Consider the following 112,267-nt stretch of genomic DNA (forward strand, 5'->3'; position numbering starts at 1 on the left):
CTCCGGTGGTGCACCGGTTTGATCGCATACGGTTGAGCCACAACATGTCCCGGGCGCGTTGGACGACGCGCAGAGGATCCTTGACGGTGCCGACCGCAGCGGTGGGCCTGCGCCCGAAGACGAAGCACAGTTCGTTGGCGAAGACGTTGCCCACCCCCGCCATCACCCGCTGGTCCAGCAAGGTCTCCGACAACGCCCGATCAGGATCGGCGCCGAAGTTGGCCGCGGCCAGTCGCGGATCCCAGTCCTTGCCGAGCAGGTCCGGGCCGAGATGGGCGACCACCTCCTGATCGTGGGCCCGCTCCAGTACCTCCAGCACACCCAGGTCGATTCCGGTGGCGACACTGTCGGAGGTGCCCAATACGGCGCGGATCCGGTGCGGCTCGACCCGCCCGGCTCCGATCCGCCAGCTGCCGTCCATCTTCAGATGGGAGTGGATACTGGCCTCGCCCACGCGGATGAACAGGTGTTTGCCGCGACTGAGGACCTCGTCGACCACCTGGCCGGTCAGGTCCACCGTTGCGTACCGCGGCACCCGGATATCGCAGCGGGTCAACGCTTTTTCAGTGAGAGCCTGTCTCAGCTTGGCCGCGGTGTGGAAGACGGTGTCACCTTCGGGCATACCCTCATTGAACACCCACTTCGACGAGTGCCTTCTGGTGGCGGTGCTGACGGTCCAAGGTGGCGAAGTAGAAAGCGTAGGCGAACGCGCAACTGGTGAACAGGCTCGAGACGAAGTAGAGCCAGGGTCGCTTGATGCCACGCCGGTAGCCGTCGACGATGGTGAACAGCGGCAGCAGGATCACGTTGATGATGGTGTAGTCCTGGCTGGCCGAACTGGCCGCCGGATTGGTGTATCCGAGCTTGATGAACTCCTGCCAACTGCCTGGGCCCCAGAACGGATTGCCTCCGGCGGTGGCGTATTCGGCCACGAAGTGGGCGTTGAAGTAGTAGCCCATCACGGTGGCTGCGATACCGACCGCGTATAAGGACGCCTCCAGGATGGAGACGTTCGGGCCCGTGGCGGGACGGTGGAATATGTCGCGGTTGGCGCTGACGATCCAGGCGATGACGGCGAATCCGAGTGCCAGGTGCACGATGAGCGAGACCATGTCGCCAGTATTGCTCTTGCGGGCGCAAGTTTTGTCAATTTTGACGTTCAATTCGACATGCGCCCGCGCTCGCCATGAGGTATTCAGTTGTCCAACGTGCGGTTGGAGGCGACATGCCCTGGTGGACAAAGGCGAGTGGTTCGGCCGCGGAAACCCCCGTGGGACAGGCTAGCCGGGGGACCGAGTTCGAGGTTGTTCCCGGCGATCTGCACGCGTGGGTGTACCCGCATGAGATCCCGTCGCAACGCGGTCACATCTCGTGTTGGTCATACGTCAGCCGAGGACTGGCTGTATTCGAGCAGCCTGAGATCGTGTTCACGCTGCGCCGCGACCCCGACTCGTCGAGCGACAGCTTTCCGCACGACCCGTTGCACCTGTTCGCGACGCTCTACCGGTTCGCCTCCGGCGGACGGCGTGTCGGGTGGGGCGACGTCACTGAATTCGGAGACGAACGCTTTCTCGGCCATCACCTGCTGTATGTCGGCGCGCAAACGCTCGACGGAGTGCCATTGCCGCCATCAGCGTTGGCCGCGCTGCTGATCACCCCAGATGAGCTTCGCGCAGTGTGTGAATTCGGACCCACTCGCGTCCTGGCTCGGATGGGACAGAGATCCACGTTCTACCCGTTTCCGCCGTGGTCCGATCTGCGACGTCCCGGACTCTCGCTCGGGTCGACGTTCGAACGCAGTGTGCTGTCGATGATGGCCCGTGTCCTCTGCCCTGAACTGAGCGTGACCATCGTGCAGCATCAGATTCATCTCAGCGCTCTGCGTGCAGTCCAGCCGTCCTGGTCCGACCGGCTGGCCGGATCGGCGGATGATGTCCCGCTCGCACTGCTCACCTCTGTCGATCCGAGTGCCGACGGCTGCCTCGTCTGGGAGCCCGGTCAACATGCTCCCGAGGCGATCACCCCGCCGGGAAGCGATGCGTTGCGGCTGTGCGGGTGCTTTGTCGGGCTGCTTCCCGGTCAGCGTGCGAGCGGTGGACAGATCGTGGAGGACGGCTTGGTCATGAAACTGACCACCGGATCGTGGAATGCACTCCGTGGGGCGCTTTCGGATGGCCGCGACCTCGTGATCCCGGCGGATGCAGCCGAGATGTCGTTGGTGCTCACTTGGCGAGTATCGGAGGACGTCGGAGCAGGCGACGGTGAGTCCCGCGTTGCCGCCTCCGGTGGGGTCACTGACCAGTCGACGTCAGCCGTGCCGGAGGCGGCCGTCGGGACATGGCAGATAAAGCAGGTGCGGTTGTTGATACCGGAGCACGAGCTGGCGGCACGAACCACACCTGAAGAGGTGGCGGCCTTCTGTCGGGAGGTTGCGCGGTGTGCGCAGCAGACGATCAGCGGCAGCTGTTCAGCCGAGTTGATGGTCCGGATGAGGTGTGAGCCCTCCGGACATGATGTGGATCTGGCCAGTCGCGGAGATGTGTCGCAGCCGCAGATGCGGGCGTTCTTCGAGGCCATGGCGCAACTTGCGTCACTGCCCGTCAAGGCTGGCGAGGTGAGCTTCGAGATCACCCTCGGAGTGTCGTCTCGGTGAGTTGGCCGGCCATTCAGGGGAGCTGCTCAGCGCAGCCGCAGGCCGCGCGGCGTCCGGGCGAATCCCGCCTCAGTCAGAGCATCCTGCGCGGATGTTCGTGCCTCGTCGATCGCCGGATCCAGGACCGACACCCCGTTGACCCGCTCTACCAGCAGGGACGACACCCGACGATTTCGGACCAGGTCGGCCAGCGCGGTCGCCGCGGATTGCTGCGCACCCGCTTCCGCGCCGAAGCTCAGCAGAGATCGGCCGCCCCGTTCCAGGAACCACACCAGCCGGCCGTCGACCAGAACGACGAGAGCACCCGCCTTGCGGCCGGGCCGGAAGTCCCCGTCGCCCGGCCACGGCAGCGCGGCGCCATACGGGTTGGCCGGGTCCGTCGCTGCCAGCACCACCGCATGCCATTCGGGACGCTCCGGGTCGACGCCGTCCAGGTAACTTCGCAGCCGGTCCACCGTCGAAGCGGCGGCGAACTGCGCGCCGCCCAGCGACTCGATGAAGTAGCCGCGCTGACAACGGCCGGCGTCCTCGAAGGCGGTGAGGACTTTGTAGAGCATGGCGAATCCGCCGGGCAGCCCTTCGGTGGCTCCGCGGGTGAGTACGCCGTGCCGGCTCAGCAGCAGCTCGGCCTGGAAGTGGGTCCGCAGGGTGGAATCGAGTTCGGGCGCCGGCAGTTTCGACCAACGGCCGGAGACCTTCGGGTCGCTGCGCGGTGCGGGGTTGGCGATCCGATACCGGCTCAGCTTCGGTGGGCGCTGACGCTGCCGGTGCGCAGGTGGGCGGCGCGACCCGTGCAGTACCGCTCGCACCGGAGCGAACGTGTCCCCGGTGACCACCCCGGCCCAGATGAGCTCCAAGAGCGCATCGGTGAACGTGCTCTCTTTGCCTTCTTCGGACAGTTGCCGGAAGAAGTACGCGCCGCCGGCGGACAGGGTGTCCAGCAGGGCGCGGTGCGTGTCGGTGAGCTCGATCTCGGCTGGTGCGGCAAGGGTCAGCGGTGCCGAGTCGGCGAGATGGAAAGCCACCCAACCGTCTGATGCCCCGATCTGGCCCGCGCCGGACCAGGTGACTTCGCCAGATGCCAGCAGCTCGTCGAGCATGGCCGGTTGGTAGTCGGCGACCCGTTGCGGCAGCACCAGGGATTCGACGGCCGAGGCGGGCAGCGCCACCCCGGACAGTTGCTCGATGACCGCGGCCAGCCCGTCGACACCGCGATTCTGGGTCGACCCGACGTGTTGCCAGGATGGCAGGAAACGGCCGTACGCCGCGGTGCTGACGGGTTCCACAGCCGCTCGCAGAGCGGCGAGTGAACGCCGCCTGAGTATCTTCAGAACCGTTGCATCGCACCACTGCTCGCGCCCGCCTGATGTCGCCGCCGGAGCGGCTCCGGCGTCGCTGAACTCGCCGCGCACCAGTTTGCCGTCGACGGCCAGCCGGCCCAGCACATCGGCGGTCACCCGCAGTCCCAGCCCGAACCGGGCTGCGGCCTCATCGGTGCCGAATGGGCCGCGGGTGCGCGCGTAGCGGCCCAGCAGCTCACCCAGTGGGTCGTCCGATGATTCCAGGAAGGTCAACGGAATGCCGACCGGTACCGCCACCCCGACGCCGTCGCGCAGCAGCCCGATGTCCTCGATGGACACCCACCACGTTGCACCGGCGAACGTCACCGTCAGCGTCCGCCGCGCCGCGCGTAGCCCCTCCAGCCAGCCTCCGATATCGCCTGTGACACAACGATCTTTGAGCTCATCCTCGGTGAGTGGGCCGAGCAGGCGCAGCAGGTCGGCGATGCCCTCGGCGTCGCGGGCGGCACGGTCGGGTTCGAGGTGCTGGAGTTGACGGGAGGTCGCGCGCAGCACCTCCGGGTCCAGCAGATCTCTCAGCTCCACCCGGCCGAGTAGTTCGGCCAGCAGCACACTGTCCAGTGACAGGGCCGCGGCCCGGCGTTCGGCGAGCGGACTGTCGCCCTCGTACATGAAGGCACCGACGTAGCCGAACAGCACCGACGCCGCGAACGGTGACGGCGTGGTGGTCTCGACGTCGATCAGCCGGACCCGACGCTGCGCGATCCGGCTCATCAGGTCTGTCAGCGCGGGCACGTCGTACACGTCTTGCAGGCATTCCCGCACGGTCTCCAGCACGATCGGGAAGTCGGGATATTTGCGGGCCACGTCGAGCAATTGGGCGGCACGCTGGCGTTGATGCCACAGCGGGGACCGCTTGCCCGGATGGCGGCGGGGTAGCAGCAGCGCCCGCGCAGCGCACTCCCGGAACCGGGACGCGAACAACGCCGACCCGCCCACCTCGGTGGTGACGATAGGCTCGATCTCGTCCGCGTCGAAGACGAAGATGTCTGCCCCGGGCGGCTTTTCGTCGGTGTCGGGCAGCCGGACGATGATCCCGTCGTCGGAGGCGGTCGGCTTCTCGTCGATACCGTAGCGCTCGTGCAGGCGTCGCGACACCGCCAGCGCCAGCGGCCCGTGTACGCGCAGGCCGTAGGGGGAGTGCAGGATGAGCCGCCAGTCGCCGAGTTCGTCGTGGAACCTCTCCACCACCAGCGTTGCATCGGTGGGCACCACTCCCGTGGCCTGGCGCTGTTCGTCCAACAGCTGCCACAGGTTGTCCGTGGCGAAGTCGTCGAAACCTGTTTCGCGGCAACGCACGTCGAAGTCATCTCGGCCCAGCGATGCCAGCTCGCCGGTGAACTTGCCCACCGCCGCGCCCAGTTCGGCCGGCCGGCCCACGCTGTCGCCACGCCAGAACGGCAGCCGTGCGGGCTGCCCCGGTGCCGGCAGCACCATCACACGGTCGTGGGTGATCTCGGTGATCCGCCAACTGGTCGCGCCGAGGGAGATGACGTCGCCGGGACGCGACTCGTACACCATCTCTTCGTCGAGTTCACCGACGCGGGAGGGCTTTTCGGTGGCGAGGTAAACCGTGAACATGCCACGGTCGGGAATTGCGCCGCCGGAGGTGACCGCCAGCCGCTGCGCCCCCGGCCGTGACGTCAAGGTGCCGTGGTCCCGGTCATAGACCAGCCGAGGCCGCAGTTCGGCGAATTCGGTGGACGGGTACTTCCCGGACAGCAGGTCCAGGGTCGCTTCGAACGCGCTGCGGGGCAACGTCGCGAACGGTGCACTGCGACGCACGGTGTCGAACCATGCCTCGGCGTCCAGGGGTTCCAACGCCGCCGCGGCCACCGTGTGCTGGGCGAGGATGTCGAGCGGGTTGGCGGGCACCGTCATGGATTCGATCTCGCCCGCTTGCATGCGGTCCACGGTGACGGCGCAGTCGATCAGATCGGTGCGGTGATTGGGGAACAGCACCCCTTGGGAAATCTCGCCGACCTGATGACCGGCCCGGCCGATGCGCTGCAGACCGCTGGCCACCGAGGGAGGCGCCGACACCTGGATGACCAGATCCACCGCGCCCATGTCGATGCCCAGCTCGAGGCTGGAGGTGGCGACGACGGCCCGCAGGCGCCCGCTTTTCAGATCATCCTCGACCTCGGCCCGCTGCTCCTTGCTCACCGAACCGTGGTGTGCGCGCGCCAGCAGCGTGGGTGCACCGAAGCTCTGACCGCTGGCCATCACGTGGGCCGGTGCGCCGCCGCCCACCCTCGGGTTGTGCCCGTCGGGCAGTTCTACGCCGGAGCGCTCGGCGTGGATCTCGTTGAGTCGGGAGGTGAGTCGCTCGGCGAGGCGCCGGGAGTTGGCGAAGACGATCGAGGACCGGTGCGACTCGATCAGGTCGACGATGCGTTCCTCGACATCGGGCCAGATCGAGTTGTCTGTCAGATTCGCCATGTCGGGCACCGGGACCTGCACCCTGAGGTCGAAAGTCTTGTCCGCAGGAGGTGCGACGATGTGCGCGGGCGTCGAGCCGGCTAGGAAACGCGCCACCTCTTCGGGTGGGCGGACCGTCGCCGACAGACCGATGCGCTGGGCCGGGGTGTCCAGCAGCCCGTCCAGCCGCTCCAGCGAGAGGGCAAGGTGTGCACCGCGTTTGGTGCCCGCGACGGCGTGCACCTCATCGACGATGACCGTCCGCACTCCTGCCAGCGTGTCGCGGGCCGACGAGGTGAGCATGAGGAACAGCGACTCGGGCGTGGTGATCAGGATGTCGGGCGGCCTGGTGATCAGGTCGCGGCGCTGTTTGGGCGTGGTGTCCCCGGACCGCACGCCGACACTGATGGCCGGTGCGGGCTCACCGAGTCGTTCGGCCACGCGGGCGATACCGGTGAGCGGGGTGCGCAGGTTGCGTTCGACGTCGACAGCCAGGGCCTTCAGTGGCGACACGTAGAGCACAGTGGTGCCGGGCCCGGGGTCGGACTCGGTGCGGGCCAGTTGATCGATGGCCCAGAGGAACGCCGCCAGCGTCTTACCGGAACCGGTGGGCGCGATGACGAGGGTGTGCCTGCCGTCGGCGATGGCTGACCAGGCCTGGGACTGCGCCGGCGTGGGGGCGGGGAAGGTGGACGTGAACCACTGCCGGGTCAGCTCGCTGAACCGGCCCAGTGGATCGGGTGGGGCCATCCGTCCATAGTGCAGGGCACCACCGACAAGCCGGATCAGCGGGCCGAGGGCGCCACGGCGACGGCCAGGGATTCCGGGATGTTCGGCACCCGGCCGACGGCGTCGAGCAGACTGTGTGCGCAGGTGTCGGCGACGAACTGGCAATCCAGGGCCGGGTCGAGCACCCGCTGGCGACAGAACTCGAAGGTGAACGCCAACCAGCCGTAGACCGTGACCCGAAGGTCGCGGGCGACGTCTGCGGTGAGCGCGGCTCCCGCTGCGCCCATGATCGCGCCAAGGATCCGGTCGGCCTGCCGGTCATTGTCGAGTTCGTCGATCCCGCGCAGCACCGGGTCGACGCGGCCCATCCCCATGTAGGCCGCCCACGCCCCGTGCGGGTGTTCCTCGTCGTAACGCAGATACGCCAGCACGCCCGCGCGCAATTGATGGAACAGGCTCTGGCCAGGTTCGGGCGCGTTGTTGGTGGCTTCGAACAGCCGCTCACCCTCGGCTCGGACCACTGCGGCGAAGAAGGCGCGCTTGTCCGGGAAGTAGTGGTACATCAGCGCGCGCGAGATGCCGGCCCGTTCCGCGATCTCGTCGATGCGGACCTCGTCGTAGGGACGCTGGCCGAACACCTCCGCGCCGAGTTCGAGCAACTCGGTGCGCCTGTCATCCGGCGAGAGGCGTCGCCGTGATCCGCCCATGCGGGCAGCGTAGTGGGCACGTGTTCAACAGTGGGCGGCGGCTCAGCGCCCGGTCGGTACCTGGAGGGCGCGGCCGACGAACAGTTCGAGGTTCGAGTCGCCCGGTGACCTGCTTTACGGGGAACCCGACGCACCGCCCAGCGCGCGCTGATACTTGCGCATCCCGGCGATCCAGCGGTCGTAGTCGGCGCCCTTGCCCCGGTACATGTCCAGCACCTCGGCATGGGGCAGCACCAGGAACCGGCCGTCGCGTACGCCTGCGAGCACGGCAGCGGCGACCTCGTCCGCACTCAGCACGGCGCCCGCGCTGGTCACCGCGGATCCAGCCACCCGCGCGGCCGGATCGGGGGAGTCGGTGATGCCGGAGAGCAGCGGTGTGTCCACGCCCATCGGGCAGACGCACGTGACGCCGATCCCGTTGTCCCCGTGAGTGATCGACAGCCACTCGGCGAACCCGACCGCGGCGTGCTTGGTGACGGCATAGCCGGCGGCGCCGACCTGCGTCAGCAGACCGGCCGCCGAGGCGACGCTGACGAAATGACCACTACCGCGTTGCAGCCACTCGGGGATCAACGCATCCGCCGCCCGGATGTGCGCGCGCAGGTTCACCTCGAGCACCCGGTCCCAGTCGCCATCGGTGCCCAACCCCGACGCGCCGATCACGCCGGCGTTGGCGATGTAGATGTCGACCGGTCCGAACTGCGTTCGGGCGGAATCGATCAGCGTGGCGATGCCCTCGACGGAACCGGCGTCGGCGCCGACACCCACCGCGCGCTCACCGATCGACGCCGCAGTGGCGGCGGCAGCGTCGCCGTTGATGTCCCCGGCCACCACCGCGGCACCGGCAGCGGCGAATCCGTGGGCCAACGCACGTCCGATGCCCGAGCCTGCTCCGGTGATGACGGCCACCCGGCCTTCGATCTGCATGGGATGTGTCTACACGAGTTCGCGCAGCTCCCGTTTGAGCACCTTGCCGTAACTGTTCTTGGGCAGCTCGTCGACGTACACATACCGCTTGGGCCGCTTGAATCGGGCGATGCGCTCCAGCAGGTGCGCGTCGAGATCGGTCTCGGTTGCGGTCCCCACGATGAAGGCCACGACCACCTCGCCCCACTCCTCGTCGGGGGCACCCACCACACACGCCTCGTCCACGTCGGGGTGCTCGATCAGCACCTCCTCGACCTCCCGCGGGTAGATGTTGCTGCCGCCGCTGATCACGACGTCCTTGCTGCGGTCGCGCAGGGTGAGGAAACCTCGGGCGTCGAACGAACCCATGTCGCCGGTGTGCAGCCAGCCGTCGACGAGGGTGTTCGCCGTCGCGGTGGGGTTGTTCCAGTACCCGGACATGACGACGTCACCGCGACAGGCGATTTCGCCGACCTCGTCGACGGCTGCGCGTGCACCGTCGGCAGTGAGCACCGCAACATCGACGCCGGACCGGGCATAGCCGACCGAGCCGAGGATCGCGTCATCGCCATCGATGTGGTCGCCGCGGCGCAACCCGGTGATCGTCATCGGGGCCTCGCCCTGCCCGTACAGCTGCACGAAGATCGGGCCGAACGCGGCCATCGCCTTCTTGAGGCTGTCCACGTACATCGGGCCGCCGCCGTAGACGATCGTTGTCAGGTTCTGCGGTTTGGGCCGGCCGGTCGCAACCAGGCGCTGCACCATGGTCGGGGCCAGGAAGCAGCTCACGCCGGGATGATGGTCACACAGCCCGAGGAACTCCTCGGGCTCGAACGCTGCCGACTCGGGGATGATTTGCCGGGCGGCGCGCAGCACGTACGGCGCGATGTACAGACCCGATCCATGCGACATCGGCGCGCCATGAATGAGGCTGTGCTTCTCGTCCGGTGCGTCGAAGTCGGCCAGATGCGCCACCGTCATCGCCATCAGATTTCGATGGGACAGCATGGCGCCCTTGGATTTTCCGGTGGTCCCACTGGTGTAGAACAGCCAGGCCAGTGCGGCCGGATCGGTGTTCGGCGGGACGGCCGGGGCGTGGGTGAGGCGTTCTTCATAACCCGCGCCGCCGAGGACCTCCACCGGCACACCGTCGAGGCCGGCGGCGATCTTGGGGGAGGCGAACACCAGTGAGACACCGGCATCGTCGAGTATCTGGGACATCTCGCGCGGATGCAGTTTGAAGTTGATCGGCACCACGACACATCCGGATGCCCAGACGGCGTACATCAATTCGATGATCTCCGGCCGATTCTCGCTTGCGATGGCTATGCGGGCGCCGGTGTCGTGGGTGCCACAGATGGAGCCCGCCAGCCGCAGCGCCCGATCCCGCAGTTGGGTCCACGTGTGCAACTGCCGCGTGCCCAGGTACACCGCTCCGCGGTCGCCGAACCGCGCGGCGGCCTGGTCGAGCGTCGCGAACAGGTTCACTGAGCCACCCATTGGGAGTTCAGGGCGAAATCGGAGAGAAACTTGGTCGAACTCCAGCCGCCGTCGACGACGATGGTCTGACCGTTGATGAAGCTGCCACCGGGTGAACAAAGGAACGCCACCGTGCTGGCGATGTCGTCGACGGTACCCAGCCTGGTGTGCGGCGTCATCTCGGTGTTGATCTTGCGGAAGCGGTCATCCTCGAGCCGGGTGGCCACCATCGGCGTCAGCGTGACGCCCGGCGCGACGGCATTGCAGCGGATGCCCTGGGCGCCGTACTGACAGGCGATGTGGTTGGTCAGCGCGGTGAGTCCGCCTTTGGCCGCGGAGTAGGCTCCGCCGCGCAGGCCACCCACCACCGCGAAGGTGGAGGTCACGTTGATGATCGCCGAGCCGGACGGCATGTGCGGCAGCACATCCCGGGCCAGCCGAAACGGGGCGCGCAGCATCAGGCCCAGAAAGTAATCCAGGGACTCGTCGTCGGTCTCGTGCAGCGGTTTGGGGCTCCCGACGCCGGCATTGTTGATCAAGAAGTCGACGTGGCCCCACGTGGAGACGGCGGTGTCCACGATGCGTTGCGGTGCATCATCATCGAGCAGATCCGCAGCAAGAGTGCGCACCGAATCGCCGCCGGCGGCCCGTAGTTCGGCGAGTCGCTCCTCGTCGCGTCCGACGCCCAGCACCGCCATCCCGGCCTCGGCGAGCATAGTGGCACAGCGGAATCCGATACCGCTGCTGGCGCCCGTCACGATCGCTACCTGCATGTCAGCCTCTCATCAGAGTCGCGCGGATCTTGTGTTTCAGCACTTTGCCCGCATCATTGCGTGGGAGCGCATCCCACACGGTGACCTCTTCGGGCGCTTTGAACTTGGCGACGCCTTGGCTGTCGAGCAGGTCGCGGAGCGTGGTGACATCGGGTGCGGGCCCCTCGCCGGCGACGATGACAGCGCAGGCGCGTTCCCCGGTTCGTTCATCGGGAACGCCGACGATGGCGATCTCCTCGATACCGGGGTGCCGGATGAGGATGTCCTCGATCTCCTTGGGAGAGATGTTCTCCCCGTTGCGGATGATGAGGTCCTTCGCGCGGCCCGTCACCACCAGGTAACCGTCCTCGGTCAGGTTGCCGAGATCGCCGGTGCGGAAGTAGCCGTCGGCGTCCAACGCCTCATCCTCTGGGTGTAGGTAGCCCACCAGCATCTGCGGACCGCGCACGCGGATCTCGCCGTCGATGATCGTGATGTCGGCGATACCGGGCCTGCCGTCGGTGCCGGCGGCGCGATCGGGATCGTCGGGTGACCCGACGGTGCTGACCGGTACCTCGGTGGATCCGTACACCCTTGTCACCAAGGCCTTTTCGAACGCGGCAGTGGCCTGCCTGATCAACGACGGCGGCACCGACGCACCGCCGCAGATGAAGACCTTGAGGTCGGGAAGCCGGGTGCCGGCGTGCTCAGCGGCTCCGAGTAACCCAACGAGAAACGGGGTGGCTCCGGCCATGTGGGTGCAGTGATGGCTGTGCATAAGGTCAATGGCGGCCTCTGGATCCCAGCGCTCCATGAGCACGGCCGTCGTACCGAGTAGCAGTGGGCATTCGAAGGCGTAGATGGAACCGCCGATATGGGCGATCGGTGAAGGCACCAGAAATGTGTCTCCGGCATCGACCCGCCAGTGCGTGCCGATCTGCGCAATCAGCGCACCGATCGACTGATGGCTGTGCAGAACGCCTTTCGGCCGACCGGTGGTACCCGAGGTGTACATCAGCATGCGAACCGCGGCCGGGTCGTGGGCCTGCGGAGCCAGCGGAGCGCCGTCGAAGAGCGAGGCGTAGGAGGTGTGGCCGCCCCCGCGAATCACCACGACCTCGGGCGGTGCGTCGAGTGTCGCGGTGACGCGGGCCAGCATCGCCGGGTAGTCGTAGCCGCGAAACTCGCCCGGTATGAATATCATCCGGACATCGGCGTCAGTCAAGATGAACTGCAACTCATAGTCGCGCAGGGATGGCAGCACCGGGTTGACGACCATGCCCGCCCATGTCGCGGCCAGGTAGACCACCGCCGCCTCATGCCAGTTCGGCAGCATGAAGGACACCACACTGCCGGTCGGCATCCGTTCGGACATGATCCCTGCCAGCACCGCGGCCCGGTCACGCAACGTCGCGGCGTCCAGCCGGATATCGCCGTCGACGATCAGCACCCGGTGCGGATCATGGTGTGCTGTCTCGCGGAGGGCGTCGGCCAGCGTCTGGGGCGAGCGAAGCGACGGGGAAGGGCCGGTCACGATTTGACGCGCCGCATCGTCATGGAGTGCCGGTACTGCGCCGCCGGATGGGTGTTGACGGTGACCTGGGCGACTTCGCCATCGGAGGTGGTGTAGGTGCGCTGCATCTGCAGCGCCGATGCGCCCGCGGCGATGTGCAGTGCGGCAGCCAGATCGTCGGACACCAGCACGGCGGCGATCTCTTGATGTACCTCGACGACACTGACGCCGAAGAGATCCTCGATCAGCGGGAAGATGGGGCCCGAATGGCGTTGCAGCAGACGGCCGACGGCGGCGAACGCCCGGTTGACGTAGTACTCGGTGCGGCAGATCGGCGTGCCGTCTCCCGCGCGGCGGTACCCGGACACGGCCAGCCACTGTTCCCCGATGTCGAGCCCGGTGCGGGCTGCGGTCTCGGCGTCGACGGTGATCATCGCGTTCGATTCGATCTCGAACTGCGCACCCGAGGCGAACGCCAGCAGGTCGTTGATCGACATCACGTCCTGAGCATAGGAATTCGACGATGTACGGGGGATGACCTGGGTTCCGGTGCGGGGGCGCGAGGAGACCAAATTGTCATCGCGCAGCCGGCGCAACGCTTCCCGCACGGTGTACCGGCTGACCGCGAATCGTTCGCACAGTTCGTGTTCGGTGGGCAGCTGCGATCCGATGGGAAACACCCCGTCGACGATCTCCTTGCGCAGTGTGCGGGCCACCTGCAGGTAGCGGTGTTCGGTAGCTTCGGTCGTCACGTTCGCTTCAGCGCCAGCACGCTGCCCTCCCCGTCGGCCGACACGTACAGCGTGCCGTCTGGTCCCGCGGTGATGCCGGCGAACGGACCCTGCGGCCCGGAGAACGGCGGCATGCCCCGCAGCGGTTTGGGTGTCACCCCGGGTGGGGCACCGACAGGAAGACCCGCGGCCAACGTGTCCCGCGCGCCGGTGGTCAGCTCCACCGACAGCACCGCCTTCGATCCGGCATCGACGATGTAGAGCACAGTGCCGCGCACCAGAATGCCCTGCGGCGACACCAGATCGTCCACCACCGTCTCGGTGCCCGACCCGGTCACGCGCAGCACCGCACCAGATACCGACACCAGCGGCCGGCCATCCGGGTCGATGGCAACGCCCACCGGAGTGTCCAGGCCGGAGGCCAGGGTCTCGGCACCGGCGGCGCCGATGGCCAGTAGCCGCCCGGTGCCCTGTTCCACCACGATCGGGGTACCGTCGGCGGCCAACGCCACCCCGTAGAGCTGATCCAAACCGTCTGCCAGATAGTCGGTTTCGTTGGCTGCAGGTCGATAACGCGCCACCTGGCCACCCGAGGTCGTGACCACGAACTCGCCGGGTCCGGACGGCGCGAGGCCGCGCAGGAAGCCCGGGTAGCCCGGGCTGAACAGCATGCCCGTGGTCTGCAGGGCGCCGTCGGGCGTCACCAGATAGAAGTAGGTGCCGTCGGCGACGTACAGGTTGCCATCCGCGCCGACGGTGAGATCCAGCGGCCAGTTGAGACCGCCCGGCAGCAGGGCCGTGGGCTGTCCGTTCGCCGGCACCTCGGTGATGAGGCCGGTGAAGGTGGAGACGAACAGCCGGCCGTCGACAAACGAGCAGTTGTCCAGGCCGGGAGTCAGCGTCGCCAGCACGGTCTGTGCACCGCTGCGCGGGTCGATGCGCAGCACCTGGCCGCTGGCCACCTGGGTGGAGACGAGGTGGCCGTCGGCGTCGAACTTCACCGAGTCGGGTACGCCGAGATCGCCGGCCACCACCTCGGGCTCGCCCCCGTCGGGATCCACGCGCCAGATCTGGTTGGCGTTCATGACGGGGAAATAGAGCAGCCCGTCCGGGCCGAACTCCATGGCATTGGGGGAGGGCAGGTCGTCCAGGATCAGCCGGGCCGCGCCACTGTCCGGGTCCAGCTCGAACAGCCGGCCACCTTCACGGCATTCGTTGACGAACAACCGACCCTGGTGAACGGTGATGCCATTGGCCGAGGGCATGTCGTCGCGCAGCACCCGCGTCCGTCCTGCGCTGTCCCTGGCGCTGACGCGGCCGTCCATCACCTCGGCGGCGTACAGCGTGCCGTCCGGTCCGAAGGCGACGTCGTCGGGGGCGATGATGTCGCCACCCTTGGCGCTGATGGTCTCGATCGTGCCCGTGTTCACGTCCACCGCGCTGATCTGGCTGCCGGTGACCTGTGCGATGTAGAGACGTCCGTCCGGACCGGTGCGCAGCCCGTTGGCCCCGAACAGGCGACTGGGCTCGGTCACGCGTGTCACGGTCCAACCGGCCGCCGCCTCCGGCGCCGAGGTGGCGGCGTACCGGCCGGGCTGAAGGGTGGTCATGGGCAGGACGCTACCAAGCCCGTACTAGTCCAGACAATAGAACGGAATAGGTGGGGGACCGCTCTTGACGTCATATATCCCCTGCGGAATAGTGTTCTTCAATATGCAGAACGCCAATTCTTGTACGGACAATTGATACCGTGACCGAACTGCTCAATCTCGCGGGCCGCGTCGTCGTGGTGTCGGGCGCCGGCGGCGGAGGTATAGGGACGACGGTGACGCGCCTGACCGCGGAGGCAGGTGCGACGGTCATCGCGGTCAGTCGGTCGAAGGACAATCTCGACACCCACGTCGCGCCACTGGCCGACCAGGGACTGTCGGTCGTCCCGGTCGCCGCGGACGCGGCCACCGATGAGGGCATCGCCGCCGTCCTCGATGTCGCGCGACGGACCGAGGGCACGCTGTACGGACTGGTGAATGTCGCAGGGGGCGCCGCTCCGTCGACGTGGATGCCGTCGACCAGGGTCACCCGCCAAGACTGGCGAGACCTGTTCGCCGCCAACCTGGAGACCATGTTCTTCATGAGCCAGGCCGTGGCCGCGGAGATCAGGGCGCAGGGCAACCCCGGATCCATCGTGTCGGTGTCCTCGATCAGCGGGATGAACAGCGCGCCGTTCCACGTCGCCTACGGCACCGCGAAGTCCGCGATCGTGGCCGCCACCCGCACCATGGCGGTCGAACTGGCCGCCGACGGTATCCGCGTCAACGCGGTGGCCCCCGGGGTGACCGAGACGGCGGCGTCCGCCACCTACGTCGACGCCGACCCCGATCGCGATCGGCGGGCCATCGCGATGGGGCGCCGTGGCACGCCCGAGGAGCAGGCCGGGGCCATCCTGTTCTTGCTCTCGGATCTGGCTGGCTATGTCACCGGTCAGACGCTGCTGGTCGACGGCGGGCTCAACCTGCGGTGGACGCACCTGGGAGCGGACAACACGTCACTCTTCTTGAAAGACGAGGCCTTCCGCGAACAGATCAGCCGGATCTGAGAGGAAAACAGATGACCCACACCGAATCCGACCTCGACGCGGCGATCGAGATCGACGCCGTACCCGACGATTCGACGGGCGAGATCGCCGAAGACCTGTCCACGTCGGTGACCATTCCGGTGGACGCCTACATCTCGCCGGAGTACGCACGCAACGAGCGAGACCGGTTGTGGCGCAAGGTCTGGCAGCAGGTCGGCCGGGTCGAGGAGATCCCCGAGATCGGCAGCTACCTGACATACGACATCCTGGACGACTCGATCATCGTCGTTCGGACGGGGCTCGATGAGTTTGTGGCCCACCACAACGTCTGCATGCACCGCGGGCGCAAGCTGATCGACAACCCCGAGGGCGCCAAGAATGCCACCGGCCGGGCGCGCAAGTCGTTCGTCTGCGGCTTCCACGGCTGGACCTACGGTCTGGACGGGACCTGCACCCACATCCGGGAGCAGGACGACTGGCAGGGCAAGCTCACCCCGGGCAACACGCATCTGGCCCCCGTTCAGGTGGACACCTGGGGCGGTTGGCTTTTCATCAACATGGACCCGCACTGCGAACCGCTGGCCGACTACCTGTTCCCGGCGGCCAAGATCCTCGATCCGTTCGGTCTGGAGAACATGCGCTTCAAGTGGCGCAAGTGGCTGTACTTCGACTGCAACTGGAAAGTCGCGATGGAGGCCTTCAACGAGACCTACCACGTGTTCACCACCCACCCGGAATTCAACAAGTTCGGCGAGTTCAAGGGCTGGGCCAAGGCGCAGGGCAAGCACAGCAACATCGGCTACGACGCGCCGAAAGGCATGGACGAGACCAAGTCCAAGATCCGGCTGGGCACCGGTGATCCCCGCATCTCCACCGCCGAGATGCAGGTGTACACCATGGAGGAGACCAACGCGACGACCACCAAGACACTGGTCAACGCCGCCAAACGCCTCGTCGACGAACTCCCCGAGGGCACGCCGGCCGACGAGGTGCTGGCGCACTGGCTGGCCTCCGCGCGCCGTGACGACGAAGCCCGCGGTGTGGTGTGGCCGGTCATCCCGCCCGACATCCTCGGCCAGAGCGGCACGGCGTGGCAGCTCTTCCCGAACTTCCAAGTCGGCCAGGGCCTGACCAGCGCACTGTGCTACAGCGCCCGCCCGGACCCGAGCTACAACCCGGACAAGTGCATCTTCGAGGTGGCCGTCTTCGAGCTGTACCCGAAAGGTGCGGAGCCGCAGACCGAATGGGCCTACACCCCGAAGGACTCGCCGAACTGGTTGTCGGTGCTTCCCCAGGACTTCTCCAATATGGCTGCGGTTCAACAGGGCATGAAGTCGGCCGGATTCCCCGGCACCCTGCCCAACCCGTACCGCGAGCGCAGCACCGTCAATCTGCACCACCAACTGTCCAAGTACATGGACGCCGGCGAACCTCAAGATATTTAGCGATGTGTGCACGTTTCGTCACGCCCAGCGTTACGGAACGTGCACAAATCACCCCAGCAAGGAGACGATTATGAAGGTAAATCTCGGTACGGGAGCGCAGAACTCGCACGACTGGGACCGCGTCCTGGCAGGCGATTTCAGCACGCCGCCCGCGACGCCGGACTACACGTGCGTCCAGGCCGCACTGGCGCTCGGCGATCTCGCCGAACCACTCGGCTTCGACGGCATCTGGTTCCCCGAGCACCAGGGCACGCCATACGGTATGACGCCCAACCCGATTCAGGCGCTGACCTACTTCGCCGCGCGCACCGAACGCGTCAGCCTGGGCACCTTCGTGGCGGTCGCGCCGTGGTGGAACCCGGTGCGATTGGCGCATCAGATCGCGTACCTCGACATCCTCTCCAACGGGCGCTACAACACCATCGGTATCGGGCGTGGCGTGTCCAAGGCCGAGTTCGACGCCGTCGGTGTGCCCCGCGAGGAGAGCAGGCAGCGTTTCAACGAGACGCTCGACATCCTCGAACTGGCCTTCTCCGGCGAGCGTTTCTCCTATGACGGCGAGATCTTCAGCTTCCCCGAGATGTCGCTGCGCCCCGAGCCCATCAGCAAGGATCTGTTCTCCCGGATCTACAGCTCGTCCTCGACCGCAGAGTCGCTGGAGATCCTGTCGCGGCGCGGCATGGTGCCGCTGTTTGTCGGCAACAAGCCGATCTGGGATGCAGGCGAAGAGGTCCGCAAGGTCAACACCTTCCGCGCGGAGGAGGGCTTCGAACCCTGTCAGCCCAAGAACGTGATGTTCATGTACGTCACGGAAAAAGAAGACGAGAAGCTGGCCGCGCTGACCGAGCAGTGGATCTGGACGGCCAACCGGGACGTCAACGTGCACTACGGGTTCGCCGATGCCTCGAACTTCAAGGGCGTCAAGGGGTATGAGGCCTACGCGGCCCGCGAGGCGACCGCCACCGCAGTGCTCGCCTCGTCTGTGACCGGCGACCAGAAGAAGGGTGGGCCGCCCGGATACCACGCCTCCAACCTGCTGATCGGGACGCCCGAGGTGGTGTTCGAGAAGCTCAAAGCCGCGCAGGAAGCGTGCTCGTTCTCTGAGGTGACCATCGTTCCGCAGTTCGGCACCATGCCGTACGAGGATGCGTTCGAGAGCACCAAGCTGTTCGCACGGGAGGTGCTGCCCGCCGTGCACGAACTCGCGGCTCCGCTGCACGCCGCCGCGCTGCCGGAGAACGCGATCGTATGACCGACGTGAACACCTGCGGGCCCACCGATACCCCGACCGATATCGACATCCCCGCCATCCGGGAGAAGTACGCGCAGGAGCGCGCCAAGCGTCTGCGACCCGAGGGTGCCGACCAGTATCTGGAGCTTGAAGGCGATTTCGCCGATTTCTACGAAGTGGACCCGTACACGACGGCGACGGAGCGGGACCCGATCGCCGAGAACGTGGACGTCGTCATTCTCGGCGGCGGCTTCGCGGGGCTACTGGCCGGGGCGCATCTGAAGAAGGCCGGCGTCGAAGGCATCCGCGTCATCGAGATGGCCGGCGACTTCGGTGGTGTGTGGTACTGGAACCGGTTCCCCGGAATCCAGTGTGACAACGACGCTTACTGCTACATCCCGCTGCTCGAAGAACTCGATTTCATGCCGTCCAAGAAGTTCGCCGACGGAGCCGAGATCTTCCAGCACTGCCGCAACATCGGCAAGCACTTCGGCCTCTACGACGGCGCACTGTTCTCCACCCAGGTGCGCGACATGCGGTGGGAGGACGAGACGCAGCGCTGGCAGATCACCACCGACCGGGGCGACGACATCCGGGCCCGTTTCGTGGTGATGGCACAGGGGTCCTACAACCGCCCGAAACTGCCCGGGATCCCCGGCATCAAAGATTTCGCGGGCCACGTGTTCCATTCCGCGCGCTGGGATTACGACTACACCGGCGGTGACGCCGACGGCGGCCTGCACAAATTGGCGGACAAGCGCGTCGCGCTGGTCGGCACCGGAGCCACCGGCATCCAGCTGGTACCGCACCTCGGCCGCGATGCCCAGCAGGTCTTCGTATTCCAGCGGACGCCGTCGTCGGTCGACGAGCGTTCCAACCCACTCACCGACTCCGCGTGGGCCGCAACCCTGCAGCCCGGGTGGCAGGAAGAGCGAAAGCGCAACTTCCACAATTGGTCGCCGTTCGTCGGCGTGGTGTTCGGTGAGCCGGATCTGGTCTGCGACTTCTGGACTGAGCTCGGCCGCAACCTGACCGCCCGCATCGCGGGCAGCGATGATCCCGCGTCGGTGACCATCGAGCAGATCATGGCCTTCCGGGAAGAGGAAGACTACAAGATCATGGAGCGACTGCGCCGCCGCGTCGCCGCGATCGTCGAGGACCCGGACACCGCCGAAGCGCTCAAGCCGTACTACCGCTTCATGTGCAAGAGGCCGTCCTCCAGCGAGCACTATCTGGCGTCGTTCAATCGCCCCAATGTGACGCTCGTCGACGTGGCGGCGTCCAAGGGCGTGGAGAGACTGACCGAGAAGGGGATCGTCGCCAACGGTGTCGAATACGAGGTCGACTGCGTGATCTTCGCGAGCGGCTTCGAGATCTCCACCGAGATCAGCCGTCGATTCGCGGTGGACAGCATCGTGGGCCGCGACGGGGTGTCCCTGTTCGACCACTGGCAGAACGACTACAAGACGCTGCACGGCATGACCAGCCGCGGTTTCCCGAACCAGTTCTTCATGGGGTTCATCCAGGGCGGCGTATCGGCCAACACCACGGCGATGTTCGAACAGCAGGCCAAGCACATCTCCTACCTGATTGCCGAGGCTCAGAAACGCGGCGCCAGTACCGTCGAGCCCAGCCAGGACGGGCAGGACGCCTGGGTCTCGACGGTCCGCGGCTTGGCGATGGACAACTCGGCATTCGAACTCTCCTGCACGCCTGGCTATTACAACAACGAGGGACGCGGCGGCGCGGAACGGAACGGGTCGTTCCTCGGCGATTTCTACTCGCCCGGGTTCTACGCCTTCGATGATCTGCTCGCCGACTGGCGGGCCGAGGGCAACCTCGACGGACTGGAGCTGCAGCCATGACCACCGCGACTGTGCTCGACACCCGGGACATCAAGCCCCGCATCGGCACCGAGATACGCGCCGATAAGGCCGCACTGCTCTCCGGCGAGCATTCCGGGACCATCCGGGAACTGCTGGAACAGCGTGGCGTGCTGGTGTTCCCCCAGATCGGTTTCACCGACGATGAGCAGATCGCCTTCACCGAGACACTCGGAACCTTTGCGGCCGAACACTTCGGCGAGAAGCTGTACAAGGTGTCCCTGGACACCGAGGTGAACAAGCAGGCCGACTATCTCAAGGGATCCCTGTACTGGCATATCGACGGCACCATGAACGAGGTGCCGATCCTGGCCTCGCTGCTGCAGAGCGTGGCGCTGGGCAATCCGGACGAGGGTGACACCGAGTTCTGCAACACCTACGCCGCCTACGACGATCTGTCGGACGCGGACAAGGCGGAGATCGAGGACCTGCGCGCGATGCACTCGGCGTGGAACACGTTGTTCTACTACGACCCGGAGCCCACTGCCAAGACCCTGCGCCGGATGATGGCCATCGGGGATCGGGAGCTGCCCCTGGTGTGGACGCACAAGTCCGGCCGCAAGTCCCTGGTGCTGGGTGCCACGGCTCGTCACATCGTCGACATCGATTTCAAGAGAAGCGCCGAACTGCTGGTGCACCTGCGTGATTGGGCCACCCAGCCGGATTTCACCTATCGGCACAAGTGGACCGTCGGCGACCTGGTGATCTGGGACAACACCGGCACCATGCACCGCGCCACCCCGTATGACCCGAGTTCGGGGCGGCTGTTGCAGCGCACCAAGCTCGAGGGTGAGGAACCGTTCGCTTGAGTCTGAACTTCGATGGGCGTGTCGCCGTCATCACCGGGGCCGGACGCGGGCTCGGCCGGGAGTATGCGCTGCTGCTCGCTGCTCGTGGTGCCGCCGTGGTGGTCAACGACCCCGGCGGCAGCCTCACCGGTGACGGCTCCGACGCCGGTCCCGCGCAGCAGGTCGTCGACGAGATCCGCGCTGCGGGTGGGCAAGCCGAGGTCAGTACCGACTCGGTGGCCACCCCCGAAGGGGGCCGTGCCATCGTCGAGACCGCGATGCAACGGTTCGGCCGGGTCGACATTCTGATCCACAATGCCGGGACGGTGCGGCGCGGGTCATTGAAGGATCTGAGCTACGAGGATTTCGAGGCGGTTCTGGATGTGCACCTGCGCGGTGCATTTCACGTTGTCCGCCCGGCATTTCCGGTGATGTGCGCCGCCGGCTACGGGCGCATTGTGCTCACCTCGTCCATCGGTGGCCTCTACGGCAACCACAATGTGGCCAACTACGGTGTCGCCAAGGCCGGGCTGATCGGACTGTCCAATGTCGCGGCGCTCGAGGGTGCCGAACACGACGTCCGGTGCAATGTGATCGTCCCGAGCGCGGTCACCCGGATGGCCGAGGGTATCGACACGTCGGCATACCCACCCATGGGTCCCGAACTGGTGGCACCTGCCGTCGGCTGGCTCGCCCACGAAACCTGCTCTGTGACAGGCGAGATGCTGATTGCCATCGGTGGCAGGGTGGCCAGGGCGGTCATCGCCGAGACCCCGGGGGTGTACAGGCCGTCGTGGACCATCGAGGACGTCGCCGACAATATCGACGGAATCCGCGACACCGCGGAACCGGTGATCTTTCCCGTGGTGCCCGATGCCCACACCGACCACATCCGCTACAGCTTCGAGAAGGCACACCATGGTTGATGGACCGCTGGACGGGGTGCGGGTCGTCGACCTCACCGCCATGGTGATGGGTCCCTACTGCACCCAGATCATGGCCGACATGGGCGCCGACGTGATCAAAGTCGAACCACCACAGGGGGATAACACCCGATTCATCTCGGTGGGACCGTCGCCGGGGATGAGCGGGGTGTTCGTCAACGTCAACCGCGGCAAACGGGCGATCGTGCTGGATCTGCAGACCGAGGCGGGCAAGGCGGCGCTGCGCGGACTGATCGAGACCGCCGACGTGTTCATCCACTCGATGCGGGCCAAGGCGATCGCCAAGCTCGGATTCGGGTACGACGACGTCGTCGCGCTGAACCCGTCCGTCGTCTACACCAACTGCTACGGGTACGGGCGCCGAGGGCCGGACGCGGACCGGCCCGCCTACGACGACACCATCCAGGCCGAGTGCGGATTGCCTGCAGTGCAACAACAGTTGACCGGTGAGGCCAGTTACGTCGGCACCATCATGGCCGACAAGGTTGCCGGGCTGACCGCGTTGTACGCCACCATGATGGCGCTGTTCCACCGCGAACGCACCGGGGAAGGCCAGGAGGTGGAGGTCAGCATGTTCGAGACGATGGCCTCCTTCATGCTGGTCGAACACGCGAACGGGGCGATGTTCTCACCCCCGCTCGGGCCTGCCGTCTATCCGCGTACGGTGGCCCCCAACCGGCGGCCGTACGAAACCAAGGACGGCCAGATAGCGGCGCTGATCTACAACGACAAGCACTGGCGTGGATTCATCGACCGCGTGCAGCCGGCTTGGAACACAGTGGAATTCGACACCCTGGAGCAACGGGCCCGCCAGATCGACACGGTGTACGGGCTGGTGGCGCAGACGCTGAAGGAACGCACCACCGACGAATGGCTGGGCCTGTTCCGGGAGTTGGAGATCCCCGCCGCGCCGATCAACACCCCGGACGCACTGTTCGACGACCCGCACCTCAATGCGGTCGGCCTGTTCGAGACGGTGGACACCCCGCACGGCCCGGTGCGCTTTCCCGGTGTCCCGACCTGGTTTTCACGCACCCCGGGTCGGGTGCGCGGCTACGCGCCGGAACTGGGCGCCGACACCGAGTCGGTCTTGGCCGAGCTCGCAGCGGTGACCCTTCGGGCCACGGCACCGCCTGCGTGAGGCATCGCCCTTGCATGTGAGCGCGAAACGGCGCTCAACGTGCCGCGTGCGGTCGGCGTTACCTCTGTCCCCAGAGGCCCACGCCCCACACCGTCACCGAAGTCCTGGCACACCAACTGTCACCGATGTCCCGATCCAGAACTGTCACCCATGTCCTGGCTACATCACACTTGCGGACGGTGCGCTATGCGCGTAAGATCGAACACACGTTCGAATGAAATGCGCTCCCGATTGGATATGCGGGAGATTTGCCCGCGACGGTGTCGCTGAGAGGTTCGATGGTCCTTTCTGGACTGATCGAGCCAATTCGCCTTTTCTTGGCCCGAAATCTGCCCGCATGCACCTTCTTCGAGAGGTTGGGTATCTGGCATGGACGCCACCCATTTCGACACCTTCGTCAACGCGCTCATCGATGACCTGGCCCCGATGCCCGCGCCCACCGAGGATGCCGATCGCACGCTGTTTCATCTGCTCGACTGTCCCCGACGGGTGGTCGACGAACAGGCTCTACTCGCGGTACTGGCAGTCGCGGTCACCGCCCGGAATCTGTTCGATCACGTGATCGCCCAAGCAACCGCGGCCGCCGAGCGGCTCGGGATTCCGGGCCGCCGACACCTGCGCTCAGGAACCGATCTCCTGACCGGCCTGGGTGTGGCCCCCGGCGCGGCGACGCGGGCGGCACGGGTCGGGCGAGCCGCGCACACAATGCCGGCCGTCACCCAGGTGCAGCGTCTGGGTGGGCTCGGCATCGAATTCGCTGATGCTGTCGGTAAGGGCGTCATGCACATCGGTAGTCGAGTCGCGTTGTCCGATGACGATAGGGCGAAGGTGGTCACGAAACTGATGGTCCAGGCCACGCCCGCGGACGTCAGTAAGAAAGCCCGGGAGATCGCCATCGACCAAGTCTCGGCACGACTGGCGAGCGAGCGGACAGTTCCCGTCGCGGAAGACAGTGACCTCAATGAGATGACACTGGTGCAGAACGATGAGGGGCGGGTCAGCGCCACCCTCGATCTCGATGTCCTGACCGGTGAGGAACTGTTCGCAGCATTGGATCCGCTGTGCCGGCCCGTACCGCTGCCGGATGGTTCACCGGACCCACGATCGACGGGCAAACGCCGCGCGGACGCGTTCGGTCAAATGGTGCGCAGCTATCTGTCGAGCTCGAGTCGTCCGACCTCCGGTGGCGTGCTGCCGCACGTCACCCTGGTCCGGCCGGCCGCTGCAACGCCGGCAGGAGCGGGCGGGGACGGGTTCGTGGACTTTCTCGGTTTCACCGGGCCGGTCAGCACCACGACCGCCGACCTCATCACCTGTGACAGCTCGACTGGGCTGGTGATCGTCGATGACGCCGGCGCGCCACTGGACGTCGGACGCAGCGAGCGGCTTTTCCCGCCCAAGATTCGAAAAGCGTTGGCGGCACGCGACCGTGGGTGCGCCTTCCCCGGCTGCGGGAGACCGGTGTCGTGGTGCGACGCCCACCACATCGAGCCGTGGGGCGCCGGCGGCAACACCGGCGTCGACAATGGCGTGCTGTTCTGCCGGTGCCACCACACCGTGATCCACCACAGTGGCTGGCGGGTCTACCTGGGGCCTGACCGGCACCCCTGGTTCATCCCGCCGCATGATCCGGCCGGTCCTGAACCGCACCACCTGAAGTCGCACGCCCGACGTAGCATGACCGATTTGCACGCCGCGGCGTGACCGAGCCTGTTGAACCTTGACAATTACACAGTGAAGGTCTTGGCCAACCGGTCGGTGAGGATGGCAGCGAAGCGCGCCGGATCATCGAGGGTCCCGCCCTCGGCGAGAAGGGCTGTGCCATAGATCAACTCGGCCGTATCGCTGAGCCCGTCCTGCGACGCCGCCAACGCATCCCTCAGACCCGTCACGAGAGTGTGATCGGGGTTGAGTTCCAGGATGCGCTTGCCGACCGGCACTTCCTGACCCGATGCCCGGTACATGCGCGCAAGTTGCGGCGTGATGCCGAAGCTGTCGGTGATCAGGCAGGCCGGTGAAGACGTCAGTCGGGTCGACAGCCGGACCTCCTTGACGTGCTCGTCCAGCGTCTCCTGCAGCCAGGTGAGCAGTTCGGCGAAGTCCGGGCGGTCGGAGTCGGAAGCCGATCCGTCCTTGGACCCGAGGTCGACCTCGCCCTTGGCGACCGACTGCAGCGCCTTGCCGTCGAACTCCGGTACCGACTCGACCCATACTTCGTCGACCGGATCGGTGAGTAGCAACACCTCGTAACCCTTGGCCTTGAACGCCTCCAGGTGCGGTGACTTCTCCAGCAACTGGCGCGATTCGCCGGTGGCGTAGAAGATCTGCTCCTGGTCGTCCTTCATCCGCCCGACATAGTCGGTCAGGGTCGTCGTGTCATGGAGAGTCGACGCGAACGACGACAGCTTCAGCACTGTGTCGCGATTGTCGGTGTCGGAGAGCAGGCCCTCCTTGAACGCGCGGCCGAACTGCGCCCAGAACGTCGCGTAACCGTCGGGGCGGTTCGTCTGCAGGTCCTTGATCGCCGAGAGCACCTTCTTGGTCAGGCTGCGGCGGATGACCTTGATCTGGCGGTCCTGCTGCAGGATCTCCCGAGATACGTTGAGCGACAGATCCTGTGCGTCGACGACACCCTTGACGAACCGCAGGTACTCCGGCACCAGCTCATCACAGTCGCCCATGATGAAGACACGCTTGACGTACAGCTGCACGCCGGTGTGCCCATCGCGATTGAACAGGTCGAACGGGGCCTGCGACGGGATGAAGAGCAGCGCCTGGTATTCAAAGGTGCCCTCGGCCTTCATCGCGATGACGTCGAGCGGCTCGTCCCATGCGTGCGAGATGTGCCGGTAGAACTCCGCGTACTCCTCATCGGAGACCTCGCTCTTGGGCTTGGCCCACAGCGCGGTACGCGAGTTGAGCGTCTCTGTCTCCACGGTGGTGGTCGGCGCCGTGCCTTCTTCGGCGTCCTCCGGTGCCGGGACGGTCTTCTCGACCTCCATCCGGATCGGCCAGGAGATGAAGTCGGAGTACTTCTTGATCAATTCCCTGATCTTCCAGGGCGACGTGTAGTCGTGCAGCGAGTCCTCGGTGTCTTCGGGCTTGAGGTGCAACGTGACCGAGGTGCCTTGCGGGGCACCCTCTACCGCCGCGATCGTGTAGGTGCCGTCGCCACTGGATTCCCAACGGGTGGCGGTGCTCTCGCCGGCCTTGCGGGTCAGCAGCACCACCGAGTCGGCGACCATGAACGTCGAGTAGAAGCCGATACCGAACTGGCCGATCAGATCTTCGGCATCGCCGGCCTGTTGCGCCTCGCTCAGCTTGCGGCGCAGCTCGCCGGTACCGGACTTGGCGAGCGTGCCGATCAGGTCGACCACCTCGTCGCGCGTCATGCCGATGCCGTTGTCGCGGATCGTCAGCGTTCGGGCGCTGTTGTCGACCTCTATGTCGATGTGCAGGTCGGACGTGTCGACGTCCAGGTCCTTGTCCTGGTAGGCCGCCAACCGCAGCTTGTCCAGTGCATCGGAGGCATTGGAGATCAGCTCCCGCAGGAACGAGTCCTTGTTGGAGTAGATGGAGTGCACCATCAACTGCAGCAGCTGACGCGCCTCTGCCTGGAATTCCCGATGTTCGACCTGCTCAGTCACGCAGCCATCCTAAGACGCCGGCGGTCAGCCGAATTGCACCCCCTGAGCGAGCGGCAGATCGGACGAGTAGTTGACGGTGTTGGTGGCCCGGCGCATGTAGGCCCGCCACGAATCCGAGCCCGATTCACGGCCGCCGCCGGTCTGCTTCTCCCCGCCGAACGCGCCGCCGATCTCCGCACCCGAGGTGCCGATGTTGACGTTGGCGATACCGCAGTCCGAGCCGTCGGCGGCCATGAAGCGCTCCGCCTCCCGGATGTCGGTGGTGAAGATCGCCGACGAAAGGCCCTGCGGCACCTCATTGTTCAGGGCGATCGCCTCGTCCAGTGTGTCGTAGGTCAGCACATACAGGATGGGAGCGAAGGTTTCGTCGTGCACCACCGCGGTCTGCGCAGGCATCCGCACCACCGCCGGACGGACGTAGTACGAGCCCTCGCCGGCCGAGTCTCCGAAGTCGACGCGGTCACCGCCGACCACCTCGCCGCCGTCGGCGCGGGCCTGCTCCAACGCTCCCACCATGTCGCGATAGGCGCGTTCGTGCACCAGTGGGCCGACCAACGTGCCGTCGGCCGCGGGATTGCCGACCGGCAGGCTGCGGTAGGCGGCCGTGATCCGGGTGACCAGTTCGTCGACGACCGAGCGATGCGCGATGACCCGGCGCAGGGTGGTGCAGCGCTGCCCTGCGGTGCCCGCGGCGGAGAACACGATGCCGCGCAGCGCGAGGTCGAGATCGGCCGACGGCGTGACGATGGCGGCGTTGTTCCCGCCCAACTCGAGCAAGGCCTTGCCGAACCGCTGCGCGACGCGTGGGCCGACCTCCCGGCCCATCCGCACCGAGCCAGTGGCGCTCACCAGCGCGACCCGGGTGTCGTCGACCAGGAGTTCGCCGATCTCCCGGCCGCCCTGGATGAGTCGTGAGATATGCGCCGGGGCACCCACGTCGGAGGCGGCCCGTTCGATCAACGCCTGACAGGCCACCGCGGTCAGTGGTGTCAGCTCCGAGGGCTTCCAGACCACGGTGTCCCCGCAGACCAGGGCGACGGCGGTGTTCCAGGCCCAGACGGCCACCGGGAAGTTGAACGCGGTGACCACGCCGACCACCCCGAGCGGATGCCACGTCTCCATCAACCGGTGCCCCGGCCGTTCGGAGGCGATGGTCTTGCCGTAGAGCTGCCGGGACAGTCCGACGGCGAACTGGCAGATGTCGATCATCTCCTGCACCTCGCCGAGCGCCTCGGAGGTGATCTTGCCGGCCTCGACGGTCACCAGGGTGGCCAGGTCGGCCTTGTGTTCGATGAGCAGTTCACCGAGCCGCGCCACCACCTGGCCGCGGACCGGGGCCGGCGTGGTGCGCCACGTCGCGAATGCCTCGGCGGCCTGACCTATCGCAGTCCGAGCCTCGGCGGCAGACTGTTCGGCGACGGTGAACAGGACGTCACCGGTGATCGGAGTGCTTGCAGGCAGCCCGGTTTCGGATTCGGTGAAGTCTGCGCCGATGGCCTGCAGCGCCAGGCGCACCTGGTCACGAAGCTCCCCGGCGGTGGGCAGGGTGGAGTGCATGGTGGTCATGATGCCGCCTTCTCGTAGAGGTCGTAAGGGTCGTGGATGTGGTGGCCGATGGCCCCGGCCATCCAGTCGAGGCTGTAGTGGGCCGCGTCACCGCTGCCGATCTGGGCGTCGCCGTCGAGGTTGGATCGGAAGATGCCCGCCGCCGAGGCGGGCAGGAAGTCCTCGTAGACAACCGGTTTGGCCGGATCGCCACCGACGTAGTACGCCAGTCCGTCCGCTGCCATCTCGGCGTCGGTGGCCGGGAAGTGGTCTGCCCAACGGCCCGGATCGGTCATGGCGGCGTCGTAGCGTGCGCGGCCGAGCGGTGTGAGGGCCACCCCGCGGGCCTCGACCTCGCCGAATCGAACCCGCAGCGAGCCGTCGAACTCCGCGCCGTCGCGGCCGCGAAACCGCCGGGGCTCGGCCAGTGCGCGGAAGGACGTCTGCCGCAACAGCACGGCCGGTCCGTCGGTGCGCGGCGGTCCCTGGATCGCGTCGATCATGGCGATGCCGCGCGCGGACATCCGCCGATATAGTTCGTCGATGTCGAGGACCCGTGGGGTGAGGTGGTTGACGTGGGTGGTGGTGACACCGGCGATGTCGGCGGCCACGGCGGACACCGCACTCAACTCGTCGTACCAGGCCTTGTCGATGGCGGCGCGCGACAGCGCGAATGCCGCGGTGGCGCGGGCCACGAAGTCGCCGGCCAGGTCGTCGGGCGCACCACCGGCGGCAGCGATGCGCCGGGCGTCGGCGATCAACGCGGGGTCGAACAACTGCCGCTGCGCCACAAATCGGTTGACCCTGTCGCCCAGGTCGGGGTTGAAGAACCGGACGTCGGCAGTGGCCAGCATCGAGGTGAACACCCGAAAGGGGTTACGCTCCAGCTCTTCTGAATCGATGGGGCGAAAGGCGGTCGACACCACCGGCACCGGTGAGGCGGCCTCGCGCAGATCGTAGTAGCCGACGGGGTACATCCCGAACGCGGCGAAAAGATCGGCTACATCGGCCATTTCGGCCGGGTTGCCGACCCGGATGGCGCCGTGCCGCTCGGCGGTGACGCGATCGAGGGATCCCAGCCGTCCGTCACCCGCGCAGTCCCGGTTCACCTCGCCGCTGACCTGTACCAGGGTGGTGTATGCGGGGACCTCGGTGCCATACATCTGCGACAGGGCCGCGGCGAATGCGGCGCGCAACTGCCACATCTCGATCACGAGAGGTAGTCTCCGGCCATGGCCGATGCCGACCACCTCGACGATATCGACCGGGCGCTGGTGCGTGACCTCATCGCCGACGGGCGGGCGACGCTCGCGCACCTGGCAGCCACGGCGGGGCTGTCGGTGTCCGCCGTGCAGGCCCGGGTGCGGCGACTGGAGGCGCGCGGCGTGGTCACCGGGTACGCGGCGCGCATCGATCCCGAAGCGGTCGGCAACATGCTGTCGGCGTTCGTGGCCATCACCCCCCTCGATCCTTCTCAACCCGATGATGCGCCCGCGCGCCTGGAACACATCCCCGAGATCGCATCGTGCCATTCGGTCGCGGGCGACGAGAGCTACATCCTGCTTGTGCGGGTCGGGTCGCCGCGCGGGCTGGAGGATCTGCTGCAACGGATCCGGACAGCCGCCAACGTTCGCACTCGCAGCACGATCATCCTACAAACATTTTACGAAGGACGCGAATTTCTACCGTAAATATTCCGGTCTGCAATAGCTGAAACCGTAAAGATCGCGTTAGGATGGCCAGCATGACTGCTGTCCTGCCCGACCGTGACGTGACCCTCGCCGCTGCCGAGGTACCCGCCGTCCTGAGCCGCAGCATCCTGGCCGACGGTTTCGACTTCGTCCTCGACACCGAACGTTCGCAGGGTTCCTACCTGGTCGACGCCCGCACCGGCGACCGCTACCTGGACATGTTCACGTTCTTCGCGTCCTCGGCGCTGGGGATGAACCACCCGGCGCTGACAACTCCGGAATCCCGTGCCGAGCTGGGCGCCATCGCGGTGAACAAGCCGAGCAACTCCGACATCTACACGGTGACCATGGCGCGGTTCGTCGACGCCTTCACCCGGGTGCTCGGCGACCCGGCCCTGCCGCACCTGTTCTTCATCGACGGGGGGGCGCTCGCCGTGGAGAACGCGCTGAAAGTGGCGTTCGACTGGAAGAGCCGTCGTAACGAGTCGCTGGGACTGACCGCGGCGGGTACCCGCGTCCTGCATCTGCGCGGTGCCTTCCATGGCCGCAGTGGCTACACGATGTCGCTGACCAACACCGATCCCAACAAGGTCGCGCGCTTCCCGCAGTTCGACTGGCCGCGTATCGACGCGCCCTACCTGCGACCCGGCGCGGACCCCGCTGCGCTGGAGGCGGAATCGCTACGGCAGGCCCGCGCGGCCTTCGAGGCGCACCCGCACGACATCGCATGTTTCATCGCCGAACCGATCCAGGGTGAGGGTGGCGACAGGCATATCCGTCCCGAATTCTTCGTCGCCATGCGGGAACTGTGTGGCGAGTTCGACGCGCTGCTCGTGTTCGACGAGGTGCAGACCGGCTGCGGGATGACCGGTTCCGCCTGGGCCTACCAGCAGTTGGGCGTCCTTCCGGACGTGGTGGCGTTCGGCAAGAAGACGCAGGTATGCGGGGTGATGGCCGGCGGCCGGGTCGACGAGGTGCCCGACAACGTGTTCGCGGTGAGCTCGCGGATCAACTCGACCTGGGGTGGCAACCTCACCGATATGGTCCGGGCCCGGCGCATTCTCGAAGTCATCGAATCCGACGACCTGATGCACAACGCCCGCCTGTTGGGCGGCCATCTGCTGGACCGGTTGCGGGACCTGGCAACCGAATTCCGCGACCAGGTGCGCGATCCGCGCGGCCGCGGCCTGATGTGCGCGTTCAGCATGCCGACTGCATACGCACGCGATGAGCTGGTGCGCCGGCTGTGGGACCGGCACGTCATCATGCTGCCCAGTGGGGTGGACTCGGTACGGTTCCGGCCGGCGCTGACGGTCTCCCGCGACGAGCTCGATGCCGCGGTCGACGCTGTGCGGGACGTATTGGGTGCGATGCAGTCACTCTGAGTCGTCGACGACGAGACCGCGGATCACCGATCTGAGCCCGCGCAGTTCAGAGCCGCCGACCAGGGTGCAGCCGTGCTGTTCGGCGAGTCTGCGTGCGGCCGGGGTGAAATCGTGGTTGGTGACCACCAGGGTGCGACTGCAGTCGTGCATCGGCGCCCCGGCGACCACCTCCTGCACCGCGCCAGCGCCCACCGGCCGGGACCGTCGCTTACATTGGACGGCAAGACGATTCGGTCGTTTGCCGACGATCAGGTCGACACCCCAGTCGCCGGTCACCGGTGTCATCATCACCGGATGGCCTCCGGTGCGGGCGATTCGGGCCACGTAGTCCTCGAACTCGGTGCCCGACATGTCAGCGATCGGGTCTTCGCGTGGCGACGGTGTGCGCAGCCCGCGCAGGGCGCCGAGCAGGAAATGCGGTGCCATCACGGCAACGGCGGCAGCGGCCAGTGACCATGGCACTCCCGCGCCGAGTAGATATGTCGTGATACCGGCGGCCAGCGCCAGTACCGTGTAGATCCGCACCCTCACGCCCGAAGCGTAACCGCGGAACCCGACAAATCCGCTGGGTCAGCCCTGCAGACGCCGCCATACCCGCGCCGGCGTCATCGGCAACCGGTACATCCGCGCCCCACACGCCCGGGCGATGGCGTTGGCCAACGCCGGCGCCACCGGGTTGTACGGCGACTCGCTCATCGACTTCGCGCCGAGCGGGCCGAGTTTGTCGTAGGTGTCCGCGAAGTAGACCTCGGTCACCGGAAGGTCGGCGAGTTGCGGAATGTGATAGTTGCGCAGCGTTGTGGTGGTCACCTTGCCGCGCGCATCGACCCGGATCTCCTCGAACAGGGCGGTGCCGATGGCCTGCGCCACCCCGCCTTCCACCTGGCCCCGGCACTGCTCGGGATTCATCACCACCCCGGCGTCGGCGGCCTGGATCGACTGCAGGATCCGCACCTCGCCCGTCTCGATGTTCACCGCCACCCGGAAGCCGTGCACGTTGAACGCCACCGATCGCGGGGTGCCCTCGTGCCGGCCATGGCCGACCAACGGGCGTTGGGCGGCACCGGATTCGAGTGCCTGGCGGAGCTCACGGCACGCCGACTGCACGGCCAGTCCCGCGACCACGGTGCCCGCCGACCCGAACGCGCCGGTGTCGTAGGCGGTGACGTCGGTGTCGGATTGCCGCAGCCGCAGCCGGTCGGTGGGCACACCGAGAGCCTCGGCCGCCAGGCTCAGGTGCACCGTCGATGTGCCGTTGCCGAATTCGGCGGTTCCGACCGACAGCGTGTAGATGCCGTCGGCGTCCAGGGACACCGAGGCATCGGAGTAGTGGCCCCGCGGGGGGATGGTCGCGATCATCGCCACCGCCATGCCCTCGCCGATGCGCCACTGCGGGCCGTCCGGCGGTTCGGCTCCGTTGCCGCGGGCCAGAGCCGCCTCGGTGAGGTCCAGGCACTGGTCCAGGCCGTAGCTGCCGAACGTCAGATCGTCCTCGGCCACATGCGAATCGACGAACGCATCACCGGGCACGATGACATTTCGGCGGCGCAGGTCGAACGGATCGATCCCCAGGCGGGCCGCCAATTCGTCGAGCGCGGACTCCACGGCGAAGATCACCTGTCCGAGGCCGTACCCACGGAAGGCACCGGACGGCAGGTTGTTGGTGTACACGGCCTGGGCGTCGACCCGCTTGTTCGGGCAGCGGTACACGGCCATCGATTCCCCGCAGCCGTGGAACATGACCCCGGGGCTGTGGTTGCCGTACGCACCGGCATCCATCAGCACGTCGATGGCCATGGCGGTGAGGACGCCGTCGGCGCCCGCGGCCACGGTGGCCGCCACCTGGTAAGGGTGCCGGCAGGGCGCGGCGATGAATTCGTCTGTGCGGCTGAACTCGTAGCGCACCGGTCGCCTCAGGCGCAGCACCGCCAGCGCCACCACGTCCTCGGTCAGCATCTCCTGCTTCCCGCCGAAGCCGCCGCCCACCCGGCGGGTGAACACCCGTACCTGCGACGGGTCGAGACCGAACACGTGGCACAGTTCGTCGCGCACCAGGAACGGCACCTGCGAGCTGGTGCGGACGACCAGCCGGCCCGCCTCGTCGACCCAGCCGGTGCTGCCATGGGTCTCCAGATGGCTGTGCTGGACGCGCTGGGTGGACCAGCGGCCACGCACCACGTCGCCCCCGGCGCGCTCGGCGTCGGCGACCCCGGCGCCTACATCACCGACACCGCCGTGTAATTCGGCGACGATGTTGCGCTGCGGGTCGGCGATCCGCGCGGACGAACCCTTGTCGCCGTGCACCAGCGGGGCGCCGGGTGCGCGGGCCAGGTCGGGGTCGAACACCGCCGGCAGTTCGGCGTATTCGACCGTGATGGCCCCGCAGGCCCGTTCGGCGGCGGCGACGCTGTCGGCCACCACGGCCGCGACGCGCTGACCGATGAAGCGCACGGTGTCGTCGAATACGAAGGTGTCGTCGGGGTCATCCGTGCGGTTCTCGTGCCGGGCGGTGGAGAACGCCACGGGCGGGCTGTCGGCATGGGTGAGGATCAGGTGCACACCCGGAACGCGTTGTGCAGCAGAGGTATCGACGGACACGATGCGGGCGTGAGCCACCGGGCTGCGCAGCACGGCCAGATGCAACAGACCCTCGGGTGTGTGATCCATGGTGTACTGCTCGGTCCCGGTGACGACGCGGCGTCCGGCCGGTGCGCCGGGGGAGTGCTCGCCGGTGTTGACGGTTCCGGCGAGGGCGTCGGTGATCGCCCGGTAGCCGGTGCACCGGCACAGATTTCCCTTGAGCGCCTGCGGCAGGTCGGTGCGCTGGTCCTCGGTGAGTGTCGAAGCGGTGGTGACCATCCCGGCCGTGCAGAAGCCGCACTGGAAGCCCGCGGCCTCCACGAACGCCCGCTGCACGGGATGGAGATCCTCTGGGGTGCCCAGCCCCGCGACGGTGGTGATCGCACGCCCGGCGGCCCGAAAGGCCGGGTATACGCACGAGTGCACCGCCGTGCCGTCGACCAGGACAGCGCAGGCGCCGCAATCGCCGCCGTCGCAACCCTTCTTCACCTCGAAATGGCCGTGGTCACGAAGATGGGACCGCAGGCACTGGCCGGGCCGCGGGTCGCCTTGGGCGGCTTGGCCGTTGATGATCACGGGGCAAGCTCCGCGGCCACCTGCTGGGCGAGCACCAGGGTCATGGCGGCCCGCCAGTCCGGGTCGCCGTGGGCATCATCGGTCCAGGCGTCGTCGGGGATCTGCGCGTGTGCCGCCCGCACGTGGTCGGGTCCGGGTAGCGCAGGGAAGTCGAAGGTGTACGGGCGCACCGTTGCGGCTGTCACCGACAGGACGAACCGGCCGTCGGTGTCCTGACGCCCGATGACCACCACGCCGGACCGGCCCAGGGGCGAGGGGGCCAGTTTGCGAAATGCGGTTTGCGCCTGCAGGGCGTGAGCGGGCAGGAACACCGATCGCACGATCTCGCCGGGGGCGAGCGCGTTGGTGGCCTCACCGGTGACGAATTCATCTACCGAACAGTGGTATTCGGTGCCGTCGGGCCGCCAGACCGTCACCGTTCCCGACAGCGCCGACACCATCGAGATCATCGCGCCGGCGGGGAATGCCAGGCAGAGGTTGCCGCCGATGGTGGCGGTGTGCCAGATCTTGAACGAGGCCAGCAGCGCGGTGCAGCATTGGTGCAGCAGTGGAACGCCGAGTTCGCGGGACAGCTGCGACACCTCGGCGACCGTGCAGGTGGCGGCCAACTCGACGCCGTCGTCGCGGCGGGTGACCGCCTGCCAGCCGAGGCAGGTGAGATCGACCAACCGGGTCAGGTAGGGCTGAGGTTCGGAGAACAGCCAGGTGCCCCCGGCCAGCACGGCGTCGCCCTGGCTCAGCGGCCAGAGCTCGTCGCGGTGCCGCGGGGTGTCGATCACCTCGACGTTGTTCAGGTCCACCTGTCGACGGTAATCAAGTGCAGCCCAGACCGCATGCCAAATAAGTGCAACCCTTCGGTTGCAGACGTTCCAGTAATGTGCAACTCTGAAGTTGCACATAACGGAGACACTGCCAGGAGACGACATGGACACACTCGCAATCACGCGCAGCATCGACATCAGCGCACCCATCGACCGGGTGTGGAGGGCGCTCACCGAGGCGGATCTGATCGCGCAGTGGTTCGGTGACGCCTGCGAGTTCGAGGCCGTGGCCGGCGGCACGGGCTACTTCGGCTGGGAGAAGCTGGGGAAGCACCGGGTGGTCGTCGAACACATCGAAGCGCCAAGGGTTCTGGTGTACCGCTGGGCGCAGGCCGGTGATGTCGAACCGGTGCCGGGCAATTCGACGGTGGTGCGCTTCGAACTGACGGAGATCGAGGGCGGCACGCGCCTGGATCTGGTGGAGACGGGTTTCGAGGAACTGGAGGATCCCCAGGACTCGCTTGCCAACAACACCGGCGGGTGGACCGCCGAACTGGCCGATCTGGTGGAGTTCGTGCAGGCCGGGGTGTGACAGCCGTCCCGGTGGTACTGGCCGTGCTGGCCGACGAAACACGCTGGCAGATCCTCACCGAACTCGGCGCACAGGATCTGTCGGCCAGTGCGCTCGCGACCCGAATGCCGGTGAGCCGACAGGCCATAGCCAAACACCTGGCCGTCCTCGCCGACGCGGGACTGGTAGAACCCGTGCGCGTCGGCCGTGAGGTTCGCTATCGCGCGCTGGGGTCCAGACTCAGCGCTCTGGCGGGCGAGTTGGACCGGATCGGCCGGCAATGGGATCGCAGGCTGGCCGCGATCAAACGGCTCGCCGAAGGCGACGGTTGGGACGAGCCTTCCTAACCGGCGGCTACGGATCTACCCTGGAAGAAGCCCGTTGTTTGGGCGGACGAGGAGGGTTGCCATGAAAGGCCCCAAAGATCCTGTCGATCACACCCGCACCACCCGCCCGCATGCCGGTGAATCCATGAAGGACAACGTCATCATGCCTGCGCTCATCCTGATCGGGGTGGCGCTGGTGTTGTTCGTCGCGAGTCTCGCCGCGTTCGCGACCCGGCATTTCGATGTCGGCTTGACCGTGGCCCTGCTGTCGGCTGCGGGCATGCTGATCGGTGCGCTGTGGCTGGCGCTGGAACACGTCAGGGTGCGACGCATCGAAGATCGTTGGTATGCAGCACATCCCGAGGCCAAACGCCAGCATCCCAACAGCTGAACACCCAGCCCAGCAGCCCGTGAGTGGGGTCTGCTGGGCTGGGTGATTCCCCTCGTACCAACGGGTCAGCGGTTCTGGTGAGCCCGCTGGCGCGCCTCGGCGGCCTGCTCGCCGCCACGCGCGGCCTCGGCTTCCGCTTCCTTCTTGGCGACGTCGCGTTGCGCGTCTGCCTTGTCCTGCTGAGCCTTGCCCTCTTCGGTGAGATCGTCGTGACCCGTCACGGTGCCCACGGCTTCCTTGAGCTTGCCTTTCACGCCTTCGACGACGCCGCTCAAGCCCTCTTCGGGTCCAGTCTTCTTGTCAGTCATGTCTACCTTTCCGCTACCGGAGTGGATTGGTGCCATGCACGAGGTAGTCGCCGTGCATGCCTCGAGGGTGCCCTTCACGTGGCGGACGCAAACCCGGGCTCGGGCGTGGTTTCGCTCAGTGGACTGCCGGGTACTCGGCCCGCACTGGATTCGACTGATGGAGGCTCCTCATGTTCCGGGGACTTTTGGGCACGATCGTGTTGGTCTGGCTGTTGGTCGGGGTGCTGGCCGCCTGGCAGCGCGACTATTTCCACACCGGCCAAACCAGCTGTGCGACTGCGGGTCAGATCGGCCTCACCGTCTTGGCCGGCCCGCTGAACTACATGGGCGTCAATCCCAAGGTGGTGGACTGCCGGCTGCCGGAGCCGAGCGCGATGGCATCCGTCGGTGAGGTGAGTGTCGCGTGATCGTCCTCGGAGCCATCCTGCTCATTCTCGGCCTGATCCTCAACATCTACGTCCTCTGGGTCGTCGGCGTCATCCTGCTCGTCATCGGTGCGGTGTTCTGGCTTCTGGGTTTGTTGGGTCGCCCGGTCGCCGGCCGGCGCTCCTGGTACTGACCGACTGCGTCTCGACTCCGGCCATGGGCGTCGATGTCGACCATCCCGAGCGGGACCATCGGTGGAACACCGAGGCCCGCGGCGAGACGGCGGCGCAACGGCTGGACCGAAATTGGTCGGGGCTACTCCAGGAACTGAGGGTGGTCGAGACCGGGGTGCAGTTGCTCACCGGGTTGCTGCTGACGCTTCCCTTCCAGAACCGGTTCGACCGTCTGGACGACCAGATGCTCGTGGTCTATCTGGTGACCGTCGGGTGTTCCCTCGGCGCGACGATTCTGTTGGTGGCGCCGATCGGCATGCACCGCTTGATGTTCCGGCAGCACCGACTCGATGTCATCGTTGCCGGCGCACACCGGCTGGCCTACTACGGTCTCATCCTGTTGGCCTTCGCCCTGGTCGGTGTCGCGGTACTGATTTTCGACGTGGTCCTGGGGTTCGAGGCCGGACTGATCGCCGGCGGCGTCACGGCGTTGGCGTTGATCGGACTCTGGCTGGTGCTGCCGCTGGTGCTGCGGACCCGGCCGCCGCTGAGTTTGTGAGGGCAGGGGGCCGGGTACCTGGGGAACATGACCAGCTTTGGGTACACGCTCATGACCGAACAGGCCGGACCCAAAGAATTGGTGCGCCACGCCGTGGCCGCTGAGGACGCCGGTTTCGAATTCGAGGTGTGCAGCGACCATTTCTCGCCATGGCTGGCGGCTCAGGGCCACGCGCCCAATGCCTGGGCCGTGCTGGGGGCGGTGGCCCACGCCACCCAGGAGGTCGGGCTCTGCTCATACGTGACCTGTCCGACCATCCGTTACCACCCCGCCGTGGTGGCGCAACAGGCCGCCACCGTCCAGATCCTCGCCGACGGCAGGTTCACCCTGGGCCTCGGTAGCGGCGAGAACCTGAACGAACATGTCGTAGGACAAGCGTGGCCCACGGTGGACAAGCGCATCGACATGCTCGCCGAAGCCATGAAGATCATCCGGGAATTGTTCTCCGGCGAACTCGTCGACCATCGGGGCGAGTACTTCGAGGTCGCGTCGGCGCGGCTGTGGGACGTGCCGGATGTTCCGGTGGCGCTTGCCGTGTCGATGACGGGGGACAGGTCGGTCGAGAAGCTGGCCGACTTCGCCGACCACCTCGTCCAGACCGAGCCGGACGGTGACGTCGTCAAGAAGTGGCGAGGTCGCCGTCAGACAGTGGGACTGCCCGACGGGCGTGTCATCGGCCAGCTGCCGATCTCGTGGGATCCCGACCGCGACAAGGCGATTGCGCGTGCCCATGACCAGTTCCGGTGGTTCGCCGGGGGCTGGTCGGTGAACGCCGATCTGCCGACGACAGCCGGCTTCGCGGCTGCGAGCCAGTACGTCCGGCCCGAAGACGTCGCCGAATCCATCCCGTGTGGTCCCGACTTGGACGCCATCGTGGCGGCGGTGAAACCCTTCCGCGACGCCGGCTTCACCGACGTCGCGCTGGTGCAGGTCGGCGGGGACACTCAGGAACAGTTCCTGGCCGAGGTTGCTGAGCCGCTGCTGGCCGCCCTGCGTGCGGAGTTCGGATGACCGACCGCCACCAGGTGCAGGTGATCGCCGGCGGTCCGGTGATCGTCGAGGGGCCGGTGTCGATCGAATTGCCCGACGGACAGACGGTCGAGTCAGACCGCTTCAAAGTGGCGATCTGCGCCTGCCGCCGGTCCAGGACCTATCCGCTGTGCGATACGAGTCATCGCAACAAGATCCGGAAATCAATCCAGCGGCAACAGGAGTGAGCTCCGCTGGTTGCGCCAGCTCTTCATCAGGTGCTCAGCCAGCCGATCTTCGACGAGTTCGAAGGCGCGGATGCCGAGCACCACGTCGGGCTCAAGTCCTGGTTCCCGTTGCAGCAGGTCACCGACGACGTCATTGCGCACCACCTGTTCGTGCACGGCGTCGGCCTCCACGTGCTCTTCGTAGAACCGCGTGCACAACTCTGGGGCGCTCATCCGATCCAGCGCATCGGCGAGGCGCTGTGAGCCCGGGGATGAGGTGATCTCGGTCGCGGCGAAATGCCCGACGGTCGCACCGCGCAGCCCACGATGCAGTCCGAACATCGACATGAGGTTGACGACGGCGAGAGCTTCGGCGGGCACGGCCTCCAGATAGGCCAGATAGCCCGCATCGAGACCGGCCGCCGCCATCAGGTCCGCGAACAGCCGCTGGTGCACCTGCGATCCCCGGCCACCGCCGTACTCGTCGAACTCGACGGCGACGAATGAGGCCTTGGCCTGACCGACCAACCGCGGGATCGCGAAGGCGTGCGGGTCGGCCTCCTTGAGGTGGTAGATGGACCGGTGCACGAAGTACTCCCGCATCTGGGCCCAATTGCCCTCGCCGAGCAGGAAATGCGACGGACCGTCCCCGTCGACGGGCTCGGCAGACAGCCGGTCCATCTCGGCGGCGGCGCTCACCTGAGTCACGTCGCCGATCTCGCGCCGGATGTCGGCCAGGAATGCCGCCTCCAGCGTGCCGCGCAGCGCCAGCAGCGGTGGGTCCCACTCGAACTCGTCACCGACGCCGTCGAACCCGCGATAGAACAGTTCGTAGCAGACATGCAGCGCGAGGTGTAGATCCATGCCTTCCGGATCCGATTCGGGCAGTACGGATTCCGGCGCTGCGGGCAACGCGCGCACACCCGTCAGGTGGTTGATGACGGCATCGGACAACGGACCTGCCGGTGCGGGCAGGCCTCGGGTGATGGTGCTCATCGTCAGATCTGCTGGCGCAGCCGGTGCCAACCCGAGGAAAGCTGATCGCCGCTCTGCTCGAAGGCGGCCTCTGCCTGCTCGTAGGCGGATTCGGCGAGTTCGGTGCCGCGCTTGCGGGCCTTCTCGGCGAGTGGCGCGGCACGGTCGATGGCGGTCTCGGCGAGTTCGGTGCCGCGCTTGCGGGCCTTCTTCGCCACCGGCGCGCCCTTCTCCAGCGCCGTGGCGGCCAGGTCGCGGCCACGCTCGGCACCGACGGAAAGCCCATGGCCCACCTTCTCGGCGAACTCGGAATCCAGCGCGCTGTCCGATCCGGGGAGGGCGTTGCTGACCGCGTCGGACACCCGCCGCGCGGCGCGGCGTCCCCGCCAGCCCAGCGACGGCTTGCCCGCGGTGTCGGCCGAAGCCAGCACGAGGCCGCCGATCAGGCTGAGGTCGGTGAGGAAGCCACGGCGCTTGGTGGCCTTGCGCTCCGGGTCGGTTTCGTTCCAGAACATGTGATCGCCGAGATTGCCCGGGACGACCGTCAGCGCCAACAGCCCCGAAGCGACCCGCGGGATGCGTCCGGTGGCCAGCAGCAACCCCGCGCCGATCTGGACGCCGGCGTTGACCCGCGCCACGGTGGCCGCGTCGGTCGGCACCTTCTGGGACACCGGATCCGGCAGTGTCTGAAGGCCTTCCAGCGTCGGCCGCACGATGTCGGAGGCGGACTTGGTATCAAGAAGGGTCTCGACGCCCTGGCCGATGAACGCGACGGACAGCAACGGACGGGCGACTCTACGCAGCAACATGGGGAGGGGATTCCCGGCGAGGCGTGCGTCGAAACATGCTGGACCTCTTTCCTTGCGCTGCAAGGCCGTACGGGCTCAGCCGCCGGTGCGGTGCAGCCGATCCTGCACCTTCTCCTGGTCGTCGACCTCGTGGTCCTCGATGCCCATGACGTCCTCGGTGGCGTCGGAGTCAGCGCTGATCAATTCATCCAGCTTGATGAGGATGGCGCGGGTCTCGCGGTTGGTGGTGTGCTGGAGCACGAACAGCATCGGCAGGGTGACCATCGCCGCCGTGGTGTGGATCGCGATCTGCCACGAGTGGCCGAAGCCGGTGACGGCGCCGAGGACGAGGTACGCCAGTACCGCTGCTGTCACGATGGCCGCCGCCCAGCGCGAGCCCACCGCCCGGGACGCGTAGGTGAGCAGGCGGGTGACGGGATGGGGGCGGTCTGGGGTCGGCATAACGCGTCCTTCCGTGCCGGGACGTCGTGGTACCCCCTTGCGACGGGCGCCAAACCGGGCCGGTGCTCACGTTTGAACCCCGGCATGAGCCGGGTATGACACCGCCATGGCAAGGTCAGGCCATCATCGGACCGAGGATGATGAACACCACGGCGTACACGCCGGCAACGATGAGCAGCAGCGCGGCGAACGCGATCGCCACCGCGACGAGGATGTTGCGCCGCGTCTGAGGCTCGATCTTGTTCATGGCGGACGGATACCCGCCGTACCCTCGGGTCACACACGTATCGGGCGGTGTAGTCCAATTGATTGACGGCATAACGATGTGGGGTAGCCTCCGTGCAGATACCCCGGGAGGTCAGATGACTGGGATTAGCGGCGACGACGGCGTGCCGGCCTCAGGCGACCGGTCTGTCGAACTCCGGGTGGCCGCGAGGCTGGAGAATCTAGCGGTGCTTCGGACGCTCGTCGCGGCCGCGGCGACTTTCGAGGATCTGGACATCGACTCGGTCGCCGATCTGCGCCTGGCAGTCGACGAGGCCTGTACCCGGTTGATCCGGTCGGCGGCGCCCGAGTCCGTTCTGGTGGTCCAGATCGATCCCGGCGACGAAGCCGTGACCGTGCATGCGTCGACGACCTGCGACGGTGACGACGCGGTCGTCACTCCCGACAGCTTCAGCTGGCACGTCTTGCGTTCGCTCGTGTCCGACGTGCGGACCTTCGCGGATGGCCAACACTCCGGCGGCGGCCGCGTGGTCGGAATCTCCTTGACCGCGAAACGAGTGGGCCTGCTGCAGTGACCTCGGAATACACGGACGTACTCGACATGTTCCGTGAACTCCGTGCGCTACCTGAGGACTCCTCTCGGTTCGCGCGGCAACGTGAACGCATTGTCGAGCGCTGTCTCCCACTGGCCGACCACATCGCCCGCCGGTTCGGCGGTCGTGGCGAATCCCATGAGGACCTGGTCCAGGTGGCGCGCATGGGTCTGGTCAACGCGGTCAACCGATTCGACGTCGACGCCGGGTCGGACTTCGCGTCCTTCGCGGTACCCACCGTCATGGGTGAGGTGCGCCGGCATTTCCGGGACAACGGCTGGTCGGTCAAGGTGCCCCGCCGGCTCAAGGAACTGCATGTGCGCATCGGCAGCGTCACCGCCGAGATGGCGCAGCGGCTGGGGCGCGCCCCCAACGCCACCGAACTTGCCGCCGAACTCGACATCGACCGCGAAGAAGTGGTCGAGGCGCTGGTGGCGGGGAGTTCCTACAACACCTTGTCGATAGACAGCGGCACCGGCGGTGACGAGGACGCGCCGTCGATCGGCGACACCCTCGGCACCGACGACCTCGCCCTGGAGCAGGTGGAGAACCGGGAGTCGTTGCGTCCGCTCCTCGACGCCCTACCCGAGCGGGAACGCACGGTGCTGGTGCTTCGATTCTTCGAGAACATGACGCAGACGCAGATCGCCGAGCGCATCGGCGTCTCGCAGATGCACGTGTCGCGATTGCTCGCGAAATCCCTAGCGCGCCTTCGCGACGACCTCAAGTAGCTCTGACGGATCGCGCTTGAGCAGTAGCAGTGCGGTGGCGACGGATTCTTCGATCGGCAGCACCGCATCGGGGTCGCAGATGCGTAGCAGCCGGGTGACAGCCGCGCTGGGTACCAGCTTCCAGTCGATCCCGTTGGCGGCCGCCTGCACGCTCAACGTGTGCATCGCGGAAAAGGCCGAGGTGCCGAAGAATTCGACGCCGGTGAGGTCGAGTACCAGCTCGCTCAGGTGCGGTAGGTGCAGGCTGACGTAGTCGGCGAATTCGCTGATGTTGGCCGCGTCGATCTCCCCGAACACCGACAGCACGGCACTGGAGGGGGCAAGCCATTTGGTGCAGTAGGCCGCCATATCGGACTCGGTGATGTTTGAGGCGGAATTGCGCCTCGCGGTAGGCAAAGTGAGGTTGTGCATGGTGACTCCATCAGTCGGAATGCGTGATTCGTACTGTGGTCACGCCGATCTGTTCAAGACCCGTCGGACAAGGCCCCGGAGTGCAGGGCCTCGCTAGGTGTCCCCCACGTCAATGACGTTCGCAGAGCAGGCTGTGAACTCAACCTGCTCCTGACCCTACGCCACTTGATGGCGGCGAACAATCGAATCCGTTGTGTGGTCCCTGCCCGCTCTTGCTGCCAGCGTGTTTACCGCTGAATTCTTAGCCGGACCACAGGAACACGCCCACCTCGCCACGGATCACGTGGCGCGGCGTCTGTCCGGTGTGGCGATGAAAATGCTTGAGCTGTAAGTGAATTCGCGACAACGATTCCGAGCAGGTCTGCTGCACTCGGTGGGCGTGCCGATCCTGGCAAAGAATCGTGCGAGGACGGGAACAAATATCGCACGGTCGTGACGTGGGGACACAGGTATCGCACCGCCCGCGGGTGCGCACCCGCGGGCAAGTTGTCAGCTCCGGGCGTCGCGTGTCTCACGCCGATTGGCGGCCTGCAGGGCGCCGACCAGTTCCTGTTTGGTCATCGTGGATCGGCCCCGGATGTCGAGGCGACGGGCGAGTTCCAGCAGATGTTTCTTGGTCGCATTCGCGTCCACACCCTCGGTCGTCTCGCCGGTCGGATTCGGGCCGCCGCTGCGGGCCCGGTCATCGGAAGGCCCCGGGTGATCCTTGGGCTCCCAGTGGTCACCCACCTTCTCGTAGGTGTGCTTGAGTGCCGAGTAGGCGGCCCGGTGAGCACGTTCGCCCTCGCCGTAGCTCTGCGCCGCCGCGTCATGCACCTTCGCGAAGGTGCGCTGCGCCTTGGCCTCGGATTTGCGCAGGGTGCTCGGCAATTCGGCCTGGCGGGCGTTGCCGGCTTTCGTCGTCTTGGCCACGTTCTGCGGGTGCCCGGGTATCGGTGCGGTCAAACACCGCGAATCAGGCAAGCCAGCCCTGCTGGAGATCCCACGCGGGACCGGCCGGCGGGGCGTCGTCGCGGGTGACGGTGGCCTGGATCAGCCCGTATGGCCGGTCGTCGGCGTTGAACACCTCGTTGTTGTTCTCCAGGCCGAACGGGGACAGGTCGTACACGAAGTGGTGCTTGTTGGGGGCGGACAACCGGACCTCGGCGATCTCGGCGTGCTCTTCGAGCACGGCGCGCCCCATCTGGAAGAGCGTCTGCTGCAGGGCCAGGGACTGCACCACCGCGAATTGTTTGACCATGGCCGCTTTCACCTGCCCGTACACCGTCTCCCAGTCCACCTCGGTGCTGGTGAACCGCCACTGGGCCACCAGCGAGGTGGCCATCACCCTGTCGTGAGTCGGTTCCAGGACGGTGTAGGGATCGGTGAGGAAGCCGGCGAACTCCGAACCCGTCGACTTGAGAATGATCAGATCCTTCAGGCCGCCGACGACATACTCGTGCTCACCCTCCACCGTGATGGCGGCGGTACGCACTTCCTGGCCCTTGCGGATCCAGGTGTAGTCGTGTTCGGAGCCGTCGACAACCGCTCGCTCCCAAGCGTATTCGTCGATCTCGACGCGAGCGGCCTGCACCGGTGCGACATCGTGGACGAAGTGTCTGGCCAGCGCCAACCCGTAGTCCTCGATCGACAGCAGGCCCTTCTCCTTGGCGTACGCGTAGGCGGTCTGCTTCTGGGTATCGGTGGGCAGGATGTCGGACTGGTCACCCGCGAGGTGCGCTGCGGTGAAATCGCCGCGAAGGCAGGTGGATACGTTGATGTCGTGGATCTCGTGACGGGGCTCGTCCCGGTAGATCCGCACCACCCGGTTCTCGGCCTTGCCGTACTGATTCTTGCCCAGGATGATCTCAGACATCGTCAACTTCCTCGGTAGGTGGAGTACGCGAATGGCGAAAGAAGGAGCGGTACATGATATTTCGGGCTTCCCGCGGTCACCTCGAAGGTGATGGTGACCTCGGGATAGAAGGCGGGCGTGCCTGCGAAATAGCTCGCGGTGTCGAACGTCAGGCGGTATACGCCGGGCGCCAGACCGTCGGCCAGGGCGGCGATGCGGCCGTCGGCATCGGTACGGCCGGACGCCAGCGCCTCACCGGTGGCCGCCGTCAACGTGACGCCCACACCGACGGCGGGCCTACCGGACACGGCGTCGAGGACGTGGGTGCTCAGATGGGTCATGACCACGATCCTGACTCGCTCACACCGGATCGCTCAAGAGGCGCTCCAGCCGCAGCCGGTTGATCTTGCCCAGCTCGCTGCGCATCACGCGGCGTTCGGAATCGGGATCGTTGGTCAGGCGCTCGGTGAGAATGTCGAGCAGTTCCGGCGCCGTGCGGCCGCTCGCACACACCAGGTACACGTAGCCGAACTTGTCCTCGTAGGCGCGGTTACCATCCGCCAGAGCGGCTTTCACCTCGTCGCCGGCGGACGCCACCCCGGCCTGCTCGCGCGCCGACGCCGCGTTGTTCACCTTGCCGCCGATTCGCGGATGCCCGTCCAGCGCGGCGTCGATCTCGGCGTCGGGCAGCTCGGCCAGCACCCGGTCGGCACGGTCGAGCAGTGCCTGGTTGTCCGGGAACGGGGCGGCCGCGAGCACCCGGCGCGCCCAGATGGTGGAACTGCACACCTCGAACAGCGCGTGCATGCGTTGTCGGTCGGTCAACGCATTGAAACCGTCCAGGCCGATCGCTTTCACGACAGTTCGTTGAAGCGGCTGAACCGCGCCGCGGCGATCGGGTTGGCGTCGGCCACCAGATCGATGAACCGGTAGTTCGCGATCTTGGCGACCTCGATGAGCGCGAACGCCCTCTCCACGGAATCGGAGTTGTCCATCCGCGACCAGCCGTTGCGCAGCACCCGGTCGAAATGCTCGGTCTCCTTGGCACAGATGATCAGCGGGAAGCCGAAATGCTCGCGGTACGCCGTCGCCAGTTCCACGACGTCATTGTGGTCGGACTCGTCGAGATTGGACAACGCCACGTGGTCGACGGCCAGCGCGTGGCCGGTCTCGTCTTCGGCGCCGAGATCGCTGAATGCGTTGAGCAGTTCGTCCTGCTGCTCGGAGGAGCCGGTCAGCACGGCGTCCTGGAACGCTTCCCGCAGCGCCAAGGTGGCGGCGAACGGCCGCTGCTGATACGCGCGCTCGACCGCCCACGGCACTTCCTGCACGACGTGGCCGAACACCTCGGTGAAGCGGTCCGCGGTCATCGCGTTCACCTCGGTCAGGGTGATCGACCCGCCGCCCGCCACCCGTGGTCCTCGCGAACCCGTATGGAAGAACACGATATTGAGCACGATGGCGGCCACCGCACCGATGCTGATGCCGCTGCCGAAGATGAGATTCAGGCCGGTGGGCATCGCCTTGGCGATGTCGGGGTAGGAGGTGACCCACAGCGCCAGCGCCAGGCTGGTGGTCACGATGATCAGGTTGCGGTGGTCGGTGAAGTCGACCTTGCCCAGCGTCTGGATGCCGACGACGGCGACCGTCGCGAACAGGGTCAGTGCCGCACCGCCCAGCACCGGATTCGGGATCGATGCCACGATGGCGGCGACCTTGGGCAGGAAGCCCAGGATGATCATGATGACGCCCGCGGCGGCGACCACCCACCGGCTCTTCACGCCAGTCAGTCGCACCAGGCCGACGTTCTCGGAGAACGCGGTGTAGGGGAACGAGTTGAAGATGCCGCCGATGACGGTGGCCAACCCGTCTGCACGCAGCACATTGCCGATGTCGGAGGCCTTGATGCGCTTGCCGACGATCTCACCGGTCGCGATGGTCGAACCGGTCGACTCGACGGCCGTGATGAGCAGGACGATGATCATGGTCAGGCACGCGACGAAGTCGAACTTGGGCATCCCGAACAGGAATGGCGGGGTGAAGCCGACCGGCGCTGCCGCACCGACCTTGTCGAAGTTCATGTCGCCCAGCAGGAATGCCACCACGCAGCCGATCACCAGGCCCAGCAGCACGGCGATGGTGGCCATGAAGCCGCGGAACAACCGCTGGATGGCGACGATGATCGCGATGGTGCCCAGCGCGTACAGGAACCACCGGATGTTGGTCGGGTCCGGCTCATGGGTGTGCGGGTTGGTGACGGCGTCCATCGCGCCGACGGGCACCAGACAGAGTCCGATGATGGTGATCAGCGTCCCGGTGACCACCGGCGGGAAGAACTTCAGCAGTTTGATGAAGACCGGGGCGATGAGGAACGTGAAGACGCCGGCGACGATCACCGCGCCGTACACGTAGAGCAGGCTCGGTGCGCCACCGCCGTGGGCCAGGCCGATCGCGATGATGGGGGACACCCCGGCGAACGTCACACCCTGCAGCAGGGGCAGGCGCACGCCGACCTTCCAAAACCCGACGGCCTGGATGATCGAGGCGATACCGCAGGTGAACAGGTCGGCCGTGATCAGCTTGACCAGGTCTTCCTGCGGCAGGTTGATCGCCCCGGCGATGATGATCGGCACCAGCACCGCGCCGGCGTAGAACGCCACCACGTGCTGGAACCCGTAGGTGGCGAGCTTGCCGACCGGCAATACCTCGTCGACCGGATGGGTGCGCTTGGTCTGCGACGTCTTGAGAGACTCAGCCGGGGCCGTCATTGTTCAAGAATCGTTCACGTTCACACTGTTCGCATGTCGAGTTCTCATGTCGCCGCGGGGGTGCTGCTGGCCGCGGGGGCGGGAACGCGGTATGGCATGCCGAAAGTGCTTGCAGAGCAGGGGCGTTGGCTGAGTTCCGCGGTCGGTGCGCTGTGCGGCGGGGGGTGCGGGGACGTCGTCGTCGTGCTGGGTGCGGCGGTGGTGGCGGTGCCCGACCCGGCTCGGGCGGTGGTGGCCGAGGACTGGCGCGACGGGATCTCGGCGTCCCTTCGGGCCGGTATCGAGGCGGTGGACGCCGACCTCGCCGTCATCACGCTCGTCGACACCCCGGACATCGGTGCGGACGCGGTGCGCCGCGTGCTGGCGGCGGCATCGGAGACGGGGCTGGCCAGAGCCGTGTACGAAGGCAGACCGGGGCACCCGGTGGTGATCGCACGCCGTTTCTGGCCGGAGCTGCTGGCCGCTGTGCAGGGCGACACCGGGGCCGGTCCGTTCCTGCGGGCGCGCACCGACGTGGTCGATGTCGAATGCGGTGACCTCGCGTCCGGCGCTGATGTCGATGAGCGCTAGAGCAGGCCGAGCACCTCGACCGCGGCCCGCTCGTCGAGCAGTTCGGCCACCGAGGCGTCGATGCGGGCCCGGGAGAACTCGTTGATCTCCAGGCCCTCCACGATCTGCCACGCGCCGTCGACCGCGCGCACGGGTAGGGAGGCGACCACGCCCTCCGGGATGCCGTAGACGCCGGGGGAGGGCAGCGCCACCGATGTCCAGTCGGCGGGGTCGGTGCCGTCCACCCAATCGCGGACGTGATCGATGGCGGCGTTGGCGGCCGAGGCGGCCGACGAGGTGCCGCGCGCCTCGATGATCGCGGTGCCGCGCCTGGCCACCGTCGGGATGAAATCCTCTGCCAGCCAATCGGTGTCGGCGGCGAAGTCGGCCCCGGAGCGGCCGGCCACCACGGCGTGGAAGATGTCGGGGTACATGGTGGGCGAGTGGTTGCCCCACACCGTCAGCTGCGAGACATCAGTGACGTGCACGTCGGCGTGGGCGGCGAGCGCGGCCACGGCGCGGTTGTGGTCCAGCCGGGTCAGCGCGGTGAACCTGCTCGGCGGGATGTCCGGAGCGTGGGCCGAGGCCACCAGGGCGTTGGTGTTCGCGGGATTGCCGACCACCACCACCCGCACGTCGCTGCCCGCGCCGGCGTTCAGTGCCTGCCCGGCACCGGCGAAGATCGCGGCGTTGGCGGCCAGCAGGTCGGCGCGTTCCATCCCCTTGCTGCGCGGCCGCGCGCCCACCAGCAGCGCGACGTCGACGCCGTCGAAGGCGCGCACCGGATCGTCGTGGATTTCGACGTCGACCAACAGGTCGAAGGCGCTGTCCACCAGCTCCATGACCACACCCTCGGCGGCCTTGATCGCGGCGGGGAGCTCCAGCAGTCGCAGCGTCACGGGCACGTCCCGCCCGAGCAGTGCGCCGGCGCCGATGCGGAACAGCGCGGCGTAGCCGATCTGGCCGGCCGCGCCGGTGACGGTGACGACCTTGCTCACGTGTGCACGTCCAGGCCGAGAACTTCCGTCGCGTACCGGCGCACGGTGTCCTCCGACATGGCGGCGGCGTCCTCGAAGCCGGGGCGGCCCCGGCTGCTCAGGTAGCCGGTCGCCGGGTCGAGGACGACCTCGGCGAGCAATTCGCCGGTGGTCGGCTCGCAGACCGCCCAGGTGTATCGCGTCTCGTCGGCCCAGCCGTCCTCGGCGTCGTGCACGTAGTCCAGGTCGTCCTCACCCAGATCGGCCAGCGCGGGCCGGTCGTCGACCCGGTCGTCGCAGCGCAGGCCGCGCAGGTACCACTGGCCGTTGTTGATCTCTACGGGCTCCATCAGGGCCTCCCCATCTGCCGCCGAACGTTGATTACCGCTCGAAGAAACTCAATTTCTTCGAGCGGTAATCAACGTTCGCGCGGGGAAAAGCTACTACTTGATCTCGGCGATCACGGTGCCCTGGGTGATGGCGGCGCCGGCCTCGACGGCCAGTCCGGTGATGACGCCGTCCTTGTGGGCGGTCACCGGGTTCTCCATCTTCATCGCTTCCAGCACCACGACGAGGTCACCGGCGGCGACGGTCTGGCCCTCTTCGACGGCGACCTTCACGACGGTGCCCTGCATCGGCGCGGTGACCGAATCGCCGGACGCGGCGGCCGCGCCGGAGGCGCCACGCTTGCGCGGCTTGGGCTTCTTACGGATCGCACCGCCCGCAGCGGCGCCGCCGCCACCGAGCGCCAGATCGCCGGGCAGCGAGACCTCGAGGCGGCGTCCGCCGACCTCGACGATCACCTTCTGGCGCGGCAGGTTGTCTTCCTCGTCCAGCGGCTCGCCGGCGGTGAAGGGCTCGACCGTGTTATCCCACTCGGTCTCGATCCACCGGGTGTGCACGGTGAACTTCTCGCCGTCACCGATGAACGCGGGGTCGGCGGTCACGGCGCGGTGGAACGGGATGACCGTCGCCAGACCCTCGACGTTGAACTCGGCCAGCGCGCGGCGCGAACGGGCCAGGGCCTCGTCGCGGGTGGCGCCGGTGACGATCAGCTTGGCGAGCATGGAGTCGAACTGGCCGCCGATGACGGAGCCGGACTCGACGCCGGAATCCATCCGCACGCCGGGACCGGTCGGCGGCTCGAACTTGCTGACCGGGCCGGGGGCGGGCAGGAAGCCGCGGCCGGCGTCCTCGCCGTTGATCCGGAACTCGAAGGAGTGCCCGCGCGGGGTCGGGTCCTCGGTGATGTCCAGGGCTTCGCCGTTGGCGATCTTGAACTGCTGGAGCACCAGGTCGATACCGGAGGTCTCCTCGGTGACGGGGTGTTCCACCTGCAGGCGGGTGTTGACCTCGAGGAAGGAGATCAGGCCGTCCTGGCCGACGAGGTATTCGACGGTGCCCGCACCGTAGTAACCGGCTTCCTTGCAGATGCGCTTGGCCGACTCGTGGATCTCCTTGCGCTGCGCATCGGTGAGGAACGGCGCGGGCGCCTCCTCGACCAGCTTCTGGAAGCGGCGCTGCAGCGAGCAGTCGCGGGTACCGGCGACGATGACGTTGCCGTGGGTGTCGGCGATGACCTGAGCCTCGACGTGGCGCGGCTTGTCCAGGTAGCGCTCGACGAAGCACTCACCGCGACCGAAGGCCGAGATGGCCTCACGGGTGGCCGAATCGAACAGCTCGGGGATCTCTTCGAGGGTGCGGGCCACCTTCATGCCACGGCCACCGCCACCGAAGGCGGCCTTGATGGCGATCGGCAGGCCGTACTCCTTGGCGAACGCGAGGATCTCGTCGGCATCCTTGACCGGATCCGGCGTGCCCGGCACCAGCGGGGCCTGCGCGCGGGCCGCGATGTGGCGTGCGGTGACCTTGTCGCCGAGATCGCGGATGGACTGCGGGCTGGGGCCGATCCAGATCAGCCCGGCGTCGAGGACGGCCTGGGCGAAGTCGCCGTTCTCGGACAGGAAGCCGTAGCCGGGGTGGATCGCGTTGGCGCCGGACTTGGCGGCGGCGTCGAGGATCTTCTCGAACACCAGATAGGACTCGGCTGAGGTCTGGCCGCCCAGCGCGAACGCCTCATCGGCGAGCCGTACGTGCGGCGCATCGGCGTCGGGTTCGGCGTAGACGGCGACGCTGGTGAGCCCGGCGTCCTTGGCGGCACGGATCACACGGACAGCGATCTCCCCGCGGTTGGCGACAAGCACCTTGGAGATTTTCGAGCTGGCGTGACTGGGCACTGCGCCTCCTGATGGCAGGTATCTCTAAGAAACGTCTTTAAGAATCTATCGTCGGCAGTCTAGGCGGCGCGACTCCAGGGGTTGCGAGCCGGTCGCATTACTTGTCGGTAACTTTTGCGCGCTCTGGATCAGGCAGTCACCCGGTGTAGGAGCCGCTGTACCGAATGGAAGGTCCGGGCGGTGGAATGTCCTTTGTCATACGGGTATCCGTAGTGGAGGTTCAGCGTGGCGCGCACCCGATCACTCGGCCACGACATGGGCCGATGCAGGGTGCGGTGGCCGCAGAAGATGTACCCGCTGCCCGGTCTGAAACGGATCGTGTGGGCTTCGGGATCGCGCGCCAGCCGGCGTGCGGTCCATCTCCCGTGCACACGGTTCTGGGTCAGGGCCTTGTCGAGGACATCGCTCCAGGAAAAGCGGCGATGCGCGCGGTGGTTCGGGAACGTGGCGTGATGGCCGAGGGTCCCCGGTTCGCAATCGGGGACGGTCAGCGGGATCAGCACGGTGATGACATTGGCGTCGTAATGCCAGTCGTAGGGATTGGTCCGGTGCGACTGCGCCCCGCCGTAGATCCGCAGCGTGCGGGATTGATAGCCACCCGCGGCGGCGGGGTGCACACTCGCGGTCAGGGCGGCCAGGATCGCCTCGAGCTCCGGATCGACGCTCAGCGCGCTGATCGTCGGGCAGTCCCAGTCGTCCGGCGCGTCCGATTCGTGGATGTCCCCGGGGTGCGTCCTCAGGTACGCGCGAACCTCGTCGTCGGCCCGTTCGATATCGGTTGGCGTGACGGCATCGGGGACGTGGACGAATCCGGAAGTGTGCAGTTGCGCCGAGATGTCGCGGATGTGCGGATCCGCCGCGGCGAGCAGGTTGCCCCGTGAGTCGCGAAGACGAAAGTCCCGCATGGCGACGACGATATCCGCTTCGGCGCAGGTCGGGGAGGTGCCGAACGGGGGTGCGACGCTGCCCGCGTTTGCTGAAAATGGTTGGATGCGAACAAGTTTCGGCCCGAGACGCGGACCGGCGCACTATTGACGGTTGCGAAAATTGTCGAAACCCGTCAGTCGAACAGGCTGGGCAATCCCTGCATCGACGGTGCCGGTTCCACGCCGAGCGCATTGGCGAGCAGTGACGGTGCCACGTCGAGCACGTCGACCTCCTTGCGCGACGGGTCGGCGGTCACGCCCGCTCCCGCCGCGACCAGGATGCCCTCGGGGATGTGATAGCCGGTGTTGATCCCACCGATCCGGGGCTGCCGGGCCAGGCCCAGCCTCTCCGGCGGGGCGACGACATCCGCCGACGCGCCGTCTCCCGCGGGCCGGAAGCGCAGCATGGCCGATTCTTCGCAGCCCAGCGTGTAGTCGATGCCGAAGGTCACCGTCTTGCCCTCGAGGCGGACACGTGCGAACAGCGGGCCCTTCCCGTCGATGGACACCGAGGTCAACGGTGGCACCGCCGCGCGGGCGTCGTCCTCGGTGTCGAAGACGAGCGACAGCATCGGATACATCGCCAGGCCCGGGCCGGTGCGGGGCAGCCCGAGCACCCCGGCGAGCTTGGCGTAATCCGCGACGACATACATGTGGTCGTCGAGTTCGGGCACCGCGACCGGGCCCTGGCCCATGCTCGCCGAGAGCACGAGCATCGAGTTCGGATTCTTGGCCAGGTATTTGCGGATACGGCCGATCTGCCGGTCGGCGATGTCCATGGCCCCGACGATGAAACTGCCGTACACGTCATCGGAGGTGTATTCGTACTTCTCGGTGTAGCCGGGCATGCCGTCGCCCCAGAACCGGTGCATCATGCCGGCCACGTGGTTGGTGAAGAACACGCTGAGGCGCGGATTGTGGGTCCGGTGCAGTTTCCAGTACAGGTCGAAGCTCAGCGGCGCCTGCATGGCGGAGCGGAATGCCTTGTAGCGCGGGTCGATTCGCTCCTTGACCAGATGCCTGCCCAGGGTGGCCATCGAACGCGGGGTCAGGCCTTGCCGGACCAGGTCGGCCGCGGTACCCGCCAGTGTCCCGGGATTCAGGACGGTGTCGGGGGAGAACCCGTTCTCGCCGGTCATCGCCAGGTTGAAGGTCTGGAAGCTCTCGAGCGCGGCCGGATAGGTCTTGGCGTCCTGGCTGAACGTGTCCGGGATGTAGAAACCGCCGTTCCGGAACTGCCGCGCCGGCCAACTCTGCATCGGCCCGAACAGGCCGACCGACAGGCCGGCGTCCTCGGCCACATCCCAGATGGGGTCGCCGCGGAAGGTCGTCGGGTCCTGGCCCAGGTCGAACGAATTGTGGCCGTAGGTCGACATGTGCAGCGTCGGCCATGTTCGCCACGGCTGCAGCCCCTGGTGTTCTTCGCGGTCCTCATGCACCGTCGTCAGGCACTGTCCCTCTGCCAGGAGGGCGGCCATATGAGATTCAGGGCGCTTGCTGGCGTAGATGTCGATGACGTCCCAGGGGACCTCGTTCAGTTCATACAGGATGACGTCTCTGTGTTGCCGGTCCATGAAGGCGGGAACCTCTCGTGATCGCGTCCTCGTCTTGCGTGCGGCGGCTGCCATGCGCGGCCGGCATCATCGCCGCGCCGGATTTCCACGTGCATTCTGGCACGACGGACGCGTCGGCGTGGCGTGTCGCGAAGCAATTTTTAAGGTCCCGTTAATTAACGGGAGTGGACGTCGAAATTTGCCCGCAACTCAATTTTCGCGCAAGCGCCGTTTGATTCGCGTCAGCATCGCCGACATTCCGCGCAGCCGCAGCGGGCTGATCAGCTTGGCGAGGCCGAGATCGGAGTAGAAGTCATCCGGTACGTCGAGGATGGCGTTCGCGGATTGGCCGTCCAGGCCGGCCGCCAGGATGGCGGCGAAGCCCCGGGTGGTCGGGGCTTCGGCCGGCGCACTGAAGTACAGGCGGACCTTGTCGCGGTCGGCGGCGTCGACATGGAGGAACAACGGCGACTGACACTCGGGAACGGGTTCCATGGCCGCTTCCTCGAGATGGCCGGGCAGCGGCGGCAACTCATTCGCGAACTCCAGCAACAGCTGCAGCTTGTCCTGACCGGTCATCTCCTGGAACTCGGCGACCACCTCGGCCAGTGCGGCGGGCATCGCACTCATGCCGAGCCGGGCTGCTCTCCCACCGCGACCGGCACGCGGACGGCGTTACCCCACTCGGTCCACGAGCCGTCGTAGTTGCGCACGCCCGGCAGCCCCAGCAGGTGCGTCAGCACGAACCAGGTGTGGCTGGATCGCTCGCCGATCCGGCAGTACACGATCGTTTTGTCGTCGGCATCGAGGTGCCCGTAGAGCTTGTCGAGTTCGGCGCGGCTGCGGAACCGGCCACTCTCATCTGCGGCCTTGGCCCACGGGATCGACACCGCCGTCGGGATGTGGCCGCCGCGCAGGGCGCCCTCCTCCGGGTAATCGGGCATGTGGGTGCGCTCGCCGGTGTACTCCTGCGGAGACCGCACATCGATGAGCGGTTGGGTGCCCAACGTGGCGAGGACGTCTTCGCGGTACGCGCGGATGGGGCTGTCATTGCGTTCCACCACCGGGTAACCGGTGGTCTGACGGGTCGGGACCTCCAGCGAGGTGTCCCGGCCGTGCGACACCCACAGATCCCGGCCGCCGTCGAGCAGCCGGACGTCCGGGTGGCCGAAGAGGGTGAACACCCACAGCGCGTACGCGGCCCACCAGTTGCTCTTGTCGCCGTAGATCACCACGGTGTCGTCGCGGGAAATGCCCTTGCGGTCCATCAGATCGGCGAACTGCGCACCGTCGATGTAATCGCGGACGGTCGGGTCGTTGAGGTCGACGTGCCAGTCGATCTTCACCGCGCCGGGGATGTGGCCGGTGTCGTAGAGCAGCACGTCCTCGTCGGACTCGACGATGGACAGGCCCGGCCGGCCGAGATTGCCCGACAGCCAGTCGGCGGTGACCAGGCGTTCCGGGTGGGCATAGGCGGCGAGGGCGGGATCAGGATCGGCAGGCAGTGGCACGTTCAAAGCCTACTCACGCGCTGCTGGTTGCACGCCCGTAGGCCGAATCCTGGTGGCGGCTCCGCCGTGCCTGCGGTCAGGGCACACGGTCAGGGCACAATGGGCGGCCATGGGCATGAGAGTGATCCGAGTAACAGTCGCCGGTGCGCTGGCGGCGGCGGCCTGCGTGGTGGCCGCTGGATGCACCAGCACCACCGAGGGCCAGCCCGCCCAGGCCGGTTCCTCGACGTCCAGCGCAGCGCCAGGCCAACCGGCCGATGGCCCGAAGGTCGCCAAAGACGTGCTGACGAAGATGGTTTCCGACCAACTGGGGCGCAACGGTGTGACGCCGCAGGCGGTCGACTGCCCGCAGGATCTGATGAGCCAGGTGGGGCAGAAAGCCATGTGCGCCATCACGATCAGTCCGGTGAACGGTTTCCAGATCACCGTCGCCGTGACCGGCGTCAACGGCACCGAGCTGAACTACGCGATGTCCCCCTCGGTGAGCAAGAGCCAGCTGGAGGTCGCGGTCACCGACATGGTCAACCGGTCCACCAAGACCGTTCCGGACTCGGTGAGTTGTGAATCGGATCTGGAGGGCAAGGTCGGCGCCACGGCTTTCTGCGCTGTGACCGTCGCGGGCGCGACGACCCGGCAGGGTGTGGTGGTCAGGCAGGTCCAGGGTCTGGTGATGGAATACGGCCTGCTGGCGGCACCCGGTGGCGAACCCGCGCAGCCGCCCGGCGGCGGACCGCAGTTGCCGAACGGTGGCCCGGTGCTGGCGCCAAACGGTGGCGCCGGCGGTGGTACCGCCGGGACGCTGCCCAAGGCGATTGCCGAAGGCGCGTTGCTGGCGCAGTTACGGCAGTCGGGTCAGGCGCCGGATTCGGCGAGCTGCGCCGGCGACATGCCGATCGCCGTCGGAGCGACGCTGCCCTGCACCGCGATCACCGCCGGGCGGGGCCAGAACTACATCCTGACGGTGTCCGCGGTGGTGAACGGCAGCGCGACGTTCAAAGTTGCTCCTGCGCCCTGATTTTCAGGGCCGCGGCGCAGGAGGATTCGCCGCCCAGAGTTCGGCGACGCCCAGTCCCAGCCCGGCCAGCATGGTGCGCAGCAGGGGCAGGCTCAGCCCGATCACGTTCGACGGGTCGCCTTCGATGCGGTCCACGAACCAGCCGCCGAGACCGTCGAGGGTGAATCCGCCCGCCACCCACAGCGGTTCGCCGCTGGCCAGGTAGGCGTCCAGGTCGGTTGGTTCGGGGCGCGCGAAATGCACTGTGGTGGAGGCGGTCTGGCCTACCCGCGCGGCGACGACGCCATCGCGCACGTGCAGCAGGGTATGGCCGGTGTGCAGGATGCCGGGCCGCCCCGCCGACGACTGCCACTGCGCGCGGGCCGCGTCGACGCTGCCCGGCTTGCCGCACAACCGGCCGTCGACCTCGAGCATCGAGTCGCAGCCGATCACCACGCAATCCGTGATGTCCAAGGATTCGGCCACCCGGGCCGCCTTCGCCGCCGACAGTGCGAGCACCACGTCGGCAGGCGGCGCACCGGGCAGCGACGCCACGATGGCGTCCTCATCGACGTCGGAGACCAGCACCAGCGGTTCGATGCCCGCCTGACGGAGCACCCCGAGTCGGCCCGCCGACGCCGAGCCCAGGACGACTCGCGTCATCGCCTCATATGTTGGCGCTCCAGCAGCGTGATCCGCTGCCAGCTGTGCACCGTGTAGCGCAACCGGTCCACCGGGTGGCCCCACAGGTCGACGGCGGCCGGGGTGGTGTCCACGGGGCCACCGCCCGCCGCAGAGAGCACACCGATCAGTGCCGCGAGTTCTTCGGCGGACGGATTGCCCTTGAGTACCTTGATGTGCGGCTCGTGCTCCGGCACCGGGTTCGCTTCGCTCACAGTCGTCGAATCGTTCGCTTCGCTCACAGTCGTCGAATCGTTCGCGTCGCTCACAGTCGTCGAATCGTTCGCGTCGCTCACAGCGGGATGTTCCCGTGCTTCTTCGGCGGCAACGTGCTGATCTTGCGCTCCAGCAGGCGCAGCGCGGTGGCCACATAACCCCGGGTGTGCGAGGGCGGGATGACCGCGTCGACGTAGCCGCGCTCGGCCGCGACGTACGGGTTCACCAAGGTGTCCTCGTAGTCCTGCTGCAGTTCCAGACGAAGCGCATCAACGTCCTCGCCCTTGGCGGCGGCGTCCTTGAGCTGGCTGCGGTAGACGAAGCCCACCGCGCCCGAGGCGCCCATCACGGCGATCTGGGCGGTCGGCCAGGCGACGACCACGTCGGCGCCCATGTCCTTGGACCCCATCACGCAGTACGCGCCGCCGTAGGACTTGCGGGTGATCACGGTGACCTTGGCGACGGTGGCCTCACCGTAGGCGTACAGCAGCTTGGCGCCGCGGCGGATGATGCCGTTGTACTCCTGATCGGTGCCCGGCAGGAAGCCCGGCACGTCGACCAGCAGCACGATCGGGATGTTGAAGCAGTCGCAGGTCCGGATGAACCGGGCAGCCTTCTCCGAGGCGTTGATGTCCAGGCAGCCGGCGAACTGGGTGGGCTGGTTGGCGACGATGCCGACGGTGCGGCCGTCGACCCGGCCGTAGCCGATGACGATGTTGCCGGCGTACCCGGACTGCACCTCGAGGAACTCGTCGTCATCGAGGATGCGCGAGATGACCTCGTGGATGTCGTACGGCTGGTTCGGCGAATCCGGGATCAGGGTGTCGAGTTCCAGATCCTCGGCGGTGAGGTTGTCCTCGATGGCGCCCGGGTGCGGCGGCGCGGGGAAGCGCGGCGGATCGGCGTAGTTGTTCGACGGCAGGTAGCTGAGCAGATCGCGGACGTACTCGAAGGCGTCCTGCTCGCCGGAGGCGACGTAGTGCGCGGTGCCGGATTTCGCCATGTGGGTGTGCGCGCCACCCAGTTCCTCCATGGTGACGTTCTCGCCGGTCACCGTCTTGATGACGTCCGGGCCGGTGATGAACATCTGGCTGGTCTGGTCGACCATCACGATGAAGTCGGTCAGCGCGGGGGAGTAGACGTGCCCGCCGGCCGCGGCACCCATGATCAGCGAGATCTGCGGGATGACGCCGGAGGCCAGGATGTTGTTGCGGAAGATCTTGCTGTACAGGCCGAGCGAGACCACACCCTCCTGGATGCGGGCGCCGGCGCCGTCGTTGATGCCGATCAACGGGCGGCCGGTCTTGATGGCCAGTTCCTGGATCTTGACGATCTTCTCGCCGTAGACCTCACCGAGGCTGCCGCCGAACACGGTGGCGTCCTGGCTGAAGATGCAGACGTCGCGACCGTCGATGGTGCCGTACCCGGTGACCACACCGTCACCGACGGGACGGTTGGACTCCAGGCCGAAGTTGGTGCTGCGGTGCTTTGCCAGGGCGTCGAGTTCGACGAACGAACCCTCGTCGAGCAGCGCCAGCACGCGCTCGCGCGCCGTCAGCTTGCCCTTTGCGTGCACCTTCTCGACGGCCGCCTCACCGACTGGGTGCTTCGACTCCTCGGCCCGCTTGCGCAGGTCAGCCAGCTTGCCGGCTGTGGTGTGAATATCGACTACGTGATCTGCCGCCGGTTCGGTAACACTCGTCATGGTGGTCGATATTAACGGTTCCCTAAGAAGTCGGACAGGTGGGTGCGGTTTTGTGCAGCTAGATCGCCGCCCGGTGCCCGGTCCGCCGGTTTTGTAGGGTGGCTGCCATGACGGCGCAGCGCAGGTACGACGGTGTGGACGGTCCCCGCGTGGCGATCGCACACGACTACCTGACCCAGCGCGGCGGGGCCGAGAAGGTCGTGTTGTCGATGAGTCGGGCCTTCCCCGATGCGCCGATCTACACGCAGTTGTACGACCCGGCAGGCACCTACCCCGAATTCGCCGACCGCGATGTTCGCGTCTCCCCGGTGAACCGGATCGCCGTGTTCCGCAAGCACCACCGGATCGCGCTGCCGATTTTGCCTGCGGTGGCGTCCTCGATGTTCGTCGACGCCGACGTGGTGGTGACCAGCAGCAGCGGTTGGGCCCACGGTTTTCGCACCAACGGAGTGAAGTTGGTGCACTGCCATACGCCGGCGCACTGGCTGTACACGCCGGACATGTATCTCAAGGACGAGGGCGACCGGGTCAAGCGCGCGCTGTTGAAGGTGGCGTCGCCGTCGTTGAAGGCATGGGACCGGCGCGCGGCGCTGACCTGCGACCGGTACCTCGCGGTCTCGACGATGATCAAACGCCGGATCCACGACGTCTACGGCATCGACGCGGACGTCCTGCCGTCTCCGGTGGCGATGCGCACCGATGTGGACGTGGAACCCGTACCCGCGGTGGCGCAGTGGGCAACCGCTGAGCAACCGTTTTATCTGTGCGTGTCCCGGCTGTTGCCGTACAAGAACGTCGACAAGGTGGTGCGGGCATTCGCCGGCAGCGACCGGCGGCTGGTGGTGGTGGGCCGCGGACCCGAGGCGGGCAACATCGCGCAGATCAGCACACCGAACGTGACCATGCTCTCCGACCTACCCGATGCGCAGATGGCCTGGCTGTACCAGTCGTGCCGGGCGCTGATCGCGGCCAGCTACGAGGATTACGGGCTCACCCCGATCGAGGCCGCGGTGTGGGGCAAACCCGCCGTGGCGTTGCGGTGGGGCGGGTTCCTGGACACCGTGGTCGACGGCGTCACCGGAACATTCTTCGATGAACCGCAAGCAGATTCGATCGCCGGCGCGTTGGACAGATTCGATGTCCAGAGCTTCGACGCGGACGTCATCCGCAAGCACGCCGACCAGTTCACCGAGCAACGCTATGCCGAACGTCTGTACGAGGCGGTCGACGAACTCGGCGCGCCGGGCTGAACACGAGCATGCGGCCGACGGATCGGCAAACCGGTCGCTATGGTGGACGCGGATTCCTCAACAAGGAGCAATGATTCATGTTTCGTGAACCGGCTTCGGCAGATCCGGCTGACATCGCCCGGAAGAAGGCCGCCGCTCCCGCGCTGAGGATGGCGCCGCAGTCGGAATTCGTTCTCGACGAGAACAACCGGGTGACCCAGTACAAGATGCAGGGCATCGGCTTCGTCCCGAAGGCCAAGAACCGCATCGGCGAATTGCTCTTCAACCTCGTGATCACCTACATCCCGTCGCACACCGTGCGGCAGGGATTCCTGCGGTTGTGCGGAGCCAAGATCGGCAAGCACTCCTCGATTTTGCGCGGCACCACCGTCTTGGACCCGGCGTACCTGACCATCGGTGACGGGGTGGCCATCGGCTTCCGCTGCCTGCTGGACGCCCGCGCCGGCATCTACATCGGCAACCAGGTCACCATCGCCAGCGATGTGCAGATCATCGGCGGCGGCCACGACATCAACCACCCGGACTTCCTGCCGGTACCGATTCCGACGGTCATCTGCGACTACGTGTGGATCGCCAGCCGGGCGATGATCCTGCCTGCGCTGGTCGGCCGCGGCGCGGTGGTGGCCGCGCAGGCGCTGGTGACCAAGGACGTCGAAGAGCTGAACATCGTCGGTGGGGTGCCGGCCAAGGTGATCGGTAAACGAGATCCGGAGTTGTTGCTGTACACCAACACTCGTCGACCCCCGCCGTTCTACTGATGGCCGGTCTGCTTGGCGAACACCGGTTGGTCTTCGTCGCGCCCGACGAAGGGCAGACCGCGGTGGGCGACTACGCCCAGGATCTGATCGAGGCACTGCGCCCCCATTTCGGGGAGATCGCCGAAGTGCGCACGGCCGGTCCGGGTGCCGACACCGTGGCCGACGTGCGCAGGCACCGGGCGCGGGTACGCAAGCTGGTGGCCGACGGGCCGCCCGGCCGGACGCTGGTGCACGCCGAACTGTCCACCGGGGTGATGCCCACCTTCTGGGCCGTTGCGGGTCTGTCCGGGGTGCCGGTCACCGCCACCATTCATGATCCGCCGCAGGGCTTGTGGTTCCTGGCCCGGCCGCGGTTCATCGCCAACTCACGGCTGCTCACCCACGGCATCCACTACCCGCTGCGGCCGCTGTCGCGCGCCGTCGAGGGCAGGGTGCACGGCGACCGCACCCTGATCGCACTGACCGAGACGGGGCGGCAGTCGATCGAACGCACCTACCCGCGCACCCACACCGCCTACATTCCGCACCTGGTGCGCGAGCGGCCCGATATCGCGCCTGCCCAGGACCGCCCCAAGGCGGTGGGATTCTTCGGATTCGTCTACCGGGGCAAGGGTTTTGAACAGATCTCCGAGATCCGTGCCCAACTGCCCGACGACATCCTGATCCGGGTCGCCGGCCGGGGGACCGAGGACCTGCCCCGCGCCGAGGGCATCGAGATCCTCGGCCGGGTGGACGGCGCCGCCGAAGATGCGTTCTTCGCGTCGGTGCGCGCCATCGCGTTGCCCTACGGCAAGCGGCATTTCTATGCCGAGACCTATCCCGCATCCGGGGTGGTGGCGCACTCGATGGCCTACCGCACCCCGGTGATCTGCACCGGCTACGGCTCGCTGGCCGAGCTGGACCCGGAACACGGGGTGGTGGCCGTCCCGCCGGGCGCCGATCCCGCCCACGACCTGGCCAGCGGCCTGGCCTCGGAGATCACGGCGCTGCTGAACGACGAGGCGCGGCTCACCGACCTGGGCCGCAACGCCGACCGGACCCGGCAGGAGCGCTCACCCGCGCGCACCGCCGAAGCGTTCGTGGCGGTGTGGCAACAGTTGATCGACGGCCGGTCCGCCCGTGTCTGAGCCCGCTGAGCCCGTCGTCGAGAAGCAGGGCTCGTCACACCTGACCCACGCGTTGTGGGCGGCGTTCTGGATGTACGGCGGTCGCGCCTGCGGCATGGTGTGGACGCTCGCGCTGGTCGCGAAACTGGGCATCGCCGACTACGGCCAATACGCGATGGCCTACGCGGTGTACTCGTTGATCGGGTCGCCGATCGACAACTTGTTCGTGGTCCGGTCGGTTCGCGAATCCGAGAAGGAGTTCCTGTCCGACCGTGCCACCCGGTACCTGCTCGGCGTCGCCCTGATGGCCGTCGGCCTCGCGCTGCTCGAGGTGAACTACGTCGCCGCGTTCGGTTTGTTCGTCTCCGGTGGAGAACTGACCCTGAAAGCCTGGGAGAGTCGCTCGCTGCGTGACGGACACCCGCACAAGGCGGCCCAGATCGACACCGGCCGGCAGTTCGCCAGCGTGGTGCCGGCGTGCATCTATCTGTTCGCGGTGCCGCATCCCACCTTGCAGGTCGCGACGACGATCCTGGTGGCGCCCTATGTGCTGTGCGCCATCGTGGTGGGCCCCATCGCGATGCGGCACCGCCCGGGTATCCCGGGTTCGCCGCGACTGATCGCTATCCTGGTCGGCGAGACGTTCGCGATCATGGCCGGCGTCCAGGGCGATCTGCTGTTGCTCGGCTGGCTCACCAACCACACCGTCGCCGGCTATTACGGCATCTGCACCACCGTCACCCTGGCGATCGTCGCGGTCGGCCAGACCTTCGGCATGTCCTACAACCAGGCGCTGCGCGACGGCGACGGTCATGTGTCGGCCGGACCGCCGCTGAAAGGCACGCTGCTCCTGGGGGCGGCGGCCGGGGTGTTGGTGCTCATCACCGGTCTGGTCATGCTGATGGTGCCTGCGGTGCCGCAGGAGCTGGCCGTCGCGATGACCATCATGTCGCTGTTCTGCGCCATGCGGACCGTGAGCACCGTGTTCCAGGCCGTGCTCTACAACCAGCACCGCGACGGCGTCCGGCTGGCAGCCAACTTCAGTGTGGTCCCGATCCGGCTGGGATTGGTGGCGCTGCTGGTGGGTGCCGGGGCCGTCGGTGCGGCGATCGCGGCCGTCATCACCGACGCCATGCTGTTGGCGATCTACTTCCGGGTGCTGTACCGGAAGCCGGCGTCATGACCGGTCGAAAACCCACCGCTTGTTTCCTGCTGTCCAAGGACCCGGTGGCAGACCACGGCGGCGACGTCGAATTGTCGCGCCTGTTCCTGGAATTGGCGGCGTCGGAGTTCGAGGTGTCGGTGATCTGCCTGTCCCACGAACCGGCGGGGACGCTGGCCTTCGACGGGGTGCCGCTGGTGCGGGTGGCGAAATCGGGGGTGCAGCCCCTGCGGCTGCTGCTCGACGTCGCGCGGACCCGGCGCAGCCTGGTGCACGCGCGGTTCGACAACGACGATCTGGTCGCGGCCATCGATGCCGCGGGCGCCGACGTCTACGTTGCCGAGCACAGCTACATGGCTGAATCCTTCTTGCGCAGTTCACGTTTGGGTAAGTCGAGGTTCGTGGTCAACACCCACGTGAGCGAATCGCTGGTGTGGCGGGCGACCCGCGGGGCGCTGGGCCGGCTGCAGGTCGGCCGGTTGCTCCGGGACGAACTGAGGGTGGCCCGGGCCGCCGATGCGGTCGGCACGTTCGACGCGGGGGAAGCGGAGTTCTATCGCAACCGCGGGGTGCGGGATGCGCGCTGGATGGACATCACGTTGCCGCCGGGGGATCAGGTCGCGGTGTCGTCGACGCCCCGGCGGCTGGTGTTGATGGGCACCCGGGACTGGCCGCCGAACCAGGAGGCCTTCGAAGAGGCGTTGCGGCTGTGGCCGCGGATCGCCGAGGGCATCGACGGTGCCGAATTGTGTGTGATCGGGGCCAAGGCCGCCAAGGCTGCAGAGCCCCGGTATCCGGCGGGTGTGCGGGATCTGGGCTTCGTCGACGACCTGCCCGGCTTCCTGGGGACCTGCCGGGCGATGATCGCGCCGATCCGCACCGGGGGCGGTGTGCGGGTGAAGATCCTGGACGCGGCACGGATGGGGTTACCCGTGGTGGGCACCACCGAGGCCGTCGGTTCTCTGGGGGAACTCCTGGGGCTCGGCGTGTACGACGGGGACGCCGCATTCATCGAGCAGTGCCGGAAGTTCCTGCTGGACAGCGCCGAAGCGGCCGAGGCCGGGGACCGGCTCTATGGACTGAACCAGGCCTACTGGCGCGACCGCCGGCCGCACAGGGCGGTCACCGACCTGCTAGGTGCTCGCAGCGGGTAGCTTCTGGGCTTGCGCCGCAACTGGTTTGACTGTCGGTGCGGCCACATCAGGTGAGTCGAGTTCGCCGGCCTTGCGCAACTCGTCGGAGTATTGCAGGAACACCAGGAAGAACGTGTAGAGGAAGGCGATCTGCGCGATCACCACGACCGGGTGGTCCAGGTTCAGGGCGATGATCGAGAACGCCATGAACACCCCACCGAAGAACGCGTGCGGCAGCGAGTTGCTGCGGATCAGTTTGGCGGCCACCACGCACCCGATGATGATCACCGCGACGAACGACAAGCCGGCGACCAGCCCGCCACGGTGCACCGCGATCAACGGGGCATTGGACACGAAGTTCTCGGTGAAAGCGTAAGGCCCGTCCTTGAATTCGCGCAGGGACCAACCGCGCCCGAAGATCCAGTGGTCGCCGAGGCGCATCGGGAATTCGCGGATCGCCGCGATGCGGTCCGACGCCCCGGCGTCGTTCTGGCCCAGTGAGCCCATCAATCGTTTACGGACCGCGGGTATGGACATGGCGGCAGCGAATCCGACGACCAGGGTGATGACGATGACCTGGCGGTCCCGCGAACGCATGTTGTGGAAGATGAAGACCAGCGCGATGCCGACCAGGACGCTGAACAGGGCCGCGCGGCTCAGGGTCAGCACGACGCACACCGACAGCACGGTCATCAGGGTCACCCGCTGCCATCCGGTGAACAGGATGGCAGCCATGGCCAGACCGATCACCAGGCCGATGCCCGCGGCATTGGGGTCCGCCCACATACCGCCGAGGCGCTGGAAGGTTTCGCTGCCCTCGCCGACGTCGAAGCGGCCGGATTTGGGCAGCACGTGTGTACCACCGGTGATGTAGAAGCGGTCGGCGGCGTAATAACCGATGAACGAAAAGGGTGCGTAAACCCATTTCGTGGTGCCCTGCGCCACGGCGACGGCACCCATCACGCCGCTGAACGTGCAGGCGTAGACGATGGCCCGGCCGACGCCGCGCAGCTGGTCGTTGGGCAATGCCAGCAGCACGAACACGAAGCCCGTCGCGATGCCCCACTTGGCGAAATCCATGATGTTCACCGGCGCGGAGAAGGTCACGATCATGGACAGCGCCGACATCAGGATCAAGACCAGGACGGCCGTCATCAGCCGTGAGCGCCGCCGCATCGCGCGTGGATAGAGCAGGAACGCCAGCACCGACCCGCAGCCGAGCACGAGGTAGATCGGCAGGTGGACGCCCGGGAAGTAACCGAAGGGGAACGCCGTGACGAATATGACGGTGCCGTACACCAGCCACAGCGGATGACGCATCCCGACATAGACCGCCACGACGACGGCCAGCAGGCCGACGATCGCCATGATGGCGAGTTTGCCGCCCAGCACGGCCGCGACCGCGGCCAGTGGTCCGAGCACGCAGGCGGCTGCTCCCGCACAGATTTCAGTTCGTGAATATGCGGGCAGCTTCAATGTCGATTCATCTCCTGCCAGATCTGCGGTCCCTCTCGCACCGAACTATCCTCGCATTGTCTTCGCTGTAATCGCCACAGGGGGAGTGGGCTCGGGCGGTGTCTCTGGTGTGTTTTGCTAGGCGAGGACGCTATCGTGATGACGTCATGGTGACCCAAGAGCGAACGGAGTGCCCAGTTGGCCGTCGGTGATTATGTGCGAATTTTTTGCCGGCTGTGGTGGGTGGTCCTGGCTGCGGCGGTGATCGGCGCCGGTATCGGTGCTGTGACACACCAGCTCGCCAAACAGGAGTACACCTCTACAGCAAGGCTTTTCGTCAGTACGCAGAGCGGGACCGGGGTCGGCGACGCCTACCAGAACAATCTGTTCTCTCAGGAACGGGTGTTTTCCTACGCGGGGCTCGCCACCAGTGAACAGGTTGCGGCACGCGCAATCGACCAGGCAAAAGCATCGATCAGCGTCGACGAATTGCGGGCGAAGATCACCGCGGTTCCACTACCACAAACGGTGTTGCTCGACATTACGGCGACAGATTCCGATGCCGCCACCGCTCAGCTTTATGCCAATGCCATTGCGGATCAACTCGTCAAGGTCACCGCTGAATTGGAGACATCGCGCCGCGGCGGTGAGTCGGCCGCCGGAGCCATTGTCGTCGATGACGCGAGTTACGGTAGCCCGGTCAAATCGATGGGGCTGGTGACCCGCATCCTTCTGGGTGCGCTGGCGGGCCTCGGTATCGGCATCGTCCTGGCAGGCATCCTCGGTGTCGCCGACACCCGCGTGCGCCGTCGTGAGCGCATCGAAGACGTCACCGGCAGCGCGCTGATCGGCACCCTCGTGCAGCACAAAGGTGGCGATGGCGTCCTCGATCTCGCCGCCGGCGGCGCCGCCGTCGAGCGGCTGCGCGAATTGCGCACCAACATCCAGTTCGCGCGCGGGCGGGGCGGGAATCACCCGCGCGTCATCGCGGTCACCAGTCCGTCGGCGCAGGACGGCCGTTCGACTACGGCCGCCGACCTGGCCGCGGTGTTCGCCGAGGCCGGCCGCGCGGTGCTGCTCGTCGACGGCGACCTCGTCGATCCTTCGCTTCCCCGGGTGCTCGGCCTTTCCGACGCCGAGCAGGCGCGGGCAGGCGATCGGGGTCTGACGACCCTGCTCGACCGGCAGTCCACCCTGGCCGAGTCGACCATCCAGGTCGGCGAGTTCCGGTTACTGCCTGCCGGTCCACTGCCCGCGACCAGTCGCCAGCTGTGGGGTGACGAGGCGGCCGGCCAGGTGATCGAAGAGCTGCGCGCCCACTTCGACTACGTGATCATCGATACCCCGCCGCTGCTCAAGTACTCCGACGGGACCGTGCCCGCGGCGCTCGGTGACGGCGCGCTGCTGCTGGGCCGGATCGGCCACACCAAGGCCGCCGGGTTGCGCAAGGCGCTGGGCATCCTGGAGAACGCCCACGTCGAGCTCATCGGCGTGGCGGCGACGGGTGAGCCGGCGAGCCGGAGCGATCGTGCCGAGCGCACGACCGATGCCCCGGTGACCGTCCCGGCGGATGCAGAAGCGCGTTCGTCACGCCACCGCGCTCAACTGGGACAACCGGAGTAAACCGATGCAGTCGTTGGTCCTGGGACGGGTGACGGCACTGCTGGCCGGCGCCGCCACCGTGCTCGTGGTGGCCGGATCGGTCAGCGCGTGCTCGGCGGAGCAGCCCCGCCAGGACGCGCCGCCGCACGCCGCCCCGGCGATCAAGACGTTCGCGCCGGCCTTCGAGGGCAAGCCGGAGCTGGCGCCCGCGGACATGACGGACGACGGACCCGGGTCCCTGGTCTCGGTCGAGCCGATCAAGGGCGGCGCAGAACTGCTCGACGAGGACGGCGCCACCTATATGCGGGTGGTGTACCGGTCGACCTCGGGGATCGACGGCACTCCCACGCAGGTGTCCGCCGCCATCGCCATCCCGGCAGGCGTTCCGCCCAAGGGTGGCTGGCCCGTCATCGGCTTCGGGCAGGGCACCAAGGGTGTGCTCTACAAGTGCGCATCCAGCTTGTTCCCGAACCTGCCGAAGCAGGCCTGGTCCATCGACCAGTTCATCAAGGCCGGCTACGCCGTCACCGCGAGCGACTTCCAGGGCTCCGGGGTGAAGGGGTACGCCCACCCGTTCCTGGACGCAAAGACCTACGGCTACAACATCATCGACTCGGTGCGGGCGGCGCGGCGAATCGGCGCCGACATCAGCGACAAGTGGATGACGTACGGGCACTCGGCCGGTGGCCTCGCCGTGTGGGCGGCCGCCGAGGAGGCCGAGCAATACGGGAAGGGCCTGAACCTGCTGGGCAGCATCTCGATGGCGCCGGCGGCCGACATGTCCGGTCTGGCGGACGCGGCGTGGAACGAGACGCTGACCAACGAGCAGCGGGTCACCATGGTGTACGCCCTGCAGTCGCTCAAGTGGTTCAACCCGGACATGAACCTGGACGACTTCCGGTCCGGGGTCACCGCGGCGAACTGGGACCTGATCCTCAACTGCATCCCGACGGACTTCGACCAGGTCGGCCAGGTGTGGCGGACGATGACCAATGCCGACCTGAAACCCAGGACCTACGAAGACGTGGTGTGGCTGCGTGAGCAGCTCGCGGCGCGCGCGGTGCCCAGCAATCAGCGCATCGAGACCCCGTTGGTGGTCGCCTACGGCACCCAGGACGGTCTGGTCAACCAGGCCTGGTTCGAGGGGGCGCTCAACCGCGCCTGCGCGGCGGGCAGCAACGTGGAGATCAAAAAAGATCCGGGTAAAGGGCACGCGGACCTCGACCAGGCGTTCGTGATGGGCTGGCTCAACGACCGGCTGTCGGGCGTTCCGGCCCCGCCGAGCAACTGCGCGGACTGGCAGAAGGCGCAGCAGCCCAAGTGAGAACCCCGGTCGATGTCCCTCGGCTGCGCGACTATGCGCTGATGTTGGCCCGGGTGTGGCCGATGATCCTGGTGGCCACGCTGCTGTCGGCAGGCGCTGCCGTCTTCGCGGTCCAGCAGCGCCCGCCCAGCTACACCGCCTCCTCCCTGGCCTTCGCCTCGGTGGCGGGTGACCCGAGTACGTTCGCGCTGTACTACGGCGGCATGGGTGCGAAGCTGCGCATGCCCAGCTATGTCGAGCTGGCGAAATCACGGCTGGTCGCGCAGCGGGCCGTGCAGGCACTCAACTCGACGGAGACCCCGGAGGACCTCGCCTCCCGGGTCACCGCCGAATGGACGCCGGGCGGCGCGGATCTGCGGGGCCGGGCGAATTCGGTCCTGCTGCGCATCACCGTCACCAACGCGAACCCGGACGTCGCGATCAACGAGGCGAACGCCGTCGGGAGCAATCTGGTGGCGCTGTCGAAGGAACTGGATTGGTATGAGTCCAAGTTCAACGACGACATCCAGTACAAGGGCCCACTTACCGAATTGCTGCCGGTAGGCGTCGCCAAAACGGCACAATTGGTGCCGAAACCGATACTGGCGCCGTTGGCGACCGGGGCGGGCGTCGGATTCGCCATCAGCGTGTTGATCATGCTGGCGGTCGAGATCACCCGTGGCACCCTGGCGACCCGTGGGCAGCTGGATTACATTGTCAAACTTGCGACGCGACGGAACACGTAGGAGCTCTGTGAAATCTGCGAGGACCGCTGCGCGTGCCGTGCTGGCAAGCGTGCTCGCCTTGATGATGGTGTTGACCGGCTGTAGCAATACCAAGGCCGCCGAAGCGCCCGCGAAGTCGCCGGCCGAGCAGGAACTGCCACTGCCCGCGGATTACTCCGGCCAGGGTCCCGGAACCCTGCGCAGCGCGATCACGCTGCCCGTCGTCGACCGACGGATCACCCGGGCCGCCGAGGTGGCGGCGCGGATCAGTTACGTCTCGACCTCCGGCATCGACGGTAGCCTCCAGACCGTCACCGGCAGCGTGTTCGAGCCGCTCGGGCAGGCGCCCGAGGGCGGCTGGCCGGTCATCGTCTACGGCCACGGCACGGTCGGCATCCAATCGGACTGCGCGCCGTCGCTGTCGCCGTCGTTGTCCGGGGCCGCCGATGCCATCCGCGCGTTGTTGCTCCTGGGCTATGTCATGGTGGTCCCCGACTACCAGGGGCTGGGCACGAATACCGGCTACCACCCGTATCTCGATGCCACCACCGCGGGCTACAACATGATCGACGCCGCACGTGCCACCCGCAAGCTCCTGCCGGACGCCTCGGACAAGTGGGTCGCCTTCGGGGTGTCGCAGGGCGGCCAGGCCTCCTGGGCCGCCAACGAGCTCAACGCCACGTACTCCAACCCGGACCTCAACCTGGTCGGCTCCGTCAGCGTGTCGCCTGCTGCCGACATCGCCGGTCTGGCCGACCTGGCGATGACGGATGCGCTGACGCCGGCGCAGGTGATTGCGATGGCGTTGCTCCTGACGACGCTGAAAACCGAGCATCCCGATCTCAACCTGGATGACTACCGCCGCGGCGGTGCCGAGGCGAACTGGTCGCTGTTGTCGGGCTGTTCGGCGGATTCGGCCGACAAGCGTCTCGAGGTGGCCGGCGCACTGCCGCCCGGCGACCTGCGTCCGGCCAGTCAAGCCGCCGCCGACCAGCTGCGCACGTATCTGATCCAGATGAGCGGGCTGCCCCGGACCCCGGCGACCGTGCCGTTCCTGGTGCTCCAGGGAGACCAGGATCAGCTGATCCCGGTGGCCTGGACGGATGCCGCCGTGCAGCGCGCCTGCGACATGGGCAGCATCGTCGCGTCCTTCGTCGCGGTCGGACGTGGCCACGGTGACTTCGATCCGACCGAGGCGCTCGACTGGATCCAGCAGAGGTTCAGGGGCGATCCGCCGGCCAGCACCTGCACCATCGAGGGTGGCCCGTCCATCCGCAAGGTGCCCCAGCTGACGCTGCCTGAATGATGAGCGAAAAAGCCGAGGCCGAGCTGCCTATCGAATCTCAGGTGATCGCGAGTTCACCGACGCACCGCCGAGTCATCGGGCTCGACGGCATCCGCGGACTGGGTTGTCTGGCGGTCGTGGTCGGGCACGTCGGCGAGTTCTACACGCCGGTCACCCACCACAAGGCCTTCCTGGACGTCCTGGGGCTGGCGCTGATCCTGTTCTTCGTGCTCAGTGGCTTCCTGCTGTTCCTCCCGTACGTGCGCCGGCTGACCAAGCCGAACGGGGAGATGCCCGACACGCGCCAGTACTTCCTGCACCGGGTGTTCCGGGTCTTCCCGGGTTACGTGGTCATCTTCTTGATCTGCAACTTCGTGCTCCGCGCCGTGTACATCGACAACCCGACGACCCAGCTGCCGGGCACCCAGCACGGAACCGGGATGATCACCGATCCGGGCAAGCTGCTGGCGAACCTGACACTGGTGCAGACCTACATCCCCGACTACGTCCAGACCGGGATCAACCCGTCCTGGTCGTTGACGCTGGAGATCGCGTTCTACCTGTCGCTGCCGCTGCTGGGAGTGTTGATCTTCGCGCTGCGCCGGCGTCTGAAAGTGGATCCGCTGAAGCTCGCGTTGGTGGCCCCGGCGATCCTGCTGGTGATCGCCTACATCGGCCGGGCCCTGACCCCGTGGGTGTACGCGCATGTCAACGTGCACAACTTCACGCCCGACGGCGGTCAGTACATGCCGGACATCTGGCTGCAGAACTGGGGCCCCAACCTCGCGGCGGTGTTCAGCCGCAGCATGCTCACCAATGCCGACCTGTTCGCGTACGGCATGCTCGCGGCCATCCTGTTCGTCGCGATCGAACAGGCGGTCATCGGCGAGCGGGCGGCCAAGTGGATCCATCGGGCCGCGATCCTCGCGATCCCGGTGTTCGGGGTGCTGACGCTGATCCTGGTCAAAGATCAGAGCGCGTTCGGTTACGGCGTGCTCGGAATCGTGTCCGCGTTGTTCATCGTGATGGTCATCCTGCCGCTGTCCTGGGGCGCCCCATCGAGACTGGCCCGCTGGATCGATGCCCGGCCGTTCTACTTCATCGGGCTGATCTCGATGTCGGTGTACCTGTGGCACTACCCGATGTTGTTGTTGCTGGGGCGGTACAACCTGGCCGCCGGTGACAGCTGGGGCGGCATGCTCCGAAACATGGCTCTGGTGAGCGTTGTCACCCTTGCGGTGGCCACCGTGTCGTACTACCTCGTGGAGAAGCCCGGGCTGGATCTGGCAAAGAGATTCAAGAAACGTTGACGCGCCGGAAATGGTTGTGGGCCGCGGTGATCGGCGCTGTCGTCGTGTTGACCGCGGGACTGGTGGTGGCGGTGTCCCCACCGGTACGGGAGCTTCTCGGGATGACCGCCGGCTCCGAGGACGCGCAGCCGATCGCCACCGCAGACCTCAGGGGCAGCGGGCCGGGGACGCTGGTCAGCGCCGTCACCATGCCCGCGTTCAGCCGCCGCATCACGGGCCCGCCGATTCGCGCGGCACGGGTGGTCTACCGCTCCACCGAAGGTGACACGGGCGCTCCCACCGAGGTGTCCGGCGCCGTCTTCACGCCCGGTGGTACCCCGCCGCCCGACGGCTGGCCGGTGATCGCCTACGGGCACGGCACCTTGGGCATCGACGAGCCGTGCGGCCCGTCGCTGTCACCGTCGCTGCTGGGAAGCGTCACCTGGGTGACCAACCTGGTGGCCGCCGGGTATGCCGTGACCATGGCCGACTACCAGGGTCTGGGATTCGCCGGGGTGCATCCGTACCTCGATGCGCGCACTGCCGGTCTGAACCTCATCGACTCGGTGCGGGCGATCCGACGCACGTTCGAGGGCGTTTCCGAACGCTGGGCGGCGCTCGGTGGTTCACAGGGTGGCGGCGCGGCGTGGGGCGCGGGGGAGCAGGCCGCGACCTATGCGCCGGAGATGCGCCCCGTCGGCGTGGTGGCGCTGGCGCCGGCCGCCGACGTCGCAGGCTTGGTCGACCTGGCACTGCAGGACAAGTTGACCCGTGAGCAGATGCCGACCCTGGTGGTGATCGTCGAGTCGTTGGCCCGTCTGCACCCCGACATCAACCGCGACGACTACCGGCGCGGCATCGCCGCGGAGAAATGGGATGTGCTGACCGCCTGCAGCGGCGACAAGGTGCACGAACGGGAATCGGTCATCAATGCGCTGCAGCCCGACGACGTTAAGCCCCAGACGCCGCAGGCGGCCGACCGGCTGCGTGGCTACCTCGCGGCCTGGGCGCTGCCGCAGCAGCGGCTGTCCGCGCCGATGAGCGTGGTCTACGGAGGCAAGGACGAGTACATCGCCCCGGGCTGGACCGAAACGGCGATGCGCCAGGCCTGCGCCATCGGTGGCGTGCTGACAGCGGACTTCCAACCCGACAAAGGCCATGGTGACCTGGACTTCGCCGGTCAGGTCGACTGGTTGGCGCAGCGTTTCGCGGGTGCCCCGGCCTCGAACGGGTGCGCCGCGATCCGCTGATCGTCCGGCGGGAGGCGTAGCTGCGTGCGCGGCGGTCCGAATCGGTGTCCCCACCGTGCGTCGGCGTCCGCCGGCCGGGGGCGGGGCGGCGTATTCGGGGCGGTGAACAGGGAGTTCTCGCGCGATTCCCAGAGACTCCACAGTAATCGCGGCGAATTGCTCCGAAAGCGAGTTTGTGGCAACCGACATTCGCGTTGCGGTTGCAGAACATCCTGTCTGTGGTAATGATAAGCCTCAGTCCAGCTGTTCTTGCTTGGTCCAGGTTGGCGCGATTGCGGATATGTAAGCAAATGTTGCGTCGGGGTACCAGTGGCCAGCAAACCTTCGCGAAGATGCTCCGGCGGTCCGAAACGCGTGTAATGTGTTAATTCTCGCGGGCTCGGCCCCACGATGAGAGGGAATCAGCGGTGGCACTAGTTTCTAGTGATACGAGTGCGCTCGACGAGTTTGCTGCATCTCGACAGGGAATCGCGGGGCAACCACCGCTGGTAGCAGTCGCCGACCGCACGCAAGGGCTCGCGTGGCAACGCCGCTATGTCCTCGGCCTGATGATCTCGGATGTTTTCGTGGTGGGTGCGGCCATGGCGTGCGCGCAGATGGTCCGGCTGGGGCGGCCCGTCACCCAATTCGATCCGCTCACCAAATATTTCGGGTTGCTGTCGGTGATCTTCGGCCTGATGTGGCTGGGCATGCTGGCGGCCTACGGAACCCGCTCGCCGCGCATCGTCGGCGCCGGAACCGAGGAGTACCGCCGGGTGCTCTCGGCAACCATGTCGACCATCGGCGTCGTCGCCATCACCGTGATGATCTTCCGGCCGGAGTACGCCCGCGGGTACCTCGCGGTGGCGTTCCCGCTCGGCCTCGTTCTCCTGATGATCAGCCGCAGCTCGGCTCGCCGGGTGCTCAGCTGGTACCGCAAGGATGGCCGCTGCGTGAACTCCGTGCTCGCCGTCGGCAGCCCGACGGCCGTGCACAGCCTGGTGCAGTCCCTGTCCCGCGCGCGGGACTACGGCTACTCCGTGGTCGGGGTCTGCCTGACGGGCCCGCACCCCGGGAAGACCATCGACATCCCCGGTGTCGGGACTCTCCCGGTCCTGGGTGACGAACACAGCGTCGAGGCCGCCCTGGCCGTCACCGGCGCCGACACCGTCGCACTGACCACCACCGACCACCTCGGCCCGGCCGGCGTGCGGGAACTGTCCTGGGACATGGACCGGCTCGGAGTCGACCTCGTGGTGTCCCCGGGCATGGTCGACATCGCCGGTCCACGCCTGACCATGCGGCCGGTGGCCGGACTGCCGCTAATCCACCTGGAGCGGCCGCAGTACAGCGGCACCAAGAAGCTGCAGAAGCGCGTCTTCGACGTGTTCGTGTCGCTGAGCGTGCTGCTCGCGGCGTCGCCGTTGATGATCCTCAGTGCGATCGCCATCAAGCTCACCAGCCGCGGCCCGATCTTCTACTGCTCGGAGCGCATCGGCATCGACGGCGTCCCATTCAGGATGATCAAGTTCCGCACCATGGTGGTCGACGCCGACAAGCAGGTGAGCCGCCTCAGCGCCCTCAACGATTTCTCCGGCGGTGTGCTGTTCAAGATCCGCGAGGATCCGCGGGTGACACCGGTGGGCCGCATCCTGCGGCGCTACAGCATCGACGAATTGCCGCAGTTCTTCAACGTTCTCAAGCGGGAGATGAGCGTCGTCGGTCCGCGTCCGCCCCTGCGCTGCGAGGTCGACGCGTACACCGACCAGGTTCGTCGCCGTCTGCTCGTGCTGCCGGGGATCACCGGTCTGTGGCAGGTCAGCGGTCGCGCCGACCTCTCCTGGGACGACTCGGTGCGACTGGACCTCTCCTATGTCGAGAACTGGTCGATCAGCAGTGACGTGCTCATCGCCTTCAAGACGGTCCGCACCGTGCTGGGCGGCGCAGGCGCGTACTGAGCTCACGCCTCGCGGCGTGAGCCGCAGGTAGTGTGGCGACCATGCGGCGCCCGTCGGTGAACGGCCCGGCGGGCTGGATCAAGAGAATCTTCGCGATCGTCGCCGTCGTGGCGGTCGTCATCGGCGGCATCCAGTTACTGCCCCTTGCGATACCCATCGCGGGATGGCTCGTCAACGCCACCTATAACGCCTTCTCCTCGCTGCAGGGTCCGCCGGTCCCGGTCGCGACGGCAGACTTCACAGGTTCCGGCCCGGGCTCGCTCATCTCGGCCACCACGATGCCCTCGGTGACCCAGACCCGCGAAGGACGCGATCTGCGCGCGGTGCGGGTCGTCTACCGGTCCACCTCGGGGGACACCGGTGCACCCACCGTCGTCTCCGGGTCGGTCTTCACGCCGCTGGGCGCCCCGCCCGCCGGGGGCTGGCCGGTGGTGGCTGTCGGGCACGGCACGGTCGGTATCGACGGGCCGTGCGGGCCGTCCCTGTCGCCCTGGCTGGAGGGCGCACTGAGCTTCGTGGCCCCGCTGATCGACAGGGGCTATGCCGTCTCGGTGGCCGACTACGAAGGGCTGGGTGTCAAGGGCCTGCACCCGTACCTGGACGCGCACACCGCCGGGCTGAACATGATCGACTCCGTGCGCGCGCTGCGCCATTCCTTCCCCGGGGACACGTCGACCACGTGGGCGGCGTTCGGCCACTCGCAGGGCGGTGCCGCCGCGTGGGCCGCCAACGAGCGCGCCAGCGAGTACGCACCCGAGCTCCGGTTCCTCGGGGCGGTCGCGGCGGCACCCGCCGCGGACGTGACGAAATTCGTCGACCTGGCGGCCACCGGCGCGCTCAGTCGCGAGCAGCGGCTGAGCATGGCCCTGATCGTCGAGTCCCTGGCACGCCGCCACCCCGAACTCAACCGCGACGACTTCCGGCGCGACTCGGCCGTGCAGAACTGGGCCGTGCTGACCGCATGCCAGGGCTCGGAGCTGATGCAGAGATCCGCGGCCGCCGACAAGCTGACCGGGTCCGACTTCGCCCCGCGTACGCCGGAAGCGGCCGAGCTGTTGCGAAAGTTGTTGCAGCAGTGGGCGCTACCGCAACGACCACTGTCCGGGCCGATGTCGGTGTGGTACGGCGGGTCGGACGCCTACATCAACCCGGAGTGGACGCGCGCCGCCGTCGCGCGGGCCTGCGACATGGGCGGGACGGTGACGGTCGAGTTCCAGCCGGGTAAGGGCCACTCGGATGTCGATCTGGCCACCCAGTTGCAGTGGCTGCTCGACCGCTTTGCGGGCAAGCCGGTGCACAATGACTGCCCATGACCGCTGAGACGAACCGGACCCCGCTGGACACCGCGGCGCTGCGCGCGCAGATGACCGGATGGCGGCGTCTCGACGTCGTGCAGGCGACCGGCTCCACGAACGCAGATCTGGTCGCCCGTGCGGCGGCCGGCGAGGACATCGGCGGCGCGGTGCTGCTGGCCGAGCATCAGACGGCCGGGCGGGGCCGCGGCGGCAGGGTGTGGTCGGGAGTGCCGATGGGCTCGGTCGCCTTGTCGGTCGGCGTCTCGACGGCGGGCGTCGACGAACAGACCTGGGCCCTGTTGCCGCTGCTGACCGGGGTTGCCGTGGTCGAGGCGCTCGACGAGGCCGGGGTGACCGGGTCCCTCAAATGGCCCAACGACGTCCTGGTGGACGGTGCGAAGATCGCGGGCATCCTGGCCGAGGTCGCCTCGCCGCAGCCGGCGGTCGTCGTCGGGATCGGCCTGAACGTGACGGTCGCAACGGACGAGATCGATCAGCCCGGGGCCACCTCGGTGCTCGCGGCCGGCGGCGACGTCGATCGTGATCACTTGGTGCTCGGCATCCTCCGGCATCTGGGTGCGCGCATCGAGGACTGGCGCCGAGGCGACGACGTCCTCGCGGCTTATCGTCGGCGCAGCGGCACGATCGGGGCCCAAGTCCGGGCGCTGCTGCCCGGCGACCGTGAGATCGTCGGCACCGCCACCGGGGTCGACGACACCGGCCGGCTGCTCATCGAGTCGGCCGGCGGGACGACGGCGGTTGCCGCAGGCGACATTGTGCATTTGCGGCCCGCCGCAGGGACCGCTCAGCAGTAAAGTCGTCGGCGTGGGTTACCCGGACAATGTCCTCGCCGGCGACGAACGTGTGGTGTTGCACCGCCATCCGCACTGGAAACGGCTGATCGGGCCCGCGCTCATCCTGGTCCTCACCACCGCGGTGGCCGCCTTCGGTGCCGCGGTGATCAACCGGACCGACTGGGACCCCACCGCCAAGACCGTCGCGTCGGGCGTCATCGCCGCGATCTGGGTGGTGCTGGTCGGGTGGTTGACGTTGTGGCCGTACCTGAACTGGCTCTCCACGCATTTCGTCATCACCGACCGGCGGGTGATGTTCCGGCACGGGGTACTGAACCGGTCGGGTATCGACATCCCGCTGGCGCGGATCAATTCCGTGGAGTTCCGGCACGGCCTGATCGATCGGCTGGTGCGCACCGGCACCCTGATCATCGAGTCGGCCTCGCAGGACCCGCTGGAGTTCTACGACATTCCCCGTGTCGAGCAGGTGCACTCACTGCTGTATCACGAAGTCTTCGACACCCTGGGTTCCGAGGAATCGCCGAGCTGATCGGGCCGCCGCGGCGGGCGTAGCGGCGTGACCGTCCCGTTCGGGCCGGAACGCTGTGCGCTGTCACCCAGGTGACCACGGGGGTCGTGCTGCTCGTGGTGATCCTCGAACGCCTCGGCGATGCCGCCCGCGGTGAGCGTGGACTCCAGCGCCTTGTCCGGGTTGCGGGCATTCTCGTCGGGGAAGACCCAGCGGCGGAACGCCCAGAATCGGAAGGCCATCTGCAGCAGGTTGCCGATCACGTAGGCGGAGACGAAGTCCGCGATGTTCTCCATCGTGAGCGATACCTCGGGCACCCGCAGCTGCAGCATGTAGCTCGACACCCACAGCGGGGCCATGCTCAGCAGCACGCCGACACCGCTGACGCCGAAGAACAACAGCGCCTCGTGGTGCCGCTCCCGGCCGCCGCGGTCCTTGAAGCTCCACTCGCGGTTGAGGATGTAGGACGCGATGACGGCCACGATGCCGGCGATGATCTTGGCGGTCACCGGTTTGGGCTCGAGCACCGTGAGCTTCAGCGTGTAGAAGATCGCCGAATCGATGACGAACGTGGTGGCGCCGACCAGCGCGAATTTGATCAGCTCATGGTGCCGCTCGGCGAAGGGCCGGATCGGGCGAGGCAGCCGCGCGATCGTGGCATCAGCAAAGGACACGAAGAAGCAGTCTACGGAAAGTCCCTTGACAACGTGAACCTGCGCAGGTCGCGACGGGTGTAGGGGCTTCGCGCAAGCCATGAAAACATGGGTGCGTGCCACGAACCCGTCAGAGCCCCAGCGCACCCGTCGTCGCGATGATCGGCGGTGGACAACTGGCCCGGATGACCCATCAGGCGGCGATCGCCCTCGGGCAGACGCTGCGGGTGCTGTCGGCCGGACCCGACGAACCCGCGGCGCAGGTCAGTCCGGACGTGGTGATCGGCTCGCACACCGATCTGGACGCGCTGCGACGCGCTGCGAGCGGCGTCGATGCGCTGACCTTCGACCATGAACACGTCCCGACGGACCTGCTGGAGCAACTGGTGGCCGAGGGGGTCACGGTGGCACCGCCGCCGGAGGCGCTGATCCACGCCCAGGACAAACTGATCATGCGGCGCAAGCTGGAGGCCCTCGGGGCGCCGATCCCGCGATACACGGCGGTGACGGGCGTCGACGACGTCGACGCGTTCGCGGCCCGGATCGACGGCCCGGTCGTCATCAAGACGATCCGCGGTGGCTACGACGGCCGCGGTGTGGTGCTGGCCCGCGACCTGGCCCACGCCAGGGAAGCGGTGGCCGGTTACCTGGCCGACGGTGTCGACGTGCTGATCGAGGAACGGGTCGCGATGCGGCGCGAACTCTCGGCGCTGGTGGCACGCTCGCCGTTCGGTCAGGGTGCGGCGTGGCCGGTGGTGCAGACGGTGCAACGGGACGGGATCTGCGTCGAGGTCATCGCACCCGCGCCGGGTCTGGACGGCAACACGGCCGCGGCCGCGGAAGCTCTCGGCCTGCTGCTGGCCCAGGAACTCGGGGTGGTCGGCGTGCTGGCGGTCGAACTCTTCGAGACCGAAGACGGCGCAATCCTGGTCAACGAGTTGGCCATGCGGCCACACAATTCCGGGCACTGGACCATGGACGGCGCTCGCACCAGCCAGTTCGAACAGCATCTGCGCGCGGTGCTGGACTACCCGCTCGGCGACACGAGCGCACTCGCGCCGATCACGGTGATGGGCAATGTGCTCGGTGCGCCGGAGACGCCGTCCATGTCGATGGACGAACGGGTACACCACCTGTTCGGGCGGATGCCCGATGCCAAGGTGCACCTGTACGGCAAGGGTGAGCGGCCAGGTCGCAAGATCGGCCACGTGAACATCCTCGGGTCGGCCGGCGGGAGTGCGGACGACGCGGAATACGTTGCGGCAGTTCGGGAACGAGCACAGCGTGCGGCGCACTGGTTGTCGCACGCCGAGTGGAGCGACGGATGGGACGGGCACTAGATGGCCGAGGTAATGCGGCCCCGGGTCGGGGTCATCATGGGCAGCGACAGCGACTGGTCGGTGATGGAGGCCGCAGTCGACGCGCTGGCCGAGTTCGGCATCCCCTTCGAGGTCGGAGTCGTCTCGGCGCACCGGACCCCGGCCCGGATGCTCGACTACGCCCAGACGGCCGCGGGCCGGGGGATCGAGGTCATCATCGCCGGTGCCGGCGGGGCGGCGCACCTGCCGGGGATGGTCGCCTCGGCGACCCCGCTGCCGGTGATCGGGGTGCCGGTGCCGTTGGCGCGCCTGGACGGACTGGACTCGCTGCTGTCGATCGTGCAGATGCCCGCGGGGGTTCCGGTGGCGACGGTGTCCATCGGCGGGGCGCGAAACGCCGGCCTGCTCGCCGTGCGCATCCTCGGTGCCGCCGATCCCGTGTTGCGGGGCCGTATCGAGCAGTTCCAGGCCGACCTGGAGGCGACGGTGCTGGCCAAGGACGCCGCCCTGCGTGACCGATTACTGGGCGGCGCGCAGTAGAGGTTAAAGTTACCCACGAGTAGCTAAGGAGCCTGTGATGGACAATCCGTCGTTCGATCTCTTCCAGCTTTCCGACGAGCACAATGAGCTGCGCACCGTGTTGCGCGCCCTGTGCGAGAAGGAGATCGCGCCGTACGCCGCAGAGGTGGACGCGCAGGCGCGCTACACCGACGAAGCCCTGGCCGCACTGGACGGTTCGGGATTCTCGGCGGTGTTCATCCCCGAGGAGTACGGCGGCCAGGGCGCCGACGCGGTCGCCGCGTGCATCGTGATCGAGGAGGTGGCGCGGGTGTGCGCGTCGTCCTCGCTGATCCCGATCTGCAACAAGCTGGGCACGACGGGCCTGCTGATGCGCGGGACCGAGGAGCTCAAGCAGAAGGTGCTCCCGTCGATCGCGGCGGGGGAAGCCACCGCCTCCTACGCGCTGAGCGAGCGCGAAGCCGGCAGCGACGCGGGCGCGATGCGCACCCGTGCCGTGGCCGACGGCGACGACTGGATCCTCAACGGCACCAAGTGCTGGATCTCCAACGGCGGCTACTCCACCTGGTACACCGTGATGGCGGTGACCGACCCGGACAAGGGTGCCAACGGCATCTCGGCGTTCATCGTGCACAAGGACGACGAGGGATTCTCGGCCGGGCACAAGGAACACAAGATGGGCATCAAGGGCTCGCCGACCACCGAGCTGTACTTCGAGAACTGCCGCATCCCGGGCGACCGGATCATCGGCGAGCCCGGCACCGGCTTCAAGACCGCGCTGGCCACCCTGGATCACACCCGCCCGACCATCGGCGCCCAAGCCGTGGGCATCGCCCAGGGCGCCCTGGACGCGTCGATCGCCTACACCAAGGAGCGCAAGCAGTTCGGCAAGTCCATCGCCGACTTCCAGAGCACCCAGTTCATGCTGGCCGACATGGCGATGAAGATCGAGGCCGCCCGGCTGATGGTCTACACCGCCGCTGCCCGCGGTGAGCGCGGCGAAGCCAACCTGCAGTTCCTGGCGTCGGCGTCGAAGTGCTTCGCCTCCGACGTGGCCATGGAGGTCACCACCAACGCCGTGCAGCTCTTCGGCGGCTACGGCTACACCGTGGACTTCCCGGTCGAGCGTTTCATGCGTGACGCCAAGATCACGCAGATCTATGAGGGCACCAATCAGATCCAGCGTGTGGTGATGTCGCGTCAGCTGCTGCGCTGACGCGAGCTAGCCCTTGGTGACCTTCTCGGTCTGTCTGCGCCGGTCCAGCGCAGCCGGATCCGGGTTGGCGACCTGCACCAGCGACGCGCCTGCGGCGAACACCGCCAGCAGGTGGTCGATGAGGTCGGTCGCGGTGGCCCACGAGCGGCTGGACATCACCCGGTCACCCGAGGCGAAGCCCTGGTCTTGAGCACTGCTCGCCGCGGCCGCGATGACCGCCTCGACGCTGCGACCGTCCAGCGCCGGCCCGGGATGGCGCTCCGGCACGATCTGGTCGCCGTGCACCCGCACCGCCGTCGCATAGTCGGTCAGGCCGACCGCAAGGTCCGGTACCGCCTTGCCGAACGGATCCAGCGACAGCACGGCGATCTCACCCATCGGCACGGCGGCATCCGCTTCGTCGATGCGGTCGGCGGTGCACAGCGCGATATCGGCCGCACCGGAAGTGTCGAACACCGCCTCCGCGCCCGCCCACCAGATGCCGAACACCACAGCCGCGGTCTGCCAGTGCGCGGGCAGCAGCACCGCCACCCGGGTCGACGGGCCGGCGCCGAGTTCGTCGCGCAACAGGTTCGCCGTCTTGGCCGCCCAGTTGGCCAGCGTCACCGTCGAGAGCTCGATGCGTTCGCCGGTGGCGTCGTCGTAATAGGTGATCCGGGGCCCGACGGCGTCGCGCTGCATCAACGGATCGAGCAGTGCCGCACTGACTGTCGTCACGTCAGCTGACACACGCGGGGTCGTTGGAGCCTGCGGTGATGATCGGCGATGGCGGCGGGGGCGTCTCGTCGGAATCGGACACGTCGCCCGCGCTCTCGGACACCACGGCCGAATCGCCGGACAGGCCGGTGGGCCCCTCCAGCCCGGATCCCGGTCCGGTGTAGTCCGCGGACAACACGACCCGGACCGCGCCGGGTGCCAGGGAGGCGTCCTCGACGACCGGCAGGCTGCCGAGTTCCTTCGAAATCGCCTGTGCGCCAAGGTCATCGACCTTTGCTGCCTGCACCTGGCTGTTGGTGACGTGCACGCCGTCGGTGTTGCCCACGGCGCCGGCGGTGAAGCCCTTGCCGGTGAGAACCTCCGACACCGAGGCGGCGAGCCCGTTGATGTCGGTGTCGTTGACGACGTCGGCGGTGGTCTTCTCCGGGGAGTAGCTCAGCTCCTCGGTCTTGCCCTGGGCCTGATCGCTGAGCAGGCCGTCCACCCAGTCGCGCACCTGGGTCGGGTCGACCCGGACCACGCTCTGGGTTCCGTCATCGCTCCAGCCGTCCTCCTGCAGGATCGGGATGGTCGCGAAGGCCACCGACCCGGCAGCCAGCTTCTGCAGCTGCTGCACGAAATCCATGATGTCCCAACCGTCGGACAGCACCACCGACCGTTGCACCGCGGTCTGCAACCGGTTCAGCGTGGACGGGCTGGACAACGTCTTGCTGGAGATCACCTCGTGGGCCAGCGACGCCATCACCGACTGCTGGCGGGTCACCCGGTCCAGGTCGCCGCGGGGCAGGTCGTGGCGCTGCCGGACGAAGCTCAACGCCTGCGGACCGTTGAGCTTCTGCCAGCCCGCCGGGAAATCCGCCCCGGAGAGCGGCTCGTACACCGCGTCTTTGAGACACACGTCGACGCCGCCGAGGGCGTCGGTGATGAGCGCGAAACCGAGCAGCCCGATCTCGGCGTAGTGGTCGACGGTGACGCCGGTCAGTTTGGCGACCGTCTTGATGAGTTCTTCGCGCCCGGCCTCGGTGGCCTTGGGCTCGGCGGTCGCGGGGTCCTCGCCTTCGACCTCCACCAACTGCTTCATCTTGTCGAGCTTCACCTCGCCGAAGACGCCGTTGATCTTCATCTTCCCCATCCCGGGGGCCTCCACATAGGAGTCCCGCGGGATCGAGATCGCGGTCGCCGACTTCCCGTTGTTGGGGATGCGGACCAGGATGATGGTGTCGGTGTTGGTGGACACGTCGTCGCCCGCGCGCAGGGTGGCCAGTTCGTCCGCCGACAGCGGGTTGCCGTGCGCATCGGTGCGGCTGTCCATCCCGACCAGCAGGATGTCGATCGCGCCGTCTTCGCCACCGCCGCCGAGGGCCGCGGAGTTGACGTGGTTGATGCCGTCCTCGAAGGACCGGACGGTGCTCCAGGCGGCGCCGGTGGCTATGACGACCGTCGAGGCGACCGCGGCAGCGGCGATCCGGAGCATTCGGCGGGGCACCCCGACAGGCTACTGGGATCGGGCGTCGCTACCCGTTAGCCCGATCGGCGTGGCAGGTCTTTCCGGGCCATTGCCCGTGAGCGGGTAACACCGGGGTCCGCGAGGCCGATAACGCGGCTGAAGCTGTCAATCACTTGTCAATTTCACCGAAATGAGGGTGGGATACCATGCCGTTCATGCTGAGGACCCTGGGACGTGCCGGTCGACGTGGCCTATTGGTCGCGACCCTGATCGCGGCTTTCGTGTCCGTCGCGCCGGCGGTGTCGCACGCCGGAGTCGTCGCGCCCGCAGACGGTTACGGGTTCGGCCAGGGCGCCGCTCCGACCTATTCGTCGTTCGATGACACCAACCGTGAGATAGACGCCGTCTCCCGCACCGGCGCCTCCTGGTACCGGCTGGCCGTCGACTGGAGCACGATCGAGAAGTCCAAGGGCCAGTACGACTGGGGTTATCTGGACAACGCGGTGAACACCGCGACCGCCAAGGGCCTGCGGGTGCTGGGCGTCCTGCTGTACACCCCGGGTTGGGCCCGTCCGCAGGCGCTGAACTCACTGATCCCGTCGGTGCCGCCGGCCGATGCGGGTGACTACGCGAACTTCGCCCGTGTCGCCGCGCAGCGCTACGGCTCGCGGATTCCGGCCTGGCAGGTCTGGAACGAGCCGAACCTGCCGCTGTTCATGGGCTTCACCCAGAACCGGGCGGCCGTCTACGCCTCCATGCTGAAGGCCGCCTACCCGGCCATCAAGGCGGGTAACCCGGCCGCCACCGTGGTGCTGTCCGGCCTCAGCCGCCAGCCCGGCCCGGAGTCGCCCTCGAACTTCCTGCGCAAGCTCTACGACGCCGGTATCCAGGGATCGTTCGACGCCGCCGCGGCGCACCCGTACGTGAGCCCGGGCGGCATCTCCGCCGACCCCGAGGGCGGGTGGTCCGAGGTCGGGTTGATGCACGACGTGATGGGCGGCGCCGGCGACGGTGGCAAGAAGATCTGGTTCACCGAGCTCGGCGCACCGACCAGTGACACCGCCGAGGGCGTCAGTCAGCAGGAACAGGCCAAGCAGATCACCGACGTGCTGTCGGCCGCGGCCGGTCTGGGCTACGTCGGGCCCGCGTTCATCTACAGCATCCGCGACAACAACAGCGCCAATCGCGGTGACCGGGAATCGAATTTCGGTGCGCTGCTGACGTCGGACTGGCAGCCGAAGTTCACCGCCAGCGTGCTTGCCCGCTAGATGGCCCCGCGGGTCCTCGGCGCCGGGACGTCGATACCCTCGACGCCGTGACAGACGAGATCGGCCGGCTGACCGTCGTGACGGTGACGTACTCGCCGGGAGCGCATTTGGAGCGCTTCCTGGCGACCCTGGCCCACGCCACCGAACTGCCGGTGACCGTGGTGATGGCCGACAACGGTTCGACCGACGGTGCACCCGAGGCCGCGGTGCAGGCTCACCCGAACGTGGCGCTGCTGCGCACCGGCTCGAACCTCGGTTACGGCAGCGCGGTCAACATGGCGGTGCGGCAGTACCTGGCCGACTGCGACGCCGAGTACTTCGTGGTGGCGAATCCTGATGTGCAGTGGGGGCCGGACAGCATCGACCTCCTGCTCGAGGCGGCCCGGCGCTGGCCGGCCGCCGGAGCGCTGGGCCCGCTGATCCGTGATCCGGACGGGACGATCTACCCCTCGGCGCGGTTGCAACCGAGCCTGATTCGCGGCGGCATGCATGCGGTGGTGGGCACGGTGTGGAAATCCAATCCGTGGACGGCGGCCTACCGGCAGGAGAATCTGGAGCCCAGCGAACGTGTTGTCGGCTGGCTCTCGGGCTCCTGCCTGTTGCTCAAGCGGTCCGCCTTCGAGCGCATCGCCGGGTTCGACGAACGCTATTTCATGTACATGGAAGACGTGGACCTCGGCAATCGCATCGACAAAGCCGGTTGGCAGAACGTCTACGTGCCCGCCGCCGAAGTGCTGCACGACAAGGGGCATTCCACCGGCCGCGACCCGGCCCGCAACTTGGCCGCCCATCATCGAAGTACTTACACATTTCTCGCCGATCGTTACCCCGAGTGGTGGCAGGCGCCATTACGTTGGACGATTAAAGGCGCGCTGGCCGCCCGGTCGAGTGCGGTGGTGCGTCGATCACGGCGCAGGCAGGCGGAAGGACGGGGCTGACGTTGAACATTCCTGTGGACCCGAAGAAGGTCGATGCCGTCATTCTCGTCGGGGGGCAGGGCACCCGACTGCGCCCGCTGACGATCTCGGCGCCGAAACCGATGCTGCCCACCGCGGGGCTGCCCTTCCTGACCCACCTGCTGTCGCGGATCGCGGCCGCGGGCATCGAACACGTCGTGCTGGGCACCTCCTATAAGGCGGAGGTGTTCGAGGCCGAGTTCGGCGACGGCTCGAAGTTGGGTCTGCAGATCGACTACGTCGTCGAAAAAGAGGCGCTCGGCACCGGCGGAGGTATCGCCAACGTGGCTTCGAAGCTGCGCCACGACACCGCCCTGGTGTTCAACGGCGACGTACTCTCGGGAGCCGACCTGGGGGCGCTGCTGGCGTCCCACTACGAGCATCAGGCCGACGTCACCCTGCACCTCGTCCGGGTCAGTGACCCCCGCGCGTTCGGCTGTGTCCCGACCGACGCCGACGGCGGCGTGACGGCCTTCCTGGAGAAGACCGAGGATCCGCCGACCGACCAGATCAACGCGGGCTGCTATGTCTTCCGGCGTGAGGTCATCGACGCGCTGCCGAAGGGGCGCCCCGTCTCGGTGGAGCGTGAGGTGTTCCCGGGCCTGCTGGCCGAGGGCCGCAAGGTCTGCGGATATGTCGACACTTCGTACTGGCGCGATATGGGCACCCCGGACGATTTCGTGCGCGGGTCCTCCGACCTGGTCCGCGGTATCGCCCCGTCGCCGGCGCTGACGCATGTGCGCGGCGAATCACTGGTGCACGACGGCGCCTCGGTGTCGCCGGGCGCGGTGCTCATCGGCGGCACCGTGGTCGGCAGGGGTGCCGAGATCGGCGCGGGCGCACGGTTGGACGGCGCGGTCATCTTCGACGGGGTCCGGGTGGCCGCCGGCGCGGTGATCGAGCGTTCGATCATCGGCTTCGGGGCCAGGATCGGTCCGCGGGCGCTGGTGCGGGACGGGGTGATCGGCGATGGCGCGGACATCGGAGCGCGCTGCGAACTGCTGCGCGGTGCCCGGGTGTGGCCGGGTGTGACCATCCCCGACGGCGGTATCCGCTACTCCAGCGACGTCTGACGCACCGCTGCCGCACGGCCCAGCGCGTTCAATGCCGGATCGCCGTCGGGCAGGGCGTCCAGCGGCCACCAACGCAGGTCGAGTGACTCGTCGCTGCAAGCGATTTCGGCACCGGCCGGGGCGTGCGCCACGAACTGCAGATCCAGATGCCGTGTCGGCAGGCCGAGCGAGCAGGTCAGCGGATGCACGTGCAGCGCGGCAAGTTCGGGGTCCAGTCGCAACCCGGTGATCCCGGACTCCTCTGTGGCCTCCCGCAGCGCCGCGGCGGCGATGTCGGTGTCGGGTTCCTCGCAGTGCCCGCCCAGTTGCAGCCAGCGGCCGACCCGCGGGTGCAGGGTCAGCAGCGCCTGCGTCCCGGTGTGGTCGAGCACCAGAGTGGATGCGGTGATGTGGCCGGGTTCGCAGGCCCTGCGGCAGGCGTCGGGGCGGGCCAGCACGAACGCCAGCACCGCTTCACGCAGGGTGTCCTGGGCGGGATCGGGTGCGTCCCAACGGGTCAGGGTGTCGATGACCGAGCCATGCAGCGTCATCTGATGACCAGCAGCCCATCGGTGGCGGCCGGGTCACGCGGCGTCGACGGCTCGGGAGGATGTCCGATCGCGATGGCGCCCAACGGTTCCCAATCCGCGGGCAGGTCCAGTTCGGTGCGGACGATGTCGGCGGCGAAGATGGTCGACCCGATCCAGCAGCTGCCCACCGCCCTGGCCGCCAATGCCACCAGCAGGCCCTGCACTGCGGCGCCCGCGGCGACGGTGAACATGGTGTGCTCGGCTGCGGTGCGGGCGGGGTCCGGGTAGGTGTGCGCGCCGTCGGGAACCATGAACGGGACGACGAGCTCGGGTGCGTCGTAGAGGATCTGGCCCTTGGCCACCCGGCGATCCACGTCCGCGGGGTCGCGCCCGTCCGCGGTCAGATCGGCATGCCAGCGTGCCTTCATCGTGTCGAGCAGCCGGGCGCGGGTGGCCCCGTCGCGCACCCAGACGAACCGGACCGGCCGGGTGTGGTGCGGGGCGGGGGCGGTCAGAGCCTCGGCAACGGCTGCCTCGATGAGTGCCGGATCGACAGGGTCGGGCAGGAACTCGCGGACGGACCGGCGCAGCAGCTGTGCCTGGGTGCGGCCCAGTTCGATGGCCTCGGCGGTGCCGAGCCAGAACAGATCGTCCTCGCCGTTGCGCACCAGGGTGCGGCCCCCGGAGCCGTTGTCGTGCAGTGTCAGACCGCGCACCACCGCGACGGGGATGCCGGTGAGTTTGCCCTTCACGAGGTCGGCGGCCGCGGCGAGTTCGTCGGCGACCGCGATCTCCGTGACGATCAATTCGTTGCCGAAACTGTCGTGGGATCCGCCGTAGCCGTGCAGCACCGTCAGCCCGGCGGCGCCGATGGCCACGTCGGTCTGGCCGTTGCGCCAGGCCCGGCCCATGGTGTCGGTGACCACCACGCCGACCCGTACCCCCAGCCGCTGCGCCAGCCCGTCGCGTACCGCGGCCGCGCTGCGGTCGGGATCGACCGGCAGCAGTGCGAGTTCGGCGCCGTCGACGTTGGAACCATCCACCCCGGCCGCGGCCTGAATGAGCCCGAAGGCGTTCTCGGTGATCAGGGTTCGGCCCTTGCGGGCCAGCACCCGAACCGCCTCGTCGTCGATGAGCTTGCGGCGCAGGGCGTCCCGCTGCTCCGGGTCGGTGGGTGCGGCGACGATCCGGCCTTCGGCCTTGGACAGCACCTTGCTGGTGACGACGACCACGTCATCGTCGCGCAACCAGCCGGCGGCCGTGGCGATGGCCGCGGCCACGTCGTCGCCCGGTCGGAATTCGCCGAGGCCGAGGACCGGGATGATCTCGATGGCGGCCGAGGTGCCGTGGTCTGCGCTCACAAACTCAGGCCCGCCAACCGGATTCCGGCGCGGACCATCTCGGCGGTGGCGGCCGGGTCGGTCATCAGCAGGGGTGCCTGTTGCACCCGGACGCCGTCGATGGTGGCGGCGTCGCCCTGGTCGATCAGCCAGCCGTCCAGGATGCCGGTGCCGCTGCGGGCGCCGTAGTGCGTTCCGACGGCCTGCGAGGAGGATTCGACGCCGATCACCTTGAGGCATTCGTCGGCCATGCCGCGCAACGGCTTTCCGGCGATGATGGGCGAGTAGCCGATCACCGGTGCCGCCGTGGAGCGCAGGGCGCCGCGGATGCCGGGGACGGCCAGGATGGTCCCGATGCTCACGACAGGGTTGGACGGGGCCAGCAGCACGATGTCCGCGCCGGCGATGGCATCGGTCACTCCGGGCGCGGCCGTGGCCTTCTCGGACCCGACGAAGGCGAAGCTGTGGGTGGCGACCTGCGCCCGGTAGCGCACCCACCATTCCTGGAAGTGGATGGCCCGGCGTTCGCCGTCGGGGTCGGTGACCACCACATGCGTTTCGCTGCGGTCGTCGCTGACCGGCAGCAGACGGGCGCCGGGTGACCAGCGGTCGCAGAGCGCCTCGGTCACCTGGGACAGCGGATAGCCTGCCCGCAGCATCTGGGTGCGCACCAGGTGGGTGGCCAGATCCCGGTCGCCGAGGCCGAACCAGTCGGGCTGCACGCCGTAGGCCGCGAGTTCCTCCTTGGCGTGCCAGGTTTCGTCGCGATGCCCCCACCCGCGGTCCGGGTCGATCCCGCCACCCAGGGTGTACATGCAGGTGTCCAGGTCCGGACAGATGCGCACCCCGAACATCCAGGCGTCGTCGCCCACGTTCACCACGGCCGTCAGCTCATGCTCGGCGGGATCGGCGGAGGATTGTGGGTCGGCAAACTGGCCCAGACCCAGCAGATGCTGCACGCCGAGCAGGAACCGGGCGCCACCCACGCCGCCGACCAAAACGGTGACCTTCACGCCTTCAGACCCTAGGCCAGCGGGCTTGTGTGGTGGACATCGCAGCGGGTGTGGCGAACACGCCGTACGGTGACACGCCGCAAACATGTCACGAGATGGTATGAAAATGCGCTCTAGCGCTTGACCCTGGCAGCTAACAAGTGTCTAATCACATCAGTGTCATTTCGCGGTTGCACCCCGGTTCCGGTGTCGCAGACCAAGATTCGATCACTTGTTCGAATGAGTTCGAGAGTGAGCGTATCGGGGATGGCCTTACACCACAATAGTGTTGGCGGGACTGGAGCTCCGTAGAGCTCCAACATGGGGACTATTAATCAGGTGAGGAGGCGGAACATGTCTTTTGAGCAGGTCGATTTCGACCGCGCGCTCCGGTTCGACGACCGGCTGCTCGGTTCAGTGGACAACGAACCGCACACCACTATCGACCCGGTGCCATTCGAGGTGCCCGGGCGTCCGCAGCTGAGTTTGGTGCCGGATCGGATGGACTTCGATGCGGTCGCGGGCGACGAAGAAGACGATCAGTGGCAGGAGCGTGCCCTGTGCGCGCAGACCGACCCTGAGGCCTTCTTCCCGGAGAAGGGCGGGTCCACTCGCGAGGCCAAGCGCATCTGCTTGGGCTGCGAGGTCAAAGACCGGTGCCTGGAATATGCACTGGCCAACGATGAGCGGTTCGGTATCTGGGGCGGGCTGTCAGAACGAGAACGACGCCGCCTCAAACGCGGCATCATTTGATCTGATCAGAACGGCTCGGCCTCACGGCTGAGCCGTTCTGCGTTGTGGGGCTATTCGTCCTCGATCGAAGGGTCGATGACGGACGGCTCCACGCCCAGGTAGGTGGCCACCTGCGCCACCAGTACCTCGTGGAGAAGATCGGACAGATCGTCGCGGCTCTTGGCGCGGCGTTCGATCGGCTTGCGGAACAGCACAATTCGCGCGCGCGTGGAGTTGCCGCGCACATCCACACCGGCCGGGATCAGCCGCGCCAGGGCTATCGGGCCGTCCGCGACGACTTCCGGCGGCCATTGCACGCTCTCGGGGTCCTTCGGTGCGATGCGGGGAATCTCGTCGACCGCCACGTCCAGGGCCTCCACCCTGTCATGCCACCGGCGCTCGATCGGTTCGTAGGCTTCCAGCACCGCCATGTCGAAACGTTCGGCGCGACTACGCCAGCCCGGCACGGTCGGCGGGAGCAGGGGTCCGCGCATTTCGCGGCCGCGCCGTGATCCGCGATGGTTGCGCTGCGCCACGGATGTGATGGTAACGGTTGGAGATCGGCGCTCGTCGCACTGCGCGTGTCCGTATGCCCGTGACGTTCGCGCACGATAATCTTCGCAACGTGAATGTTCCCCGTCGCTGCTGCAGGCCCGGGTGCCCGCACTACGCCGTGGCGACGCTGACCTTCGTCTATTCGGACTCGACAGCTGTCGTCGGACCGTTGGCGACAGTGTCCGAGCCGCACTCCTGGGATCTGTGTGTCGTGCACGCCGGACGTATCACCGCCCCCCGCGGCTGGGAACTGGTCCGGCACGCCGGCCCGTTGCCCTCACATCCCGACGAAGACGATCTGTCGGCTCTCGCCGACGCCGTGCGTGAGCGCAACGACGGACTGCCCTCGTTGAACGGCGTCACCGCCGGTTTCTCCGATCCGTCCACCGGTCTTCCCGGGGGCGCGCTGATCGCGCCGCCGATCCGCCGCCCGGAAACCAACGGCCGTCGTCGCGGGCACCTGCGGGTGCTGCCCGACCCGCCGGACACCGGCACCGAATAGATCGACCGGTCGAACTTCGGCCGTGCGGCGAGACCTGCGGCGGCGGAATACGTGAGCCACTAGGCTGACTGCGAGTCACCATCCCAAGCCCGGTCGATCCAGAGAGCGAGGACAGCCATGCCTCGGCCCGCCGCCGCCGTCAATGCTGTGATCAAGGCCTATGACGTTCGTGGACTGGTCGGTGAGCAGATCGACGAGGCATTCGTCCGCGATGTCGGCGGCGCCTTCGCACGGCTGATGCGGGACGAGCAGCAGGCCCGTCAGGTGGTCATCGGCCACGACATGCGCAGCAGCTCGCCGTCGCTGTCGGAGGCATTCGGCGAGGGCGTCACCGCGCAGGGCCTCGACGTGGTCCGGATCGGACTGGCCTCGACCGACCAGCTGTACTTCGCGTCGGGCCTGCTGGACTGTCCCGGCGCCATGTTCACCGCCAGCCACAACCCGGCCGCTTACAACGGCATCAAACTGTGCCGGGCCGGGGCCAAGCCGGTCGGCAAGGAGACCGGGTTGGCCACCATCACCGATGAGGTGATTGCCGGCGTGCCCGCGTACGACGGCGCACCGGGCAGCGCCACCGATCGGGATGTGCTCGCCGACTACGGCACCTTCCTGCGTTCCCTGGTTGACCTCTCCGGACTGCGCCCGCTGCGCGTCGCCGTCGATGCGGGCAACGGCATGGGCGGCCACACCACGCCCGCGGTGCTCGGGGCGATCCCCGGCCTCACCGTGCTGCCGCTGTTCTTCGAACTCGACGGCACCTTCCCCAATCACGAGGCCAATCCGCTGGACCCGGCCAATCTGGTGGATCTGCAGGCACATGTCCTGGCGACGGGAGCCGATATCGGGCTGGCCTTCGACGGCGACGCAGACCGCTGCTTCGTGGTCGACGAGTTGGGCCGTCCCGTGTCTCCCTCCGCGGTGACCGCCCTGGTGGCCGGCCGCGAGCTGAGTCGCGAGATCGGCGCCACGGTCATCTACAACCTCATCACCTCGCGGGCGGTGCCCGAGTTGATCATCGAACGCGGCGGCACCCCGGTGCGTTCGCGTGTCGGGCACTCCTACATCAAGGCGCTGATGGCCGACACCGGCGCGATCTTCGGTGGCGAGCATTCGGCGCACTACTACTTCCGTGATTTCTGGGGCGCCGACTCCGGGATGCTGGCGGCGCTGCATGTGCTCGCCGCACTGGGCGAGCAGCAGCGACCGCTGTCGGACCTGATGGCCGACTACCAGCGGTACGAGGCGTCCGGGGAGATCAACTACACCGTCACCGACGCCCCCGCAGTCGTCGAATCGGTGCTCACCGCCTTCGGGTCCCGGATCAACTCCATCGACCACCTCGACGGCGTGACGGTCGATCTCGGTGATGGCCGCTGGTTCAACCTGCGCACCTCGAACACCGAGCCGCTGCTGCGGCTCAATGTGGAGGCTCGCACAGGAGAAGAGGTCGACGAGATCGTGGGCGAGGTGGCCAAACTGACTGCCGCAGGTAGCGTGCCGTGACCTCGCGGGCCGCCACGATCGACCTGGACGACGTCGAGGGACTCCTCGCCGCCGACCGGGACGGGCTGTTGCGCGCCGCCGCCATGGCGGGAGCCCAGGTGCGTGCCGTCGCGGCCGCTGTCGACGAGGGCGCCCTGGAGTCGGTCCGCTCGGACCTGCCGCCGCGCATCCTGATCTGGGTGGCCGCAAGTGGGCCCGCACTGACGGCGGGGACGCTGCTGTCGGCGGCGCTGGGCGGGTCCACCGCCGTGCCCATCGTGGTGGCCCCGGAGGTGCCACCGTGGATCGGTGCACTCGACGTGCTGGTGGTGGCCGGGGCCGATCCGGGTGATCCGGTGCTGGTGGCTGCCGCAGCGACGGGCGTGCGCCGCGGCGCGCGGGTGATCGTCGCCGCGCCGCACGAAGGACCGTTGCGCGATGTGACGGCAGGGCGTTCCGCATTGCTACCGCCGCGGCTGCCGGTGCCCGAGGAGTTCGGGTTGTGCCGCTATCTGGCTGCCGGGGTGGCCATCCTCGCCGTCCTCGACGCGGGGATGCGGGTGGACATCGCGGCCCTGGCCGACGAACTGGATGCCGAGGCGTTGCGCAACAGCGTCGCACGCGAGCTGTTCACCAACCCGGCCAAGACGATCGCCGACCAATTGGCCGGCCGCGATGTGGTGCTCGCCGGTGACGGCGCCGCCGCGTTGGCACTCGCCCGCCACGCCGCGACGATTCTGCTGCGCATCGGTCAGCAGGCGGTCGCGGCCACCGGGCTGCATGAAGCACTGATCGCCGCGGCCGAGATGAATTCGGGGCCCGCCAATTACGAGGCGGCGCTGTTTCACGACGAGGAGATCGACGGACCGTTGCCCGCGCGGTTGCGCGCCGTGGTGCTGACCTCCGACGAGCAGCGGCCCGCGGTGGTGGCGCGCACCGAGGGGATGGCCGACCTGATGGTGCTCAGCGCCGACGACGTACCCGACATCGCCACGCCGCGTGCGGGTGGACGACCCGAACAACAACTGGCCTTGCTGGCCGTACGGCTGGAGATGACGGCCGTCTACCTGAGATTGGCACGAGGGTGACATCGTGAATGTGCTGCACGGTGCGGTGCGCAAGTACGCCTGGGGGTCGCGGACCGCTATCGCCGAGTTCACTGGAAGGCCTAGTCCCACAGTGCATCCCGAGGCGGAGCTGTGGCTCGGGGCGCATCCCGGGGACCCGGCCCGCTGCGAGACCGACGCCGGCGAGGTGTCGCTCCTGGAGATGGTCAGCGCCGATCCGGCGGGCCAGCTGGGGGAGGCGATCCGGAAACGATTCGGCGACGCGTTGCCGTTCCTGGCCAAGGTGCTGGCCGCCGACGAGCCGCTGTCGCTGCAGGCCCACCCCAGCGCTCAGCAGGCCGAACAGGGATTCGAACGTGAAGAGCGGCTGGGCATTCCGATCTCGGCGCCCAATCGCAACTACCGGGACCGCAGCCACAAGCCCGAGTTGATCGTCGCCTTGGGGCCCTTCGAGGCGCTCACCGGTTTTCGATCGGCCGCGCGCAGCGTCGAGTTCATGCGGGCCCTGGCGGTGGCGGATCTCGATCCGTTCATCACCCTGCTGCTGGATCAGTCCGACGCCGACGGTCTACGGGCGCTGTTCACCACGTGGATCACCGCCCCGCAACCGGATCTCGACGTCCTGGTGCCCGCGGTTCTCGACGGTGCGATCGGCTACCTCCGGTCCGGTGCGACCGAGTTCCAGGCCGAGGCCAAGACGCTGCTGGAACTCGGTGAGCGCTATCCCGGTGATGCCGGGGTGCTGGCGGCGATGCTGCTGAACCGGGTCAGCCTGCAGGCCGGGGAGGCCGTCTACCTGTCGGCGGGCAATCTGCACGCCTACCTGCACGGTGTCGGGTTCGAGGTGATGGCGAACTCGGACAACGTGTTACGTGGTGGCCTGACGCCCAAACACGTCGATGTGCCCGAACTGTTGCGGGTGCTCGACTTCGCGCCGACGGGCGACGCGACCATCGTCGCGCGTCCTGTCGGCGACGGGCTGGAGCTGGTGTACGACACCCCGGCGCCCGAGTTCGCGGTGTCGGTGCTCTCGATCGACGGTGCCCACCTCGGGCATGAGATCGACGCCCCGGCCGAACACGACGGACCGCAGATCCTGCTCTGCACACAGGGCTCGGTCGAGGTGCACGCCAAATCGGACACCGTCACCCTGGACCGTGGTGCGGCCGCATGGGTGGCGGCCGATGACGGGCCGATCCGGCTGCGGGCGACCGAGCCGTCGAAGCTTTTCCGGGTGACCACCGGCCTCTGAGGACCGGCGTCGCGGTTCGCCCGGTACGATCGCGCTGTGAATCCGACAGAGCTTTCGCGTGGCGGACTACTGATGACGCAGCTGCGACGGTTGTCGCCGGCGAATATCGCGGCAATGGTCAGGTGGCTCCGACTGCGCCGGATGTGCAAGGACATGGAGAGCCCGCCCTTCTTCATCGGAAAGGGCCCCACCTTCCTGATCGGGCCGAATGCCAAGATCCGGGTCGGCAAGCACCTGGTGATCAAGCAGAACATGGACTTTCGCGTCGAGGGCGAACTGATCCTCGGCGACCACGTCTGGTTCGCCCCGAACAACACGCTGTCGGCGCACTCCAAGATCGTCATCGGCTCGCACTCGCAATTCGCCGAATGCGTCTCCATTCACGACAACACCCACCTCGGTGCCGACCTGGATACCCCGTTTCACCAGCGTGACCGCGATGCCGCCCCGATCATCATCGGGGAGAGCGTGTGGGTCGGAGCCAAGGCGACGATCCTGATGGGCGTCACCATCGGGGACAACGTGGTCATCGGTGCGAACGCGGTGGTGACCAAGGACATCCCGTCCGGTGTCATCGTCGGCGGCGTGCCCGCCAAGATCATCGGGCGCACCATCAAGGAAGTCGACGCCTCCGCCGAGTAGCTATCGAGACCTGCTGGGCCACAGCGACATCCGTTTCAGCAGCCCGTCGCGCATGCCCACGGTGTGAAACGTGACCGCGCAGATGTGGGCCGTGAACGTGGCGAACAGCAGGTAGGCCAGCACGGTGTGGGTGGTGCGCAGAACCGCGTAGAGACCGATCGCGTGCGGTGCGATGCCCGGCAGGTGCAGGGATCCGATGAGGGTGACCGGCGAATCGGCGGCCGACAGCATGGCCCACCCCACCAGGGGTTGCGCCAGAAGCAAGGCGTAGAGCAGGTATTCGGAATAGGTCGCGACCTTCCGTTCGGCCGCACCCATGGACTTCAGGAACGGCGGCGGGCGATGCGTCAGCCGGTTGAACAACCGGATGACGGCGAAGACGAGTATTGCTATGCCCAGCGGTCGGTGGATTGCCAGGAGCAAGGGGTAGTAGGCGAGCGCGGCGACCATCGTGACACCGAGGAAGAACTGTGCGATCACCATCGCGGCCATGCTCCAGTGCAGCAGCCGGGACAACAGGGTGAACTTCGCGGGCGCCTCAGTGCTCATCGTGGACCACCTGTTCGACGTTGATCTCGCTGGGCGACTTTGGTTCTCGGGCGCGGCGGTTGAACGACTGGGCGTACACCGCCGAACGGGCGCGTGGTAGCGGGTCGTCGCCGACGGCCAGGCCGTCGGGCAGCACCGTCGGGTCGAAGTTGATGTCGCGGGCGTTGCCGGGCGCTTCGGTGACCAGATGGTCGATGGTGAGCACGCCGGCCTCGATGGTGCGCCGGTCGGCAGGCCACGGCAGTGTTGCATCATGCGTCGGGTCGCCGGGCGCGCCGACCGTCAGAACCAGGCGCCAGGACAGTGGTCCGCGGGCGGCCTGTTCGATCAGCGCGTCGAAGAGCTTGTCGTGTGGGTTGCCCTCCGCGGCAGGCGGATCGGCGGCCTGACCGGGCACCAGTGCCCAGCGGATCGGAGTCGTGTGGCCATGGCCGTCGTGCGCCAGGAAGGCGTTGAGGCTGCGGAAGGTGCTGTCGGCGAAACCGTTGGCCGGTACCGCGGCCTTGATGATCTTCATCGCCGCGGCCGACTCGGGATGTGCGGCGAGGAAGGCCGCCATCGCGGCCGGGGCGGGTTTCTTGGTCGCGGGGTCCGGTTTGGCGGCGAGCAGCTGTTCGTAGAACGCCTGCGGCGTGCTGACCGGAAAGACGGGGATGTTGACCATCGCGGTGCGCCACTGCTGGCCGTCGGGCAGCTGGAACAGCACGCCCAGCCCGCGCACCGTCGTCGGATCGTCGGCCACCTGGGGAAGGCTGCCCGACAGCGAGAACCGGGCGATCACCGGAACGGTCCCGCGGTCGAAGACAGACGCTTTCGACACCTCGACGCCCGCGCCGGTGCTGGTGAAGGTGCCGGTGGCGGCGACGCCCTTGGCATGGTTGCGACGGAAACCGTCGTGCCGGCCGTAGAGCTGCTCGAATCGATCGGCGAAGCGCGAGGCCGTCAACCGCGGCGGCCCCAGCCAGTCCGAAGCGACGGCCAGCCCGCCGGCACCGGCCGCTGCCACTCCCGTGACAGCGGCCAGTCCGATGAGGGCGTCGCGACGATTGAGACGAAAACCCGGCTCGTTATCCAGCGTCATGTATTCAGATTGCCCTTTCCAGGCGACGGCGTCAGTGGATGACGTTCAGAAGGGCAGGTCGAGCTGGCCGTTGGTGGTGTTGAGCTCGTCGTGGTTGGACGAGTGCAACCCGACGAGGTACGGCACCTGGGGGTTGGTGCCGTAGGGCACGAGCGGGCTGGTGTCGGCGCCGGCGATGGGCGCCAGTGCGACGGCGGCCCCGGCGACGCCGAGGGCCAACCAGCCGATGCGGCGGGCGATGGTGTTGTGCTTCATGACGTTCTCCTAATTCGCTTGTGGGAGCGCACATCGCGTTCCTGACGACTCTCAACTTGCCGGGGCTTCACGATGCTTCGTTAATCGATTCCTGAAGATTTGATGTAGGTCGTTCCCGGGGGGCCGTTCTCGACGGAACAGACTCGGTGATCAGGGCATCATGGGGAAATGCCGGATATTGGGGGCGCGTCCACGCTGCGCGCGTTGGTCGTCGACGACGAGGTGCCGTTGACGACGGTGGTGGGCAGCTACCTGGTCAAGGAGGGCTTCGAGGTGCACACGGCCCACGACGGCCCGGCGGGGCTGGCCAAGGCCCGCGATGTCGACCCCGATGTGGTGGTGCTCGATGTCGGCCTGCCCGGGATGGACGGTTTCGAGGTGTGCAGGCAACTGCGCGGATTCTCCGATGCCTATGTCGTGATGCTGACGGCGCGGGACACCGAAGTGGACACGGTGGTCGGCCTGTCGGTGGGCGCAGACGACTACGTGACCAAGCCGTTCAGCCCTCGCGAACTGGTGGCCCGGGTGCAGGCCATGCTGCGCCGGCCACGTCGCGACACCCGCGGCCGCGATACCGCCCCGGAGCATCCGCCTCGGGAAATCGGCGGCCTGCGCGTCGATCTCGGCAGCCGGGAAGTCCACGTCGATGAGGGCGAAATACTGCTCACCCGAACCGAGTTCGACATCCTCGCCGCGCTGTCGGCCCGGCCGGGTCTGGTCATGGGGCGCAGACAGCTCATCGAGGCGGTGTGGGGCGACAACTGGGTGGGCAACGACAACATCGTCGACGTGCACGTCGGTCACCTGCGCCGCAAGCTGGGTGACGATCCGGCCCAGCCCCGGTTCGTCACCACCGTCCGCGGTGTCGGCTACCGGATGGGGAAGGGCTGATGAGCGCCCGCTTCGGCATTCGCACCCGGCTGCTGGCAGCCAATTCCGTTGTGGTGGTTGCCAGTATCGCGACGACCATCGTGGTCGCGATGCTCGTCGGCCCGCCGATGTTCCAGCGGTTGATGGATGCGGCGGTACAACCGGGCAGTGCCACCGACCATCCGTATCAGCGAGCGTTCGAACGTGCGACGACGATGTCGGTGGGTACGGCACTGGCGGTGTCGGCGGTCGCGGCGTTGACGCTGAGCTGGTACCTGAGCCGCCGTGTCTACCGGTCCGCAACTGAGCTCGCCAGTGCCGCAACGGCTATCGCCGATGGTCACTACGACGTCCGGGTGTCCCCGGCCGGGCTGGGCAAGGAGTTCGACGAGATCGCAGCGGCTTTCACGACCATGGCGCAACGCCTCGGTGACGTCGACCGCACCCGGCGGCAGATGCTGGCCGACCTGGCCCACGAGATCAGAACGCCGGTGGCGGTGCTGGAGGCCTACTTCGAGGCGCTCGAAGACGGTGTGCAGACCCTGGACGCCGACACGATGGGCGTGCTGCGCGATCAGACCCGCCGGCTCACCCGGTTCAGCGCCGACGTCGGGGAGCTGTTCAACGCGGAGCAGCGCCGGGACTCGATCGACGTGGGTCCGGTTGCGGTCGGTGACCTGATCGCCAACGCTGTGGTGTCCTTCGAGCCGCAGTACCGGGCCAAGGGGGTCTCCCTGGTATCGGACGCCGACTCCGGGCTTCCCGCGGTCAGTGGTGACCCCGAACGCACAGGCCAGGTACTCACCAACTTGCTCGACAACGCGTTGCGGCACACGCACAGCGGCGACCGCGTCGAGATCACGGCGCGCCGGCGCGGTGACACCGTCGCGGTGGCGGTCGCCGACACCGGCGACGGGATTCCTGCCGAACATCTGGACCGGGTCTTCGAGCGGTTCCACCGCGTCGATGCGGCGCGCGATCGCGAACACGGCGGCGCCGGGATCGGGCTGGCCATCGCCAAGGCGTTCGTCGATGCGCAGGGCGGTCAACTCACTGCCGACAGTGGCGGGCCCGGCCGGGGGAGCACCTTCACCTTCACGATCCCCACTCACTGAGTTTTACAAAATAGGCCTGTTTGTCTAGACGTCGGACAAATCCAGGTTTATAGTCAACGTCAAAGGTGATGGCACTCACAGGAGGAGTTGACGATGACGTCACAGACCGACTTCCCACCCGACGCGGCAGCCCAGCCCGCCCCGGCCGACTGGCGAGACCGCAAGCGCTATCTCTGGCTGCTCGGGCTGATCGCCCCCACCGCGCTGTTCGTGATGCTGCCCGTGGTGTGGGCGTTGAACCACGCCGGCTGGCATGCCGCCGCGCAGGTCCCGTTCTGGGTCGGCCCGCTGCTGGTCTACGTGCTGCTGCCGGCGCTGGACCGGTTCTTCGGTCCGGACGGCCAGAACCCGCCGGATGAGGTGATGGACCGGCTGGAGAACGACAAGTACTACCGGTACTGCACCTACATCTACATCCCGTTCCAGTACGCCAGCGTCGTCTTCGGCGCCTACCTGTTCACGGCCTCGGATCTGGGCTGGCTCGGATTCGACGGTGGTTTGGGCTGGCCGGCCAAGATCGGTCTGGCGCTGTCGGTGGGGGTGCTCGGAGGGGTGGGCATCAACACCGCGCACGAGATGGGACACAAGAAGGACTCGCTGGAGCGCTGGCTGTCCAAGATCACCCTCGCCCAGACCTGGTACGGCCACTTCTACATCGAGCACAACCGTGGTCACCACGTCCGCGTCGCCACCCCGGAAGATCCCGCGTCGGCCCGGTTCGGCGAGACGTTCTGGGAGTTCCTGCCGCGCAGTGTCTGGGGCAGCCTGAAGTCGTCCTGGGAGTTGGAGGCCAAGCGGCTGGAACGGGCGGGCAAGAGCAAATGGCACCCGTCCAACGACGTCCTGAACGCCTGGGCCATGTCGGTCGTGTTCTACGGCGCTCTGATCGCGATCTTCGGTATCGCGCTGGTGCCGTACATCCTGATCTCGGCGGTCTACGGGTTCGCCCTGCTGGAGACCGTCAACTACCTGGAGCACTACGGTCTACTGCGGCAGAAGCTGGAGTCGGGCCGCTATGAGCGGTGCGCGCCGGTGCACAGCTGGAACTCCGACCACATCGTGACCAACCTGTTCCTCTACCACCTGCAGCGGCACAGCGATCATCACGCCAATCCGACGCGGCGCTACCAGATTCTGCGCAGCATGGACGGCGCGCCGAACCTGCCCAGTGGCTACGCCTCGATGATCGGGCTGACCTACTTCCCGCCGCTGTGGCGCAAGGTGATGGACCACCGGGTGCTCGACCACTACGACGGCGACATCACCCGTGCCAACATCCACCCGCGGGTGCGCGACAAGGTAATGGCCAAGTACGGAGCGACCCGGTGAGCGCGTTCAAGTGCCCCGGCTGCGACTACACCTATGACGAAGCCAAAGGTTCACCGCGAGAAGGCTTTCCGCCCGGAACTGCGTGGGCCGAGGTGCCCGACGACTGGACTTGTCCGGACTGCGCGGTGCGGGAGAAGGTCGACTTCGAACAGATCGGTGCCGACGCGTGAACGGCTTCAAGCGCTACGTCTGCGTCCAGTGCGGGTTCGAGTACGACGAGGAGAAGGGCTGGCCGGAGGACGGCATCGCCCCCGGCACCCGATGGGATGACATCCCCGAGGACTGGAGTTGCCCGGACTGCGGAGCCGCCAAATCCGATTTCGACATGGTCGAGGTCGAAAGCGCGTGACCGCCGTCTGGGCGGCAAGTCGCGATAACCTCGCGCATATGAACACCCCGACGCCTCGGAGTACGGCACAGCGCGTGCCCTACGCCGAGGCGTCTCGGGTGCTGCTGCGGGACTCGATCCTGGACGGCATGCGCGAACAGCTGCTGGTGCGGGACTGGTCGTCCATCACGCTGACCGACGTGGCGCGGGCCGCCGGGATCAGCAGGCAGACCATCTACAACGAGTTCGGATCGCGCCAGGGCCTGGCCGAGGGTTATGCGTTGCGGCTGGCCGACCGCCTGGTCGACGCCGTGGCCCACGCCATCAACCACAACGTCGGCCACGTCTACGAGGCGTTTCTGGAGGGCTTCCGGGCGTTCTTCGCCGAATCGGCGTCCGATCCGCTGGTCATCTCCCTGCTCACCGGCGCGGCCAAGCCCGACCTGCTGCAGATCATCACCATCGGCAGCGGTCCGATCATCAGTCGCTGCTCGGCGCGGCTGCAGCAGACCTTCCAGAACAGCTGGATCCGCTCCAGCGACGAGGACGCCGGAGTGCTGGCCCGGGCCATCGTCCGGCTGGCGATGAGTTACGTGTCCATGCCGCCGGAAGCCGACCACGATGTGGCCCGTGACCTGGCCCGCCTTATGTCGCCGTTCGCCGAACGATACGGTGTCATGGACACCCCTTAGCTGTCAGAGCGCCGCTGCCGTTCCATCGCCGTAGCGCCTGTCCCGCGAGCCCGCAGGCTTTGGGTGGTCGGCATGAGTGCATGTGCGGCTCTCCGCGGCACGCATTCATGCGTTCATACGCAAAGACGAACAAAAAAAGGGGCTCTTACATGACCGAGCTGAAGGCCGATGTCCGCAACGGCATCGACTACAAGGTCGCCGATCTGTCGCTGGCCGAATTCGGCCGCAAGGAAATCCGCCTGGCTGAGCACGAGATGCCGGGCCTGATGGCGCTGCGCCGCGAATACGCCGACGTGCTGCCGCTCAAGGGTGCGCGCATCTCCGGATCACTGCACATGACCATCCAGACCGCCGTCCTCATCGAGACGCTGGTGGCGCTCGGTGCCGAGGTGCGCTGGGCGTCCTGCAACATCTTCTCCACCCAGGATCACGCCGCTGCCGCCATCGTGGTCGGCCCGCACGGCACCCCCGAGGAGCCCAAGGGCACCCCGGTCTTCGCCTGGAAGGGCGAGACGCTGGAGGAGTACTGGTGGGCCGCCGAGCAGATGCTCACCTGGCCTTCCAAAGATGGTGCGGAAGCGCCGGCGAACATGATCCTCGACGACGGTGGCGACGCCACCATGCTGGTGCTGCGCGGCGCGCAGTACGAGAAGGCCGGCGTGGTTCCTCCCGGCGAGGACGACGACTCCGACGAGTGGAAGGTCTTCCTGGCGCTCGTTCGCAAGCGGTACGAGACCGAGAAGGACAAGTGGACCAAGGTCGCCGCGTCGGTCCGGGGTGTCACCGAGGAGACCACCACCGGCGTGCTGCGCCTGTACCAGTTCGCTGCCGCGGGTGAGCTGGCGTTCCCGGCCATCAACGTCAACGACTCGGTCACCAAGAGCAAGTTCGACAACAAGTACGGCACCCGCCACTCGCTGATCGACGGCATCAACCGTGGCACCGACGTGCTCATCGGCGGCAAGGCCGCGCTGGTCTGCGGTTACGGCGACGTCGGCAAGGGCTGCGCCGAGGCGCTCAAGGCGCAGGGTGCCCGCGTGGCGGTCACCGAGATCGATCCGATCAACGCGCTGCAGGCGCTCATGGACGGCTTCGAGGTCAAGAGTGTCGAAGAGGCCATCGGCTGGGCCGACATCGTCATCACGGCGACCGGCAACCAGGGCATCATCACCCTCGAGCACATGAAGGGCATGAAGCACCAGGCGATCCTGGGCAACATCGGCCACTTCGACGATGAGATCGAGATGGCCCGCCTGGAGCGCGACCCGAAGATCCGCCGGATCAACATCAAGCCGCAGGTCGACGAGTTCGTCTTCGAGGACGGCCATTCGATCATCGTGCTGTCCGAGGGCCGCCTGCTGAACCTCGGCAACGCCACCGGCCACCCGTCGTTCGTGATGAGCAACAGCTTCTCCAACCAGGTCATCGCGCAGATCGAGCTGTGGACCAAGAACGACGAGTACGACAACGAGGTCTACCGCCTCGCCAAGCACCTCGACGAGAAGGTCGCCAAGATCCACGTCGAGGCGCTCGGTGGCACGCTGACCCGCCTCAGCAAGGAGCAGGCCGAGTACATCGGCGTCGACGTCGACGGCCCGTACAAGCCGGAGCACTACCGCTACTGATCTCTGTGTTCAACAGATTGACGCGGACGATCGCCGCGACGGCCCTCTGCGCCGTCGCGGCGATCGGCTGCTCGAGGGCTGACGAGCCGTCGCAGCCCGCCGCCCCGCCGCTCGACGTCCGGCACGACGCCGCCGGTCTCACCGCGGTCTTCCCGGCGATCGGTGTTCCGGAATCGGTTGCCTGGGTGCAGTGGTCGGGTTCGGCCGGCAGTGACACCACCGCGCGCTGGACCGACGCCGTGGTGCACCTGGCGCCGGCGGTCGCGGACGCCATGGTGCAGCAATTCGAACCCACCGACACCGGCCGCAAACCGCAGGTGCAGGACGAACTGTCAGCCGACGTCCCGAAAGGGCCCTTCCTGACGGGTGACCGTCTCGACGACGGCTTCTCCTCCGTGGCCACCAGTGCGTACGCGTTCCTGGACCGTGAGCACGACACCTTGGTATTGCAGGCGACCAGTCTGGATTAGCTGGCCGCCCGCTTTACACTTTCGCCGTTAACCGACACGTATGGAATCCGTAACCATTCGGTGACCTTGCTGTTACTGTCCGGTGGTGATTCGGGTCGGGGTGAGCGTCTTCGTGGTGCTCGTGGGGATGCTGTCTGGTTGTCTGGCAACGGGTTTCATGCCGCGTGCTGGTGCAGACGACTGGTATCCGTACTACAACGAAGACGAGTACACCGAGTTCTACACACCACCGAATCCGTTGCCGCCCGGCAAACCGGGCGACCTCGTTCGCACCGAACCGTCCCGATTGGTGCTCGAGCCCTCCGGCCAGCTCGGGGCCATCATGGCCACCGGAACCCGGGTGATGTACCTGTCGACGGACGCGCGAGGCAACCCAGATGTGGTGACCGGCACCTACTTCGAGCCGTACAACGCCTGGCCGGGCCAGGGCCCGCGGCCGCTGATCGTCTACGGTCCCGGCACCCAGGGCCAAGGCGATCAGTGCGCACCGTCGCGGCAGTTCAACCAGGGCATCCACTGGTCGCCGTACCTGGACATCGGGGTCAACTACGAAGAGGCGTTCGTGGCCACCATGGTGGCCCGCGGATTCGCCATCCTGATGACCGACTACGAAGGTCTGGGCACCATCGGCGTCACGCACACCTACGTGAACCGGCTCTCCGAGGGGCACGCGATGCTGGACGCGGCGCGCGCGGCACGGTTGCTGCCCGACACCTCGCTGACACCTGGTGGGCCCACGGCCTTCTGGGGATACTCGCAGGGCGGCGGGGCCGCCGCGTCGGCGGCCGAGCTCGCCTCGAGTTACGCGCCCGACCTCAACATCGTCGGTAGCTACGCGGGTGCGCCGCCGGCCGACCTGGCCGAGCTGATGCCCTATGCCGATGGCAGCGCCCTGGTCGGGGTGGTGGGCTATGCGCTCAACGGAATCATCCAGTCCTATCCGGAGGCCGAACCGGCCATCCGAGCCAAACTGACCCCGCGCGGCGAGGACCTCCTGGCGAAGGTCAAGGATCAATGCATCGCCGAGACCATCGCGAAGTTCATGTTCCGGCACCTGCAGCCGTACTTCAACGAGCCCATCGAGGATCTCCTGGCCGAGCCGGCCTTCCGGGGTCTGTTCGATCTGCAGCGCATCGGTACGCTCCGGCCCAACGCCCCGGTTCTGGTGAACAGCAACAGGTTTGACCCACTGGTGCCCTGGACCGCGGCCAACCAGATGAGCCGGGACTGGTGTGACAAGGGCGCCGATGTCGAGTTCCGCACCAACGAGCAGCCCCCGTTTTTGAACAAGTTGGTGATCAACCACGCGCTGCCCATGCTGGTCGACGGTGAGCCGGCGATGCAGTGGATCGCCGACCGGTTCAACGGCGTGCCGACCGCGCCCAACTGCGGGACGTTCTAGGTCTAGGCTGCGGGATGTGCGAGCGGTCGCTCTCCTCGTGTCGGTTCTGCTCCTGGTAACTGCCTGTGGGCAGAACGGGAATGGGGCCGCGTCCCCGTTCCCGGCTGCCACCGGCCGGGGACCCTGTGCGGTGGACACGGAGCGCGATGTGCCCGCGACCATGCGGGACGGCACCGTGCTGCGGGCCGATGTCTACCGGCCCCGGAGTGCGGACCCGGTTCCGGTGATCCTGATGCGGACCCAGTACGGCAAGACCGGCGCGCAGGTGGCGCCGTCGCGGTTCCAGCCGCCGGACTGGTTCGCATCGCACTGCTATCTGGTTGTGGTGCAAGATGTCCGGGGTCAAGGGGCGTCGGGCGGCACCTTCAGCGAGTTCACCAACGACATGAACGACGGCTACGACTCGGTCGAATGGGCCGCCGCGCTGCGCGGGTCGAGCGGTAAGGTCGGCATGTACGGGTCGTCCTATGTCGGTGCCACCCAGTGGCTGGCCGCGGTGACGGCCCCGCCCCATCTGGTCACCATCGTTCCCGCGAACACCGCGTCCGACTACTACGACGGCTGGACGTATGAGGGTGGGGAGTTCCGCCTCGCGTTCGTGCAGCCCTGGGCCATCGACTCGATCGCCACCACCGCCGCACGCAACCGCAAGGACCTATCCGCGCTGGCTCGCCTGGAAGAGGCGGCGGGGGAGCCGACCCGATGGCTGAACTTCCGCCCGTTCAAAGATCTTCCGCCGATGCAACCGCAGAACCCCGCCGTGGCGCCCTGGTACTTCGACTGGATCCGGCACAACACCCGTGACGATTTCTGGCGTGCCGTGAGCATCCGGGACCGCTATCCAGCGGTGCGGATCCCGGTACTGCACGTCGAGGGTTGGTATGACGCGTTCCTCGCGGGCGGCGTGGAGAACTTCGCGGGAATGACGGCTCGCGGCGGCAGCGAGGATGCGCGCGCCAATCAGCGACTGGTCATCGGTCCGTGGGATCACGTCGCGTGGGGCCGAACCGACTCCCGGCCCGCGCCGATGCTGTCCGATATCGGCCCGGTGGCCAACAGCCCGATCAACGAATTGATGTTGCAGTGGTTCGACCATTTCCTCAAGGGCGCCGACAACGGTATCGGTGGAAAGCCACGGGTCGACTACTTTCTCATGGGTGCCAACACCTGGCGAGAAGCCTCGGGTTGGCCACTGCCGCAGACGGAATGGGTCAACTGGTACCTGTCGGGCGACGGGAGACAGGCCGAGCGTAAGGGTGCACTGCAACCCGTCCTGCCGGCAGCTCAAGGCCCGGACACCTATATCTACGACCCCGCCTTCCCGGCGCCGAGCCTGGGTGGGCACTCGTGCTGCGGCGCGATGTCGGGACCGCAAGGTCCCTACGATCAGACGCCGGTCGAGCAGCGCTCCGATGTGCTGGTCTACGACTCGGCGCCGTTGTCGCACGACACGGAGGTCACCGGGCCGGTGACGGTGACACTCTGGGCGCAGTCCACGGCCGTCGACACCGACTTCACCGCGAAACTCGTCGTGGTGAAACCCGATGGGCAAGCGGTGAACCTGAACAACGGGATCCTGAGGACCGCCTTCCGGGATTCTCTCTCTCAGCCCGCACCGATGGTGGCCGGTCAACCCTATGAGCTGCATATCCAGATCTGGCCCACCAGTTACCAATTCAGGGCGGGGGACAGGGTGCGGCTGGAGATCTCCAGCAGCGACTACCCCCAGTTCGCGCCCAACCCCAACACCGGTGTGCCGTTCGGCCAGGACACGCGAACGGTGCCTGCGATGCAGACCATCCTGCACGACCCCGCGCATCCGTCGTCGATCACGCTGCCGGTCATCCCTGAAAACTGATCGGTGTCCTTTTATCGCCACTGATACATAGTCTTTGACACGATGGAAACCGATCTGTACCGTAGGTGCAGTGACATCGCGTGAACGCATTTCCGCAGCCGCGGCCGAACTGTTCTACCGTGACGGCATCCACGCCACCGGGGTGGACACGCTGGCACGCACCGCGGGCGTCTCGAAGCGGACGCTGTATCAATACTTTCCGAGCAAAGATGATCTGGTGCGCAACTATCTGACAGATCTGACCGAGGTCGGCGGGACTGCGCGCGAACGTCTGTTGGACCAAGTCGGTGTCACGGCGCGGGAGCGCTTGTTGGCGATCTTCGATACGGCTCCCACGGATCGGTTCCGCGGCTGCCCTTTTCACAACGCCGCGGTGGAATCTGCCGGTTTGCTCGACGGTGTGGACGATATCGTCCGCGACCACAAGATGCGCTTCGCCGCGCGACTGGCCGAAGTCGCGACGGAGGCCGGTGCCGCCGACCCGCAACTGCTCGGCCATCAACTGCTGGTGTTGTTCGAAGGCGCGACGGCGCTGTCGACGTCCCTGAACGACACTTCGCCCATGGTGCACGCCCGCGCTGCCGCTGCGCTTCTGCTGGATAGCGCTGTCGCACAATCTGATTAGGAGAATCTCATGTCGTCAGTACTGATCACCGGGGCCAATGGCGGCATCGGTCGCGCACTTGCCGTGGAGTTCGCCCGTCGTGGGCATCGCGTGATCGCCACGGCGCGCAACCCGGAACGTCTCGCCGATCTCGACGTCGCGCAGCGACTGCCCCTCGATGTGACCGACGACGCCAGCGTGGCCGCCGCGGTCGAGGCCGCCGGCGACGTCGACGTCCTGATCGCCAACGCCGGCGTCATCTTCTACGCTGCGGTGGAGGCCATCCCGCTCGATGAGCTGCAGCGAGTATTCGCGCTGAACACCGTCGGGGCGCTGCGCGTCGCGCAGGCGATCCTGCCGCAGATGCGCGCCCGCGGAGACGGCCGGCTGCTGTTCATGTCGAGTGTGGTCGGCAGGATCGTGCTGCCACCCGGCGCGGCGTACGCGTCGACGAAGTGGGCGCTGGAGGCATTGGTCGAGGCGCTGGCCATCGAGGTCGCACCCTTCGGGGTGCAAGCCGCCCTCCTGGAACCGGGTGCGGTGAGCTCGGGAGCCCTCGATGACGTTCTGACCTACAGGTTGCCGGATGATCCGTACGACGCTCCGCGGGGTAACACCGGCGGTCGCGAGTTCGTGACACCCGAAGTGGTGGCAGCCGAGGTGGCCGACGCCGCGGAGGCGTCGAAGCTTCCTTTGCGCATTCCGATCGGCGACCCTGCTCGGGCCTTGCTCGCTGCCCGGCAGGCGGCGCCGGTCGACGTTCCCTTCGTCGCAGGCTGACTCCTACGGGCGGTACTGCTGCACCGCGGTGGCTCCTGTCTGGTCACCGGATTCGTTGAGCCCCTTGATGACTCCGTCGATGTCTTCGGCGGGCCGGTTCTGGCTGAGCTTGAATTTGGCCTCGATGCGCGTGATGGCGACCTCGACGCCGACGATGGCCCGCAACTGCCCGGCGACGTATCTCTCCGGCGCGTCGTCGACGCTCCACGGCTGAGGCTGGTTCGCCTCGTGCTTGTCGGTGAGCCGGCGCACCAGGCGGTCCAGCCATGCGGGGTCGTCGTGGATGGTGACGTTGCCGTACACGTGGGCGGTCAGGTAGTTCCAGGTCGGGACCACACGGCCGTGCTCGGCCTTGGAGGGATACCAGCTGGGGCTGATGTACGAGTCAGCGCCGCGGACGATGACCAGCGCCTCGCCCAACACGGGTAGCTGCCACTGCGGGTTGTTGCGCGCCACGTGTCCCAGCAGGGTCTGTCGCTCGGCGTCGTAGACGAAGGGCAGCATCGTGGCGACCAGACCCCCAGGTGTCGAGGTGATGAAGTCGGCGGCCCCGTGGTGGGTGAGCAGTTCGTGGACCGCTGCGTCGTCGGCGGCGAAGTGTGCGGGGACGTACATGTGTCCAGCGTCGGGGATGGGGTGGGGTGGGGGCAAGGGGTTTCAAGTGAGCTTCACTTGCAGTCAGCCTGTCCTGGGCCGAAAGTCGATCTCGCTCTGCAACTCGCCGCGAACCGTGCTGCGGCGATTCCCCGCGATCAAACCATCTATCCATGCGATCGACGGGCCGGAAGTTGAACAAAGCCCCCTTGCTATCAGACACCTGCAGTTTTCGTGAGCGGACAACGCTTCTGAACAGGGTGATCTTCACTTGACTGCCATCGGCTGCTTGCTGGTTCAGCGGCCGAACTTGTCGGTCCCAGTTGTCAGTCAGACGCCCTCGCTCGATTGAGTAAGAGGCGGTCACGTGCTACCTGATCGAATTCGCTTCGAATGTCGATGGCCACGACGTTGGATCACCGCACCAAGTCGGCCGCGCGCCTCGAAGTGGTTTCGGCTACGGTCTTGTTCTCGCTGTTGCCTCAAATCCGGCTGCGGCAATTGCATCGATCAACTGCTGTCGTAAAGCGGAGATGTCGTGTGCGTAGCTATTGGTTGGCTCGGAATCCGTCACCACGACATCCCACGCGCCGTCGAAGTCTCGATACAGGGCGATTCTGGTGTACTCACCGTTTGCTCGCTCGATCTTCCGATAGCCGAACTGTTGATCCCAGTCGTCGCTCAATCGCCCGTACTTCTGTAGTCCGAGGTGAGTTCGAAGTCGGTTCAGGCCGGACTGGTCGACATCGCCCCGAATATCAACCGCCAATACATCGTGCATCATTTGGTGCCGCCTCCTTCGGGTGAGATGTGCCAGTCGCTGTCTCTAAAGTGGGACGAGACGCCGGTTGAATCAGTGTTCGGTGGACCAGCACTCGGGAATAGGGCCGGGACGACTGGACGGCCGGTGCGTTGCGTCCACTCTTCGGCCCAATCCCACAGGGCAGGGAACATCTTCTCAAAGATCCTCTTGTTGATGAACCCATACTTGGGATGAACGAAGTCTTTAGGCGATCCGTCGGCTTGCCAGCGCTCGCGACACGCCTCGACCATGAAATCAGAGGAAATCTGCAAGTCGTAGTCGCTGGGCTCGTCGTCGAGTCCAAGTCGGAACATCGAGTCGAACGGGCGTCGCAGCGGCCGACCTTCGTCGTCACCAAACCAACTTTCTGCGATGGCTTTCGCATCGGGTTTGGAGGCGAGTTCGGATTCGGTTGGAAGCCATTTATGTTCGCCGGAAAAGAATCTCGCTGATGAGCCCTGCAGGCGCACATCGAGGTCAGTAGGGGAAAAGCCTTCCCTCGACAGGGCGTCGTAGAGAGAACCGGTGAACTCCCTGAAATCCTCTGGTGTCATGCCAAGGGGAGCTGCCCGGCTTGCCCAGTCTTCGACATTTTGAGGGGTGATGCCCAGAAACTCACAGTCCTTGGGCTGAATGCGATAACCAGAATCGTCGACTGGCAATAAGCCAGCCGCGTGCTCACCAACCGGGTTGTCCCACAGGTTTCCGCGGTCGTGACGTTCGATGTGGGGTTCGTCCGACGAATGGTCGGGATGCTGACCATGACCGCTTCCAGCGTTCGGGTCGTGACCGGAGTTGGATGGGTCTGGCTGATGGGCTAGCCGGTCGCCCGCAGCGGGAGGCTCATGACTGGGCGCAGCGGGTGAACTGTCGCCTGGCCGCGATGTACCTGACTCCGGTGCTCGGCGTACGGGCTCGCTGGCAGCTTCCGAAAGTGACGGCGTCCCGGCGGGTTTGAGTGGAGCCGAGGGCGACCGCTCGGTCGACGGCCCAGCCCCGGCGGGTGCCTGCGCGCGCGGACTCTCCGGTGAACCGCCTTGCGGCGCCCTGGATTCGGGGGCGCGGGTCTCAGCGATCGGTGTTCGGCTGGGAGCGTCAGCCGCATTGTGCATACCGCCACCGGCATGCGGGGCCATCGGCATCCCGCCGGCCACCACCGGTGTCTGCGTCACCGCATGTTGTCCGGCGTCGCGATCTGCCGGTGTGCCGTCGGGCTCACGTGCGTCGGGCTGACCGGCGGCAGGCTGATGCGCAGGCTGGCGCTCAGCGGGGGCGCCACCGTGGTGTTCGGGCGGCGTGTATCCCGCAGCTGGTGCATCGTTGCGGGCC

113 protein-coding genes (1 of these 113 cut by a window edge) are annotated in these 112,267 nt (G+C 67.2%); 62 read left to right on the forward strand and 51 right to left on the reverse strand.

What is annotated here, in order from left to right; translation table 11 throughout:
* Window positions 1-622: DNA-formamidopyrimidine glycosylase family protein (locus AC1DY7_RS05850; RefSeq protein ID WP_477492725.1), on the reverse strand; the 622-nt coding region annotated here is incomplete at its 3' end.
* Between the two features lie 4 nt (window positions 623-626).
* Window positions 627-1,112: a DUF2834 domain-containing protein gene (locus AC1DY7_RS05855; RefSeq protein WP_477492726.1), complete on the reverse strand. Its 486-nt coding sequence runs from the start codon at window positions 1,110-1,112 to the stop codon at window positions 627-629.
* A gap of 158 nt (window positions 1,113-1,270) precedes the next feature.
* On the opposite strand from AC1DY7_RS05855, the gene AC1DY7_RS05860 reads away from it, so the two are divergent.
* The gene (locus AC1DY7_RS05860) at window positions 1,271-2,653 is read left to right on the forward strand and encodes a TGF-beta receptor interacting domain-containing protein (protein ID WP_477492727.1); all 1,383 of its coding nucleotides are present in this window, start codon (window positions 1,271-1,273) and stop codon (window positions 2,651-2,653) included.
* Window positions 2,654-2,679: 26 nt separating this feature from the next.
* Here the strand turns inward: AC1DY7_RS05860 and AC1DY7_RS05865 are convergent, their stop codons facing one another.
* From AC1DY7_RS05865 to AC1DY7_RS05900, 8 genes are all read right to left on the reverse strand, one after another.
* Window positions 2,680-7,185 (reverse strand): ATP-dependent helicase, encoded by a 4,506-nt coding sequence (locus AC1DY7_RS05865; RefSeq protein WP_477492728.1) that lies wholly within the window; start codon window positions 7,183-7,185, stop codon window positions 2,680-2,682.
* A gap of 35 nt (window positions 7,186-7,220) precedes the next feature.
* Window positions 7,221-7,871 carry a TetR/AcrR family transcriptional regulator gene (locus AC1DY7_RS05870; RefSeq protein ID WP_477492729.1) on the reverse strand — a complete coding sequence of 217 codons (651 nt, stop codon included), beginning with the start codon at window positions 7,869-7,871 and terminating at the stop codon, window positions 7,221-7,223.
* A 114-nt stretch (window positions 7,872-7,985) separates the two neighbouring features.
* Window positions 7,986-8,798, reverse strand: coding sequence for an SDR family oxidoreductase (locus AC1DY7_RS05875; RefSeq protein WP_477492730.1), 813 nt, complete (start codon window positions 8,796-8,798; stop codon window positions 7,986-7,988).
* 9 nt (window positions 8,799-8,807) lie between these two features.
* Entirely contained in the window at window positions 8,808-10,265 is a 1,458-nt protein-coding gene (locus AC1DY7_RS05880; protein ID WP_477492731.1) for an AMP-binding protein, read from the reverse strand.
* Window positions 10,262-11,029 (reverse strand): SDR family NAD(P)-dependent oxidoreductase, encoded by a 768-nt coding sequence (locus AC1DY7_RS05885; RefSeq protein ID WP_477492732.1) that lies wholly within the window; start codon window positions 11,027-11,029, stop codon window positions 10,262-10,264. The genes AC1DY7_RS05880 and AC1DY7_RS05885 overlap by 4 nt, the downstream gene beginning before the upstream one ends.
* A gap of 1 nt (window position 11,030) precedes the next feature.
* Window positions 11,031-12,542 carry an AMP-binding protein gene (locus AC1DY7_RS05890; protein ID WP_477492733.1) on the reverse strand — a complete coding sequence of 504 codons (1,512 nt, stop codon included), beginning with the start codon at window positions 12,540-12,542 and terminating at the stop codon, window positions 11,031-11,033.
* Window positions 12,539-13,273, reverse strand: coding sequence for a GntR family transcriptional regulator (locus AC1DY7_RS05895; RefSeq protein WP_477492734.1), 735 nt, complete (start codon window positions 13,271-13,273; stop codon window positions 12,539-12,541). The genes AC1DY7_RS05890 and AC1DY7_RS05895 overlap by 4 nt, the downstream gene beginning before the upstream one ends.
* Window positions 13,270-14,862, reverse strand: a complete 1,593-nt coding sequence (locus tag AC1DY7_RS05900) for an SMP-30/gluconolactonase/LRE family protein (RefSeq protein WP_477492735.1) — start codon at window positions 14,860-14,862, stop codon at window positions 13,270-13,272. The genes AC1DY7_RS05895 and AC1DY7_RS05900 overlap by 4 nt, the downstream gene beginning before the upstream one ends.
* Window positions 14,863-15,002: 140 nt before the next feature.
* Between AC1DY7_RS05900 and AC1DY7_RS05905 the strand changes: the two genes are divergently transcribed.
* From AC1DY7_RS05905 to AC1DY7_RS05940, 8 genes are all read left to right on the forward strand, one after another.
* Window positions 15,003-15,848: an SDR family NAD(P)-dependent oxidoreductase gene (locus AC1DY7_RS05905; RefSeq protein ID WP_477492736.1), complete on the forward strand. Its 846-nt coding sequence runs from the start codon at window positions 15,003-15,005 to the stop codon at window positions 15,846-15,848.
* Between the two features lie 11 nt (window positions 15,849-15,859).
* On the forward strand, window positions 15,860-17,272 hold the full coding sequence (locus tag AC1DY7_RS05910) for an aromatic ring-hydroxylating oxygenase subunit alpha (protein ID WP_477492737.1): 1,413 nt from the start codon (window positions 15,860-15,862) through the stop codon (window positions 17,270-17,272).
* 70 nt (window positions 17,273-17,342) lie between these two features.
* Window positions 17,343-18,524 carry an LLM class flavin-dependent oxidoreductase gene (locus AC1DY7_RS05915; protein ID WP_477492738.1) on the forward strand — a complete coding sequence of 394 codons (1,182 nt, stop codon included), beginning with the start codon at window positions 17,343-17,345 and terminating at the stop codon, window positions 18,522-18,524.
* Window positions 18,521-20,368, forward strand: a complete 1,848-nt coding sequence (locus tag AC1DY7_RS05920) for a flavin-containing monooxygenase (RefSeq protein ID WP_477492739.1) — start codon at window positions 18,521-18,523, stop codon at window positions 20,366-20,368. The genes AC1DY7_RS05915 and AC1DY7_RS05920 overlap by 4 nt, the downstream gene beginning before the upstream one ends.
* The gene (locus AC1DY7_RS05925) at window positions 20,365-21,195 is read left to right on the forward strand and encodes a TauD/TfdA dioxygenase family protein (RefSeq protein ID WP_477492740.1); all 831 of its coding nucleotides are present in this window, start codon (window positions 20,365-20,367) and stop codon (window positions 21,193-21,195) included. The genes AC1DY7_RS05920 and AC1DY7_RS05925 overlap by 4 nt, the downstream gene beginning before the upstream one ends.
* Window positions 21,192-22,100: an SDR family NAD(P)-dependent oxidoreductase gene (locus AC1DY7_RS05930; RefSeq protein ID WP_477492741.1), complete on the forward strand. Its 909-nt coding sequence runs from the start codon at window positions 21,192-21,194 to the stop codon at window positions 22,098-22,100. The genes AC1DY7_RS05925 and AC1DY7_RS05930 overlap by 4 nt, the downstream gene beginning before the upstream one ends.
* Window positions 22,093-23,259 carry a CaiB/BaiF CoA transferase family protein gene (locus AC1DY7_RS05935; RefSeq protein ID WP_477492742.1) on the forward strand — a complete coding sequence of 389 codons (1,167 nt, stop codon included), beginning with the start codon at window positions 22,093-22,095 and terminating at the stop codon, window positions 23,257-23,259. Before AC1DY7_RS05930 ends, AC1DY7_RS05935 begins: the two co-directional genes overlap by 8 nt.
* A gap of 369 nt (window positions 23,260-23,628) precedes the next feature.
* Window positions 23,629-24,963, forward strand: coding sequence for an HNH endonuclease signature motif containing protein (locus tag AC1DY7_RS05940; protein ID WP_477492743.1), 1,335 nt, complete (start codon window positions 23,629-23,631; stop codon window positions 24,961-24,963).
* A gap of 23 nt (window positions 24,964-24,986) precedes the next feature.
* Here AC1DY7_RS05940 and htpG read toward each other — a convergent pair whose 3' ends face one another.
* From htpG to hglS, 3 genes are read right to left on the reverse strand one after another with little or no spacing between them, the layout of a single operon-like run.
* Window positions 24,987-26,906, reverse strand: a complete 1,920-nt coding sequence (gene htpG / locus AC1DY7_RS05945) for a molecular chaperone HtpG (protein ID WP_477492744.1) — start codon at window positions 26,904-26,906, stop codon at window positions 24,987-24,989.
* A gap of 24 nt (window positions 26,907-26,930) precedes the next feature.
* A complete protein-coding gene (gene amaB, locus AC1DY7_RS05950; protein WP_477492745.1) occupies window positions 26,931-28,472 on the reverse strand; it encodes an L-piperidine-6-carboxylate dehydrogenase in 1,542 nt (513 codons plus the stop codon).
* Window positions 28,469-29,656 carry a 2-oxoadipate dioxygenase/decarboxylase gene (gene hglS, locus AC1DY7_RS05955; protein WP_477493207.1) on the reverse strand — a complete coding sequence of 396 codons (1,188 nt, stop codon included), beginning with the start codon at window positions 29,654-29,656 and terminating at the stop codon, window positions 28,469-28,471. The genes amaB and hglS overlap by 4 nt, the downstream gene beginning before the upstream one ends.
* Window positions 29,657-29,683: 27 nt before the next feature.
* Here hglS and AC1DY7_RS05960 point away from each other — a divergent pair, with 27 nt between their 5' ends.
* Window positions 29,684-30,142 carry an Lrp/AsnC family transcriptional regulator gene (locus AC1DY7_RS05960; RefSeq protein ID WP_477492746.1) on the forward strand — a complete coding sequence of 153 codons (459 nt, stop codon included), beginning with the start codon at window positions 29,684-29,686 and terminating at the stop codon, window positions 30,140-30,142.
* Window positions 30,143-30,195: 53 nt separating this feature from the next.
* Window positions 30,196-31,527, forward strand: coding sequence for an L-lysine 6-transaminase (gene lat / locus AC1DY7_RS05965; RefSeq protein WP_477492747.1), 1,332 nt, complete (start codon window positions 30,196-30,198; stop codon window positions 31,525-31,527).
* Here lat and AC1DY7_RS05970 read toward each other — a convergent pair.
* The 3 genes from AC1DY7_RS05970 to AC1DY7_RS05980 are packed head-to-tail and all read right to left on the reverse strand — an operon-like array spanning window position 31,519 to window position 35,483.
* A complete protein-coding gene (locus AC1DY7_RS05970) occupies window positions 31,519-32,058 on the reverse strand; it encodes a restriction endonuclease (RefSeq protein WP_477492748.1) in 540 nt (179 codons plus the stop codon). The genes lat and AC1DY7_RS05970 overlap by 9 nt on opposite strands.
* A 39-nt stretch (window positions 32,059-32,097) precedes the next feature.
* Window positions 32,098-34,683 carry a molybdopterin-dependent oxidoreductase gene (locus tag AC1DY7_RS05975; RefSeq protein WP_477492749.1) on the reverse strand — a complete coding sequence of 862 codons (2,586 nt, stop codon included), beginning with the start codon at window positions 34,681-34,683 and terminating at the stop codon, window positions 32,098-32,100.
* Window positions 34,680-35,483 (reverse strand): FAD binding domain-containing protein, encoded by an 804-nt coding sequence (locus AC1DY7_RS05980; RefSeq protein ID WP_477492750.1) that lies wholly within the window; start codon window positions 35,481-35,483, stop codon window positions 34,680-34,682. Before AC1DY7_RS05980 ends, AC1DY7_RS05975 begins: the two co-directional genes overlap by 4 nt.
* A gap of 124 nt (window positions 35,484-35,607) precedes the next feature.
* Here AC1DY7_RS05980 and AC1DY7_RS05985 point away from each other — a divergent pair, with 124 nt between their 5' ends.
* The 3 genes from AC1DY7_RS05985 to usfY all read left to right on the forward strand — a co-directional run bounded on the left by AC1DY7_RS05985 (window position 35,608) and on the right by usfY (window position 36,732).
* Entirely contained in the window at window positions 35,608-36,036 is a 429-nt protein-coding gene (locus AC1DY7_RS05985) for an SRPBCC domain-containing protein (RefSeq protein WP_477492751.1), read from the forward strand.
* A complete protein-coding gene (locus AC1DY7_RS05990) occupies window positions 36,033-36,362 on the forward strand; it encodes an ArsR/SmtB family transcription factor (RefSeq protein ID WP_477492752.1) in 330 nt (109 codons plus the stop codon). Before AC1DY7_RS05985 ends, AC1DY7_RS05990 begins: the two co-directional genes overlap by 4 nt.
* Before the next feature lie 61 nt (window positions 36,363-36,423).
* Entirely contained in the window at window positions 36,424-36,732 is a 309-nt protein-coding gene (gene usfY, locus AC1DY7_RS05995) for a protein UsfY (RefSeq protein ID WP_477492753.1), read from the forward strand.
* A 65-nt stretch (window positions 36,733-36,797) separates the two neighbouring features.
* Here the strand turns inward: usfY and mbp1 are convergent, their stop codons facing one another.
* Window positions 36,798-37,040 (reverse strand): microaggregate-binding protein 1, encoded by a 243-nt coding sequence (mbp1, locus tag AC1DY7_RS06000; RefSeq protein ID WP_477492754.1) that lies wholly within the window; start codon window positions 37,038-37,040, stop codon window positions 36,798-36,800.
* 170 nt (window positions 37,041-37,210) lie between these two features.
* Between mbp1 and AC1DY7_RS06005 the strand changes: the two genes are divergently transcribed.
* From AC1DY7_RS06005 to AC1DY7_RS06025, 5 genes are read left to right on the forward strand one after another with little or no spacing between them, the layout of a single operon-like run.
* On the forward strand, window positions 37,211-37,447 hold the full coding sequence (locus AC1DY7_RS06005; protein ID WP_477492755.1) for a hypothetical protein: 237 nt from the start codon (window positions 37,211-37,213) through the stop codon (window positions 37,445-37,447).
* Entirely contained in the window at window positions 37,444-37,599 is a 156-nt protein-coding gene (locus AC1DY7_RS06010; protein WP_477492756.1) for a DUF6131 family protein, read from the forward strand. Before AC1DY7_RS06005 ends, AC1DY7_RS06010 begins: the two co-directional genes overlap by 4 nt.
* 23 nt (window positions 37,600-37,622) lie before the next feature.
* On the forward strand, window positions 37,623-38,138 hold the full coding sequence (locus tag AC1DY7_RS06015; protein ID WP_477492757.1) for a DUF6328 family protein: 516 nt from the start codon (window positions 37,623-37,625) through the stop codon (window positions 38,136-38,138).
* 27 nt (window positions 38,139-38,165) lie between these two features.
* Complete coding sequence (locus AC1DY7_RS06020) at window positions 38,166-39,149, forward strand: LLM class F420-dependent oxidoreductase (protein WP_477492758.1); 984 nt, start codon at window positions 38,166-38,168, stop codon at window positions 39,147-39,149.
* Window positions 39,146-39,355, forward strand: coding sequence for a CDGSH iron-sulfur domain-containing protein (locus tag AC1DY7_RS06025; protein WP_477492759.1), 210 nt, complete (start codon window positions 39,146-39,148; stop codon window positions 39,353-39,355). Before AC1DY7_RS06020 ends, AC1DY7_RS06025 begins: the two co-directional genes overlap by 4 nt.
* On the opposite strand, the gene AC1DY7_RS06030 is transcribed toward AC1DY7_RS06025, so the two are convergent.
* The 4 genes from AC1DY7_RS06030 to AC1DY7_RS06045 form a co-directional block, all read right to left on the reverse strand.
* Window positions 39,332-40,330, reverse strand: coding sequence for an iron-containing redox enzyme family protein (locus AC1DY7_RS06030; protein ID WP_477492760.1), 999 nt, complete (start codon window positions 40,328-40,330; stop codon window positions 39,332-39,334). The genes AC1DY7_RS06025 and AC1DY7_RS06030 overlap by 24 nt on opposite strands.
* Window positions 40,331-40,332: 2 nt before the next feature.
* On the reverse strand, window positions 40,333-41,118 hold the full coding sequence (locus tag AC1DY7_RS06035) for a DoxX family protein (protein ID WP_477492761.1): 786 nt from the start codon (window positions 41,116-41,118) through the stop codon (window positions 40,333-40,335).
* Window positions 41,119-41,193: 75 nt separating this feature from the next.
* The gene (locus AC1DY7_RS06040; RefSeq protein WP_477492762.1) at window positions 41,194-41,559 is read right to left on the reverse strand and encodes a low affinity iron permease family protein; all 366 of its coding nucleotides are present in this window, start codon (window positions 41,557-41,559) and stop codon (window positions 41,194-41,196) included.
* Window positions 41,560-41,674: 115 nt separating this feature from the next.
* The gene (locus AC1DY7_RS06045; RefSeq protein WP_477492763.1) at window positions 41,675-41,806 is read right to left on the reverse strand and encodes a hypothetical protein; all 132 of its coding nucleotides are present in this window, start codon (window positions 41,804-41,806) and stop codon (window positions 41,675-41,677) included.
* A 115-nt stretch (window positions 41,807-41,921) separates the two neighbouring features.
* Between AC1DY7_RS06045 and AC1DY7_RS06050 the strand changes: the two genes are divergently transcribed.
* Window positions 41,922-42,359: an ATP-binding protein gene (locus tag AC1DY7_RS06050; RefSeq protein ID WP_477492764.1), complete on the forward strand. Its 438-nt coding sequence runs from the start codon at window positions 41,922-41,924 to the stop codon at window positions 42,357-42,359.
* A gap of 26 nt (window positions 42,360-42,385) precedes the next feature.
* Window positions 42,386-43,108, forward strand: coding sequence for a SigB/SigF/SigG family RNA polymerase sigma factor (locus AC1DY7_RS06055; protein ID WP_477492765.1), 723 nt, complete (start codon window positions 42,386-42,388; stop codon window positions 43,106-43,108).
* Here AC1DY7_RS06055 and AC1DY7_RS06060 read toward each other — a convergent pair.
* From AC1DY7_RS06060 to AC1DY7_RS06085, 6 genes are all read right to left on the reverse strand, one after another.
* Window positions 43,079-43,519 carry an STAS domain-containing protein gene (locus tag AC1DY7_RS06060; protein ID WP_477492766.1) on the reverse strand — a complete coding sequence of 147 codons (441 nt, stop codon included), beginning with the start codon at window positions 43,517-43,519 and terminating at the stop codon, window positions 43,079-43,081. The two genes, AC1DY7_RS06055 and AC1DY7_RS06060, sit on opposite strands and share 30 nt — an antisense overlap.
* A gap of 489 nt (window positions 43,520-44,008) precedes the next feature.
* Complete coding sequence (locus tag AC1DY7_RS06065) at window positions 44,009-44,431, reverse strand: ChaB family protein (RefSeq protein WP_477492767.1); 423 nt, start codon at window positions 44,429-44,431, stop codon at window positions 44,009-44,011.
* Between the two features lie 43 nt (window positions 44,432-44,474).
* Window positions 44,475-45,374, reverse strand: coding sequence for a factor-independent urate hydroxylase (gene pucL, locus AC1DY7_RS06070; RefSeq protein WP_477492768.1), 900 nt, complete (start codon window positions 45,372-45,374; stop codon window positions 44,475-44,477).
* A gap of 2 nt (window positions 45,375-45,376) precedes the next feature.
* On the reverse strand, window positions 45,377-45,694 hold the full coding sequence (gene uraH, locus AC1DY7_RS06075; protein WP_477492769.1) for a hydroxyisourate hydrolase: 318 nt from the start codon (window positions 45,692-45,694) through the stop codon (window positions 45,377-45,379).
* 19 nt (window positions 45,695-45,713) lie between these two features.
* Window positions 45,714-46,211 (reverse strand): 2-oxo-4-hydroxy-4-carboxy-5-ureidoimidazoline decarboxylase, encoded by a 498-nt coding sequence (gene uraD, locus AC1DY7_RS06080; protein WP_477492770.1) that lies wholly within the window; start codon window positions 46,209-46,211, stop codon window positions 45,714-45,716.
* Window positions 46,208-48,121, reverse strand: a complete 1,914-nt coding sequence (locus tag AC1DY7_RS06085) for a solute carrier family 23 protein (RefSeq protein ID WP_477492771.1) — start codon at window positions 48,119-48,121, stop codon at window positions 46,208-46,210. The genes uraD and AC1DY7_RS06085 overlap by 4 nt, the downstream gene beginning before the upstream one ends.
* Window positions 48,122-48,154: 33 nt before the next feature.
* On the opposite strand from AC1DY7_RS06085, the gene AC1DY7_RS06090 reads away from it, so the two are divergent.
* A complete protein-coding gene (locus AC1DY7_RS06090) occupies window positions 48,155-48,691 on the forward strand; it encodes a nucleotidyltransferase family protein (RefSeq protein ID WP_477492772.1) in 537 nt (178 codons plus the stop codon).
* Here the strand turns inward: AC1DY7_RS06090 and AC1DY7_RS06095 are convergent.
* The 7 genes from AC1DY7_RS06095 to AC1DY7_RS06125 all read right to left on the reverse strand — a co-directional run bounded on the left by AC1DY7_RS06095 (window position 48,688) and on the right by AC1DY7_RS06125 (window position 55,874).
* The gene (locus tag AC1DY7_RS06095; RefSeq protein ID WP_477492773.1) at window positions 48,688-49,668 is read right to left on the reverse strand and encodes a malate dehydrogenase; all 981 of its coding nucleotides are present in this window, start codon (window positions 49,666-49,668) and stop codon (window positions 48,688-48,690) included. The two genes, AC1DY7_RS06090 and AC1DY7_RS06095, sit on opposite strands and share 4 nt — an antisense overlap.
* Window positions 49,665-49,997, reverse strand: coding sequence for a hypothetical protein (locus AC1DY7_RS06100; RefSeq protein ID WP_477492774.1), 333 nt, complete (start codon window positions 49,995-49,997; stop codon window positions 49,665-49,667). Before AC1DY7_RS06100 ends, AC1DY7_RS06095 begins: the two co-directional genes overlap by 4 nt.
* Window positions 49,998-50,090: 93 nt before the next feature.
* Window positions 50,091-51,884: an acetyl/propionyl/methylcrotonyl-CoA carboxylase subunit alpha gene (locus tag AC1DY7_RS06105; RefSeq protein ID WP_477492775.1), complete on the reverse strand. Its 1,794-nt coding sequence runs from the start codon at window positions 51,882-51,884 to the stop codon at window positions 50,091-50,093.
* 128 nt (window positions 51,885-52,012) lie between these two features.
* Window positions 52,013-52,789, reverse strand: a complete 777-nt coding sequence (locus tag AC1DY7_RS06110) for a phytanoyl-CoA dioxygenase family protein (protein ID WP_477492776.1) — start codon at window positions 52,787-52,789, stop codon at window positions 52,013-52,015.
* A gap of 155 nt (window positions 52,790-52,944) precedes the next feature.
* Window positions 52,945-54,384 (reverse strand): hypothetical protein, encoded by a 1,440-nt coding sequence (locus AC1DY7_RS06115; RefSeq protein WP_477492777.1) that lies wholly within the window; start codon window positions 54,382-54,384, stop codon window positions 52,945-52,947.
* A gap of 189 nt (window positions 54,385-54,573) precedes the next feature.
* Entirely contained in the window at window positions 54,574-54,993 is a 420-nt protein-coding gene (locus tag AC1DY7_RS06120) for a SufE family protein (protein WP_477492778.1), read from the reverse strand.
* Window positions 54,990-55,874 (reverse strand): sulfurtransferase, encoded by an 885-nt coding sequence (locus AC1DY7_RS06125; RefSeq protein ID WP_477492779.1) that lies wholly within the window; start codon window positions 55,872-55,874, stop codon window positions 54,990-54,992. The genes AC1DY7_RS06120 and AC1DY7_RS06125 overlap by 4 nt, the downstream gene beginning before the upstream one ends.
* A 109-nt stretch (window positions 55,875-55,983) precedes the next feature.
* Here AC1DY7_RS06125 and AC1DY7_RS06130 point away from each other — a divergent pair, with 109 nt between their 5' ends.
* Entirely contained in the window at window positions 55,984-56,889 is a 906-nt protein-coding gene (locus AC1DY7_RS06130) for a DUF4333 domain-containing protein (protein ID WP_477492780.1), read from the forward strand.
* 3 nt (window positions 56,890-56,892) lie between these two features.
* Here the strand turns inward: AC1DY7_RS06130 and AC1DY7_RS06135 are convergent, their stop codons facing one another.
* The 3 genes from AC1DY7_RS06135 to AC1DY7_RS06145 all read right to left on the reverse strand — a co-directional run bounded on the left by AC1DY7_RS06135 (window position 56,893) and on the right by AC1DY7_RS06145 (window position 59,470).
* On the reverse strand, window positions 56,893-57,531 hold the full coding sequence (locus tag AC1DY7_RS06135; protein ID WP_477492781.1) for a Maf family protein: 639 nt from the start codon (window positions 57,529-57,531) through the stop codon (window positions 56,893-56,895).
* Window positions 57,528-57,764: an acyl-CoA carboxylase subunit epsilon gene (locus tag AC1DY7_RS06140; protein WP_477492782.1), complete on the reverse strand. Its 237-nt coding sequence runs from the start codon at window positions 57,762-57,764 to the stop codon at window positions 57,528-57,530. The genes AC1DY7_RS06135 and AC1DY7_RS06140 overlap by 4 nt, the downstream gene beginning before the upstream one ends.
* Before the next feature lie 77 nt (window positions 57,765-57,841).
* On the reverse strand, window positions 57,842-59,470 hold the full coding sequence (locus AC1DY7_RS06145) for an acyl-CoA carboxylase subunit beta (RefSeq protein WP_477492783.1): 1,629 nt from the start codon (window positions 59,468-59,470) through the stop codon (window positions 57,842-57,844).
* Between the two features lie 107 nt (window positions 59,471-59,577).
* Here AC1DY7_RS06145 and AC1DY7_RS06150 point away from each other — a divergent pair, with 107 nt between their 5' ends.
* The 5 genes from AC1DY7_RS06150 (at window position 59,578) to AC1DY7_RS06170 (ending at window position 64,900) form a co-directional block, all read left to right on the forward strand.
* On the forward strand, window positions 59,578-60,720 hold the full coding sequence (locus tag AC1DY7_RS06150; RefSeq protein ID WP_477492784.1) for a glycosyltransferase: 1,143 nt from the start codon (window positions 59,578-59,580) through the stop codon (window positions 60,718-60,720).
* 77 nt (window positions 60,721-60,797) lie between these two features.
* Complete coding sequence (locus AC1DY7_RS06155; RefSeq protein ID WP_477492785.1) at window positions 60,798-61,478, forward strand: acyltransferase; 681 nt, start codon at window positions 60,798-60,800, stop codon at window positions 61,476-61,478.
* On the forward strand, window positions 61,478-62,605 hold the full coding sequence (locus AC1DY7_RS06160; protein ID WP_477492786.1) for a glycosyltransferase family 4 protein: 1,128 nt from the start codon (window positions 61,478-61,480) through the stop codon (window positions 62,603-62,605). Before AC1DY7_RS06155 ends, AC1DY7_RS06160 begins: the two co-directional genes overlap by 1 nt.
* Complete coding sequence (locus AC1DY7_RS06165) at window positions 62,598-63,767, forward strand: polysaccharide biosynthesis protein (RefSeq protein ID WP_477492787.1); 1,170 nt, start codon at window positions 62,598-62,600, stop codon at window positions 63,765-63,767. Before AC1DY7_RS06160 ends, AC1DY7_RS06165 begins: the two co-directional genes overlap by 8 nt.
* Window positions 63,764-64,900 (forward strand): glycosyltransferase, encoded by a 1,137-nt coding sequence (locus AC1DY7_RS06170; protein ID WP_477492788.1) that lies wholly within the window; start codon window positions 63,764-63,766, stop codon window positions 64,898-64,900. The genes AC1DY7_RS06165 and AC1DY7_RS06170 overlap by 4 nt, the downstream gene beginning before the upstream one ends.
* On the opposite strand, the gene AC1DY7_RS06175 is transcribed toward AC1DY7_RS06170, so the two are convergent.
* Entirely contained in the window at window positions 64,880-66,301 is a 1,422-nt protein-coding gene (locus AC1DY7_RS06175) for an O-antigen ligase family protein (RefSeq protein ID WP_477492789.1), read from the reverse strand. The genes AC1DY7_RS06170 and AC1DY7_RS06175 overlap by 21 nt on opposite strands.
* Window positions 66,302-66,532: 231 nt before the next feature.
* Between AC1DY7_RS06175 and AC1DY7_RS06180 the strand changes: the two genes are divergently transcribed.
* The 10 genes from AC1DY7_RS06180 to AC1DY7_RS06225 all read left to right on the forward strand — a co-directional run bounded on the left by AC1DY7_RS06180 (window position 66,533) and on the right by AC1DY7_RS06225 (window position 78,364).
* Entirely contained in the window at window positions 66,533-67,957 is a 1,425-nt protein-coding gene (locus tag AC1DY7_RS06180; protein ID WP_477492790.1) for a tyrosine-protein kinase domain-containing protein, read from the forward strand.
* Between the two features lie 4 nt (window positions 67,958-67,961).
* A complete protein-coding gene (locus AC1DY7_RS06185; protein WP_477492791.1) occupies window positions 67,962-69,260 on the forward strand; it encodes a lipase family protein in 1,299 nt (432 codons plus the stop codon).
* Window positions 69,257-69,985, forward strand: a complete 729-nt coding sequence (locus tag AC1DY7_RS06190) for a YveK family protein (RefSeq protein ID WP_477492792.1) — start codon at window positions 69,257-69,259, stop codon at window positions 69,983-69,985. The genes AC1DY7_RS06185 and AC1DY7_RS06190 overlap by 4 nt, the downstream gene beginning before the upstream one ends.
* Before the next feature lie 7 nt (window positions 69,986-69,992).
* On the forward strand, window positions 69,993-71,270 hold the full coding sequence (locus AC1DY7_RS06195) for a lipase family protein (protein WP_477492793.1): 1,278 nt from the start codon (window positions 69,993-69,995) through the stop codon (window positions 71,268-71,270).
* Window positions 71,267-72,559, forward strand: coding sequence for an acyltransferase family protein (locus AC1DY7_RS06200; protein ID WP_477492794.1), 1,293 nt, complete (start codon window positions 71,267-71,269; stop codon window positions 72,557-72,559). Before AC1DY7_RS06195 ends, AC1DY7_RS06200 begins: the two co-directional genes overlap by 4 nt.
* Window positions 72,556-73,788 (forward strand): lipase family protein, encoded by a 1,233-nt coding sequence (locus tag AC1DY7_RS06205; protein ID WP_477492795.1) that lies wholly within the window; start codon window positions 72,556-72,558, stop codon window positions 73,786-73,788. The genes AC1DY7_RS06200 and AC1DY7_RS06205 overlap by 4 nt, the downstream gene beginning before the upstream one ends.
* Before the next feature lie 548 nt (window positions 73,789-74,336).
* Window positions 74,337-75,725 carry a sugar transferase gene (locus AC1DY7_RS06210; protein WP_477492796.1) on the forward strand — a complete coding sequence of 463 codons (1,389 nt, stop codon included), beginning with the start codon at window positions 74,337-74,339 and terminating at the stop codon, window positions 75,723-75,725.
* A gap of 41 nt (window positions 75,726-75,766) precedes the next feature.
* Entirely contained in the window at window positions 75,767-77,038 is a 1,272-nt protein-coding gene (locus AC1DY7_RS06215; RefSeq protein ID WP_477492797.1) for a lipase family protein, read from the forward strand.
* Window positions 77,035-77,835 (forward strand): biotin--[acetyl-CoA-carboxylase] ligase, encoded by an 801-nt coding sequence (locus AC1DY7_RS06220; RefSeq protein ID WP_477492798.1) that lies wholly within the window; start codon window positions 77,035-77,037, stop codon window positions 77,833-77,835. Before AC1DY7_RS06215 ends, AC1DY7_RS06220 begins: the two co-directional genes overlap by 4 nt.
* A 10-nt stretch (window positions 77,836-77,845) precedes the next feature.
* A complete protein-coding gene (locus tag AC1DY7_RS06225; protein WP_477492799.1) occupies window positions 77,846-78,364 on the forward strand; it encodes a PH domain-containing protein in 519 nt (172 codons plus the stop codon).
* Here the strand turns inward: AC1DY7_RS06225 and AC1DY7_RS06230 are convergent.
* A complete protein-coding gene (locus tag AC1DY7_RS06230; RefSeq protein ID WP_477492800.1) occupies window positions 78,319-79,017 on the reverse strand; it encodes a GtrA family protein in 699 nt (232 codons plus the stop codon). The genes AC1DY7_RS06225 and AC1DY7_RS06230 overlap by 46 nt on opposite strands.
* Before the next feature lie 95 nt (window positions 79,018-79,112).
* Here AC1DY7_RS06230 and AC1DY7_RS06235 point away from each other — a divergent pair, with 95 nt between their 5' ends.
* Genes AC1DY7_RS06235 through AC1DY7_RS06245 form a run of 3 tightly spaced genes read left to right on the forward strand, consistent with a single transcriptional unit; the run spans window position 79,113 to window position 82,050 of the window.
* The gene (locus AC1DY7_RS06235; RefSeq protein ID WP_477492801.1) at window positions 79,113-80,336 is read left to right on the forward strand and encodes a 5-(carboxyamino)imidazole ribonucleotide synthase; all 1,224 of its coding nucleotides are present in this window, start codon (window positions 79,113-79,115) and stop codon (window positions 80,334-80,336) included.
* Window positions 80,337-80,855 carry a 5-(carboxyamino)imidazole ribonucleotide mutase gene (purE, locus tag AC1DY7_RS06240; protein ID WP_477492802.1) on the forward strand — a complete coding sequence of 173 codons (519 nt, stop codon included), beginning with the start codon at window positions 80,337-80,339 and terminating at the stop codon, window positions 80,853-80,855.
* A 37-nt stretch (window positions 80,856-80,892) separates the two neighbouring features.
* Window positions 80,893-82,050 carry an acyl-CoA dehydrogenase gene (locus AC1DY7_RS06245; protein ID WP_477492803.1) on the forward strand — a complete coding sequence of 386 codons (1,158 nt, stop codon included), beginning with the start codon at window positions 80,893-80,895 and terminating at the stop codon, window positions 82,048-82,050.
* Window positions 82,051-82,056: 6 nt separating this feature from the next.
* On the opposite strand, the gene AC1DY7_RS06250 is transcribed toward AC1DY7_RS06245, so the two are convergent.
* Window positions 82,057-82,767, reverse strand: coding sequence for a TIGR03089 family protein (locus tag AC1DY7_RS06250; protein ID WP_477492804.1), 711 nt, complete (start codon window positions 82,765-82,767; stop codon window positions 82,057-82,059).
* 1 nt (window position 82,768) lies between these two features.
* Entirely contained in the window at window positions 82,769-84,241 is a 1,473-nt protein-coding gene (locus tag AC1DY7_RS06255) for an LCP family protein (protein WP_477493208.1), read from the reverse strand.
* Window positions 84,242-84,429: 188 nt separating this feature from the next.
* Between AC1DY7_RS06255 and AC1DY7_RS06260 the strand changes: the two genes are divergently transcribed.
* Genes AC1DY7_RS06260 through manB form a run of 3 tightly spaced genes read left to right on the forward strand, consistent with a single transcriptional unit; the run spans window position 84,430 to window position 87,511 of the window.
* The gene (locus AC1DY7_RS06260; RefSeq protein ID WP_477492805.1) at window positions 84,430-85,482 is read left to right on the forward strand and encodes a beta-galactosidase; all 1,053 of its coding nucleotides are present in this window, start codon (window positions 84,430-84,432) and stop codon (window positions 85,480-85,482) included.
* A gap of 47 nt (window positions 85,483-85,529) precedes the next feature.
* Window positions 85,530-86,420: a glycosyltransferase family 2 protein gene (locus AC1DY7_RS06265; RefSeq protein WP_477492806.1), complete on the forward strand. Its 891-nt coding sequence runs from the start codon at window positions 85,530-85,532 to the stop codon at window positions 86,418-86,420.
* Between the two features lie 14 nt (window positions 86,421-86,434).
* The gene (manB, locus tag AC1DY7_RS06270) at window positions 86,435-87,511 is read left to right on the forward strand and encodes a mannose-1-phosphate guanylyltransferase (protein ID WP_477493209.1); all 1,077 of its coding nucleotides are present in this window, start codon (window positions 86,435-86,437) and stop codon (window positions 87,509-87,511) included.
* On the opposite strand, the gene AC1DY7_RS06275 is transcribed toward manB, so the two are convergent.
* From AC1DY7_RS06275 to cofD, 3 genes are read right to left on the reverse strand one after another with little or no spacing between them, the layout of a single operon-like run.
* Window positions 87,493-88,041: an NUDIX hydrolase gene (locus AC1DY7_RS06275; RefSeq protein ID WP_477492807.1), complete on the reverse strand. Its 549-nt coding sequence runs from the start codon at window positions 88,039-88,041 to the stop codon at window positions 87,493-87,495. The genes manB and AC1DY7_RS06275 overlap by 19 nt on opposite strands.
* Window positions 88,038-89,381: a coenzyme F420-0:L-glutamate ligase gene (locus tag AC1DY7_RS06280; RefSeq protein ID WP_477492808.1), complete on the reverse strand. Its 1,344-nt coding sequence runs from the start codon at window positions 89,379-89,381 to the stop codon at window positions 88,038-88,040. The genes AC1DY7_RS06275 and AC1DY7_RS06280 overlap by 4 nt, the downstream gene beginning before the upstream one ends.
* Complete coding sequence (gene cofD / locus AC1DY7_RS06285; RefSeq protein ID WP_477492809.1) at window positions 89,378-90,373, reverse strand: 2-phospho-L-lactate transferase; 996 nt, start codon at window positions 90,371-90,373, stop codon at window positions 89,378-89,380. The genes AC1DY7_RS06280 and cofD overlap by 4 nt, the downstream gene beginning before the upstream one ends.
* A gap of 480 nt (window positions 90,374-90,853) precedes the next feature.
* On the opposite strand from cofD, the gene AC1DY7_RS06290 reads away from it, so the two are divergent.
* Window positions 90,854-91,105 (forward strand): WhiB family transcriptional regulator, encoded by a 252-nt coding sequence (locus tag AC1DY7_RS06290; protein WP_477493210.1) that lies wholly within the window; start codon window positions 90,854-90,856, stop codon window positions 91,103-91,105.
* 50 nt (window positions 91,106-91,155) lie between these two features.
* On the opposite strand, the gene AC1DY7_RS06295 is transcribed toward AC1DY7_RS06290, so the two are convergent.
* Window positions 91,156-91,578 (reverse strand): metallopeptidase family protein, encoded by a 423-nt coding sequence (locus AC1DY7_RS06295; RefSeq protein ID WP_477493211.1) that lies wholly within the window; start codon window positions 91,576-91,578, stop codon window positions 91,156-91,158.
* Window positions 91,579-91,709: 131 nt separating this feature from the next.
* On the opposite strand from AC1DY7_RS06295, the gene AC1DY7_RS06300 reads away from it, so the two are divergent.
* From AC1DY7_RS06300 to AC1DY7_RS06320, 5 genes are all read left to right on the forward strand, one after another.
* Complete coding sequence (locus AC1DY7_RS06300) at window positions 91,710-92,141, forward strand: DUF3499 domain-containing protein (RefSeq protein ID WP_477492810.1); 432 nt, start codon at window positions 91,710-91,712, stop codon at window positions 92,139-92,141.
* 117 nt (window positions 92,142-92,258) lie between these two features.
* Window positions 92,259-93,644 carry a phosphomannomutase/phosphoglucomutase gene (locus AC1DY7_RS06305; protein WP_477492811.1) on the forward strand — a complete coding sequence of 462 codons (1,386 nt, stop codon included), beginning with the start codon at window positions 92,259-92,261 and terminating at the stop codon, window positions 93,642-93,644.
* Window positions 93,641-94,711 (forward strand): TobH protein, encoded by a 1,071-nt coding sequence (locus tag AC1DY7_RS06310; protein WP_477492812.1) that lies wholly within the window; start codon window positions 93,641-93,643, stop codon window positions 94,709-94,711. Before AC1DY7_RS06305 ends, AC1DY7_RS06310 begins: the two co-directional genes overlap by 4 nt.
* 4 nt (window positions 94,712-94,715) lie before the next feature.
* Window positions 94,716-95,942, forward strand: coding sequence for a mannose-6-phosphate isomerase, class I (manA, locus tag AC1DY7_RS06315; protein ID WP_477492813.1), 1,227 nt, complete (start codon window positions 94,716-94,718; stop codon window positions 95,940-95,942).
* A 114-nt stretch (window positions 95,943-96,056) separates the two neighbouring features.
* Window positions 96,057-96,584, forward strand: coding sequence for an acyltransferase (locus tag AC1DY7_RS06320; protein WP_477492814.1), 528 nt, complete (start codon window positions 96,057-96,059; stop codon window positions 96,582-96,584).
* Here the strand turns inward: AC1DY7_RS06320 and AC1DY7_RS06325 are convergent, their stop codons facing one another.
* Genes AC1DY7_RS06325 through AC1DY7_RS06335 form a run of 3 tightly spaced genes read right to left on the reverse strand, consistent with a single transcriptional unit; the run spans window position 96,585 to window position 98,469 of the window.
* Complete coding sequence (locus tag AC1DY7_RS06325; RefSeq protein ID WP_477492815.1) at window positions 96,585-97,133, reverse strand: cytochrome b; 549 nt, start codon at window positions 97,131-97,133, stop codon at window positions 96,585-96,587. It lies immediately after the preceding gene.
* Window positions 97,123-98,214, reverse strand: a complete 1,092-nt coding sequence (locus tag AC1DY7_RS06330; RefSeq protein WP_477492816.1) for a catalase family peroxidase — start codon at window positions 98,212-98,214, stop codon at window positions 97,123-97,125. The genes AC1DY7_RS06325 and AC1DY7_RS06330 overlap by 11 nt, the downstream gene beginning before the upstream one ends.
* A gap of 45 nt (window positions 98,215-98,259) precedes the next feature.
* Entirely contained in the window at window positions 98,260-98,469 is a 210-nt protein-coding gene (locus AC1DY7_RS06335) for a hypothetical protein (protein ID WP_477492817.1), read from the reverse strand.
* 168 nt (window positions 98,470-98,637) lie between these two features.
* Here AC1DY7_RS06335 and AC1DY7_RS06340 point away from each other — a divergent pair, with 168 nt between their 5' ends.
* The 12 genes from AC1DY7_RS06340 (at window position 98,638) to AC1DY7_RS06395 (ending at window position 109,542) form a co-directional block, all read left to right on the forward strand.
* Entirely contained in the window at window positions 98,638-99,360 is a 723-nt protein-coding gene (locus AC1DY7_RS06340; protein WP_477492818.1) for a response regulator, read from the forward strand.
* The gene (locus tag AC1DY7_RS06345; RefSeq protein ID WP_477493212.1) at window positions 99,357-100,454 is read left to right on the forward strand and encodes a sensor histidine kinase; all 1,098 of its coding nucleotides are present in this window, start codon (window positions 99,357-99,359) and stop codon (window positions 100,452-100,454) included. Before AC1DY7_RS06340 ends, AC1DY7_RS06345 begins: the two co-directional genes overlap by 4 nt.
* A 93-nt stretch (window positions 100,455-100,547) precedes the next feature.
* Window positions 100,548-101,783: an alkane 1-monooxygenase gene (locus tag AC1DY7_RS06350; protein ID WP_477492819.1), complete on the forward strand. Its 1,236-nt coding sequence runs from the start codon at window positions 100,548-100,550 to the stop codon at window positions 101,781-101,783.
* Window positions 101,780-101,953, forward strand: a complete 174-nt coding sequence (locus tag AC1DY7_RS06355; RefSeq protein ID WP_477492820.1) for a rubredoxin — start codon at window positions 101,780-101,782, stop codon at window positions 101,951-101,953. Before AC1DY7_RS06350 ends, AC1DY7_RS06355 begins: the two co-directional genes overlap by 4 nt.
* Window positions 101,950-102,132 carry a rubredoxin gene (locus AC1DY7_RS06360; RefSeq protein WP_477492821.1) on the forward strand — a complete coding sequence of 61 codons (183 nt, stop codon included), beginning with the start codon at window positions 101,950-101,952 and terminating at the stop codon, window positions 102,130-102,132. Before AC1DY7_RS06355 ends, AC1DY7_RS06360 begins: the two co-directional genes overlap by 4 nt.
* A gap of 38 nt (window positions 102,133-102,170) precedes the next feature.
* Window positions 102,171-102,803, forward strand: coding sequence for a TetR family transcriptional regulator AlkX (alkX, locus tag AC1DY7_RS06365; protein WP_477492822.1), 633 nt, complete (start codon window positions 102,171-102,173; stop codon window positions 102,801-102,803).
* A 149-nt stretch (window positions 102,804-102,952) separates the two neighbouring features.
* Entirely contained in the window at window positions 102,953-104,428 is a 1,476-nt protein-coding gene (gene ahcY / locus AC1DY7_RS06370) for an adenosylhomocysteinase (RefSeq protein ID WP_477492823.1), read from the forward strand.
* A gap of 17 nt (window positions 104,429-104,445) precedes the next feature.
* The gene (locus AC1DY7_RS06375) at window positions 104,446-104,898 is read left to right on the forward strand and encodes a hypothetical protein (protein ID WP_477492824.1); all 453 of its coding nucleotides are present in this window, start codon (window positions 104,446-104,448) and stop codon (window positions 104,896-104,898) included.
* A 127-nt stretch (window positions 104,899-105,025) separates the two neighbouring features.
* Window positions 105,026-106,300, forward strand: a complete 1,275-nt coding sequence (locus tag AC1DY7_RS06380) for a lipase family protein (RefSeq protein ID WP_477493213.1) — start codon at window positions 105,026-105,028, stop codon at window positions 106,298-106,300.
* Between the two features lie 160 nt (window positions 106,301-106,460).
* Window positions 106,461-108,158 (forward strand): CocE/NonD family hydrolase, encoded by a 1,698-nt coding sequence (locus AC1DY7_RS06385; protein WP_477493214.1) that lies wholly within the window; start codon window positions 106,461-106,463, stop codon window positions 108,156-108,158.
* 70 nt (window positions 108,159-108,228) lie between these two features.
* Entirely contained in the window at window positions 108,229-108,783 is a 555-nt protein-coding gene (locus AC1DY7_RS06390) for a TetR/AcrR family transcriptional regulator (protein ID WP_477492825.1), read from the forward strand.
* Window positions 108,784-108,792: 9 nt separating this feature from the next.
* The gene (locus AC1DY7_RS06395; RefSeq protein ID WP_477492826.1) at window positions 108,793-109,542 is read left to right on the forward strand and encodes an SDR family NAD(P)-dependent oxidoreductase; all 750 of its coding nucleotides are present in this window, start codon (window positions 108,793-108,795) and stop codon (window positions 109,540-109,542) included.
* 3 nt (window positions 109,543-109,545) lie between these two features.
* On the opposite strand, the gene AC1DY7_RS06400 is transcribed toward AC1DY7_RS06395, so the two are convergent.
* From AC1DY7_RS06400 to AC1DY7_RS06410, 3 genes are all read right to left on the reverse strand, one after another.
* On the reverse strand, window positions 109,546-110,157 hold the full coding sequence (locus tag AC1DY7_RS06400) for an FMN-binding negative transcriptional regulator (protein ID WP_477492827.1): 612 nt from the start codon (window positions 110,155-110,157) through the stop codon (window positions 109,546-109,548).
* Window positions 110,158-110,593: 436 nt separating this feature from the next.
* Complete coding sequence (locus AC1DY7_RS06405; RefSeq protein ID WP_477492828.1) at window positions 110,594-110,920, reverse strand: hypothetical protein; 327 nt, start codon at window positions 110,918-110,920, stop codon at window positions 110,594-110,596.
* On the reverse strand, window positions 110,917-112,267 hold the final stretch of the coding sequence (locus tag AC1DY7_RS06410) for a PE domain-containing protein (RefSeq protein ID WP_477492829.1). It continues 1,964 nt past the right edge of the window; the window shows 1,351 of its 3,315 coding nt (coding positions 1,965-3,315); the start codon falls outside the window, past its right edge; its stop codon occupies window positions 110,917-110,919. The genes AC1DY7_RS06405 and AC1DY7_RS06410 overlap by 4 nt, the downstream gene beginning before the upstream one ends.

This window comes from Mycobacterium sp. P2_H7, from assembly GCF_056403275.1.

What these genes read in the sequence shown, in the direction of transcription:
- AC1DY7_RS06395 (WP_477492826.1), top strand. Translation starts at nt 108,793, where the DNA reads ATGTCGTCAGTACTGATCACCGGGGCCAATGGCGGCATCGGTCGCGCA.
- AC1DY7_RS06260 (WP_477492805.1), top strand. Translation starts at nt 84,430, where the DNA reads ATGCTGAGGACCCTGGGACGTGCCGGTCGACGTGGCCTATTGGTCGCG.
- AC1DY7_RS06050 (WP_477492764.1), top strand. Translation starts at nt 41,922, where the DNA reads ATGACTGGGATTAGCGGCGACGACGGCGTGCCGGCCTCAGGCGACCGG.
- alkX (WP_477492822.1), top strand. Translation starts at nt 102,171, where the DNA reads ATGAACACCCCGACGCCTCGGAGTACGGCACAGCGCGTGCCCTACGCC.
- AC1DY7_RS06155 (WP_477492785.1), top strand. Translation starts at nt 60,798, where the DNA reads ATGTTTCGTGAACCGGCTTCGGCAGATCCGGCTGACATCGCCCGGAAG.
- AC1DY7_RS05920 (WP_477492739.1), top strand. Translation starts at nt 18,521, where the DNA reads ATGACCGACGTGAACACCTGCGGGCCCACCGATACCCCGACCGATATC.
- AC1DY7_RS06025 (WP_477492759.1), top strand. Translation starts at nt 39,146, where the DNA reads ATGACCGACCGCCACCAGGTGCAGGTGATCGCCGGCGGTCCGGTGATC.
- AC1DY7_RS06085 (WP_477492771.1), bottom strand. Translation starts at nt 48,121, where the DNA reads ATGACGGCCCCGGCTGAGTCTCTCAAGACGTCGCAGACCAAGCGCACC.
- mbp1 (WP_477492754.1), bottom strand. Translation starts at nt 37,040, where the DNA reads ATGACTGACAAGAAGACTGGACCCGAAGAGGGCTTGAGCGGCGTCGTC.
- AC1DY7_RS06335 (WP_477492817.1), bottom strand. Translation starts at nt 98,469, where the DNA reads ATGAAGCACAACACCATCGCCCGCCGCATCGGCTGGTTGGCCCTCGGC.
- AC1DY7_RS06385 (WP_477493214.1), top strand. Translation starts at nt 106,461, where the DNA reads ATGCGGGACGGCACCGTGCTGCGGGCCGATGTCTACCGGCCCCGGAGT.
- AC1DY7_RS05870 (WP_477492729.1), bottom strand. Translation starts at nt 7,871, where the DNA reads ATGGGCGGATCACGGCGACGCCTCTCGCCGGATGACAGGCGCACCGAG.
- AC1DY7_RS06015 (WP_477492757.1), top strand. Translation starts at nt 37,623, where the DNA reads ATGGGCGTCGATGTCGACCATCCCGAGCGGGACCATCGGTGGAACACC.
- AC1DY7_RS06150 (WP_477492784.1), top strand. Translation starts at nt 59,578, where the DNA reads ATGACGGCGCAGCGCAGGTACGACGGTGTGGACGGTCCCCGCGTGGCG.
- ahcY (WP_477492823.1), top strand. Translation starts at nt 102,953, where the DNA reads ATGACCGAGCTGAAGGCCGATGTCCGCAACGGCATCGACTACAAGGTC.
- AC1DY7_RS06320 (WP_477492814.1), top strand. Translation starts at nt 96,057, where the DNA reads ATGGTCAGGTGGCTCCGACTGCGCCGGATGTGCAAGGACATGGAGAGC.
- purE (WP_477492802.1), top strand. Translation starts at nt 80,337, where the DNA reads ATGGCCGAGGTAATGCGGCCCCGGGTCGGGGTCATCATGGGCAGCGAC.
- AC1DY7_RS06200 (WP_477492794.1), top strand. Translation starts at nt 71,267, where the DNA reads ATGATGAGCGAAAAAGCCGAGGCCGAGCTGCCTATCGAATCTCAGGTG.
- AC1DY7_RS05985 (WP_477492751.1), top strand. Translation starts at nt 35,608, where the DNA reads ATGGACACACTCGCAATCACGCGCAGCATCGACATCAGCGCACCCATC.
- hglS (WP_477493207.1), bottom strand. Translation starts at nt 29,656, where the DNA reads ATGTGGCAGTTGCGCGCCGCATTCGCCGCGGCCCTGTCGCAGATGTAT.
- AC1DY7_RS06400 (WP_477492827.1), bottom strand. Translation starts at nt 110,157, where the DNA reads ATGTACGTCCCCGCACACTTCGCCGCCGACGACGCAGCGGTCCACGAA.
- pucL (WP_477492768.1), bottom strand. Translation starts at nt 45,374, where the DNA reads ATGTCTGAGATCATCCTGGGCAAGAATCAGTACGGCAAGGCCGAGAAC.
- uraH (WP_477492769.1), bottom strand. Translation starts at nt 45,694, where the DNA reads ATGACCCATCTGAGCACCCACGTCCTCGACGCCGTGTCCGGTAGGCCC.
- AC1DY7_RS06100 (WP_477492774.1), bottom strand. Translation starts at nt 49,997, where the DNA reads ATGGAGCCCGTAGAGATCAACAACGGCCAGTGGTACCTGCGCGGCCTG.
- AC1DY7_RS05915 (WP_477492738.1), top strand. Translation starts at nt 17,343, where the DNA reads ATGAAGGTAAATCTCGGTACGGGAGCGCAGAACTCGCACGACTGGGAC.
- AC1DY7_RS06350 (WP_477492819.1), top strand. Translation starts at nt 100,548, where the DNA reads ATGACGTCACAGACCGACTTCCCACCCGACGCGGCAGCCCAGCCCGCC.
- lat (WP_477492747.1), top strand. Translation starts at nt 30,196, where the DNA reads ATGACTGCTGTCCTGCCCGACCGTGACGTGACCCTCGCCGCTGCCGAG.
- AC1DY7_RS05910 (WP_477492737.1), top strand. Translation starts at nt 15,860, where the DNA reads ATGACCCACACCGAATCCGACCTCGACGCGGCGATCGAGATCGACGCC.
- AC1DY7_RS05900 (WP_477492735.1), bottom strand. Translation starts at nt 14,862, where the DNA reads ATGACCACCCTTCAGCCCGGCCGGTACGCCGCCACCTCGGCGCCGGAG.
- amaB (WP_477492745.1), bottom strand. Translation starts at nt 28,472, where the DNA reads ATGACCACCATGCACTCCACCCTGCCCACCGCCGGGGAGCTTCGTGAC.
- AC1DY7_RS06060 (WP_477492766.1), bottom strand. Translation starts at nt 43,519, where the DNA reads ATGCACAACCTCACTTTGCCTACCGCGAGGCGCAATTCCGCCTCAAAC.
- AC1DY7_RS06040 (WP_477492762.1), bottom strand. Translation starts at nt 41,559, where the DNA reads ATGCCGACCCCAGACCGCCCCCATCCCGTCACCCGCCTGCTCACCTAC.
- AC1DY7_RS05940 (WP_477492743.1), top strand. Translation starts at nt 23,629, where the DNA reads ATGGACGCCACCCATTTCGACACCTTCGTCAACGCGCTCATCGATGAC.
- AC1DY7_RS06275 (WP_477492807.1), bottom strand. Translation starts at nt 88,041, where the DNA reads ATGACGCTGCATGGCTCGGTCATCGACACCCTGACCCGTTGGGACGCA.
- AC1DY7_RS06255 (WP_477493208.1), bottom strand. Translation starts at nt 84,241, where the DNA reads ATGCTCCGGATCGCCGCTGCCGCGGTCGCCTCGACGGTCGTCATAGCC.
- AC1DY7_RS06035 (WP_477492761.1), bottom strand. Translation starts at nt 41,118, where the DNA reads ATGTTGCTGCGTAGAGTCGCCCGTCCGTTGCTGTCCGTCGCGTTCATC.
- AC1DY7_RS06405 (WP_477492828.1), bottom strand. Translation starts at nt 110,920, where the DNA reads ATGATGCACGATGTATTGGCGGTTGATATTCGGGGCGATGTCGACCAG.
- usfY (WP_477492753.1), top strand. Translation starts at nt 36,424, where the DNA reads ATGAAAGGCCCCAAAGATCCTGTCGATCACACCCGCACCACCCGCCCG.
- AC1DY7_RS06110 (WP_477492776.1), bottom strand. Translation starts at nt 52,789, where the DNA reads ATGCGGGACTTTCGTCTTCGCGACTCACGGGGCAACCTGCTCGCCGCG.
- AC1DY7_RS06330 (WP_477492816.1), bottom strand. Translation starts at nt 98,214, where the DNA reads ATGACGCTGGATAACGAGCCGGGTTTTCGTCTCAATCGTCGCGACGCC.
- AC1DY7_RS06055 (WP_477492765.1), top strand. Translation starts at nt 42,386, where the DNA reads ATGTTCCGTGAACTCCGTGCGCTACCTGAGGACTCCTCTCGGTTCGCG.
- AC1DY7_RS05935 (WP_477492742.1), top strand. Translation starts at nt 22,093, where the DNA reads ATGGTTGATGGACCGCTGGACGGGGTGCGGGTCGTCGACCTCACCGCC.
- AC1DY7_RS05925 (WP_477492740.1), top strand. Translation starts at nt 20,365, where the DNA reads ATGACCACCGCGACTGTGCTCGACACCCGGGACATCAAGCCCCGCATC.
- AC1DY7_RS06045 (WP_477492763.1), bottom strand. Translation starts at nt 41,806, where the DNA reads ATGAACAAGATCGAGCCTCAGACGCGGCGCAACATCCTCGTCGCGGTG.
- AC1DY7_RS06005 (WP_477492755.1), top strand. Translation starts at nt 37,211, where the DNA reads ATGTTCCGGGGACTTTTGGGCACGATCGTGTTGGTCTGGCTGTTGGTC.
- AC1DY7_RS06030 (WP_477492760.1), bottom strand. Translation starts at nt 40,330, where the DNA reads ATGAGCACCATCACCCGAGGCCTGCCCGCACCGGCAGGTCCGTTGTCC.
- AC1DY7_RS05875 (WP_477492730.1), bottom strand. Translation starts at nt 8,798, where the DNA reads ATGCAGATCGAAGGCCGGGTGGCCGTCATCACCGGAGCAGGCTCGGGC.
- AC1DY7_RS06130 (WP_477492780.1), top strand. Translation starts at nt 55,984, where the DNA reads ATGGGCATGAGAGTGATCCGAGTAACAGTCGCCGGTGCGCTGGCGGCG.
- AC1DY7_RS06380 (WP_477493213.1), top strand. Translation starts at nt 105,026, where the DNA reads ATGCTGTCTGGTTGTCTGGCAACGGGTTTCATGCCGCGTGCTGGTGCA.
- AC1DY7_RS06160 (WP_477492786.1), top strand. Translation starts at nt 61,478, where the DNA reads ATGGCCGGTCTGCTTGGCGAACACCGGTTGGTCTTCGTCGCGCCCGAC.
- AC1DY7_RS05865 (WP_477492728.1), bottom strand. Translation starts at nt 7,185, where the DNA reads ATGGCCCCACCCGATCCACTGGGCCGGTTCAGCGAGCTGACCCGGCAG.
- AC1DY7_RS06210 (WP_477492796.1), top strand. Translation starts at nt 74,337, where the DNA reads ATGATCTCGGATGTTTTCGTGGTGGGTGCGGCCATGGCGTGCGCGCAG.
- AC1DY7_RS06120 (WP_477492778.1), bottom strand. Translation starts at nt 54,993, where the DNA reads ATGAGTGCGATGCCCGCCGCACTGGCCGAGGTGGTCGCCGAGTTCCAG.
- AC1DY7_RS06020 (WP_477492758.1), top strand. Translation starts at nt 38,166, where the DNA reads ATGACCAGCTTTGGGTACACGCTCATGACCGAACAGGCCGGACCCAAA.
- AC1DY7_RS06295 (WP_477493211.1), bottom strand. Translation starts at nt 91,578, where the DNA reads ATGCGCGGACCCCTGCTCCCGCCGACCGTGCCGGGCTGGCGTAGTCGC.
- AC1DY7_RS06170 (WP_477492788.1), top strand. Translation starts at nt 63,764, where the DNA reads ATGACCGGTCGAAAACCCACCGCTTGTTTCCTGCTGTCCAAGGACCCG.
- AC1DY7_RS05855 (WP_477492726.1), bottom strand. Translation starts at nt 1,112, where the DNA reads ATGGTCTCGCTCATCGTGCACCTGGCACTCGGATTCGCCGTCATCGCC.
- AC1DY7_RS06340 (WP_477492818.1), top strand. Translation starts at nt 98,638, where the DNA reads ATGCCGGATATTGGGGGCGCGTCCACGCTGCGCGCGTTGGTCGTCGAC.
- AC1DY7_RS06290 (WP_477493210.1), top strand. Translation starts at nt 90,854, where the DNA reads ATGGACTTCGATGCGGTCGCGGGCGACGAAGAAGACGATCAGTGGCAG.
- AC1DY7_RS06145 (WP_477492783.1), bottom strand. Translation starts at nt 59,470, where the DNA reads ATGACGAGTGTTACCGAACCGGCGGCAGATCACGTAGTCGATATTCAC.
- AC1DY7_RS05960 (WP_477492746.1), top strand. Translation starts at nt 29,684, where the DNA reads ATGGCCGATGCCGACCACCTCGACGATATCGACCGGGCGCTGGTGCGT.
- AC1DY7_RS06215 (WP_477492797.1), top strand. Translation starts at nt 75,767, where the DNA reads ATGCGGCGCCCGTCGGTGAACGGCCCGGCGGGCTGGATCAAGAGAATC.
- AC1DY7_RS06135 (WP_477492781.1), bottom strand. Translation starts at nt 57,531, where the DNA reads ATGACGCGAGTCGTCCTGGGCTCGGCGTCGGCGGGCCGACTCGGGGTG.
- AC1DY7_RS06325 (WP_477492815.1), bottom strand. Translation starts at nt 97,133, where the DNA reads ATGAGCACTGAGGCGCCCGCGAAGTTCACCCTGTTGTCCCGGCTGCTG.
- AC1DY7_RS06185 (WP_477492791.1), top strand. Translation starts at nt 67,962, where the DNA reads ATGCAGTCGTTGGTCCTGGGACGGGTGACGGCACTGCTGGCCGGCGCC.
- AC1DY7_RS06305 (WP_477492811.1), top strand. Translation starts at nt 92,259, where the DNA reads ATGCCTCGGCCCGCCGCCGCCGTCAATGCTGTGATCAAGGCCTATGAC.
- AC1DY7_RS06115 (WP_477492777.1), bottom strand. Translation starts at nt 54,384, where the DNA reads ATGGACCGGCAACACAGAGACGTCATCCTGTATGAACTGAACGAGGTC.
- AC1DY7_RS06090 (WP_477492772.1), top strand. Translation starts at nt 48,155, where the DNA reads ATGTCGAGTTCTCATGTCGCCGCGGGGGTGCTGCTGGCCGCGGGGGCG.
- AC1DY7_RS05885 (WP_477492732.1), bottom strand. Translation starts at nt 11,029, where the DNA reads ATGCAGGTAGCGATCGTGACGGGCGCCAGCAGCGGTATCGGATTCCGC.
- AC1DY7_RS06220 (WP_477492798.1), top strand. Translation starts at nt 77,035, where the DNA reads ATGACCGCTGAGACGAACCGGACCCCGCTGGACACCGCGGCGCTGCGC.
- AC1DY7_RS06245 (WP_477492803.1), top strand. Translation starts at nt 80,893, where the DNA reads ATGGACAATCCGTCGTTCGATCTCTTCCAGCTTTCCGACGAGCACAAT.